The following is a 115,343-nucleotide window of genomic DNA, read 5'->3' as shown; positions in this document are numbered from 1 at the left end:
CGGCGAGATTGTTTTTGTTGGACATGGTTTCACCGGTGAACTGGCGCGCCGCATCGATTTCGGCAATGCGCTGATCTCCCCGGGCCTTATCGACCTTGATGCCTTGTCGGACCTCGACACCACCATTCTTGGCATAGATAACCATCCCGGTTGGGCCAAGGGCCGCGTCTGGCCACGGTCTTATGTTGAGGCTGGTCCTTATGAGATGTACGGTCAGGACGAACTGGCTTTTCAAAAGCGCTTTGCGTTCGGTCAGCTTCTGTTAAACGGGATCACCACAGCTGCACCCATCGCTTCCCTGTTCTATCGCGAATGGGGCGAAACAGTTGCCGAGTTCGATGCTGCTGCCGAGGCGGCTGGTGAATTGGGGCTGCGCGTTTACCTGAGCCCAGCCTACCGATCCGGCGGCATGGTTCTGGAAGAACCGGGAAAGATTGTTCCTGTGTTCGACGAAGAACGTGGCTTTCAGGGGCTGAAAGACGCCATTGCCTATATCGAGCGTCAGAACGGCCGTCACGGCGATCTGGTGCGTGGTATGCTGGCCCCGGATCGGGTCGAGACCTCGACGCTTGGATTGTTGCAACGCACTGATGCGGCTGCGCGCGATCTTGGTTGCAAGTTTCGTCTTCATATGGCTCAAGGCACGATGGAAGTTGATACTGTGCGGATGCTGCACGGCTCGACGGCTCCGGTTTGGCTTGCGAAACATGGTCTGCTCAGCGACCGGATGATTGCGCCTCATGCGACGAATGCCACGGATGAAGATCTGGGCCTCTATGCGGCCAATGGCGTTTCCATTGTGCATTGTCCGCTCGTATCGGCACGCAGCGGCTCGATCCTTAAATCCTTCTCTGCTTGCCGCAAGCGAGGCATCAATATTGCCATGGGCACCGATACCACGCCGCCCGACATGCTGATGAATTTGCTGACGGGCCTTATTGCCGGTCGTATCGCCGATGGGGCGCCGGACCGTTTGCGGTCGGCTGATCTTTTTGATGCCGCGACGATTGGTGGCGCAAAGGCGCTTGGGCGTGCTGATATCGGTCATCTGTCGCCAGGCGCAAGGGCAGATATCGCGGTCTTCGATCTTGACGACACAATCATGGCCGCGACGGTTGACCCGATCACGACGATAGTCATCGGCGGTTCGGGCAAGATCACGCGTGCGGTCTTTGTCGATGGCCGAGCTTCCATGATCAATCGAAAGCTTGCAGGGCTCGACATGGAACAAGCCCGTCGTCAGGCGCAGGCCCAGTTCGATGGACTTATAGCGAAATATCCCGAGCGCAGCTGGAACCATCCTCCTGTCGCGGAAATCTTCCCTTCCAGCTATCCGATAGAAGGTGATTTCAATGCATGACATGCAAGAACCAGTCATTGAAGTGCGCAATCTGCGCGTGGATTTTCCGGGGCGTCATGGCACGGTTACGGCTTTGTCGGATGTGAGCCTGTCGATCCGCCCCGGTGAAATCCTTGGCGTTGTGGGTGAATCCGGTGCTGGCAAGTCCATGACGGGCTTAGCCATTCAGGGCTTGCTGGAAGCGCCTGGGCATATCGCCGACGGTGAAGTATGGCTTGGCAAGCGCCGGATAGACACACTGGACGACCGCGCTATGGAGAAAATTCGCGGGCGTGAAATCGGAGCGATTTTCCAGGATCCTCTCACCTCGCTCAACCCGCTGTTCACGGTGGGAGCGCAGCTTGTTGAAACGATCCGGCGGCATCTTGGTCTTGGTAAAGCTCAGGCGCGTGAACGAGCTATCCAGTTGTTGCGCGATGTCGGCATTCCTTCGCCGGAGGATCGCGTCAACCAGTATCCGCATCAGTTTTCGGGTGGTATGCGACAGCGCGTGGTGATTGCACTTGCGCTTGCTGCATCGCCAAAACTGGTGATCGCGGACGAACCGACGACCGCCTTGGACGTATCGATCCAAGCCCAGATCATTTCGCTCCTGCGCAAACTGTGCAAGGAAAAGCAGACGGCCGTTATGCTCGTTACGCACGATATGGGCGTGATTGCTGAAGCCGCTGATCGCATCGCCGTGATGTATGCAGGGCGACTGATCGAGATCGGGCCTGTCGAGCAAGTGCTGCATCAGCCGCGTCACCCCTATACACAGGGCTTGATGGCGTCGATTCCATCGCTTGGTGCACGCGTGGAAAAGCTGAACCAGATTGATGGCTCAATGCCGCGTCTTGACGCTATTCCCAAGGGTTGTGCTTTTAATCCGCGTTGCAAGGTGGCGGTGCCCCGCTGTCTTGAAGAGCGCCCTGAACTCAACCTTGTCAGTCAAAATCCCAATCTTGGCGCAAGCGCTTGCTGGCTGAATGCAGGAGGCCCTGTATGACAACCCCATCGAAAGAAACTGTGGCTTTGACCGTTGAGCATCTGGTCAAGACATTTGACGTCTCCGCTCCATGGCTCAACAGAGTGATTGAGCGCAAACCTCGCCAGTTCCTCCAGGCCGTAAACGACATCAGCTTTACGGTGCCAGCAGGTGGTTGCTTGAGTATCGTTGGCGAAAGCGGCTGCGGAAAGTCCACCGTGGCGCGATTGGTCACTGGATTGCACGGTGCAACGAGCGGCCAAATGCGGTTTGCGCCCGGCAAAAGTGGCGCGCCTTTGTCGGCACAGATGATATTTCAGGACCCTTATGCGTCGCTCAATCCGCGTTGGCGCGTCAAGAACATCATCGCTGAACCATTGCGGGAATTGAAACTGCGCAAAGCAGCGGCGGAAGTTACCGAGCGCGTGGAGGAACTCCTGCGCACTGTTGGACTTTCACCCTCCGATGGCGAAAAGTTTCCGCACGAATTTTCCGGCGGGCAACGCCAGCGCATTTCAATTGCGCGTGCCTTGGCGAGCGAGCCTGAATTTCTCGTTTGCGACGAGCCGACTTCGGCGCTGGATGTTTCGGTGCAGGCGCAGGTGCTCAATCTTATGCGCCGGTTGCAGGATGAACTGGGTCTGACCTACCTCTTCATCAGCCATGATATGAGCGTCGTTCGCCACATGTCTGATCGTATCGCGGTCATGTATCTGGGACGGATTGTTGAGGAGGGCGACACCGAGGAACTCTTCGCGCAGCCCCGGCATCCCTATACGCAGCTCTTGTTGCAGACGATCCCCAACATTGCTGCACCCAACCGCAACCGCACACCGGCAAGTGGTGAAGTTCCAAGTCCGCTCAAGCCGCCATCAGGCTGTACGTTCCATCCGCGTTGTCCGTTTGCGGTGGCGCGCTGTGCGCAAGAAGCGCCGAAGATGCAGACTTTGTCGAATGGCACACGCGTGGCCTGTCATCTCGTGGAAGAGGCAGCAGCTGCTGCCTGATGCCCGATCCGCTATCGCCGCTTTGGTCATCGGTTTGACGTTTGAAAAAGGCGACGAGATCTGCGGAAAAGTGCTTCGGGTCGGGTTAAAGCGGGTTGTTAAATTGTCAACAATATGAAATATTATTGTAGATAATAAATCAGGTTTCGGGGACGTGATGGAATTCGATTTTGAAGCGCTGGACCCTCAAAGCCGTTACAGGCTTCTGACGAATTTCATCGGCCCGCGACCGATAGCTCTTGTGACAACTCGTTCACCGGCAGGCCACAGCAATGCCGCGCCGATGAGTTTCTTCAACGTGTTTTCGCACGACCCGGCCATAGTTGTTCTTGGCATTCAACCGCGTCTTTCGGGTGAGGAAAAGGACACGCTGGCGAATATCCGTCGCACCGGCGAGTTCGCAATCAGCATGGTCGACATGGCATTGTCGGAACAGATGCTGATTTGCGGATTGGGCTTTGACAGTGAGGTCGATGAGCTTGAAATGGCCGGGCTGGCAGCGACACCCTGCCAAAAAATCGATGTCTCTTTCGCTGAACAGGCACCTTGCACCTTCGAGTGTCGTGTCGAACGTGTGATCGATTATCCGCGTCGCGCGCTTATCCTAGGCGAGGTCGTGCATATGCATGTCCGTCGAAATTGCCTGGATGCCGACGGCCACTACGTCGATCCGGAATTCTATCAACCGATTGCCCGGCTTCATGCCGACAATTACATCACTTCAGATCGCCAGTTCGTTTTGAAGGCACCGCCCATCGCCGATTTCGTGAAGCCAGAAAACTAGGCCAGAACGACGGTTCTTCGAGAATTTTTATCATGCACATTCATCTGATCAATCCGAACTCAACAGCGTCTATGACAGCGCAAGCTCTTGATAGTGCTCTGCTCGTCAAACACAGCAGCACCAAGGTCTCTGCCTCAAATCCTGCCGACACGCCTGTCAGCATTGAAGGCGGAGCCGACGAAGCACTGGCGGTGCCGGGCATGCTTACGGAAATCCGAAAGGGTGAAGCGCAAGGCGTGGACGCCTATGTGATTGCCTGCTTTGACGATCCTGGCCTTCACGCAGCACGCGAGATCGCAAAGGGTCCGGTGCTGGGTATTTGTCAGGCCGCAGTACAGGTGGCCATGACGATCAGCCGTCGCTTTTCAATCATCACGACCTTGCCGCGGTCGGTTCCGATCATCGAAGATCTGGTCAGTGACTACGGCGCGGATCGTCATTGCAGAAAAGTGCGTGCGATCAATTTGCCGGTGCTGGGTCTGGAGGAAGATCCTGCGGAAGCAGAACGGCTTTTGATCAACGAGATCGAACTCGCCAAGCGCGAAGATCGGGCAGAGGCGATTATTCTTGGTTGCGCGGGCATGACGTCCTTATGCGACAGGCTGCGCGATGCAACCGGCGTTCCGGTGATCGATGGCGTCGCGGCGGCGGTGAAGCTTGCCGAAGCTCTGGTCGGAGCAGGCTACGTTACTTCGAAGGTGAACACCTATGACTATCCGCGCGTGAAGACGGGCAATACGGACGCCATCTGCGGAATATGTGCCTGAAATAGAAGCATCACGATGTATTGTTGACAATTTTGTAGGCGCTTTGCGGTTGCAATAGTTGACTTTTTCGGTCGCATCACGCTTCCTGAATCGGAACGGGAGCAAGACCATGACTGATCAGACAGGTGTCTCGACGCAGCAGATTGTTGAGAAAGTATGGCTATCCATTGCCGAGCGCCGTCTGCGTCCGGGAGTGCAACTTAAAGAAGAGCAGATGGCGGCGATTTTTCACGTCAGCCGTGCGCGTATCCGTCAGGCGCTTGCCGCGCTTGAACGGGAAGGGCTTGTCACTATCATTCCCAATCGCGGCGCTTTTGTTTGCAAACCGACCGTGGAAGAAGCGCGGGACGTTTTCTTTGTGCGCCGTACTGTTGAGCGATGCGTGGTCGAGCGCCTCGGACGCTCGGCGTCAAAGGACAAGATCAAGATCCTGCGCGAACATGTTGCGAAAGAACGTGTCGCCAACAAAAACAATGTCACGACCGATATCATCAAACTGTCGGGTGGTTTTCATCTGCTGCTGGCGGAACTGACAGAGTCAGATTTTCTGTTTACGACGATGCGCGATCTCATTTCGCGCACGTCTCTCATTACGGCTGTCTATCGCAATACCAACCGCTTCAACTGCGGGCCTGATGAACACGCGGAGATTGTGGAAGCGATTCTGCATGGCGACGTCACAAAGGCCGCCGATCTGATGGCACACCACCTTGAACATGTGGAATCCGAGCTGGACCTGCGGGAAATCAATGATCTCTCTCATGATTTGAGTGCGGCGCTCGCCTGAACGGGTATGACCGGAAAAGGGCGATGGTTCTTTTCCGCCGATAGCCCTTCTGGTCGATCTTAGATGCGGTTTTATTAAATTATTTCAATGCATTTTTATCAGATCAAGCCGGCCGGTCATTGCCCGACCGGTTCGTTTTGCGTCGTCTGCGTTTAGCGCGCACACGATAATCTTCGATCGAAAACCGGAATAATTTTTGGGTGAGTTGGACAGTTTCATCCTCATCGCAAAGAAATCCAGCTCCGATCTTGACATATGTCATAAGTTAGAATTAGCTTGATTGAAATTGAGCAGATGTCGCTTCGAGGAGACCCTTGCGAGGGTGGAGCGCATCGAGCTTGGGAGGAAATACTTGTGACTGGATTGTACGCTGCAATCTTCGATTGCGTGATTGCACACGGCTGTGTTCCAGCTGGAACATCCGCTTGCCAACGGCAGGGCTCGGATCAGAAACTGGCTTGTACTTTGCTGGGTTCTTCGCCTGAACTGGTGAAGTCTCTATGAGTTACGAATTCAGTTTCAGCTTCCTCAGCCAGTACTGGCCGCTACTGCTCAAGGGTACATTGGCGACGATCCAGATGTCCCTGATCGTCACGGTGCTTGGCTTCGTGCTGGGTACGATCTGTGCGGTTGCCAGCATCAGCAAATACAAGTTTCTGCGTATTCTCGTGGCGATCTATGTGGAGGCAATCCGTAATACACCTCTGCTCGTGCAGCTGTTTCTGGTCTATTTTGGACTGTCTTCCATGGGCGTCAAGTTTTCCGCCCAAACATCGGCGTTGATCGGCCTGACCATCAATGTCGGCGCTTATTCCAGCGAGATCATTCGTGCGGGCTTGCAGGCCATTCATCCCGGCCAGCTGGAAGCCGCGGACACGCTGGGTTTGTCCCGTTTGCAAATGCTTGCGGGGATTATGCTGCCGCCTGCGCTTGAAAAGGTCTATCCCGCTCTCGTCAGCCAGTATGTGCTGTTGATGCTGGCAACGAGCGTGGCGTCCCAGATATCGGCTGAAGAGTTGACCGGGGCTGCGTCCAGAATCCAGTCGATGACATTTCGTTCTTTCGAAGTCTATCTCGTCATTCTGGTCATCTATCTCGTCCTTTCCCTATTGATGCGGGGGCTGTTCAAGCTTCTGGGGTTGGCGTTGTTTCCACGCAAACGCCGTCTTGGCACCAATCTTTAGGAGGTCGGGATGTTTACGAATTTCTCCTGGATTCACATTGAAGTTCTGCTGCAGGGATTGGTCTGGACAGTTCTGCTCTCCATCATTGCCTTCATATTCGGTGGGCTGCTTGGCTTTGCCGTGGCGCTGGCTGGAATAGCGAAGAACAAGGCTCTTGTTGCTCTGGTCGATGGTTATATCGTTCTGGTGCAGGGCACGCCGGTTCTGATCCTGATGTTCATCGTTTACTTTGGTTTGCCGGTCTTTGGCATTGAAGTTTCTTCTCTTTTTGCGGCCAGCGTTGCGATGACAATTTTTGCCAGCGCCTTCCTCGGCGCCATCTGGCGGGGCAGTCTGCAATCCGTGCCGCGCACGCAGTGGGAAGCATCCGATTGCCTGGCACTGACTGGATTGCAGGGGCTGTTCCTCGTTATCATGCCTCAAGCTGTTCGCATCGCGACGCCGCCAACGGTCGGCTTCATGGTCCAGATCGTCAAGAACACGTCGCTCGCATCGATCATCGGCATGGCCGAAATGACCTATATCGGCAAGGAGATCAACGCTTCAACGTTCCAGCCTTTCACGACCTATCTCGTGATCGCATTCTTCTACTTTTGCATTTGCTTCCCGCTCTCAGCGGCCAGCCGGAAATTCGAGAGGATGTACAGTGTCAGCCGTCGTTAAGTTTGTTGACGTTCATAAAAGCTATGGCTCGCTGCCGGTGCTCAGAGGTATCAATCTCGAAATTGAGAAGGGGCAGGTTGTTGCTCTGATTGGACGAAGCGGTTCAGGCAAAAGCACCGCGCTTCGCTGTGTCGACCGGCTCGAAACAGTCAATAGCGGGGACATTTGGGTTTGCGATCATCGTGTCAGTGACCCCGATATCAATCTGCGCGCTCTCCGGCAGGATGTTGGCATCGTCTTCCAGAGCTACAACCTGTTTCCGCATCTGACGGTCGAGCAAAACATCACTCTGGCGCTGCGCTGGGTCAAGAAACTGACAAGACCAGCCGCGCGTGAATTAGCCGAGATGGTTCTGCGGCAGGTTGGTCTGGCGGAAAAAATTGATTCCTATCCAGAACAATTGTCCGGCGGACAACAGCAGCGCGTGGCCATTGCCCGATCACTTGCGATGAAGCCGAAGGTCATGCTGTTCGACGAGGTGACCTCGGCGCTTGACCCGGAACTGACCGGCGAAGTGCTGAAGGTCATCGAGGATCTTGCCAGAAATGGCATGACAATGCTGCTCGTCACCCACGAGATGGATTTTGCCAAGCGCGTGGCGGACAAGGTTGTCTTCATGCATCAGGGACTGATTTGCGAGCAAGGTGGACCAGCGATTTTGGCCAGCCCGCAAACGCCTGAATTGCGCAGCTTTGTTGGCGCGCATCACTGAACATCCAATCAAAGCATGTGGTGTTGATGAGGAGCGACACCATCAACAACAGGAGGAGGAAATATGACTATTCTGAACAAGAGAAAATTTCTCGCGATGATGGGCCTTGGCATCGGCATGGCGGCCATGATGGCGCAGCCGTCCTTTGCCGATCAGCTGGATACAATCCGCCAGCGTGGCAAGCTGCAAGTCGCTATTGATCTTGGCAACCCGCCTTATGCGATGCGTGATGCGAAGTTCCAGCCGACCGGCTCGGAAGTCGAAACGGCACAGCTGCTGGCCAAAGACATGGGCGTGGATATCGAGTTTCTGACGGTTCCGACCTCGGGCCGTATTCCGTTCCTTGTTTCGGGTAAGGCGGATTTGGCCGTGTCGACGCTGTCGATAACAAAGGAGCGACTTGAGGTGGTGGATTTCAGCATCCCTTATGCTGAAACCGCAATCGTTGTTGCTGCGCCTAAAGAAGCAAACGTCAAGTCCTATGCGGATCTGGCCAATGCATCGGTCGCGGTCACGCGTGGCACGGTCAACGACACCAATCTGACGGAAAAGACGGCGGATGTTTCCGGTGTCCAGATCGTGCGGTTTGAAGATGATCCGACGTCAAGTGCCGCAGTCACCAGTGGCCAGATTGCGATCTATGCAACATCCCGTCCACTTCTGACCGAATTGATCAAAGCCAATCCCAAGCTTGATCTCGAAGAGAAGTTTGTCGCCAAGGCTTATCCGCTTGGCATTGCGCTTCGCAAGAACGAGCCGAAGCTCAAGGAATGGATTGACGCCTGGATCAAGACAAATCTCGACAATGGCAAGCTGATCGACATTTACGAAAAATACCACGGCGCTCGTCTGGACCCGCAAAAGCTGCTGGCCAGTGATTTGCCTCGGTCGTGACGAAGCTGTCGTGGCGGGGCGGTGAGGGCCTCGACCCGCCACGGCGTTGGTCTGGATACTGATGGAACGGAACCTTGCTCTTGAGAACTTGGACGATCCCGAAACCAGTAGATGAGAGCGCGTCCCGAAAAGTCTGAAACGATTTTCGGAAAAGATGCGCGTTAAAACAAACATTTAGAGCGCTAATCGGATCCTACCATATCGAAACGCGCTCTAGCGTGCAGGAACGAAATGATGACAGACAAGTTCAGTGTAAGAGACAAGATCGCCATTGTGACCGGCGGGCTGGGGCAGCTTGGAACACAGTTCAGCAAGTCGCTTGCGGAATCTGGCGCCAAGGTGGCGATCTTCAGTCGCCGGGCAATCGATGCCGCCGATCTTGAGGCGAAGTTTCCGGGCCTGACGAAGAACATTCGCGTTTATGTGGCGAGCGTTACAGACAAGGCCAGCCTTGAGCAGGCAACCGAGCAGTTGATCGCCGATTGGGGCGTGCCGCATATTCTGGTCAACAATGCAGGCATCGATTCAAAGCCATCGGGGTCGGCGGACCAGAACAGCCCCTTTGAAATCTATCCGCAGAAATACTGGAACGAAATCATCGAGACCAATCTAACGGGTGTGATGCTATGTTGTCAGGTGATCGGCTCGAAGATGGCGGACGCCAGACGCGGGAGCATCATCAATGTTGGTTCGATCTACGGCATCGTGTCGCCAAATCAGGCGCTCTATGCCTATCGCGAAGCGCGAGACGGCGAGCCCTTCATCAAGGCTGTCTCGTATGCAGCTTCCAAATCCGGCCTTGTCAATCTGACCCGCTATCTCGGCACCTATTGGGGAACCAAGAATGTCCGGGTGAACCTGATTTCATTCGGTGGCGTGAAAACCGCAAACTTCGACAAGGAATTTGTGGATGCGTTTCTTGAACGCGTGCCGATGAACCGACAAGCTGAGATCGATGAATATAATGGCGTGATACAGTTTCTGGCATCTGATGCCTCGTCATACATGACAGGCTCGAATGTCGTCGTCGATGGAGGCTTTACGGCATGGTGACAGAACAGGCAGACAATCGATATCTGACGAGGCGCGCGTTACCTGATCGTGACAAGCTGCACGTCTCGGTCGTTGAGGCGCTGGAAGCGCAGATTCTTTCCGGCAAACTCAAGATTGGCGATCGTCTGCCTGCCGAAGCCGCAATGGCGCGTGAATTCAATGTAAGCACGCGATCTGTTCGTGAAGCGCTTCAAATTCTCGAAACAAAGGGTCTCGTTCGCCGCAAGCACGGTGAAAGAGCGCTTGTTGTGCGTGACGACGTCGGAGAATTTCTCGGTTCGCTTGCAACGACTGTCAAACAGCTCTTTGCCAATAATTCCGACTATCTCGTCCAGCTGATGGATGTGCGCCGGATCATCGAGACGGAAGTCGTAACGCGGCTGAGTTCGGAAGACTTGGTGATGACGCCGGAAGTTGATGAGGCACTTGCCAGCATGAGAGCTGCGGCTGACGCCAAAGACATGGCTCGATTTACCGACAGCGACGCCGCTTTCCATCTCGGACTCGTGCATTCCGTGGGCAACGAGATACTCAATGTCGTCTATGACAATCTTTTCTCGATCATCATTGATGTCATCCGGGTCACGAGCCGCGTGCCGAACAAGTCGCTGGAGGACGGGTTTGCCGAGCATGAGGAAATCTACAACCTCATCAAGGCCAGAGAACCCGAGACCGCCCGACAATCCATTCGCAGACAGATCGATGAAAGTTCGCGCTATCTCAAGGTCGCGCTGGACAATTCAAATCTTAAGAACAAGGTCAAAACCAAATGAGCAACTTCGATTATTCCGATACTGACTGGGCGTCGATCGAGCGTCTTTCGAAATGGTATTCCGGCGATGTCCATGACAGCCTGGAACAACTCGGTGGCTGGGGTTATCTGGACGGCATATCGTTACAGGGTGAATTGAAGCCGGGCGAAGTGGTCTGCGGCCCGGCAGTCACGGTGCAGTTTGCTCCAAGCGAACGTCGCAATCAGCCGCAGGATGTTTATCACAACGCCATCGACAACGCACCCAAGGGCGGCATTGTTGTCGTTGATGCATCTTGCGCGCAAGGCTCATGTTCGGGAGAGTTGATGAGCTCAGGCGCTAAAACGCGGGGCGCGGCTGCCACGATCGTCAACGGCACTGTCCGTGATATCGCGCAGGTTCGCCATCTCGGCTATCCGCTTTTCGGTCGTGCACGGTCTCCGGTGTCGGTGTCCGGCAAGATGGAACCGAAGCTCTCGCAAGTTCCAATCGAAATCGCCGGTGTGAAGATTATGCCGGGCGACGTTGTTTTCGCGGATATTGATGGCGTTGTCGTCATTCCCAAGGCCATGGTTGCAGCAGTCGCGGATCAGGCCGACAAGCTGGGCGCAAATGAAGCTTCGGCCCGTGACCGCATTCTGGGTGGCGAAAAGCTGCAGTCGGTCTGGCCGGTCGAGTCGAAATACGGCGCCTGATCAAGCGGCTTCTTGACATAAAAAAGGCCGCCCATGAGGCGGCCTTTTCATAATATTGCTGGCGAACCGATTACGGCGTCACGTCGAAACCGAACCACTTTTCGGAGAGGCGCTTGATGGTGCCATCAGCCTTGGCGGCTTCGATGGCTTCATTGAACATCTTCTGAAGTTCAGGCTCGTTCTTGCGAAGACCAACGGCAACGCCGCGACCCAGAATGCCGCCCTTAAAGAAAGGGCCAGTCATGACTATATCTTCGTTGCCTGGCTTCTTGGCGGCATCGCTGAGATAAGCCAGCGAAGCGACGACGAGATCGACGCGGCCCGACTTGAGGTCGAGGTCATGCTGATCGGTGGTCTTGTATTCGCGGATATCGGCAGAATCCTTGAAATACTTGTCGAGCAGCGACAGGCCGAGCGAGGCAGTCTGTACACCGATGGTGCGGCCCTTGATTTCAGCCTTGACGTCGTCGATTGCCTTCTGGGCGGCGGCTTCATCCTTGGCCAGATAGAGCGTTTCGCCCGTATGCGGCAGCTTGGCGAAAGGGCTGTCCTTCAGCGTGGCGAAGGTCTGGGGCGTCAAGCCGTAGGAAACGGAGAAATCGATAGTTTCTTCACGCTTCGGCGTGGCAGTCAGGCCAGCCATGATCGCATCGAACTTGCCTGCATTCAAGGCCGGGATGATGCCGTCGAAAGGCTGTGCAATCATGGTGCACTCAACCTTCATGCGGGCGCAGAGGTCTTTGCTCAGTTCGATTTCATAGCCGTCCAGCGTGCCGTCTGGCTTGGTGAAATTATACGGACGGAAAGCGCCTTCGGTTGCGATGGTGATCTTGGTCCACTTCTTCTCTTCGGCATGGGCCGAAACAGCGGTCACAACGAGGGCCGAAACGAGCAGGGCTTTGAACAATCCCTTGGTCTTCATCTTAATTACCTTACTGCAGTTAAGTGCTGAGCGGTCTTTTGGCATAAATCAGTGACGTTTGAAATAATCAGCCAGCGTTTTCGTGGCTGATAAACTTGCGAAAACGCTCTGATTTGGAGTTTGTGAACACATCTTCGGGTGCGCCGTCTTCTTCGACGAGCCCCTGATGAACGAAGATGACCCGGTTCGACACGTCGCGGGCAAAGCCCATTTCGTGCGTGACGACAAGCATGGTGCGGCCTTCCTCGGCCAATCCGCGCATGACGCGCAGCACTTCGCCGACGAGTTCGGGATCAAGCGCGGAGGTCGGTTCGTCGAACAGCATCACTTTTGGCTTCATCGCCAGCGCGCGCGCAATGGCGGCGCGCTGTTGCTGGCCGCCGGAGAGATGCGAGGGGTAGAAGTCGCGCTTGTCTGCAATGCCAACCTTGGCCAGCAGCGCTTCAGCTTCTGCGATACATTCCGCGCGCGGCCGACCCTGAACATAGATCGGCGCTTCGATGATGTTTTCTAGAATGGTCTTGTGTGACCACAGATTGAAGCTCTGGAAAACCATGCCGAGTTCAGAACGGATCCGCGAGACCTGCTTCTTGTCGGCGGGATAGGCTTCGCCCTTGGAATTCTTGGCCATGCGGATCGTCTCACCGGAAACGGTAACCGTGCCCGATGTTGGAATTTCCAGAAGGTTGATGCAGCGTAGCAAAGTGGACTTTCCCGACCCCGAAGAACCGAGGATAGAAATGACTTCGCCTTCGCGCGCTTCAAGCGAAATGCCTTTCAGCACTTCATTGGCGCCAAAGCTTTTACGCAGGTTTTCAACTTTTAGCGCCACCGGTGCGTTAGGAGAGATGGCTTTACTCACGATGTTTTTCCTTCGGTGGAGATGCTGACGGCTGGCTGGCGCAAATAGGGCGTGAGCCTGTATTCGGCAATCAGGAGCAAGCGTGTCAGAACGAAATTGATAGCCAGATAGATGGCGCCCGCGATCACGAACACCTCAATCACGCGGTAGCTTTCTGCAATGAGCTTGGCCGCAATGCCGGTGACTTCCATGAGCGTGATAATGGAGGCAAGCGAGGTCGCCTTGATCATCGATATCATCTCATTGCCGTAGCCGGGCAGTGCCTGACGGATGGCAAGCGGCATTACTACTCTGCGGAAGCAGGTGAAACGCGACATGCCACAGGCTTTTGCCGCCTCGATCTGGCCGTGCGGCACCGACAACAGGCCGCCGCGAATGATCTCGCTGGCATAGGCCGCGTTATTCAGCGTCAATGCGATGATCGCACACCAATATGGTTCACGAAGAACGGGCCACAGGAATGAATAGCGGATCGTCGAAAACTGGCTGAGGCCATAATAGATGATGAAGATCTGCACCAGAAGCGGTGTGCCGCGGAACACGAAGACATAGAGCCGGGCGATCCAGTCGAGGACACCTATTCCCGACAGACGCATCATCGCAAACAGCAGGGCAAGAATTGCGCCGCAAACGATGGATATAGCAGCAAGCTGCAGCGTCAGCGGCACGCCGCCCATCATTGCCAGAAAGGATTCTGTATAGAATTGAAGGTTCATTTTGCCCTCCTGACGCCGCGCGAGAAGTGACGTTCAGCGGCTTGCAGAATGCCGCCGGAAACGGAGGAAATCAGCAGATAGAGCGCGCCTGCGATCAGGAAAAAGTTGAACGGCAAACCCGTGGAGCCCGCACCAATCTGCGCCTGACGCAGAATATCAACCACGCCAACGACAGAAATCAGTGCAGATTCCTTCAAGGCAACCTGCCAGACATTGCCAAGACCCGGCAGTGCATGGCGCAAAGCCAGCGGTGCGATAATACGACGGAACTTGAGCGCCTGACCCATGCCGCAGGCTGATGCAGCTTCAAGTTCTCCCTTGGAGACGGCTCTGAAGGCACCGCGGAACACTTCCGTATGATGTGCGCCGCAGGAAATACCGATTGCCAGCACACCAGCCAGAAAGGCGGGAAAGCCGATGAAACCCTGAGCACCGAAGAACTTTCCAAGCGCTGTGATGGCGGCGCTGCCGCCAAAATAGAACAGATAGATCACCAGAAGATCGGGGATGCCGCGAATGACGGTGGTATAGCCGTCAGCGATGCCGCGCAGTGTGCGTCCGCCGGAAATCTTTGCCCATGCGGCAAAGACACCAATCGTTGCGCCCAGCAGAAAGCCGACCACGGCCAGCGAGACTGTTACCAGAGACGCCATCACGAGAACATAGCCCCAGCCATCGGGGCCGAAGCTTAAAATATCGAAAAAAGCCTTCATAGTGCTTCAGGCCAATTCTTGAAGGAGCGATTGAACTTCATTTCACTTTCCGGCGGCCATATTGGGCCGTCTTTCACTTCGCTGCGACGGGCAGGGCAGGTTGCACGCTGTCGGGAATTGGATTGACAAAAACGTCGCCATTCAGCTTTTTCACGTGGTCCTGTTTGGCTTCTGCAATCCGTTCGGGATTCAGAAACAGTTCCACTGCCGTGCTTCCCATAACCTTTGCTGCGTGAGCCATTCCTTTATGAGCAGCAGGCAATTTACCCTGCGCCACCATTTGCCACGAATGGAGCGGCGTGCCAATAGCGCAGGTCGCGCCACGCATCTGCACGGTGGGGACAACCCAGCTCACACTGCCGACGTCTGTTGAACCAACAAGGGAATTGTCTCCCTTATACGGCTCATAAACATCTTCACAAAGAGCAAGGCCGTCCTTGGGCTCGACGCCGAAACGGCGAAAGGCGTCAGAAATGTCTTCCTTGGATAGCGTTGCCTGAAAACGCTGTGCCATTTCCTGGTCTTTTGCGTCGAAAATGGGAGCCCCCAGACGTTCCAGCTCGCGCTGCATGAGCTGTTCCAGCGGCTTGTTGCCGATCAGATTGGCGTCGCCGCTGACGATTTCGCTGCGAACTGTTGTTTCCGTCATGAGTGCTGCGCCATCAGCAATTTTTTTGACCCGTTCAAGCAAGGTCTGCATGACGGGCAGGCTCAGAGCACGGATCAGATAGCGGACACTGGCCTTGGCCTGCACAACATTGGGCGCGAAGCCACCCGTATCTGTTACGGCGTAATGAATGCGGGCCGTTGATGGCATATGCTCGCGCATGTAATTAACGCCGACATTCATCAGCTCAACGGCGTCGAGCGCGCTGCGTCCCAAATGAGGAGCGGAGGCGGCGTGCGCCGCGCGACCCGAGAAATGAAAGCTTATTTCGTTACAAGCCAGCGACACAGGGTCGTTGACGCCTGCGAAAGGTGCCGGGTGCCAGCAAAAGGCAATGTCGACATCGTCAAAAAGGCCTTCACGCACCATGAAGCCCTTGGCCGATCCGCCTTCTTCTGCCGGGCAGCCGTAATAGCGCACGCGGCCTTTGATTCCATGCGTTTCCAGATATTGCTTCACTGCGGCGGCTGCCAGAAGGGAACCGGCGCCAAGCAGATTATGGCCGCAGCCATGACCGTGGCCGCCTGCCTCAACAGGCTGTTCTTCCGCAATGCCAGCGATCTGGCTCAAGCCGGGAAGGGCATCGAATTCGCCAAGAATGGCAATGATCGGACCTTCATCGCCGGCTTCCCCCATGACGGCGGTTGGCAGTCCTGCGATGCCGCGTGAGACGCGAAACCCCTCGGTTTCAAGCATCGCAGCATGAGCGGCGCTGGACTCATATTCTTCGTAATTGGTCTCGGGATTATCCCAAACCGTGTCGCTGAGTTCGAAGTAAGCGGCACTTTTGCCGTCTACGATATCCCAGATATCGTGATGGTTCTTTGCCATAGCTCGACCCTCCATCGTCTGGCTCCCTCTGTTTCGGGGTCCGTTATTGTCGGCCCTTATGTTCGGGATTGCGCTTTTCAGCGCAATCCCGTCGAAGGGGGTAATCTGAAGTGGTGCTGATTACCCCCTTCTGCGTTCATGTCAAACATTGAATTGAAAGCCATCAACCGTGAATGCCTGACCTGTGATGAAACACGGTTCGGATGTGGCAAGGAAAGTGACGAGGCGTGCGACATCGTCAGCGCAGCCAAGGCGACCGAGTGCGATGCCCTTGATGACTTCATCGGCGCGTTCGGTAACATTCGTGTCAATCTCCGTGCGGATGACGCCGGGGCAGATCGCATTGACGGCGATATTCGGGCCAAGTTCCTTGGCGAGCGAGCGCGTCATGCCGAGAATGCCAGCTTTTGCGGCGGCGTAGGCAAATCTGCTGACGGCTGCGGTCACGCCACCGGAAAGTGCATTGAGTGACGACATGGAAACAATGCGGCCGCCGCCCTGTTTCAGCATATGTGGCGCCGAATGCTGGATATAATTGAAGCAGCTTTTCAGGTTGATCGCGATCGCGCGGTCGAACTCATCTTCCGAAATGTCGAGAATCCCCACCGGCGCAGAACGGCCTGCATTGTTGAGCAGAAAATCAAGGCGGCCAAATGTTTCAATCGTTTGCGCAACGACTTCACCAGCACGCTTGTGGCTGGAAACATCTGCCACGCAGGAGATTGCCTTGACGCCGAGGCCTTCGATTTCGGCTGTGGTTGCCGCCAACTCCGCTTCCAGCAGATCAACCAGCGCAATGTCATAGCCCGCACGCGCCAGATCGAGAGCGCAGGCCTTTCCGATGCCCCTTGCTCCGCCGGTAACAATGGCAACCTTGTTTTGTGAGTTCATTTCCAGATGCGCTCCTTTTTGTATTGCCACTTGATCGTATGTCTGCCACATTATTCCACAATAGGAATTTGGTTCACATATATGAACATAGAAAACAGTGGTGAAGTTAAGTCGGCCGTTCGGGTTCTTGAGATCCTCGAGTTCCTCGGTCGTGCGCATAAGCCGGTGACGCTCAAAGCGATCGTCGCAGAGCTCGGTTATCCCAAAAGCAGCACGTTCAATCTGCTGGCCACATTGGTGGCGCGGGCCTATGTCGTTCGCGACGATACCGAGTCCTATCGCATCCATGAGGCATTTCGTGACGGGCCGGGCTGGTCGAGCGGAAGCGACGCCTATCTGATCGCAACGGCCCAGCCGATCATGGACGCCATGCGCGACAGCGAAGGCGAGACCGTCTTTCTCGGTACGCGCCGCAAGGATGGGCGGGTTAAGCTCCTCGCCAAGAGCGTCAGTCATCAGGCGGTTCGTTTCGATTCCGATCTGACAGGGTCTGATCCCGCTTATTGCACCGCGATGGGACGGGTTCTTCTGGCGCATTGGCAGCCGGAAAAGACATCTACCTATCTAGCCAAAGAACGGATCGTTCCGCTGACGGACAAGACCGTGATTGATCGGGTACAGATACGCCGCATCATTGAAGCGGCCCGCGAAGCTGGCTTTGCCATCTGCGACGAAGAGGCAGTGGTCGGTGGTTCGGGTGTTGCAGCCCCGGTTTTCGATGCCAGCGGCGATGTGATTGCGACGCTCAATATGGCCACGATCTCATCGCGCTTTACCGCATGTCGCCAGCGCATGATTGACGCTGTCGTCAAGCACGCGGCGGAGTTGAGCGCGCGTCTCGGATATAAACCAACAGCAGCAGACAAGCAGTAACATGGATATAGAATTCAAAGAAAAGCGGGTCCTGGTGACCGGGGCCGCAAGAGGAATTGGACGGGCTATCTGCGAGGCATTTGCTGCGGATGGCGCAATCGTCACTGCTACAGACGTTCTGGATGCCGAACTGGCAACATTGGCCAGTGAAGCGCGGCCCGCGCGTGGCGGCTCGATCAGAACGACGCATCTGGATGTGACTGATGAGGCTGCAATTGCAGCATTGGCGGCGGAAGAAGACGCCAATGGCGGGTTTGATATTTTTGTCCATGTTGCAGGCGGCGTGCTCGGGCAGCAGAAACGTCCTGTGGATGAAGTTCCGGCTGCGGATTGGGATCGTATCTACGACATCAATGTGCGCGGCGCATTTCTGGTTGCCCGGGCACTTGTCCCGGCCATGAAGCGGCGGGGCACGGGCAAAATGGTCTTCATTTCCAGTGGCGCCGGTCTTGGCGTCAGTCTGACGGGCATTCAGGCCTATGCGAGTGCAAAGGCAGCCCTGATCAGTCTTGCCCGCCAGTTGGGCCATGAACTTGGACCGTTCGGGATCAACGTCAATGCGGTTGCTCCCGGCTTTTTGCGCACCAGCCCTGATTATGAGCGCCAATGGGCTTCCTATGGTGACGAGGGACAGGCCGCGATGATCAATGAAATTCCGTTGCGCCGGATCGGACTGCCGGAAGATATCTCAAACGCCGTGCTCTTTCTCGCATCTCCCTTTGCGAGCTGGATCACGGGGCAGACATTATCGGTCAGTGGAGGGCCGACATCATGACAACCGACGCTCCCGTGCCAACCTGGACCTGGTCCGAAGAACGGCTTCAAACCATCATGAATCGCGCCCGCGCTGGCCGTAGTTTCAAGCCTGCATCCTGGCAGGGCGGCGCTCGATGCGCAGTCGCACTCTCTTTCGATTCAGACCATGACACGTTTGAACTGCGCGATGGCGGAAAGTCGATTTCGGCTTTGTCGCAGGGGCAGTTTGGGCCAAGGCAGGGTATTCCGCGCATTCGCGAAATTCTGCGCCAGGACAACATTCCAGCCACATTCTTCGTACCTGCCATTTCCGCCATGCATTATCCTGATGAGCAACGCGCATTGATCGGCGAGGGGCACGAAATTGCCCTTCATGGTTGGATACACGAGCGGAACACATTGCTTGACGATGAAACAGAGCGCGATCTTCAACACCGTGCCGCCGATGTGCTGGAAAAGATCACCGGTGTTCGCCCGGTCGGCATTCGTACGCCGTCCTGGGATTTCAGCGACAACACATTGCAGATCACTTCTGAAATGGGATTGATCTACGATTCATCGCTTATGGCTGATGTTGATTGCTACGAGCTTTTGCTCAATGGCGAGCCGTGTGGTGTCACCGAACTGCCAGTTGAGTGGATCCGCGATGATGCAGCCTATCTCGTCATGGACCGTTGGGGCGGGTTGCGCCCCCAGATCGCGCCGCACGATATTCTCCAGATATTCCTTCGGGAGTTTGATGCAGCCTATGAAGAGGGCGGTATTTTCCAGCTGACTATGCATCCGGATATCATCGGTCATCGTTCGAGAATCTGGATACTGAAAGAGCTGATTGCTCATATTCGTACCTATAAGGATATTTGGTTCGCGACCCATGCGGATGTTGCGCGTTATGCCAAGCTAAATGGCTGATAATTAACGCTTTGCGACACAGCTGAAACTAACCTTGGCCCGATTTTCGGGACGGACGCGGTTCGCGATCTGTGGTCACTGATGTCTTTTAAAAAGCGGAATTAAATTCATATATATGAACATAATTCTGCTTTTCATCGCTCGCTCGTGGGTTCAAACTCTTTGCAACCGGGTAGAGAAAAGCGCGTAACCGCCGCTCGCATTGCCGATAGAAAACACAAATAAGCATGAGGGAACTATGCTGAAGAAAATTGCGGCCATCGGCCTTTGCACTTTGTCGATGCTTTATAGCGGCAGTGTTATGGCGAAAGACTGGAAAGCTGTGACGGTTGGTGTCGAGGGCGCTTTTCCGCCTTTCAATTTGACAAGCCCGGGCGGTGAGCTTCAGGGCCTTGACCTTGATGTCATCAAGGAAGTCTGCAAGCGCGCCGAACTTGAATGCAACATTGTTGCGCAGGATTGGGATAGCCAGATCCCGTCGCTGCTGGCCGGAAAATTCGACGTTGTGCTGACGATGGGGCCGAACCCCGAGCGTCGCAAGGTTATCGATTTCTCCGATCCATATGTGATCACGCCGAACACGTTCCTGGTGCCAGCTGATGGTCCTTTGGCCAACCTGCCTCACACGGGTGAAAGCCTTTCCACGGATACCGAGGAAGGCAAAAAGGCGATTGCTGACCTCAAGGAAGCGTTGAAAGGCAAGACGATTGGCGCATCGCTTTCGACCAGCCAGTTGCAGTTTGTCGAACAGAATTTCGGTGATGCCGTTCAGGTCCGCACCTATAAGGGATCGGAACAGGTTAAGCTGGATCTCGAATCCGGCCGCGTTGACGGTCAGTACGACAATGTGGTTTTCGCACGTGACCGCGCTGAGAAGAGCAATGGAAGGCTGAAGATCACTGGGCCGCTTCTGGTTGGTGGCATCCAGGCAACCAATGTCTGCATTGGCCTGCGTAAGGAAGAGCCGGAACTGAAGGCCAAGCTCGACAAGGCACTGGCTGAAATGCGGGCAGATGGCACGCTCGCCAAGATGTCGGAAAAGTGGTTTTCCATGGATTTGAGCCCGAAGAGCTAAGCCCGTTCAGCCCCATTCTTTCAGAAAAGCCCCGTTTTGCGGGGCTTTTTCTGTCATGGGTGCCGTAAAAGGTCCGAGCCATATGGCGATGCGATCATCTTAATTGCAAAGCGTACGACCTCATTCATCCTCTATTCAAACATCTGGAATTAAAGCATAGTCCGGCACATATGGAGGGACCAAGAATGGTATCTGTAGTTAAGACGACGGTTGCATCGCTTTGTCTCGGCGGCGTGATGGCAATGCTTTCGCCCATGCTCGCAACGACCGCTTCCGCAGCAGAGTTGCAGCGTTGTGCAAGTGAGGGCGGCATATGCCGACTGCCTTATCCGGCTGAAGTTGTCTATGGAACAGGCGGGCGCAACACGTCCCGTTTCATCGATCGCCCGGAAGTGCCGTGCTCGAACCGTGTTTTTGACGATCCCGCACCGGGCAAGAAGAAAAGCTGCTCTTTCGTTGTCCGTGACCGTGACTACCGCGACGGTCGTCCCGACCGCCCCGATCGTCGGAGCCGACCAGATCGTTATGATGACCGGGACCGGGACTGGAGACCTTGCGCCAAGGAAGGCGGGTACTGTGACTTCTATGGTCGCAAACGGGTTCGCTATGGCGCAAACGGTCGCTTTATAGAGCGCACTTTCCGTGATGGGGTTGATTGCGGCAATTATTCATTCGGTGATCCGGCACCCGGAAAAGGAAAAGCCTGCTACGTGCTGGACTAAGTTCTTAAGCATTTTGCAAGCCCGAAGGCATCCCGTTTAGGGTGCCTTCGGGCTTATTTTATCTGATGAGGACTCAGTTGCTGCGTGCTCTCAATGCGCGTTTACAAGACTGTGTATAATCGAGAACATTGTGCGCGCACCGTCGGCTGCGGCAAGAATGGCCTGCTGCATCGGCCCTGCCGCGCAGTCACCTGCAGCGTAGATGCCCTTCATTGAAGTCTCGTTCATTTCGTTGCGCCACAAGCCGCTGTCATCGCGTATGTTGAGTGGCAATCCGGTGACGATGGGTGTCTGGCTTTGAAGTGGTCTGATCCATAGTGATTGGATGTCCTCCCGACGTCCATCCCTGAGCACTATTCCACCGATGGTGTGACCATCGCCACTGAGAACTTCTTTGACTGGTGTTGTTACCAGATTGACCTCTGCGCGCGATAGATCAGACAACTTCTCCGCTGGAAGGCCAGCGCCGTTGGTGAAAACGGTCAGGCGGCCCGCCCAATTCTTGAAGAATACGGCGTGATCCAGCATGGCTGTTGTTTCCACAAGCACACCCCAATGCTCGCCGCGATGCTCAAAGCCATCGCAGAAGGGGCAATGATGAACGCCGCGGCCCCAGTTTTCCACGAGGCCTTCAATTGCCGGTAGTTGATCAGTCACGCCAAGGGCCAGGAGAATTTTGGGCGCAAAAACAATGTCTCCATCGGCCAACTCCACTGAATAGCCGCCGTCCGCTGGCTGGATAGTTTGGACCAGACCTTCCCGATAGGTCACCGTGTCATAGCGCAATAACTCTGCGCGCGCCGCCTTCCGGAATTCCTGCGGCAGGATACCATCCCGCGACAGGTAGCTATGCATTGCAGGCGCCTTGCGGTTCCGAGGCTCCCCGCCATCTATGATAAGCACTTTGCGCAATGCGCGCCCAGCGATCAGGGCCGCAGAAAGTCCGGCGGGACCGCCGCCGATGATGATGGTCTCGTAGTTTTGCATGATTGTTGATCCGGTTATCTTGATAGCCGTTGATGGTGTCCATGCTGAAACAACTTTTTGAGCTGCCATTACGAGCCTCCATAACGGTGTTTATCGATTATGACACAACATAAGTTACGTGAGATGAGAGAGTCAACAGTCATGTAACTTCACTTGTATCAATTTGCTTTCCGGTCAGAAATATCCGATAATCCCGCCTGTCTTTTCAGGCCGATACAAAGAGTGAAAATATATGAGGCAGGATAGCCGGCTATCGCGCATGTTGCATGTTTTGATCCATATGGAGCATCACGACGGCGCCATGACGTCAGAGGAAATTGCATCGATGCTGGATGCCAATCCAGTGGTGATCCGACGCACGATGGCGGGACTTCGTAAGGAAGGCTATGTACGCTCGGAGAAGGGGCATGGCGGTGGCTGGACACTGGCGCGGCCGCTTGATCAGCTGACATTGTTTGACATTTATCGCGCTGTTGGCGAGCCGTCTATTTTTGCAGTCGGTCCGGCCTATGACATGCCAGGTTGCGTTATAGAACAAGCAGTTAACGAAAAACTCAAAAGCGTTTTCAATGAAGCAGAACAACTGCTTATGACGCGATTACAAGGCGTTACCCTTGCCGATATTGCGCAGAATTTTTCTACAAGCATGGCGAGGAATGGCCATTCGGGAAAAGCAGACTCAACTTCTGCCTAGAGTTTCCATCGGGGGTCGGCTGCTCGTCGGTGCTTGTTTCAATCGGGCGCTGTCTCCCACAGTTACGCGACCATGAATAAGCCACATTAAGCCATGGTTCCTTGTCTCGGGATTTAAAGTCAAGCTCGCGCTGTTTTGCTTTAAAACCGTGCAAAACCGCATTCAGCAACGGTTCATGATCATACCGGTAACGCTTCTGTGAAGTTGCCGCAATTTGCCTCTATTCGCATTCCAGCATGCGCGGAATCGGAAGCAGGCCCTTTGCTTATCAGTTCTGCCTTCCAGAAGGAGAAGGATCTATGTCTATTCGTTCCAAGCTTCGCGCCACTGTTGCGATACCGGTGATGTCGGTCTGCATTTTTGCGCAGCCATCTTTCGCGGATATGCTGTCGCAGCCCTATCAAGTGGCTCAGGAAAACAGCGAAGAGCGAGCACCTCAGGAGCAGCCCGTTGAACAGCCACAGGCAGAGGGCGAGCGTCCTTCTGAAGAGGGGCACGGGCGTCGCCAGGCTGAGCAAGAGGAAGCCCAGCGTCAGGCCGAAGAGCGCAAGCGTGCCGAGCAGGAAGAAGCTCATCGTCAGGAAGTAGAAAAGCAGCAGGCGGAAAAAGCAGAGGCAGCAAGGCAGGCTGAAGAACGCAAGGCGGCAGAGGCTGAAACGCAGCGTCAGGCTGCTGAACAGAAAAAGGCCGGAGAAGAAGCTGCCGCACAACAGAAGGCGGCAGAACAAGCGCAGCGCAAAGCCGAGGAACAGCAGAAGGCAGAACAGGAAGCTTCTGAGCGCAACGCCGAGAAGCAGAAGCAGGAGAAGGCTGCTGCTGAGGAAGCTGAAAAGCAGACCGCTGAGCAAAAGAAGGCGGCAGAGCAGGAAACACAGCGCGAAGCCACAGAGAAGAAGCCTGCGCCAGAAGAAAGCACGCCGAAAGGCGAGGCTGAACCGGAACAACAGGCTCCCGCCCACAAGAAGCCAGCGGCGAAGACGCCGGATGCAAACAGTGTACCGGAAGAGGCCGGCAAGGAAACCGTTGAGCGTCCCAAAAAGAAACCCGCTCCAGCAGACGATGCGCAGGCACAGAAGCCTGAACCGCAGCCGGAATCTGCTCCAGCTCCAGCCCAGTCGACAGAACCGCAGACTGGCGAAACCAGTCCCCTTCAGCCGTCGGAACAGCCAGCTGCTAAAGAACAGCATGGAAAGAAGAACCGCGAGCCGTCACCGGTAGAACAGCAACCAGTGGAGCAGCCGCAGGAAGCTGAAAAGAAGCCGGAGCCAGTGCCCGCAATCGTGGACAAGCGCTCGGCAGCCGAAAAGGAAGCCATCGCAAAAGATCCGTCGAAGACCGACGAAACGGTGGTTCTACCAGTCGAAAATGGCGCTGCCATTCTCGATAGCGACAAGGATGCCGATAATAGCGGTGGCAATCAGGCCCGCGAGGAACGTCGCAAGCAACGCGGTCAACAGCGTGAAGCCGAAGCTTCAGCACCACCCCCCGCAGACGACGCATCCGCTCAGGTTGCAATCCCCGAGCAGATCAAGGCTGATCTTCCCAAGAAGATTGAAGCCAATCTGAAGGAGAAGGGAAAGCGTGTCGATGAGGCACCCGCTTTCGTTGTCCCGGAAACCACAAATATCGTGAACAACACCGTAGTTAATAATACCGTCGTCAATAACACGACAGTCAACAACGTTACGAACAACGTCACCAATGTGAAAGTGCTCGAGCAGGTCGACAACCGCGTTGTTATGGATGTCGGTGATCGGATGTTCGTGCGCGGTGATGATCGTCCACGTCTGCGCCACAATGCCGAAGAAGCCTATTATGATGAGCTGCCACGCGGCCGCATGCGCGAAACGATTGTGCGTCCCGGTGGCTACCGTGTGGTCACTGTTTATGACCGTTATGGTGATGTTGTGCAGCGCTCCCGTATCGACCGCGACGGCAACGAATATCTGATGGTCTATGCCCCCGACTATGAAGATACGCCGCGTGCCGCTATCGCCGATGTTGGTTACGATCTGCCACCGATGCGCCTCACGATCCCTGTCAGCGATTATATCATCGACGTAACAGACGACCGTGATCGTGACTTCTATGACTTCCTGGCCATGCCTCCGGTCGAGCGTGTTGAACGCGTCTACACGATCGATGAAGTGCGCCATTCTGCACGTCTGCGCGATAAGGTGCGTCGTATCGATCTCGACACAATCCACTTCGCGACCGGCAGCGCGGAAGTCTCGCTTTCGCAGGCCAAGACACTGCGCAAAGTGGCCGACGCCATGCAAAAGGTCCTTGCCAAAGATCCCGGCGAAACCTTCTTCATCGAAGGCCACACAGATGCTGTCGGTTCTGATCGATCGAACCTTGTTCTCTCTGACAAGCGCGCAGAGTCGGTCGCGAGCCTGCTGACGGAAGTCTATGATATTCCGGCTGAAAATCTTGTCACACAAGGTTATGGTGAGCGGTTCCTGAAGATCAAGACCGATGGACCGGAACAGGAAAACCGTCGGGTTACCATTCGCCGCGTGACGCCGTTGGTTCGCCCGGTGGCGCAACGCTAACCACCGGTGGCGCATCTCAAGTAACTGCTCAGGCCGCATGATAAATGCGGCCTGAGCTATAAATATCAGTCCCCTAGTACCTGTTTGTCGTCGCCGTCGCGGGACCGGACAAGCTCCTCCTTGATCTGTCGGAGCACATGGGCGGAGCGACTGCGGTCGGCATAGGCTACCATGTTGGCCAGAATATCGATTGTCGCCAGATAGGCATATCGGGTGGATGTGGGGCGAAAGATATTCTTGCCCTCATCGAGATCGATAGCGATCACCAAATCAGAAGCCTGTGCTACGGCGGAATTGCTTTGGGTTATCGCAATGGTGGGAATAGCGCGGGCGCGCAGCAAATTCATGCAATGCACCAGATCACGGTCGCGACCTGTGATGGATGAACCAATCACAACCGTTCCCGGTTGGGCGGCGGCGGAGAGCATGTGGTTCATGCTGTGATCCGTTGATGCATTGATGCGGCATCCAAGACGAAACAGCCGGTTGTGGAGTTCATTGGCGATCATGGCCGAGTTGCCGGTTGCACCGAAGGCCTGAATGAAATCAGCCCCACGCAGCAAATGGGCGGCCTTTTCCATGGCAGCCAGATCGAGTTGGCGGTGAAGCTGGAAAAGCGCATTTTGCGCTTTGGTGATAATGTCTTCCGCTACTTCTTCTACCGTGCTGGTTTCTGTTTCCGGCATCAGGTAACGCAAGCCGACATAGGTGATTTTGGCCAGTTGCACCTTGAAGTCGGAGTAGCCCTGACAGCCTATCCGCCTGCAAAACCGCGTTACGGTCGGCGGAGATACGCCCGCTTTTTCTGCCAGCTCACCAATGGAAGAATTGACGACGAAATCGACATTTTCAAGCACAACAGCGGCGAGCTTTTTCTCGAGACCGGAAAGTTTGCCTTCCTTGTCTGACAATGCGTGAATGACGTCCATGGGATCTCCGGTCGGGGTGCAAACTGCGTTCGGCAGACGGTCTATCATGTTTGTATTATGAAAAATAATTACAGAACTATGGAAATTTTCCACGTTCTGATCAATGATTATCTCTTACAAGAGAGCTATCAAGAAAATAATATACACCGCTAGCAAGCATCGCATTCCGCACCCGAGAGAGGCACTCCATGACGTTCCCCTGGCCAGAAGCAGGCACGCCACTTGAAAACATCCCCACGCCAATGCCGGTCATCGATGAAGATCGTATGGCTTCGAACATTGCCCGCGCGCAGGCTTATTTCGATCAGCATGGGAAGGCTTTTCGCCCACACATCAAGACGCACAAAATCCCCTCTGTCGCGCGACAGCAGGTGGAAGCGGGCGCCAAAGGCATCAATTGCCAGAAGATCACAGAGGCGGAGGTTTTTGCCGATGCCGGTTTCGATGACATCCTGATTACCTATAACATTCTGGGTGCAGCGAAGCTTGCGCGGTTAAAAGCGCTCAATGAGAAAATTGGCGGCTTGAAGGTGACGGTCGACAGTGACGTCACGATTAAAGGGCTTGGTGAAACCTTCAACGCCGAGCGACCGCTCTCAGTGCTGGTGGAATGCGATACGGGCGGCAAGCGTTGTGGCGTTCAGACGCCCGATGCCGCTGTGGCGTTGGCTGAGCTGATCTTTGCGCAGCCGGGGCTGCGTTTTGCCGGTATTTTGACCTATCCAGCGGCGGGTGGGGCAGAGCGGGTCGAGAGTTTCATCGTCGAGACGATGGAAAAGCTTTCCGCGAAAGGAATAGATTGCCAGATCCGTTCCAATGGCGGCTCACCGGACCTTTACTCCGCACATCTGGTGCCATCTGCCACGGAGCACCGTGCCGGCACCTATGTCTATAATGACCGCAGCATGGTTCGGGCAGGGCATTGCACCAATGACGATCTTGCTATGCACATTCTGGCGACTGTGGTTTCCAGACCTGCGCCGGGCAGGGCGGTGCTTGATTGCGGTTCCAAAGCTCTGACATCCGACCTTCTGGGCTTTGTCGATCATGGTACCATCGAAGGCTTTGATGGCGCGCGGGTTGTTTCTCTTTCGGAGGAGCACGGTGTGGTGGACCTGACAGATTGCAAGCAGGAGTTTCCGCCGGTGGGTGCCGTTGTGCGCGTCATCCCGAACCACACATGTGTCGTTAGCAACCTTTTCGACCAAATGGTTTTTCATCGCGATGGTGTGGTGACTCGCGTTGAAGATGTTGCCGCGCGTGGCACTGTTTGGTGAGTTGTGTGGTGTCCGACGTGTGAATTGACGGTGTACCGCCAAAAAAATGGGTGGAATTTGTGAAAAAAGAGCCGGGTTTTCCGGCTCTTTTTTCATCTGATAAGTAAAATTACTCCCGTTGAAGCATGGCGTCAGCATCGAAAGGCCTTGATTGAACGAGCATTTTTAACTTGCCACCCCTCGAGTCATCCCCATTGGATCATGAAAATGAATTTCATATATTTTCACGGGTCGGCTAGGTTGGCGACGTCTGCCGCGATATCCTGTTGACACAGCCAATATTCAACGCATTATCAAGAAAATAAATTACAGAAAATAATCAAAGGGTGAACATAAGGCGGAGACTACCTTCATACTCCAAATTCAATTGTTGTATCGGCTTATTCGCCGGGCTGCGTGAACTGTTCCTTGCGTGCAGGACGTGGAGACAATCTTGAAGCCAGCGCACCTGATCGTCGGGTCTTGTGCATGACCATTTGCAAGCATGCCTTGCTTACCCCGTCCACTTGGAACCAATTCATGCGCATATTCACAGCCTCAATGGCTACGGAAACAAATACATTTTCTCCCGTTCCAACGGACATGGACGCATTCAAGGCTGCCTTTTATGCTGGGCCGGGTAAGCATCCGGAAACGCCGACCCTGTGTTCATCGGTTGTGCCTATCTTGCGTCGCCGCGGCAAAGCCGAAGGTTTCACGGTTATCGAAGGCACGTCGTGCTGGGCTGAACCTGCAGGTCTCATCCAACGCCAGACCTATGAGACGCTGCGCGATACAATTCTGGCCGAACTGAAAGCAGCGCTTCCTGTGGATGCTGTCGTTCTTGGACTGCATGGTGCAATGGTGGCGCAAGGCTATGATGATCCGGAAGGCGACTTTCTGGAAAAAGTGCGCGCGATTGTCGGTCCTGACATTCTGGTCGCTGCTGAGTTCGATCCGCACAGTCACCTGACGGCCAAGCGTGTGGCCAATCTCGACATTATGGCAACGTTCCTTGAGTTCCCACATACGGATTTTGAGGAGCGGGGAGAACATGTCGTCGATCTGGCTCTCAGGACGCTGCGCGGAGAAGTCAAGCCTGTCATTTCGACCTTCGATTGTCGCATGATCACCATCTACCCCACCAATCGCGAGCCAATGCGGTCCTATGTCGATCGCCTCGTGGCCATGCAGGGCAAGAATGGCGTCCTGTCGATTTCCGTGATCCATGGTTTCATGGCCGGTGACGCGCCCGATATGGGGACGCGGATTGTTGTCGTTACGGATAATGACAAGGCCAAAGGTGATCAGCTTGCGCGCGAGCTTGGGCAGGAACTTTACAGTATGCGCAAACTGACCGCCATGGAGATGTTCGATACCGAAGCCGGTCTGGACCGCGTACTGGAAGTGCGCGCCAGCGATCTCTCGCGTCCTGTTGTGATCTCTGACATATGGGATAATCCGGGCGGCGGCGTGGCGGGTGACGCGACCTATATTCTGCGTCGTATGTTTGAACGCAAGCTCGACAGTTTCGCCGTTGCCACCATCTGGGATCCGGTTGCCGTTGCCTTTTGCCATGCGGCAGGCGAGGGAGCCGAGCTTGAAATCCGCGTCGGCGGCAAATCTTCATGGCAGGGCGGTGAACCACTGGATTTGCGCGTGACCATAGAAAAGGTGGCGGATGCAGGCTGGCAGAGTTTCCGCAACAGTAGGGTTAATCTGGGACGCGTTGCGGTAATCCGTCCCGTTGGAACACAAATTGATATCATTCTGATCACCAGCCGGTCTCAGACCTATGAACCGGATATCTTCACTAACCTTGGGATCGATTTTGCCAACAAGGATTTCCTCGTCGTCAAGTCGACCAATCATTTCCAGGCCGGGTTTCAGCCTGTCGCGTCGGAGATTGTCTATATCGCAGCGCCAACTTCATATCCGACCAATCCAGCAGTTACACCATACAGGAAAGCAAGTCTGGAGCTCTGGCCACGGGTCGCCGATCCGCTAGGGCTGGATTAACAACAGCGAACTATCAGTCAGTTCAATTATAAAAGGGGAGTTACAATGAAGAAACGTTTTCTGCTGGCGGCCACCGCAGCACTGTTATGTTCAAGCGCAATGGCTTTCGCGCAATCGTCGGATGGCATTCTGACCATTGCAACCATTGGCGAGCCGCCAACACTGGACGCGATGCAGACCCCAACCGATATCGTCCTGACAATTGATCAGCATATCTTTGAGACGCTCTATACCTATGATGAACAGTGGAAGTCGGTTCCCTTGCTCGCTGCCGGTATGCCGGAAATCTCTGAAGATGGCTTGACTTACCGGATTGCGCTGAGGGAAGGGGTGAAGTTCCACGATGGCAGCGATTTTGACTCCAAGGACGTCGTCGCATCTTTGAAACGTTGGATGGAAATCAATTCCAAGGGCAAGCAGGTTGCTGGCATCGTGGAAAGCCTGACTGAAGACGGTGACCATGCCGTCATCATCAAGCTCAAGTCGCGTTATGCGCCGCTTCTCGCCACGCTCTCGCAGGCGTCGATCATCATTCCGTCCGAGACGATCGCCGATACGCTGACGAAGTTCGTCGGCACTGGTCCCTATGCGCTCAAGGAACGCAAGCCCGATCAGTACACACAGCTTGTCCGCTTCGACGACTATAAGTCCCCGGAAGGCGAACCGAGCAATTATGCGGGCAAGCGTGAGGCGATTGCAAAGGAACTGCGCTTTGTGCCCGTTCCTGATGCGAATACGCGCGTCGAGGGACTGATCTCCGGTCAGTTTGATTTCGCAGACTCACTTCCCGTCAGCGCCTATGAGCGCGTTGAGGCAAGCGGCAAGGCCAAGCCGGTCATTTTCAAAAACTCCGGCTGGGCCTCCATGAATATCAACATGAAGGAAGGCGCGCTCGTCAAAAAGGAACTGCGTCAGGCAGTGCAGGCCGCACTCAATGCGTCCGACATGATGCTCGCAGCCTTCTCCGATGACCGTTTCTACAGCGTCGACGGTTCCATCTTCCCCGAAGGTTCGTTCTGGCACACGGAAGCCGGTGTCGCCCGCTATGGCGAGGGTGATCCGGAAACCGCTGCCAAGCTCTTGAAAGATGCCGGATATGACGGCACGCCGATCCGGCTGCTGACCAGCCGTCAATATGAGTTTCATTACAAGATCGGTGAAGTGGCGAAAGCCTATCTTGAGGCAGCAGGTTTCAAGGTGGATATGCAGGTTGTCGATTGGGCCACATTGACGACACGCCGCGCCGATCCGAAAGAATGGGATATCTTCATTACCCATTCGAATTTCCCGGGTGATCCGACGACAATCAACACCATCACGGATACCTATCCGGGCTGGTATATATCGGACCAGAAAGCCAAGGCTGTCGCGACCTATATGGATGCGACGAGCGATGAAGCAAAGCAGAAGGCGTGGGAAGGCATCCAGACCGTCATCTATGATGACGCGCCGCTCTACAAGGTCGGCAATTTCAATGCGCTTGCCGGCGTTGCGGATGGAGTGTCCGGTTATACGCCAACTTACTGGCCGCATTTCTGGAATGTAGCCCCTAAGAAGTGAGGCAGACTATGTCGAGGATCGCTCGGGCGCTGTTACACCGTTTGATAGGCATGGCCATCGTGCTTGCCCTTGTTGTCACAGTTGTATTCGTCATTGTCCGGGTCACGCCCGGCGATCCTGCTGCCGTCATGCTGGGGTCTGACGCGACCCCGCAGGACATCGCAGATTTGAGAGTACGGATGGGGCTGGATGCGCCCCTTCTGGTTCAGTATGGCCAGTTCGTGCTGGGCATATTCCAGGGCGATCTTGGCCAGTCCATTTTTCTCAATCAGCCCGTGACGCAGGCCCTTGCTTCGCGTGCGGAGCCCACATTCTTCCTCACGCTGTTTTCGATACTGATTGCAGTGCTGATTGCCTTGCCCGTTGGGGTTTTCTCTGCAGTTAAACGAGGCACTTTCTTCGATCAGACCGTGGTCGTGCTAACCATGGTGGCAGCAAGCGTGCCGAGTTTCTGGTTGGGTCTCCTCCTTATTCAGATTTTTGCGGTGCAGTATGGCTGGTTCCCGGCATCTGGTTATGGTGGTCCCGACACGAGCTTTCTGGAACGACTGCATCACCTGATTTTGCCTGCCGTGGCGCTTGGTGTGGTCAATTCCGCTCTGATTACCCGATTTACACGGGCAGCCATGCTTGACGTGCTGGGAGATGACTATGTTCGCACAGCCCGTGCAAAAGGCGCCAGTGAACGGCGGGTGATCCTCAAGCACGCGCTCAAAAATGCGCTTGTTCCCATCATCACCGTCATTGGCCTTTCCATTGCAATGCTGGTCGCTGGCGCGGTCGTGACGGAAACCGTGTTCGGTCTGCCGGGCATTGGAAATCTGGTGGTTTCGGCGGTTTTGCGCCGCGACTATCCGGTTATCCAGGGCACCCTGCTTGTCGTGGCCGCCATTTATGTCTTGATCAATTTTGTGGTCGACATGCTTTATATTCTCGTAGACCCGAGGGTACGCCTGTGACGCTCGCTTCTCTTTCCATGCCCTTTGCATCAGGCTTGCGGCGTCTGTTTGGCAACCGTGCAATCCTGCTCGGGTCACTCATTTTGCTTGTCGTGGTGTTGGCAGCCATTCTCGCGCCGTGGATCGCGCCTTATGCGCCCAATAAACTGTCGATCGTCAACAAGTTGCACGGGCCGTCATGGTCGCATCTCTTCGGCACCGACGAATTCGGGCGCGATATCTTCTCGCGAGCCATTTATGCAGGGCGTATTTCGCTGCTCGTCAGCCTTGGCGTCGTTGTGATTTCCACCGTTCTGGGTGTCATTCTGGGTGTTACAGCCGGGTATTTTCGCAAGCTGGATACGCCTATCTCCAGACTGCTCGACGCGATGATGTCCTTCCCGGATATTCTGCTCGCCATTGCGCTCGTCGCGGCGCTCGGTCCGTCGCTGATGACCGTCATCATTGCGCTTGGGATTACCTATGCGCCACGTCTGGCGCGTATCGTGCGCGGCTCTACACTGGTGATCCGCGAGATGCCCTATATCGAGGCTGCAATTTCGCTGGGACTTCCCACCTGGCAGATATTGTTGCGCCACGTGCTGCTCAATCTGGCGTCACCCATTCTCGTTCAGGCGACATTCGTTTTCGCTTCAGCAATGCTGGCAGAGGCAAGCCTGTCGTTCCTGGGGGTTGGCGTTTCGGCCGACATGCCGACCTGGGGAACCATGTTGGCATCGGGACGCGAATATATGAACAACGCGCCCTGGCTTATGCTTTTTCCCGGCCTTGCCATCGTCTTTTCCGTCCTTTCGCTGCAACTTGTCGGCGACGGCCTGCGTGATCTGGTGGATCCGCGTCTCGCGAAGGAAAGCTGATCATGTTTGAAGAGCGTAGCAATGATACTCACCCCGTTCTGTCGCTTAAAAACCTGACCACTTCGTTCAAAACGGCAGAGGGTTGGCGGCCCGTTATCCGCAACATCAGTTTCCATGTGAACGCCGGCGAGACAGTTGCAATTGTTGGCGAGAGCGGCTCTGGCAAGAGCGTCACCGCGCTTTCCACCATGCGGTTGCTGCCGCCTGCAAAATCAAAGTCGGAAGGCCAGATTTTGCTCGATGGTCGCGATCTTCTGCAAGTGTCCGAAGCCGAAATGCGTTCGGTACGCGGTGGGTCCATCGGGATGATTTTTCAGGAGCCGATGACTTCGCTCAATCCGGTTTTCACGATCGGCAATCAATTGGCCGAAGCTTTGGTGCTTCATCAAAAATTGAGCTGGAAGCAGGCCGAAGATGAGGCTGTTCGTCTCATGGAGCGTGTCCGCATTCCAGCCGCCCGGTCCCGCCTGAAAGAATATCCGCATAAGTTCTCCGGCGGTATGCGTCAGCGCGTGATGATTGCGATGGCGCTCGCCTGTCGCCCCAGGCTTCTGATCGCCGACGAGCCAACGACTGCACTGGATGTGACAATTCAGGCGGAAATCCTTCATCTCATTCGCGAGTTACAGCAGGAAGAGAACATGGCTGTTCTTTTCATCACGCATGACATGGGTGTGGTTGCCGAGGTTGCGGACCGGACTGTGGTTATGTTCCGTGGCGATATGGTCGAGACCGGTCACACGGAAGACCTCTTCGCTGCACCGAAAGAAATCTATACCAAATCCCTTCTTGCTTCCATTCCGCGCCTGGGGACGATGGGGGATGCGACCGCGCCAAAGCGGTTCCCGTCGGTCGACCCAAAGACTGGAAACGCCACGGAGGGCGCGCAGACAAAACCCGTGTCTGAAGAGCGAAAGCCGCTTCTTCAGGCGTCCAATATTGTCGTGCGTTTTGATCTCCCGAACGGTCGCATTCATGCTGTTGAAGATGTTTCGTTCGATCTTCGTCCCGGCGAGACGCTAGCATTGGTTGGAGAATCCGGTTGCGGCAAATCGACTACGGGCCGAACGATCATGCGTCTGCTCCAGCCGACATCCGGCAATATCGTCATCGACGGTCAGGATGTGACCAAACTGGGTGCTTCGCAGTTGCGCGAAATGCGGCGCAGCGCGCAGATGATTTTTCAGGATCCATTTGCTTCGCTTAATCCCCGTATTCGCATTGGTGCAGCGATTGCAGAGCCAATTCTGGCCCACAAGATGATGGGAACGCGCGAGGCGAAACAGCGCGTTGCGGAACTGCTGGAGCAGGTCGGGCTATCGGCTTCAGTTGCAGAGCGCTTTCCGCATGAGTTCTCAGGTGGCCAAAGGCAGAGAATTTCCATCGCACGCGCCCTGGCGCTGAAGCCAAAGCTGATTGTTGCGGATGAGGCTGTTTCGGCGCTCGACGTTTCAGTCAAGGCGCAGGTGGCCAATCTTCTGCTCGATTTGCAAGAGGAAAACGATCTTGCCTACCTGTTCATCAGCCACGACATGGCCGTGGTGGAGCGGATCAGTCATCGCGTTGCTGTCATGTATCTCGGTGAGATCGTTGAAATCGGGCCTCGCGAGGCGATTTTTGGAAATCCTCAGCACCCATATACGCGCCGCCTCATAGCCGCCGTGCCGGTTCCTGATCCATCATCGCGTGGACTGGTGCGCCCAGAGCTTGGCGAGGAAATAAAGAGCCCGTTGCGACCGCTCGACTACGTACCCCCCAAACGCAGCTATATCGAAGTCTCACCCGGTCATCTGGTGCAGGATTTTGCTGAATGGGGCGAGCGCCTAACCGCCGCGTGAGTGATACGACCATGACTGTCATCAGGCGAAAACACGAATTGAATAAGGAGCTTAGACATGAGTAATGAAAAGCTGATCCGTTACGAAACCGCTGATAATCAGGCTGGTGGCCAACGCCGACCCTTTGCTAAAGCGGTTCGTGCGGGCGATTTTGTCTATGTCTCCGGACAGGTTCCCACAGTCAATGGGGAAGTGGTAACGGGCAATATCGTTGCACAGACCGAACAGGTCATTACCAACATCAAGGATGTGCTGGCCCTTGCTGATTGCACATTGGCTGATGTGGTCAAAGTGAATGTCTGGCTGGATGACGCGCGCGATTTCTCCAGCTTCAACGCAGTGTTTCAAAAACATTTTATCGACTATCCGCCAGCGCGTTCCACAGTGCAGTCACCGTTGATGATTGACGCCAAGGTAGAAATGGATGTGATCGCCTATAAGCCGCTGGCGTAAGGCACGCACGACACCCGGCAAGCCGAGACGGCTTGGCTTGCCGATAAATATTTGCTCAGTTGTGATCGAGCACGCGCGACAGGCTCAACGCGGCTAGTGTGCAGATTGCGCCGGATATCAGATATCCGCCGATGAAGATAATGCCGAGGCTGGTCGCAAGACCAAGGGCGACGAGCGGGGCAAAAGCCGCGCCAACGAGCCAGGCAAGATCCGATGTCAAAGCCGCGCCGGTATAGCGATAATACTGCGTGAAACGGGAAGAGACAGCGCCCGAAGATTGGCCGAATGTCAGTCCCAGCACACCAAAGCCGATCAGAATATAAGCATCTTGTCCGGCGCTGCCTGCATCAAGCAGGAAGGGGGCGGAGAAACTGAATATGGCGATGATGATGGCGCCAACCATCAATTCACTGCGCCGTCCGATGCGATCTGCGACAAACCCCGACAGGATGATACCGACAACTCCAATCGCAGCACCTGCTACCTGCACCCAGAGGAAGCGTTCGGCAGGCTGCGTGCCGGAAAGGACAACCCAGCTGAGTGGAAAGATTGTCACAAGATGGAACATGGCGAAACTTGCCAGCGGAACAAATGCGCCGAGCAAGACGTCAGTGCTGTGCTTGCTCAACATCTCAAATACCGGCCGTGGCTGCAATTCCTGTGCTTCCATCGCGGCGCCGAACTCACTGCTTGCGACGATGCGAAGACGGGCAAATAGCGCAACAACATTGATCGCGAATGCCACAAAGAAAGGATAGCGCCAGCCCCAGGCAAGGAAGTCTGCTTCGCTGAGATTATGCACGAAGTAGGCGAAAAGAACGCTGGCAAGTGCAAAGCCAATGGGTGCCCCCAACTGCGGGATCATTGCATACCAGCCCCTTTTGTTCTGGGGCGCACTCAAACTGAGCAGTGAAGCCAGGCCATCCCATGCGCCACCGAGCGCGAAGCCCTGTCCAAGTCTGAACAGAGCGAGCAGGAATACGCCCCAATATCCGATCGTCTCAAAGCCGGGCAGGAATGCGATGGATGCGGTTGAGCCGCCGAGGATGACGAGGGCAAGCGTAAGTTTCGTTCCTCGCCCGTACTGCCGGTCGATCCACATGAAGATGAAAGAACCCACGGGGCGCGCAATGAATGCGAGCGAGAAAACCGCAAACGACATTAATGTCGCCGTCACCGGATCGGGTGCAAAGGGGAATATGAGCTTCGGGAAAACGAGAATGGACCCGAGTCCGTAGACGAAAAAATCAAAGAATTCCGACGTACGGCCAATCACAACACCGATGGCGACGTTGCCCGGAGACAGGGGCTTTCCGTCACTGTGGATGCGTCGTGCGTCTTGTTCAAGACCTGATGATGTCGGCGTGGCGGACGAACTCATGAAACTCTCCGAGGGAAACGTATCATGTGCTTTATGATGTCGCACCAGCGCACGATATCAAGGAACAGGGCAAAAAAAAAGCATATATAGTTGCCTAAAAGCTGCTTTGCCGCGAAATTTTCACAAACTGAAAAATGGGTCTTCCCGAAACGCGATTGTGCCTTATCATGATTAAAGGAACAGAATGTAGGTCGGGTTTAACATGGACGCATTCTTTAGTTTCATACGAAATACGATCCTAGCTTCACTTCTAGTGGGGCTGGCCGGGTGCAATATGGTCGTCATGTCGCCATCAGGTGACATTGCCGCACAGCAGAGGGACCTCATCGTCATATCGACGATCCTTATGCTGATTATCATTGTGCCGGTTATTTTCCTCACGCTCTTCTTTGCCTGGCGATACAGGCAGTCCAATAGCGCGGCCAAATATGATCCCGAATGGCATCATTCGACTGCGCTGGAGGTGGTTATCTGGACAGCGCCGCTGCTCATCATCATCGCATTGGGCGCGATTACATGGGTCAATACGCACAAGCTCGATCCATACCGCCCCCTAGATAGAATTGATGGCGCGCGACCGGTTGAGGCTGGTATCAAGCCGCTGACGGTTGAGGTCGTAGCTCTTGATTGGAAATGGCTGTTCTTCTATCCGGACTATGGAATAGCCACCGTCAACGAGATGGCGGCTCCAGTTGACAGGCCAATTAACTTCAAGATCACGGCCTCATCTGTCATGAATTCCTTTTATATCCCGGCACTTGCAGGCATGATTTACGCGATGCCCGGAATGCAGACCCGGCTGCATGCTGTCATCAACAAGGCCGGCGAATATGAAGGCTTCTCATCGAATTACAGCGGTGAAGGCTTTTCACATATGCGCTTTCAGTTTCACGGTCTTGATGATTCAGGTTTTAACAACTGGATAAATCAGGTGAAGCAGAACGGCACGGCTCTGAACCGGGACACATATCTGAAGCTCGAAAAGCCGAGTATCAAGGACCCCGTTCGGTATTTCGGCGCAGTTGATGACGGGCTCTTCGAAGCCATACTCAATATGTGCGTTCGACCGGGCCAGATGTGCATGAGCGATATGATGCATATTGACCGGATGGGCGGTGCAGGTGTCGATAGCCGGGAGAATAAGGCCAAGCTCCAACACGACAATCGTTATAGCAATGAGGAAGCTCAACCCGCGGCGACGGATGTTCAAACCACTCCTAATACCAATCAGGAGCAGGGTCATGACATGCACAATATGCACAACATGCCCTGAAGTCGGTTCACGTCGATTGCGTGATACAGGTTAGTGCGACTTCAACGTAGAGTTCAGGTGAATACACAGGTCCAACAATGAAAACGCGATGATCGCGTGAATATAACTTCGGGAATGTTCTATCATGATTGGCGGTAACAGTCCTACGAGTATGATTTTCGGGCGTCTCACTCTTGAGGCGATACCATATCATGAACCGATCCTCCTGCTGACCTTCATAGTGGTCGCAATAGGAGGTATCGCCGTCGTGGGGTTGATCACCTATTTCAAGTTATGGGGCTATCTCTGGAATGAATGGTTCACCAGTGTAGACCACAAGAAGATCGGCATCATGTATGTCGTTCTCGCGCTGATCATGCTTTTGCGTGGTTTTGCGGATGCTATCATGATGCGTATCCAGCAAGCGCTCGCCTTCAACGGATATGAAGGCTATCTGCCTCCTCATCACTATGATCAGATATTTACAGCTCATGGCGTGATCATGATTTTCTTCATGGCCATGCCGTTCGTAACTGGTCTGATGAACTATGTGGTGCCGCTTCAGATCGGCGCGCGCGACGTGTCATTTCCGTTTCTCAACAATTTTTCGTTCTGGATGACAACCGGCGGTGCGATCATAATCATGATGTCACTGTTTGTGGGGGAATTCGCTCGCACAGGCTGGCTGGCTTATCCACCCTTGTCTGGCATTGACTACAGTCCTGACGTCGGGGTTGATTATTACATATGGGGCTTGCAGGTGGCAGGCGTCGGCACGACACTATCCGGCATCAATCTGATCGCTACGATCGTCAAGATGCGTGCGCCGGGCATGTCGTTCATGAAGATGCCTGTGTTTACCTGGACGTCTTTGTGCACCAACGTACTCATTGTCGCGACATTCCCGATTCTGACCGCAACGCTCGCGCTGCTATCGCTGGATCGTTATGTGGGGACGAATTTCTTCACCAATGATCTTGGTGGCAATCCGATGATGTATATCAACCTCATTTGGATTTGGGGGCATCCAGAAGTTTACATTCTTGTTCTGCCAGCCTTTGGTATTTTCTCGGAAGTGGTGGCAACATTTTGCGGTAAGCGCCTGTTCGGATACGCGTCGATGGTCTATGCGACCTGCGTCATCATGATCCTGTCCTATATCGTCTGGCTCCATCACTTCTTCACCATGGGGTCCGGCGCGTCGGTCAATGCGTTCTTCGGCATCACCACAATGATCATCTCCATCCCCACGGGCGCGAAGATGTTCAACTGGCTCTTCACGATGTATCGCGGGAGAATCCGCTATGAAGTGCCGATGCTGTGGACCATTGGCTTCATGGTGACATTTGTGATCGGCGGCATGACTGGTGTTATGCTTGCCATTCCGCCTGCTGATTTTGTGCTGCATAACTCGCTCTTTCTCATCGCGCATTTCCATAATGTGATCATTGGCGGCGTTGTCTTTGGCCTGATGGCGGGGCTGGTCTACTGGTGGCCGAAAGCTTTCGGCTACAAGCTCGATCCGTTCTGGGGCAAGATGAGCTTCTGGTTCTGGCAGATCGGCTTCTTCTTTGCCTTCATGCCGCTTTATGTGCTTGGTCTCAAAGGCGTCACGCGCCGCCTCAGTCAGTTTGAAGATCCTTCGCTGCAAATATGGTTTGTCATTGCCGCTTTTGGCGCGGTTCTTATCGCGCTCGGTATCGCATCCTTCGTTATTCAGCTCGTGGTCAGCTTTCTGAGACGGGAACAGTTGCGTGACCTGACAGGCGATCCATGGGGTGGGCGAACGCTTGAATGGTCAACCTCTTCCCCACCGCCGGAATATAACTTCGCTTTCACGCCAGTCGTGCACGATCACGACAGTTGGTATGACATGAAAAACCGTGGTTATGAACGCCCGCTCACCGGCTATCGACCCATCCATATGCCGCGTAATACGGGTGCGGGCGTCATACTTGCAGGGTTCAGCGTCGTTCTTGCTTTCGCTCTCATCTGGCATATCTGGTGGCTCGCAATCGTATCTTTCGTCGCTTTGCTGATCACCGCCATCGGCCATACGTTCAACTATAAACGTGATTTCTACATTCCCGCTGAAACCGTGGCGGCGACTGAAGATGCGCGTTCGAAACTTCTCGCTGGATAGGCTGAATTATGACAGAGACACATCTGGACCAAGCCGAGAAGCCGCAGTTTTATCTGACGGAAGACCATCATCCGGAAAACAGCACCATGCTGGGCTTCTGGCTCTATCTCATGAGCGATTGCCTGATTTTTGCTGTTCTCTTTGCCACCTATGGTGTGCTCGGTCGCAATTATGCAGCTGGACCGTCACCAGCCGACCTGTTTGATCTCAGCCTTGTTGCGATTAATACGGCGATGCTGCTGCTGTCGTCGATCACATATGGTTTTGCCATGCTGCAGATGCAGCGCAATGACAAGACGGCTACGCTGTTCTGGTTGGGCATCACCGGGGTTTTCGGCGCACTGTTCCTTGCAATCGAAATCTACGAGTTCAGCCATCTTATCCGTGAAGGCGCAGGGCCGGGTCGTTCGGCATTCCTATCGTCGTTCTTCACGCTTGTCGGCACCCATGGGCTGCACGTTACATTCGGCATTATTTGGCTGATCACGCTGATGTCGCAGGTCATGCGTCATGGACTGATCGTCGAAAATCGCAGGCGTCTGATGTGCCTCTCAATGTTCTGGCATTTCCTCGACGTGATATGGATCGGCGTGTTCTCCTTCGTATATTTGTTGGGAGTTCTGGGATGAGCGTACAAGGCGAGCACCACGGAGCCCAATCGGGGCATCATGACCACCATGGGTCGGGCGCGGATGAAGTCCACGCAACCTTTGGCGGATATATGACAGGCTTTGTCCTGTCGGTTATTCTGACGGCCATTCCATTTTGGCTGGTAATGGGCGACGTCTTTGCCAGCAAACAGTTGACAGCGATGCTTGTTATGGGGATCGGGGCTGTCCAGATCGTGGTTCACATGATCTATTTCTTGCATATGAGTCCACGGTCGGAGGGTGGCTGGACGCTGATGGCGCTGATCTTTACGCTCATCATCGTTGGTATCGCCTTGGCTGGCTCGCTTTGGGTTATGCATCATCTCAACGAGAACATGATGCCGATGAGCCCGGAAATGATGAAGAACATGCCTTAATCGCGCGGTTCTGCATGTCATGGGTCAGCTTGTAGGCTCGGATTCCAACATCATCTTGCGACCTTTTTCGGAAGTTGTGGCAATTTAATCAGCATTTGTTGAATATGCCTTTTGCAGACGTGCATTCAGGCGGGAAACAAATGCTGACATTGCGACAAATCGAAGTGATCCGGGCAATCATGGTGACCGGGACGATTGCCGGTGCGGCCAAGCTACTGAATGTCTCTGCGCCGGGCATCAGCAGGCTCATGAAATATTCGGAAGATTCCCTCGGTATCCGGCTCTTCGACCGTCGTGGCGGGCGTTATGTTCCAACATCACAAGCGCGCAACATCTTCGATCTTCTGGATACGGTGCATCGGAAAATCGATGATCTGCAATCAGCCGTCGCGGATCTGAGCAGGGGCAAAGCGCAGGAACTTTGCGTTGCATCCGTGCCAAGCATCGCGAATGTGATGGTGCCGCGTGCGGTCGCAAAACTGCGCGAGCGTTACAGCGATGTTCATCTCGACCTCAATATTCTCAAGATTGAAGAAGCGGTTGACTATCTTCTTCTTGGCCGCGGTGAAATTGTCGCGATCTCATCGCGTTTCGATCATCCGCTGATCGAATTTGAACCGCTGGCGAAAGGCCGATTGCTTTGCATCGTACCGGAAACAAGCCCGCTGGCGTCGCGTGACAAAATAACACCGCAGGAAATGTCGGAACATCCGCTGATCGGCATCAATCCGAAAGACCCTTACGGCGCGATTATGGCGGCGATGTTTACGAATGCGGGTCTCGACTATCGCATGAATATCAAAGCCCGTTTCGGAACGACCGTTTGCAGTCTGGTCGCCGCCGGATTGGGTATAGCGATAATCGATGAGTTTACGGTCGCACATGGCGTGGTGCGAGGTCTCAAGAGCATTCCAATCGACGCCGAGAGCGCCTTTCATACCTATATTGCGTACCGTAACGACCTACCGCTTTCCGTCTATGCAGAACACTTCATCGATGTCTTGCGCAAGGAAATGAACGCGGTCAGCTCATTCAGCCAAAAAGGCTGACTTGTCGCCAGTTAACATGATGTTATGGAATCCTATTCATTTGGTAGGCGATATTATCTCTTCCATTCGCTAATCTGATCCCGGGAGCGCTCGAATGCGAGCAGGCAGGCTAGGATCAGTGAATTAATGGCGTATGGCTATAATGCTCAATCTTTGCAGGACAAGAGGCCGTCTCCAAATGGGGCAACGCGTCTGTTTCCTGTGGTTGGAGATCCGATTGAGCAGGTGCGTTCGCCCGAAGTCATGACGGAATTGTTCCGCGAGCGCAGTGAGAATGCAATTGTCGTTCCGCTTCATGTTGCGCCATCCAATCTGCCAGTTGTTTTCGCCACATTGAGCGTGGTGGACAATATCGGCGGTTTGCTGGTGACGATACCGCACAAACAGCAGGCCTATGAGCTATGTGCCGGACTGACGGACAATGCCACCTTCATTCAGGCGGTCAATGTTGTTCGGCGCACTGGAAATGGGTGGTACGGCGATAATACTGACGGCATCGGTTTTCTCGATGGCATCGAACGGGAAGGGTACGATGTGCAAGGGAAAAGCGTCCTTCTCGTCGGATGCGGCGGTGCCGGAACAGCCATTGCGCTGGAAATGCTGAAGCGAGGAGCAGCGCGCCTTGCCATTCACGATGTCGATGGTGACAAGCGTGATTCTGTAATCGGCAAACTCAGTGCACGTTATCCGGGTAAGGTTGCCGCTGGGAGCGACGACCCTTTCGGGTTCGATCTGATTGCAAATGCTACGCCGATGGGTATGAAATTGAATGATCCATATCCCGTAAACGTAACAAAGTTGCGGTCAGAGCAGTTTGCTGCTTGCGTGATCACTAAACCGCACGTATCGCCATTTATCGAGGAAGCTAGAAAACGGGGCTGTCAGACGATGATTGGTGCTGGAATGTTCGATGCGCAGGCGGAGGTCCTGGCGGATTTTCTGACCGGTCTCGACGGGCACCATGCAAGTTGCGCGCCGTTGCCGACACCCGAAAAAGGGTAGGCTTATCTCTATATCTCGATCTCTATGACTTTAAGGGGAGGAACTAAAATGCATTATCGTAAGAAACTTCTGGCGCTTTCGGCGGCGGCTTTCGCGACTTTCGGCGCAGCGCACGCAGAAGACGTGGTCAAACTCGGCATGGTTGTCGAGCTTTCCGGCCCGGGCGCACCGTCTGGTACGAACTGGCGTGACGGTATCAAGATCGCCATCGATGAAGTGAATGCCGGAGGCGGCATTCTGGGCAAGAAGGTCGAACTGGGTGAATATGACACCCAGACCGACCCGCAAGTTTCGCGCGCGCTTGTGCAGAAGGCTATCGACGACGGCGCATACGCCATTCTCGGCACGATCTATTCCGGCTCGACGATGGTCAACATGCTGGTTGCACAGCAGAACAGCATTCCACAGTTCGTCGGTTCGGAATCGCCGAGCATTGTCGAAAAAGGCAATCCGTTCGTGTTCCGCACCTCGACCGGTGCTCAAAAGGGCGTTCCGGCGCTGACGTCTTACTTCACCGATACGCTGAAGGCGAAAAAGGTTGGCGTGGCCTGGCTGAACAACGAGTTCGGCAAGGGCGGTCATGACGTGTTCGTTGAGGAAATGAAGAAGGCCGGGATCGAAATTATCGCCGATGTCGCCTCTGAGCAGGCGCAAACCGACTATGCAGCCGACGTTGCCAAGCTCAAGCAAGCTAATCCTGAAGCGATTTTCGTCTATATGAACCAGGAAGAATCTGCACGTTTCCTGATCGAAGCCAAGAAGCAGGGGCTGAAGATGCCCCTCGTTGGCGAAGTAACGCTGACGGAAGCCAAGGTGGTTGAACTTGCAGGCGGTGCAGCCGATGGCGCTATTGCCCATGTTGGCATTACGGCTGCTGCAACCGACGTGCCTGGTATTGGCGAATTCGCGAAGAAGTTCGAGGAAGCCTACAAGCGCAAGCCGACGCATGATGCGTTGAAGGGTTATGTCGGTGTCTGGACCACCAAATATGTCACCGACATGGTGGGCAAGCTCGATGGTGAAGCATTTGCTGAAAAGATGCATGGTCTTTGCCTGAAGGCGGCTGACTATCCGAAAGTGCTTCTCGACACCTGCTGGGATGACCGCGGAGAAATGTCTCGCCCAAGCTTCATGGTTCAGGTGAAGGACGGTGTGCCGACGGTTATTGGTACTGTTCCGGCAAACTGATCAATCCTTTCAGCAGAGGCGGCGGTCTGGCTGCCGCCTCAGACGGGTAAAGTCATGTCCCAGTTTCTACAGGTTTTATTATCCGGTCTTGCGACCGGCTCCATTTACGCACTTGTTGCGATCGGTTTCACGCTGGTTTGGCAAGCAGCCCAGACCGTGAACTTCGCGCAAGGTGAATTCGTGATGCTGCCGGCCTTCTTCGTTCTGGCGGCAATGACCATCTTCGGCATTTCGTTCTGGCCCGCTCTGCTTATCGGGCTTGTGGTTTCGTTGATCGTGCTTGGGCTATTGTTCAAGAAGCTGATCGTTGAACCAATCCTGCCTCATGGAGGCATCACACTGATCATCGCGACGATGGTCTTGGGCATCTTGCTCAAAGAAAGCGTGAAAGAGTTCTATTCCGCTGAAGCACAGCCGTTCCCATCGATGTTCCCGAACGATCCAATCGAGTTTTTCGGCGCGGTTCTCTCATTGCGTGACATTCTCAATCTGGCGCTGTCGCTCGGTATCGTCGTTCTGCTAACGCTGTTCCTCAATCGCACCCGCACGGGTCGCTGCATGCAGGCAACAGCGCAAAATCCTGCTGTTGCGGAAATTCTTGGCGTCAATGTCAAGCGCATGATCCTCTATACATTTCTGATCAATGCTGCTCTGGCCGCTTTGGCGTCCTATCTGATCAGCCCTGTCTATCTCGCAAAGTTCTCCAACGGTGAAACGCTTGGTCTGATTGCTTTCATTGCGGCGATTGTCGGCGGGTTCAACCAGATCCGTGGTGCGCTTGTCGGCGGATTGCTGATCGGCGTTCTTGATAATCTGACGGCGGCTTATGTAACCGCGCAATATCGCGCCGCCTTGCCACTGGTCCTGCTGATTGTGATCATCCTTGTCCGCCCGCAGGGCATCATGGGCACTTCCGAAGGGAGGGCTGTGTGATGACTGCAAGCAAACGCTATATTTCAATAGCTGTCCTGTTGCTATTGTCGGTGCTCGCACCGATTGGGCAGGGCAACTACATCACCTACGTGCTGACATCCTGGTTGATCTTCTCGATTGCAGCGATGGGCCTCAACCTGACGCTTGGTTACGCCGGCCAGATCTCGCTGGCGCAGGCGTCTTTCATGGCGATTGGCGCCTATACCACAGCGCTGCTGACACTGGCCGGATGGCATTGGTTTCTGGCAATGCCGGTCGGCCTCGTGCTCTGCTTCTTTGTGGGCCTCGTGCTTGGATATCCGGCTTTGCGCGTCAAAGGGCATTTCCTTGCCTTTGTGACGCTTGCCTTCAATACTCTGGTCTTTCTGGTGTTGCGCAACGAAGAGTGGCTGACTGGCGGCAATTACGGTCTCGTCGGCATGCCGCGTCCTCATCTCGGACTGTTCGCCACCACCAAGCAGTTGCCATTCTATTACTTTACGCTTGGCATCACTGTTGTCGCCGCGCTGATCATGTGGGGCATCGTGCGTTCCCCATGGGGCCGCGCCTTCAAGGCTCTGCGGGAAAACCCAATCCGCGCCGAAAGCCTTGGCGTTGATACACGTCGCATCACGCTTCTGGCGTTCGCCATCGGCTCCGTTTATGGCGGGCTTGCCGGATCGCTGATCACGCCGCTGGTTCAGTTTATCGAGCCGGGTTCATTCGGTCTCGTCCATTCGCTCCGCATCCTGCTCATGGTTGTTGTGGGTGGCGCAGGCTTCTTCTTTGGCCCTTTCATTGGTGCTGCGGTTGTCATCCTGCTGCCGGAAGTGCTCCGCTTCACCGAAGGCTACTATCTGATCATCTACTCGGTACTCGTGATCGTCATGCTGATCTTCGTGCCATCGGGTCTGATTGGAGTGTGGGGCAAGTTCCGCGAAAAGTTCTGGCCCAAGCGTCAGGTTCGCGGTGACATGAGCGAAGGAGCGCGGCTGAAATGAGCAGTCCTGTACTTTCTGTACGCAATATCGAGAAGCGTTTCGGCGGCATCCACGCCGTCCGCGATGTGTCCTTCGACGTCAATCAGGGTGAGATACTCGGACTGATTGGGCCGAACGGCTCGGGCAAGTCGACGCTGTTCAACTGCATTCTTGGCCAGCTTCAGCCCAATGGTGGTGAAGTGCAGGTGAACGGCAAGAATGTCTCCGGCATGCGGTCATCCGACCTCAACAAGCTTGGCGTCGGACGAACTTTCCAGCAGCTTTCAGTCTTTCCGAAGATGTCTGTCCTCGAAAACATCATCCTCGCCGGGCAGGAACACAAGGGAACCATGGCCTCGCGGCTTTTCGGTCCCGGCGATGCCGGATTGACCGCAGAAGCGGAACAGATGATTTCGTTCTTCCGCCTCAATCATCTTCGCGACGAACTGGCGGGGTCGCTCTCCTACGGACAGCAAAAGCTGGTCGATGCTGCCATGGCGTTCATGGCAGGCCCCAGTCTTGTTCTGCTCGATGAACCGGCCGGTGGCGTCAATCTGACAATGCTTGCCAATCTCAAGGATCGTCTGATCGCCTATAATGCGGAACATGGAACGACTTTTGTGGTCATCGAGCACAATATGGAGTTCGTCATGAGCCTTTGCACGCGCATTATCGTGCTGGCGGAAGGCCGCATCATTGCTGAAGGCAAGCCCGAAGAAATCCGGGCAAACCAGATGGTTATCGACGCTTATCTGGGAGGATGACATATGCTTGAACTCAAAGACCTTCACGGTGGCTATGGAAAGATCACCATTTTGAACGGTGTGTCTTTCTCCATTCCGAAGGGCTCGATTACGACTGTGATCGGCCCGAATGGAGCGGGCAAGTCAACCGTATTCAAGGCGATCTTCGGTCTCTTGAACATCCACTCGGGACAAATCCTGCTGGATGGAAAAGACGTCACCCGCAATACGCCGCGTCAGATGATCGCCAACGGCGCGACCTATGTGCCGCAAGGGCGCAATGTGGTGCCGCAACTTTCCGTCTACCATAACCTTGAGCTTGGGGGCATCACCTCACCTGATCCGGCCAAGGTGCGCGCCCGCATCGAGCAGGTCATGGATCAGTTTCCAATGCTGCGGCAGTTCCGGGACCGTAAAGCGATTGAACTGTCAGGCGGCCAGCAGAAGCAATTGGAGGTCGCCCGTGCTCTTCTGCTTGATCCGAAGCTCATTTTGATCGACGAACCGTCCATCGGTCTGTCGCCCAATCTCGTTCAGGAGGTGTTTCAGACGCTCATTCGCTTGCGTGATCAGGGTGTAACCATTCTCATGGTCGAGCAGAACGCGAAAGCCGCTCTCGCCATGTCGGATTACGGCCTGGTTCTTGAGCTTGGCCAGACGCGCATGCATGATGAAGCCGCAAAGCTTCTTGCTGATCCGCGCGTGGGGCAACTGTTCCTTGGCGGACATGTCGAGCATGACGACGCAAAAGTTTGACGTCATCGACGCTCCCGCTAATCGTCTGGGGGAGTGTCCAATCTGGTGTGAGCAGACTGGCACCCTCTGGTGGGTCGATGTGCTCACACCAGCGCTCATGAGCTATGTCCCGAAAACGGGGCGTGTTCAACAGCACCAGGTTGAGGCGCGCCGCATTGGGTCTCTTGCCTTGCGGGAAAAAGGTGGTCTCGTCCTGGCGTGTGACAATGGGCTGTTCGCCTTTGATCCCCAGAGCGGAACGCAAACATTTCTTGTCGACCCTGAACCCGGTGTCACAGGGCATCGCAAGAACGATGGGCGTGCGGATTGGGCAGGCAATTTCTGGATAGGCACCTTGCGCGAAGCGGATTACGTGCCTGTGGGCGCGCTTTATCGGGTACAGCCGGATCATTGCATATTACGAGAAGTCGCCGATCTCGCCATCCCCAACGGTCTTGCATTCGACGAAGATCGAAAGCGTATGTATTTTGCAGATACCCGCGCCTATACGATCTGGGTACGCGATTACGATCCGGAGAAAAACCGGCTTGGGGAACCACAGATTTTCGCAACGACGACTGCGCCCGAACGACCGGATGGCAGTTGCGTTGACGAAGAAGGCTTTATGTGGAGCGTGATCTATGCCGGAGGCAAACTCATCCGTTTTGACCCGGACGGCGCGATAGACCGCGTGATCGAACTGCCAGTCAGCCATCCGACCTGTTGCTGCTTTGGTGGCGAAGCCCTCGATACACTGTTTGTCACCTCGGCGATTGAGCCCCTTGGCCCTCAAGAGCGAACGACAGAACCACTTGCTGGCAAGGTGCAGGCGTTCAAACCGGGCGTTCGGGGACGAGCCGAATTTAAAACCCGACTTTGAAACAACACGCTTTCAACCCACGATGCTGGCCCCAACGCGTTGAATGTGGGCGTACCAATACCCGGAAGTAGGAGAAAACGTCATGAAAACTTCGATAGCAACGGTTTCGATCAGTGGTGATCTGCCGCAAAAACTCGAAGCTATCGCCAAAGCTGGCTTTGACGGTGTCGAGATTTTCGAGAACGACTTTCTCACCTTCGATGAAAGCCCGCGTCTGGTTGGCCGCATGGCCCGTGACCTAGGGCTGGAGATCACGCTGTTTCAGCCTTTCCGCGATTTTGAAGGCATGCCGGAGCCATTGCGCAGTCGGACCTTCGACCGAGCTGAGCGGAAGTTCGATCTGATGCAGGAGCTTGGCACGGATCTCGTTCTTGTGTGCTCGAATATATCGCCGGTTGCTATGGGCGGCCTTGATCGGGCAGCCGATGACTTCCGCGAGCTTGGCGAGCGGGCAGCGCGCCGCAATTTGCGCGTGGGTTACGAAGCGCTCGCCTGGGGTCGCCACATTAACGATCATCGCGATGCCTGGGAGATCGTACGCCGCGCTGATCATCCCAATGTTGGTCTTATTCTCGACAGTTTTCATACGCTGGCGCGCAAGATCGACGTGAATTCGATCCGCTCCATTCCCAAGGAAAAACTCTTCATCGTTCAGATGGCCGACGCGCCACTGATCGATATGGATCTCCTTTATTGGAGCCGTCACTATCGCAATATGCCGGGTGAGGGTGACCTGCCGGTTCTGGATTTCATGCGCGCCGTGGCCGCGACCGGCTATGACGGCTATTTCTCGCTGGAGATTTTCAACGATCAGTTCCGCGGTGGGTTGCCCGCGTCCATCGCGGCTGATGGCCGTCGCTCGTTGATTTATCTTGGCGATCAGGTGCGTCGTGTGGAACCAGAAAACCGGCTGACTGTGACCGATATGCCTGCAAGAGCCAAAGTGGAGCGCGTCAGCTTCATCGAGTTTACGGCCCATGCCGATAGCGCCGATAGGCTTGCATCGGTGCTGGGCGCCTTGGGCTTTCAGCTCGCGGGCGAGCACAAAACCAAGGATGTGGCGCTCTATCGCCAAGGTGAGATCAATCTGGTCGTCAACACCGATATACGCGGCTTTGCAAGCTCGGCCTATGCAGTTCACGGCACAACGGCCTATGCCATGGGCCTTGTCGTCGATGATGCTGCAGCCGCGCAAGCAAGAGCAGTTGCATTGGGAGCGGAGCCATTCGAACAGCCGCTCGACCCCGGCGAGATCGGCATGCCAGCGATACGCGGTGTTGGCGGCGGCCTGATCTATTTCCTTGATGAAAAGACCGATCTTGGCCGCATCTTCGATATAGAATTCGAACCTGTCGCAGAGGCTGGCGGCTTCCATGGGGTGGGGTTGACCCATATCGACCATGTCGCCCAAACGATGAAGTTCGATGAGCTTTTGACCTGGCTTCTGTTCTACACGTCGCTTACGGAATCCCGGAAATCGCCTATGGTTGATATTGTCGATCCGGGCGGCGTCGTGCGCAGTCAGGTCGTGGAGAATGACAGTGGATCGCTGCGGATTACGCTTAATGGTGCTGAGAACCGCCGCACATTGGCTGGCCGTTTCATTGCAGAAACCTTCGGTTCCGGTATTCAGCATCTGGCATTTGCCACCGACGATATATTTGAGACGGCAGCAGCACTGAAAGCCAACGGCTTTCATACGCTGGAGATTTCGCCCAACTACTATGATGATCTCGAAGCGAGGCTCGGCCTCGATCCGGATTTCACGGATAAGCTCAAAGCCGCCAATGTGCTCTATGATCGCGATGAAACCGGCGAGTATTTCCAGCTCTATAGTCCAACCGACGATCAGGGTTTCTTCTTCGAAGTTGTGCAGAGGCGCAGCTATAAGGGCTATGGCGCTGTGAATGCCATCTTCCGCATTGCAGCGCTTCGGCGCTATCTGAGACCCGATGGCATGCCCAGGATGATGCTCTGAGGCAGTATCGCGATACGACCACGAGCTACTGCCTGAATATTTCAGTTGCGCGCCGCAAACATTTAAGTGTTTGCGGCGCGTTTCGTTATTATGGAAAACTATTTTAAGTCGGCTCGATCGGCTAATAGAAGCTTCCTTGATAAATTCTATATAAATTATAGGTTTTTCGCGAATGCGAGAGACCATGACCAAAAATACGATAGAAATATCAACGGATGTGCTTGTTGTCGGGGGAGGGCCAGCGGGTTGCTGGGCTGCCTGGAATGCGGCTGCCAAGGGGGCAAGCGTCGTTCTTGTCGAGAAGGGTTACGTCGGTACAAGTGGGGCTACCGCAGCCGGGAACACCACAACGATTTACACGCGCCGCGGCACTGCCGAACGGAGTGCGACGGTCTCACAGAGGGTGCGGCTGGGACTAGGTTTTGCCGAGCAGGAGCGCATCGAGCGCGTGCTTGATCGGACCTACGAAAACCTCGATTTGCTCGCCCAGTGGGGCTACGACTTCCCAACTTATGAAGATGGAACACCCTATCGCGGCATGCTGCGGGGGCCCGACTATCTGCGGTTTATGCGGCAGAAACTCATCAAGGCGCGTGTTCAGATAATCGACCATTGCCCGATAGAAGAACTGCTCGTGTCCGATGGGGTGATTGCGGGTGCCATTGCGCGATATCGGCGATCTGGTGAAACGCTGCATATCCGTTCCGGAGCCGTTGTAATTGCCACGGGTGGTTGTGCTTTTCGAAGCGGTGCGCTCGGTACCAACAACCTCACCGGCGACGGCTATCTTATGGCTGCAGAAGCAGGTGCAGTTCTTTCGGGCATGGAATTTTCTGCTCAGTTCGGCATTTCACCTGCCTATTCAAGCGTCACGAAAGGCGTGGTGTATTTCTGGGGTACGTTCAGTGACGAGCAGGGCAACGAGCTTTCCTCGACTGGAGATCGCCAAAGCGTCGTCGCGCGGGAACTCATCAAGGGCCCGGTCTATGCGGTGCTGGATAAAGCGCCGCCGCGTCTGCAAGAGGGCTTTCGCCGGGGACAGCCGAACATTTTCGTTCCCTTCGATCGTATGGGCATTGACCCATTCACGCAACGTTTTCCCATCACTCTTCGCCATGAAGGCACGGTTCGCGGCACAGGTGGCCTGAAGATAGACGGACGTACAACGACGACGATCCCCGGTCTGTTTGCCGCCGGTGATGCCGCCTCCCGTCAAGGCATGTCGGGAGCCTCAAGCGGCGGTGGCGGACCGAACTCCAGCTGGGCGATGGCGACAGGTTCCTGGGCTGGCGAGGATGCGGCGAAGTTTGTGCAATCGCTCGGTGCAAACTGGCGCGACCGGGCTGTGCGTTCCGCCAATGCGCAATTGAGCGACCGGGCCGATCAGGCAACTGGCGATGTCGATGCGGTTTTGGATGATGTAAAACAGCAGGTTCTTCCGCTGGATGGCGGGTTCTTCAGGAACCATGATCGACTAGTCGAGACGTCTGCCAGACTAGCCGCGCTTTGGCAGGACGAGGCGTGGCGATTGCAACGCTCAACCAAGGTGCGTGAAGTCGAAGCGCTTATCGCAACAGCCCGCTGGGCAACCCAGAGCGCGCTGTTGCGCAAGGAAAGCCGTGGCTTGCAGCGGCGCACAGATTTCCCCGAAACAAACCCCGCCATGGCGCAGCCAATCGACTCCGGTGGTGTCGAAAACATCTGGGCTTCGTTTCAAACCGAAAATCGAGTGAGTGCAGCATCATGATTGAGATCGTCAGTGAAGACCGCTGCATCAAATGCGATCTTTGTGTCGAGGCCTGCCCGGACAATGTGTTCGATGCCGTTCCCGATAGTGCGCCCATCATTGTCCGGCAGTCCGACTGCCAGACCTGCTTCTTGTGCGAGCTTTTTTGCCCGACAGACGCGCTCTACGTGTCGCCTCTTTCGGAAACGATTGAAGGCGCGTCAGAGAGCGAACTCATTGTACGAGGCGTGATGGGTAGTTTCCGTCGTGAAATGGGATGGAAAAACGCCAAGCCGCGCGGAACGGCTGGCGACTGGAGTTACCGGATCTTCGAGACTGGCAAAATCATACCCTGACTGGAGAAATGAATGAGACGTTTTCTATCAACCTTTCTGCTGGCTGTAGGCGTTTTGACCGCCCCGGCAACTCAATCGTTTGCGGAGGATGCGCCGGCGACTATTCGCTTCGGTGATGTGGGCTTCGGGTTCGGGACGCCGTTTGGCGTTGGCCTTCAGGCCATCGCGGATGCGAAGGGCTTTATCGCTGACGAGTTCAAGGGGACACCAACCAAGATCGAGTTCACCTACTTCACCGGAACAGGCCCAGCAATCAACGAAGCGCTGTCCAATGGTCAGCTTGACTTCGCATCCTATGGCGCGGTTCCAAATATCATCGGTAAGGCCAATGGTCTCGATACGGTCATTCTGGCTTCCTATGGTGGTACTACGATCTTTGGCGCGTCCCGTCCGGACCTCGACATCAAGTCCATCGCCGACCTGAAGGGCAAAAAAGTCGCCATCCAGAAGGCAACCATCATTCACTGGGCGCTGATTACGGCTTTGAAGAATGCTGGCCTCTCCGAAAAAGATATCACCATCGTCGATCTGAAAAATGCAGACCAGCTTGCAGCTATCGCTGCGAAAAGCGTCGATGCGGTATTCGGGGCCGATTTCCTGCTTCCGCTTGAGGATAAAGGTCTGGCCAAGATCTTTTACAAATCGTCCGCTGTGGGAGCGACCGGCGACGGCTTCGGTGCATTCCTCGTCACGGACAAGTTCCGTAAAGCCTACCCGGAAGCAACGCAGAAAGTCGTGACGGGTTTTGTCAAAGCGGCGCAATGGCTGTCGGATGATAAAAACCGCGAAGAAGCATTCAGTATCTGGTCGCGGGCGGGATCGCCAATCGAGGTTATCCGCAAATCCAATGAAGGCGGGGAACTGGGCAAGAAATACAATCCGCGTCTCGATGGGTTCTTTGCTGCCCGTTATCGCAGCGGTATCGACTTCGACAAGGAGCAGAAGCTCATCAGGCATGATATCGATCTCGATACCTGGGTCGATAGGAGCTACGTGGACAATGCCGTGAAAGCACTGAACTTGCAGTCGTTGTGGCCTGACCGCTCTGCGACGGGCGAACTCCTGAACTGATCGGAGAAGCCGATGGCGACGTTCGAAGCTGGAGCCTACTTTAGCGTCTCCCAAAGACTTAAAGGCGAGCGGCTGGCGAAGTTGCAGTCTCGCATCGCAAGCTCTGTTCTGGCCTTGACCGGCCCAGTCTGCTTGCTGGTTCTCTGGTGGATTGCGTCAGCCAACGGCTGGATCTCGCCGCAGGTACTTCCACGACCGGATTGGGTCTTCAGCACATTTGTGGATCTTCTGGCAGACGGCGACATATTCTCTGCCGCCGTCGTCAGTTTCCAACCCATTGCCGAGGGCTTTCTGATCGGAGCATCTCTCGGCTTCGCTTTCGGTCTCCTGATCGGGAAATCTAAGACTGCAGAAGCCTATCTTGGGCCAAGCTTCAGAGCGCTAGCCGCTGTACCCTCGCTGGGGTGGCTACCGATACTGATCCTGCTATTTGGCATCGAAGAAAGCGTGAAGATCATCATTCTTTCAAAAGCCTGTTTTGTGCCAATGGCGATCAGCACGGCTGAAGGAGCGAGGAACGTTCCCAAAGGGTTCAACGAGGTTGCAGACATTCTTGGCCTTCGCGCGCGGACCCGATTTTTCAAGCTGACAATCCCGGCTATGGCTCCTTATATCGCCAGTGGCGTGCGGCTTTCGCTCAGTCAGGCATTTGTTTCCTTGATCGTTGTCGAAATGCTCGCCGGTACTGATGGCCTTGGTTATATGATGGTATGGGGTCGCACGCTCTTCCAGCTTGATATCGTTATCGTCGGCATGATCGTTGTGGGAGCCGTCGGCTTCGTACTCGACCTACTCCTCAAGCGTGCAGAGGCGCTGATGCGGAAGGGTAGTCATGTCTAAGGCTGAACGGTTCTCTTTGCGGGTTCCTCGTGGCGCAATGGTGCCACTATCGGCGGTTGTCGTTTGGTGGGGTGGTGTATCAGCGGGTCTGATCACTGGCCCTATGGCGGTTCATCCCTTGCAGGTGTTGGAAGCGCCTTTCCTTGACCCTTCAGGGCGCGAGCTGTGGGCGGCGCTTTTGGCGAGTATCGGTCGCGTCATTATCGGTGGTAGCATCGGCGGCATTGCCGGGCTCGTACTTGGTTATGTGGTTGGAAGTTACCGCTGGGCCGGTTTGGCATTTGCACCGTCCATTCATGCCGTGCGTCAGGTTGCGCTCTTTGCCTGGATACCACTGCTGACGGCATGGTTTGGAAACGGTGAGGGCACCAAACTTGTGTTTACCGCTCTCTCGACATTTTTCCCGCTCTTTCTTGCAACAGAGCAGGGTGTGCGGCAGGTGCCGTCCTCGTTGATCGAAGTCGCTGACACATTGAATTTGCGACGCTGGACCCGCATTCGTCGCCTTTGCCTGCCGTCGGCGCTTCCGAACATCTATGTTGGTTTGCAGATTGCCGCGCTATCGGCCTGGATTGGAACTGTCGGTGCGGAATACGCCATTGGAAATGGTCGTGGATTGGGCAGCTACATTGCCAGCGCACGCGATCAATTCCGCATGGATATCGTGATCGTGGGCGTCTTCACCCTGGCAGCGGGCGGCGTCTTGCTTGCATCCATCATCCGCCGTGTCACATCGATTGTATCGCCCTGGAGCTCAGAGAATTGATGAACGCCCTTTCAATCGAACATGTCAGCAAGTCCTTTATTCTCGATGGCGCACCTCGACCCGTATTGAAGGATATCAATTTTCAGGTCGGGCACAACGAGATCATATCCATTGTCGGTGCGTCGGGCTGCGGAAAATCCACTTTGCTGCGGCTGATTATCGGACTGGATGGTGACTATCGCGGGTCGATTACGCGTGGCGACACTGACAAAACATCACCGACAAAGATCGGTATGGTCTTTCAGGATCATCGTTTGTATCCATGGCTGACTGTCGAGGGCAATGTCGAGTTGGCTTTCGACAAGTCTGATCTTTCGCCCGCATCCAAGCGCGAAAGAGTACAGCACTACCTCGTACTCGTTGGTCTCAGCGACTATGCGAAGGCCTATCCGAAGCAGCTTTCAGGCGGGATGGCGCAGCGCGCGGCGATAGCCAGAGCGCTGGCGCAGGAACCCGATATTCTGCTTATGGATGAACCTTTCGGTGCCTTGGATTCCATCCTGCGGATGCGTCTTCAAGATGAACTTTTGTCTATCTGGGAGAAGAACAAGGTCTCCATCATTATCGTCACGCATGATGTGGAAGAAGCGCTTTATCTCGCTGACCGGGTTTTGATCATGGAGCCTAATCCCGGTCGGGTGCGTGATGTGTTCGATGTCGGACTACCGCGTCCGCGCGACCGCAGCGCGTCCATATTGGCTGATCTGAAAAAGCGCTGCCTTGCCATGCTGGTTTGAGCTGATACGCATCCATAAGTCTTGATCTCTCAATCCGTTTGAATGCCGTTCGTCCTGTTTCGAATCTGAACAGAATCGCTTGACTCGCTCAAAACGATCATTAATGTTCACGATGGGAGCAGGACATGAGCGAAGCTAGAACACGTTTTCCGCAGGAACGTCACCGGCAGATGATGGACGTCATCGCCGACGCGAAGCGTATTGGCACGTCGGATCTGGCTGGCATTATGGGTGTTTCGCTCCCGACATTGCGTCGCGATCTCATCACGCTGGAACAGGCCGGGTTGATCCTGAGAATTCACGGCGGGGTCGTTGCCCGCGGTGCGGGTGAGGGGGTCGCCGAACCTATGTTTTTGGAAAAGCTGCGTATTAGCCAAAGCGCCAAGGCGCGGATTGGTGAGGCAGCGGCAGCACATGTTGCCAATAATTCCACCGTTATTCTCGATTCCGGCACCACCGCGTTGTCTGTCGCACGCGCCCTTGCGGGCAGGGCGATCACGCTTGTGACAATGGACTTGAAGATTGCTGAAGCCGCGGCGGTTGGCGCAACGGAAGTGCATATCATCGGCGGTCGCGTCAGAAATGACTATTATTCGCTGATCGGCGCCTGGGCTACCGAAACGCTGCGCCATATCCGCGCCGATTGTTTCTTTCTATCCGCTGACTGCGTCGATCTTGAAGGCGTCTCTACCTCTACCGTCGAAGAAGCGGAAGTAAAGCGCGCCGCAATCGCCATTGCGCAAAAGACGATACTTGTTGCCGATCAGCGTAAACTTGGATGCCGCAGCTTTGCGCCAGTTTGCGGGCTGCAGGATTTGAGCGGCTTTATAACTGATACCGGTTTCGAAGGCTCATTGCAGCCTTATCGCGACCAACTGCCTTTTCTGGAAACCGTTTAACGGGCACATCGGGGGAGGAACTGAAATGCTAATCGCCAAACACGTTTTCGCCCGCTAGGCGGGCCAAGGCAACCAGCGCAGGGGAGAGCGCCAATGGATGCAAGACAGGACACGACGGGCAATTATCTGAAGGGGCTGGCCGTTCTGGCTATTGCCATCTTTGGATTGTTGAGCCTGCTCGCGCCAGGCTTTTTCACTGCTGCAAATCTCAATTCCATGGGGTTTCAGTTTCCTGAGTTCGGGCTGCTTTCGTTGGCCGTTCTGCCGACGATGGTGTCAGGTGGCATAGACCTTTCCGTCGTGGCCACAGCTAATCTCGCCGCTATCGTCGCAGCGGTAATGATGAGGGCAGGGCCCGAACTCGCCATCCTTGCCATTCCGGTTGCGCTGCTGATCGGTGTTGCCTGCGGGTTACTCAACGGCTTTCTGATTGCCTATCTGCGCCTGCCGCCAATTCTGGCCACGCTTGGCACGATGCAGTTGTTCTCCGGAATTGGTATCGTGATAACCGGAGGTCCGGCAATTACCGGTCTTCCGCAGTGGTACACAGCCTTTGGCAATTGGTCGCTCGGCGGCGTGGTGCCGCTACCACTCGTCCTGTTCGTGGCCACAGCGCTTCTGTTGGGTTTTCTGCTCAAGCGAACACCGGTCGGCATTCACCTGCGGCTGTTTGGAGCCAATCCTGTCGCGTCCCATTTTGCAGGCACACGCGAAAAAGGTCTGTTGCTTCGCATCTACGCTATTGCTGGTCTCATAGCATCGATTGCCGGGCTTGTGGTTCTGGCGCGGGTGAATTCCGCCAATGCCGACTATGGTAGCTCCTATCTGCTTCTCGTCATTCTGATCAATATTCTGGCAGGCGTTTCGCCAGCAGGCGGCTTTGGCACCGTGACCGGTGTGACGCTAGCCGTCATCTGTCTCCAGCTCATATCAAGCGGACTGAACTTTTTGTCTTTCAGTGCGTTCTCACGCGATCTGTTCTTTGGTGGCCTGCTTGTGGTCGTCATGTCGGCGCGCGTTCTGGCAGGCCGACTTGGCCTTGCGCCCATTTTCCAAAGGAAGGCCCGAACGGCATGAAAAATCGACTACGTTCTACGCTCGAAGCATTGATGATAACGCCTGGTCTGTCGGGTCATGAGGATCGTGTGCGACGCCTCATCGCTCGCGATCTGGCTGATCTTCCGCTCGAATTTGTCACCGATCGTCTGGGCAATCTGATTGCAACAATGAAGGGGGATGAAAACGCGCCCTCCGTCATGCTGTTTGCGCATACGGATCAGCTGGGCTTTATCGCGCGCAAGATCGAGGATAATGGCCTGATCCGTATCGAGCGGTTGGGCGGTATTCCGGAAAAGGCGTTGCCTGCACAGGCGGTGCTATTTTGTGTCGGCGAAGGGCGCGACGTTCACGGCGTTATCGCCAATAAAAGCCATCATGCCACGCCTGCCGAAGAAAAATACAAGGTCACGCCCTATGCCGAACTTTTCATTGATGTCGGTGCGGAAAGCGCTGCGGATGTAAAGGCGCTCGGCATCGAGATCGGTACACCGGTTGTCTATGCACCGCGCGTCATCCATCTCAACGAAAATCGCGTTATCGGAACGTCGGTTGATGACCGGGCTGGTTGCGCCGTCGTTATGGAAGTTGCCCGTCAGCTCGCGAAAGGTGGTCCACGACCAACCGTTCATTTTGTTTTCGCGGTTCTGGAGGAGTTCAATCTGCGTGGCGCCATGGTCGCAGCGCAGGCGATCAAACCGGATATCGCCATCCAGCTCGATATCGGGCTCAATGCCGATACGCCAGATATGGCCCATCGCGGTGAAATTCAGTTGGGCGGCGGCCCGGCCATCAGCCTCTACTCCTTTCACGGGCGCGGCACGCTCAATGGTACTATCCCCCATCCGGCTCTGCCGAAACTCTTCACCGATGCAGCGGCCAGCGAAGCCATTCCGCTGCAACGCACGGCCCATACAGGCGCCTTGACGGATTCGTCTTACGTACAGCTCGTCAATGAGGGCGTTGCCTGTATCGATGTGTGTTTCCCGTGCCGCTATACCCATACGGCGCTTGAAATGTGCGATCTGCGCGATCTTGAAAGCCTGACCGCGCTTCTAGTCGCGGCCATTGGCAGGATCAACAAGGACTTCAGCCTCGACAGGGATCTTTACACCTGATGCGCTATTATCTGGGCATCGACATTGGCACATTTGAATCGAAGGGTGTTCTTTCCGATGAGGAAGGAAGGATCGTCGCTTCTGCCGCGCGTCCGCATCGCATGCTGGTTCCACAACCGGGTTGGGCGGAGCATGATGCCGAACAAAACTGGTGGGGTGAATTCTGTTCGATCAGTCGTGAGTTGATCGAACAAAGCTCTGTAGCGGCAAGCGATATTCGCGCAGTCGCGGCCAGCGGCATCGGCCCATGTATGCTGCCGGTTGATGAAAACGGCGCTCCGCTCATGAATGCCGTTCTTTATGGTGTCGACACGCGCGCAGCGGTGGAAATAGAGGAACTGACGGCTGAAATCGGGCTCGATCGTCTGATGCGGGAAGGCGGCAATGCGTTGACCTCGCAATCGGTCGGCCCGAAGATTCTTTGGCTGAAAAAGAACCACCCGGATATTTTCAACCGCACGCACAAGTTCCTCAACTCCTCCTCCTTCCTTGTTCACAGGCTGACGGGAAACTACACGATCGATCACTATTCGGCGGCTGGGTTCTCGCCGCTTTATGACGTTGCGCGGCAGGACTGGACTGACGATTTTGCCGAACGCATCGTTTCGCGTGAGCGACTGCCTGATCTCCTCTGGACGACCGACATCGCGGGAACGGTGACACCGCAAGCCGCAGCCGCGACTGGTCTCGCTGTTGGAACGCCTGTGATCGCTGGCACCATTGATGCCGCCGCTGAGGCTGTCAGTGTTGGCGTGCAGAAGTCCGGCGAGATGATGGTCATGTATGGCTCGACCATGTTCATCATTCTAGTCACGGATCAACGCATCGCCGACACGCGGCTGTGGTATGCACCTTGGCTTTTCCGTGGAGAACACGCTTGCATGTCCGGCACGTCGACCAGCGGAACGCTGACGCGGTGGTTTCAGGAGCAGTTCGCTCGAGAGTTGCCCGCCGCCAGCGCCTTGCAAGCACTGGCGGAAGAAGCCGCATCGTCACCGCCCGGCGCAAAAGGGCTCTTTGTACTCCCCTATTTTTCCGGAGAGAGAACACCGGTTCATGATCCGTCAGCACGAGGCATGATTTTTGGCCTTGATCTGACCCATAAGCGCGCTGACATTTATCGCGCGCTTCTTGAAGGCGTCGCTTATGGCGTCAACGACATTTTCAATACCTATCACGAAGCAAATGCGCCGCTTGACCGAATTGCCGCGGTGGGCGGCGGCACCAGAAATGCAGTCTGGTCACAGGCTATTTCTGATGTCAGCGAAAAGCTTCAGCTCGTGAGAAGCAAGACCATCGGCGCTGCCTACGGAAATTGTTTTCTGGGCGCGCTTGCGGTTGGCGATGTCGCAAAGGCCGATATTGAGCAATGGAACCCGGTTGAAAGGCGCATTGAACCTGATGCGGGAACAAAGCACGTCTACCAGCAGGGTTTCGATACATTCAAGAAGCTCTACGAGCGGACTGCCGATCTGATGCGGATCGCGTCGGTTTGAAGAGAGGCCGGACGCTGTCATGCGCCCGGACAGGAATTGGTGAAAGCCGCAGAAGCTTCGCCAGACTATAGCCTGACTGATTGCCGGGGAGGCAAGCAGGGGTGAACCAACGGAGGGAATAACAATGAATATCAGCTTGAGGAAAATGGCAGCCGGACTTGCCGTCAGTGCAGCTATTATTGCTGGTGGTGCCTTCTATGCCAACGCGCAGGATGCAAAACACACCATCGTCACTGTCGTCAAACTTTCCGGCATCGCCTGGTTCAATCGCATGGAAACCGGCGTGAAGGAGTATGCGAAGGAAAGCGGAAACAACGCGACGCAGATCGGACCTGCTTCGGCTGACGCTGCCCTGCAGGTTCAGCTGATCGAAGACCTGATTGCCAAAAAGGTGGAGGCGATAACCGTGGTGCCGAATTCCCCGGAAGCCCTGGAACCCGTGTTGGGCAAGGCGTTGCAGGCCGGGATCAAGGTAATCGGCCACGAAGCATCCAGCATGAAGAACGTAACCTATGACGTCGAAGCCTTCGACAATGGCGCCTATGGCGAACATCTGATGAAGGCACTGGCCGAGGCCATGGGCGAAGAGGGTGAATATGCGGTGTTCGTTGGCCATCTGACGGCAAAGACCCACAATGAATGGGTTGATGCAGCCATTGCCTATCAGAAAGAACATTATCCGAAGATGAAGCTCGCGACCGACAAGATCGAGAGCAACGAGCAGCAGCAGACCGCCTATGCCAAGACCAAGGAACTGCTGAGAACCTATCCAAACCTCAAGGGCATTCAGGGCTCGGCAGGTGAAGATGTTGCGGGTGCAGCGCTTGCTGTCGAGGAAGCTGGGCTTGAAGGCAAGGTCAAGATTGTTGGCACCAGCCTTGTGTCGGTTGCAGGTCCTTATCTCGAAAGTGGTACGATCAACATGATCTCGTTCTGGGATCCGGCCAAGGCTGGTATCGCCATGAACAAGCTCGCAGCGATGGCTATTGACGGCAAGGCCGTGACCGATGGCATGGACCTTGGTGTCGAGGGCTACAACAAGGTTCAGCTCAAGGACAAGGTCGTTTACGGCCAGGCTTGGGTCGATGTGACCAAAGACAATATGGGCAATTACGACTTCTGATCCATGGATGATGGGCCGCCGGGCAATCGGCGGCCTCTATGGGAGAACTGCATGAGTGATAAGCAGAATTCCGGCGCTTTCGTTCTGGAAATGCAGGCTGTCGCCAAGTCTTATGGTCCCGTCCGGGTACTGGAAGATGTCGGCTTAAGCCTGCGACCGGGCGAGGTGCGCTGTCTGGCCGGTGAAAACGGATCCGGCAAATCGACGTTGATCAAGATATTGTCCGGTGTCGTTCGTGCCGACGCCGGTACGGTCACGATTGACGGCAAGCTCATCGACAATGACGCAAAAGACGCGATAGCGGCGGGGCTTTCGGTCATCTATCAGGACTTCGCGCTTTTCCCCAATCTGACAGTCTGGGAGAATGTAAGCTTTCTGGCAGCCGTTACCGAGAACAAGAGCTTCTTCAACCGCATGTCTGGACGCAAGCGGGCGATTGAAACGCTTGCAAGGATGAAGGTCGACATCGACCCCGATATTCTTGTCGAAAGACTGCCTGTTGCTTCAAAGCAGCTGGTTGCTATTGCGCGTGCGCTTGCCAATGATGCGCGCATCATCGTTATGGATGAGCCCACCACAGCCCTGACCCGCAGTGAGGTCGCAAAGCTTCTTGATATCGTCTTTGCATTGAAGGCGGAGGGGGTAGCCTTTCTGTTTGTCAGCCATAAGATCGAAGAAGTGTTTGCGGTTTGCGACAGTGTCACGGTTCTGCGTGATGGTCTTGTTGTGGTTGCAGGACCGATTGGTGAATTCGATCCAGCGCGTCTCGTAGAGGCAATGTCGGGTCGACCAATTGACAGCCAGCGTCTGGCGCGTGAGGCGGTCACGCCTTCGGATGCGATATTCAAAGTGCGCAATCTTGGACGACGCGGCCAGTTCGCCGCGATCAATCTCGATCTACGCGCGGGCGAAATCATATCTGTCGTGGGCCTTCTGGGGTCAGGGCGAACGGAACTTGCATTGGCTTTGTTTGGATGCCTTACACCGGACGAAGGTCGCATTGAAGATGCGAGCGGACAACTGCATCTCAAGGCTCCCGCCGACGCGATGGAGCACGGCGTTGCCTATGTGCCGGAAGATCGTCTGACCGAAGGGCTTTTTCTCAATCAGCCGATCCGTGAAAACATCATCGTCTCAAGCCTTGATGCGGATACCAGGGGCGGCATCGTCAGTGCGTCAAGCCTGACGGAGCGCGCGCGTGAAGCCGTTAAGCGGTTGCGTATCAAAACCCCCAGTGTCTTTCCACCAGTGGTGACACTTTCTGGCGGCAATCAACAGCGTGTCGTTCTGGCGCGTTGGATGGAGCGAAAGCCGAAGCTGCTTATTCTCAATGGCCCGACGGTCGGCGTCGATGTCGGCTCCAAGCGGGAAATTCATGAATTACTGCTTGCACTGAGCCGTTCGGGAACAGCGGTTCTGGTGGTGACTGACGACATCGGCGAAGCCATAGCGCTTTCCGATACAATCAAGGTGATGGTGAAGGGACGAATTGTGGCCAGTTTCGATGCCGGTGATATCGACGAGGAAACGCTCTATCAGGAAGTCATTCGCGAGGACCGGCCATGAACAATTCCTTGATCCGGATACTCTCCACTCCGCAGGGCGTCGTCTTTCTGACGGCTGTCGCTTTTGCGATTGTGCTGAGCATTCTCAATCCGGCGTTCTTCTCGCCCGCAACGCTGATAGACCTGGCACGAAACTCACTGGTGACCGGAATATTTGCGCTGGGTGTCATGATGGTACTGGCATCCGGCGGCATTGACGTGTCCTGCACGGCAATCGGCGCGTTTGCGATGTATGCGACGGTGAAAATCGTCATGGGTATCGACATCCATGTTCCGATTATCGCCTATTTCGGGCTGGCAGCTCTCATCGGTGCCGGTCTTGGCCTCATCAATGGGATACTGGTCGGCGGGTTAGGTCTGCCGACGCTCATCGTTACGCTTGGTACAATGAGCCTGTTCAGGGGCGCATTGCTGACCTTCGTCGGGACGGTGTACATCACGTCGGTGCCGCGTGAGGTTATCAATTTCGCTCGCAGCATTCTGGTGCGGATGGAAAACACACTGGGCCAGATGGTGTCGCTTCCCATGTCATTCTTTGTGCTGGTGGGGGTCGCTGTATTCGTGGCCTTCATCATGAATTTCACGCTGTTTGGGCGTAAAATCTACGCCATTGGCGGCTCGGAAGAGGCGGCTACGCGTATCGGCATCCGTGTGGGACGCGTCAAGCTATTGATCTATGTTCTGGCGGGCGCGATTGCCGGTCTCGCTGGCATGACCCATATGACCCTGTCGCGCATGGCAAATCCGTTCGATCTGGTCGGCATGGAACTGAATGTCATCGCTGCCGTTGTTCTCGGCGGAGCCCGGATAACGGGCGGTCATGGAACAGTGCTTGGAACGCTACTCGGCGTATTTGTCATCACAATGATCAATACGACACTATTGATGGCGGGTGTGCCATCCTATTGGCAGAAGGTCGTTATTGGCTGTCTGATTGTGGTGGGTACGGGCTTGCCGATATTGATCGAGCGATTGAGCCTGCACCGGGCTCGTCTGGCGCAGCCTCTGGGAGCGTGATCGGCGTTTATCGCGCGCGGTGAACAGTCACCGCGCGCGATTGTCTTTTCATTAGTCCTTGCGGGCTTTCTTCACGATGTTCATGAATTCCTTGGCGCGTTCCGGATCGACCGCATTCCAGGTGTTGCCATCGACCTTCAGCGACGAGCCGACAATGCAGCCATCGGCAATCTTGAGGATATCGGCGACGGTTGCATGACGCACGCCCGTATTGGCCAGAACCGCCGTGTTCGGCAGGACCCGCTTGACGGCTTCGAGGTCCGAAACATTGGCGGCTTCACCGGTGATCGTGCCCGACACCAGAACGGCATCCGGAATGGACGAGAAGACTGCTGAACGTGCCCGGTCGGGGAGGGGGCGGCGATCCATTGAATCCGCGAATTCAGCAGATACGTTGTCCAGCATGACAAGATCCGAACGGCCAAGACGATTGCGATAGCGCATCGTTTCACCCGCATTTGGCGTCCACGGCCCCATGTCGGAGGCGTAGGTACCGGTCAGGATTTCGCGCATGAATGATGCGCCGGTTGCTGTGGCCAAAGCGACCGAGCTTTTGGGGTCCCAGAGAACGTTGACGCCGAAAGGCTTTGCGATTTCACCACGCAGACGGCCGATGACATAGGCCATGGTTGCCGTGGAAGCGACATCGACAGCAAGTTCGTATGGACGGTCGTTTTCGTTACCGAACATGACAGCATCGACATCGGCATCCTGCAAGGCCGTGAGATCGCGACGCGCCGCCTCGACGATACCTTCAATACCTGCTTCCGCGTCGTAAAGCGGAGTGCCAGGCATCGGGTTAAGATGCACCATCGCAATGATGGGCTTCTTCGTCGGGAAAAGATCAAAAAACTTGCTCATAGTGAACCCCTTTGTTGTGACCGTCTTCGGGTCTATCCGGAGACGGCGTTAGCTTCGTATTCTTCTTCCGACCTCTGGTCGGTTGATCTTCATGTGGTCTGCACGCTCACATGTGAGCGCGCAGGATTGCCGGTAACTCTGCATAGTGATGCAGATAGTGATCGATTGGATTTCCAGCCTGTTCGGCCAAACCGTAGCCGACGACCTTCATGCCTGCGGCACGGGCCGAGATTGCTCCCGTCAAACTGTCTTCGATTGCAATCATCTCTGTTGGGTCTAGGCGCAGCCGCTCAGCTGCAGCCAGATAAGGTTCTGGATCCGGCTTGCCATGCAGCACATCGTTAATGCTGATGGAAAAGCGAAGTTTGTCTGCAATTCCAAGCGCGGCGATGTTGGTGTCAACAATGTTGCGGCCCGAATTCGAGACGCATACCTGCAAAAGACCGTAGTCCATGGCAGCGTCCATCGCTTCAAGCACGCCAACTATGGGTCGCAGTTCACCTGCATGGGCGATGTAGTGATCGCGAATGCGTTCGATCCACGGTGTAAAGCTCAAATCGGCTGGCAGGCGCGGTTTGACCGCTTCAAAGACGGCATCCATATGGACTCCGCGAAAGCGTTCTTCTGGAATATCGCTGAGATCGGTGCCGAAATGCGCCGTACCGGCCAGAAGTGCCTTATGGTGAAGCGGCTCGCTATCGACCAGCGTACCGTCAATATCCCATGCGATGGCTTTGATCGTCATCGTCGTGATTACTCTCTGTAAAGCGGCTTGAGGTTGGTGTAGATCTCGCGGAAACGTTGGTAACCGCTATTGTAAGTCGCCGCATTTTTGGGTCTTGGCAGAATGAGGTCGCCGTTTTCAACGAAAGCGGCAATTCCTGACCAGCCGTTGACTGCCTCGGCACCTACAGCCGCTGCCCAGGCTGCGCCCAGCGACGAGCCGGGATGGCCCTTGAGTTGCCGGATTGGAGCCTGCAAAACATCTGCCACGATCTGCATCCATACGCGGCTGTTCGCGCCGCCGTCGGAAGCGAGATATTGGTTGGGGCGGTGTCCCATATCCTGAAGCACTTCGATATGATGACGTGCAGCATAGGCATAGGATTCAAGCAAAGCCCGCCAGACATGGCTGACCTTGTGATTGAGGCTGAGGCCGGTAATGGTGCCCCGGGCGAAAGGATCGTGGATTGGGGTCTTTTCACCAAGAAAATACGGTACAATCGCCACGCCGTCAGCGCCCGCATCGATTTTCGCGGCAAGCGTATCGAGATGCTGGTGCAAGCTTAAACCCGCATCAACTGCAGCTTGCTTTTCGCCGCCTGCAAAGTTCTCGGCAAACCAGTTGAGCCCGGAACCGCCGGTCGACATGCAACCATTCGGCATATAAAGCCCCGGTACCAGATGATAGTCGAGGAACATGCGCGGATCGGGCGCGGCCTTTGCAGTCGCAACCAGAATGTCGAGGGCACCACCAAATTTGAGCAGTACCTGACCTTCTTGCGAAACGCCTGCCGCAAGTGCGGAAGCGATCATATCGGCAGCGCCGCCGACGACCGGCGTTCCCTCGGCAAGGCCCGTGGAAAGGGCCGCAGATTTCGTTATTGTCCCCATGACCGCGTGGGATGAAACCTTCGCGGGAACGGCCGACAAAGGCAGATGGGTGAGACCGATCAGTTCGGGTGATAACTCATTGGTTGCGATATCGACAAAACCAGCTTCAAGAGCCCAATTCTGTTCGATGCGCCGTTCGCCCGTTAGCTTCCAGTTAATGTAATCATAGGAGCCGAACACGGTTGCAATTCTGGCAAAGACCTCCGGTTCATGCCGTTCGATCCAGCGTAGCTTGGTGGCGACAAGCTGCTGGTTTATGCCATTGCCTGCTTTGGCAATGAATTCGGCTTCATCAATTTCATCGCGTAGTTCCGCGACCTCGGCGGCAACGCGTCCATCGCTTTGCTGGATGCTGGGGCGGAGGACCGCGCCATTCTCATCCAGAAGAACAACGGCGGGCAACATGCCAGTGACGCCGACACTGACAATATCTGACGCCGAAGCACCAGCAATCTCAATCAGCTCCTCGATAATGGCGCAGCAATTGCTCCACCATTGTTCCGGGTCCTCTTCAGCCCAGCCGGGCTGGCGAGACGTCAGGGTAACGGGCCTGGATACAACGCCAAGCACTTCGTCCGGAAGTCGCACGAGAATGCCGATCGTGGAGGTGGTGCCGATATCAAGACCTAGAACGCAGCTCATGGAAATTTCCGGTCAAATGCCTGTAACGGGGGGAGCAATAATGATCTCGACATTCGCTCTGGAAAGCGCGCTGGCGATATTGGGAGGCGGGGCCGCGTCACTGATCAGGGTGTCGATCTCGTTGAGGTCGGCGATCCTGATGAGCGACATGTGGTTGAATTTGGCGCTATGGCAGAGAAGCACCTTACGATTGGCGCGGCGCAGATAAACCCGCTTCAGGTCGCTGTCTTCCGGCGAATAATCGAAGAGGCCGTCTGCGGTAATGCCCGAAACGCCAATAAAGGCGATATCAAACCATAGGCGTTCAAACTCATCGCAGGCTGACTTGCCACAGATAGAAAGCTCTTCGCCGCGGATTTGGCCCGCAGGGACATAGACTTCGCGTTGTGCGCCGCCGAGAAGCTGCGCGGTCCGGAGGCTGGAAGTAAAAAACTTGACGCCCACGGTGCCGCACAGGGCTTCCGCCAGCAGATAGGTGGTGGAACCGACATCAAGCGCGACACTCATACGGCGTTCAACAAGCTCCAGCGCCTTGGCAACGATGCTCATCTTTTCGGGATTGTGTTCACGGAGGCGAGCCGAAAAAGCAGGCTCCTCGCGGTCGAGGAACGGCTCGGGCGCGTCATCATCGATGACGGCTCCACCATGGGTCCGAACCAGCAGGCCATCGCGTTCCAGTTCAACGAGATCGCGGCGAATGGTCATTTCTGAAACGCCAAGTTCGGCAGCGATATCAACAACCTGGAGAAATCCGCGCTTGCGGGCTGCGTCGACGAGATGAGCATGGCGAACGCGGGCAGGCAGCCGTTTTGCTTCCGCTGGCTGGATGTCCTTCTGCTTGTCCGTCATGCTTTCCTCCGGCGGTTCGACCAGGCATTCAATTTATTCATTAGGAGAAGGATCGAACAAAAGCAATCTTAAAAAAACATAAACGAACATAATTTTATGTATTGCCAACATAATCAAACAGTGAATATGCTTTTTCGCGATCGATAACATTCGTTCCGAGGGTGAACAAAATGACAAACGCTGCAATGCCGGGCAAACTGGCCAGCGAACTGAACGGCAAGCGCGCCATAGTGACGGGTGCAGCTTCCGGCATAGGCAATGCGATTGCGCGTGCATTGGCGCGCCATGGCGTTCGCATTGCAATTGCCGATATCAACGGTGATGCTGCAAAGCGCGCTGCAAGTGAACTTGGCGGTGATGCAGTCGGTCTGGCGATGGATGTCAGCCAGCGAGCATCCGTCGAGGCAGGCTTCGATGCTCTGATCGCCGAATGGGGTGGTCTTGATATTGTCGCGGCAAATGCCGGTGTTTCAACGATGAACCGTGCCGTCGACCTCACTGACAAAGAGTGGGACTTCAATTTCGACGTCAATACACGTGGCGTCTTCCTCACCAACCAGATTGCCGCCCGCTATTTTCTCGTCAGCGACACCAAGGGCGTGATCGTCAACACGGCGTCGCTCGCCGCCAAGATTGGCGCGCCGCTTCTGGCACATTACTCGGCAAGTAAATTTGCGGTTCTTGGTTGGACGCAGGCCTTAGCGCGGGAACTCGCGCCGAATGGAATTCGCGTGAATGCGGTTTGTCCCGGTTTCGTGAAAACCTCTATGCAATCGCGCGAAGTGGAATGGGAAGCCGAACTGCGCGGCATTACACCCGAGCAGGTCATTGCCGATTACGTATCGCAGACACCGCTTGGTCGTCTCGAAGAACCGGAAGATGTCGCCGAAGTGGTTGTCTTCCTCTGCTCGGATGGCGCGCGCTTTATGACCGGACAAGGCATCAATGTGACCGGAGGCGTCTATACGACCTAGTGCAGACAAGGCGCCTCACGCTTGGCGCGAGGCGTCCATGAACAAGAATGGCTGACAACGTGCAGTCACCTCCAGGGGAATAACGGCGGTCGGCTAAAAATGGCCCGTGTCGCTGATCGTGCAGAAGGGTAGACCTGAATGGCGTCGATCGAACTAGAACACGTCTCCAAACTATACGCCAATGGCGCCTATGGGGTGCGTGATGTCGATCTTAAGATCGAAGACGGCGAGTTTGTGATTTTTCTCGGCCCGTCTGGTTGTGGGAAATCGACGACATTGCGCATGATTGCAGGGCTTGAGGGTATCACCTCCGGCGACCTGCGTATTGGTGGTAAATCCGTGACACGGCTACCGCCAAAAGATCGCAATGTTGCGGTCGTGTTTCAATCTTATGCACTCTATCCCCATATGAGCGTGCGGCAGAATATGGGCTTCGGTCTCAAGATGCGTGGCGTGCCCGCTGCCGAGATTGCCGCCAAAGTTTCCGATGCTGCCAATATGCTGGGGCTGAACAAGTACATTGATCGTAAACCCGCCGCACTGTCCGGCGGGCAGCGTCAGCGCGTTGCGCTCGGCCGTGCGATTGTCCGCGAGCCCAATGCATTTCTGCTCGACGAACCGCTTTCAAACCTTGATGCACAATTGCGCGCAGAAATGCGGCTGGAACTGGTCAAGCTGCATCGCAGGCTTGGCAAGACTATCATCCATGTGACGCATGATCAGGTTGAAGCCATGACCATGGGAGATCGCATCTGCATCATGCGCGACGGCGTGATGGTTCAGGTGGGAGCTCCTCTGGAGGTCTATGCCAATCCTGCGGACACTTTCGTTGCAAAGTTTCTGGCAACACCGCCGATGAATCTCATCCCCGTGCAACTCACGTCATCTGCCGATGGCGAGTTGCAGGCAAAGGGCGAGGGTGTGGATATTCGCATTCCGGCGATGCATAAACCACATTATGCGGCGAGCAGCGGCAAACCGCTTCTGCTGGGCATCAGACCCGAAGACATTTACGAAGCCCAGAACAATCCCGATTGGCAGCCGCTTGATCTGACTGTAGTTGCCGTCGAAAAACTGGGCGTCGAAACTGTTGTCATCGGGCAGATCGGAAATGACAGGCCGATGGAACTCAATGCCCGCGTGAGCCGCCACTTTACCGCTGAAGTCGGGCAACAGGTACGGTTGTTTATCGATACAAGACCGATGCATCTCTTTGATGCCGAGACCGAAAAGGTGATCAAACGACCGCCGTTAGAACCCGGCCTTGTGACGGTCTAGGAGATGGCGATGCGCAAGATAGTCATCCATACGGGCCTTTTCGTCGTATCGCTTGCGATCCTGTTACCATTGCTGTGGACATTGCGAACGAGTTTTGTGCCAGAGCAGATGGCCTATTCCACAGAACTGATGCCGCAGTTCACCTTCCAGAACTATGTGGATCTGTTCACGCAAAAGCGCTTTGGCGTCTATTACCTCAACAGTCTGATCGTGGCGACGGGCTCTGTGCTGCTCGCGCTGCCCTTTGCGGCCATGACGGGCTATGCCTTTGCCCGCTTCAAGACCGGCGGTCCGCTGGCCCGCTTTACGGTGCTTGCCACACAGATGCTTCCGCCCGTAGCGATTGTCTTGCCGGCCTTCATGCTGTTTCGCTCCGTGGGTATGACCAATTCTGTGCTCGGCCTCACGATTGCATATGCTGCTATCAATCTGCCATTCCTGATCTGGATTCTCATGGGTTTCTTTGAGGGTATTCCTGTCGATCTGGAATGGGCCGCGCAGACAGATGGCGCCAGTGCCTGGGGTGCGTTCTGGCGCATCGTTGTGCCGGTTTCACTGCCGGGTATCGCGGCAGCGGGTGTGCTGGGTTTCATCCTTGCCTGGAACGAATTTCTGTTCGCACTTGTGCTAAGCGGCCCGGCGACAGCGACCGTGCCTGTTGGCCTAGCCTCTCTGCAGACCTCCAACGGAGTTCAGATAGCGAAAGTGGCAGCTGGCGTCATTCTGGCCATTTTGCCTCTCGTGATCGCATCGCGTTTCATCCAGCGCTTCATCGTGCAGGGGCTCACATTCGGCAGCGTCAAATGACGCCGAGATAAATTGCATGCGGGTAAACAACATAACAAAGGGAACCACGAAAATGCTTAGATATGGGAACAAACTGATGGCGGGCGTCAGCCTGCTTCTTCTGGCGGGTGTGGGATACGCACAAGCGGAAACCGTCACGCTGCGCGCACTGATGGAAGATGTGCCGGAAACGCACATCATTGAAAAACTGCTGCCGGATTTCGAGAAGGAGACCGGCATCAAGGTGGAATTTGAAAAGGTGGGCTATGGCGACATGCATGACAAGCTTGCCACGCAGCTTGTCTCGCCGGAAAGCTATTACAATCTCCTTGAGGTAGACTTCCTGTGGGCGGGTGAATTTCCGGCTGCCGGGTGGCTGACCGATCTGAAGCCTCTCGCCGAACGCGACAAGCTTGATCTGTCCGAATTTATCCCGTCAACACTCGATCTGCTTGGCCGGACCGACCAGACCATGCCGATCCTGCCGATGTACAACTACTCGATGGGTATGCTTTATCGAAAAGACTTGCTGGAAGATCCAAAGCTCAAGGAAGCCTATAAAGGCGAGTTCAGTGCCGAGCTGAAGAAGCCAGAAACGCTTGAAGACTATGTGCAGGTCGCCAAATTCATGAAGGCGAAGGCAAATGTTGCGGGCGCGGCCATGCAGGGCCAGCGTGGCGATCCGAACAGCATGGAGTTCTCCAACTACCTGTTCTCGGCAGGTGGCGGCTATCTCGACAAGGACCGCAAGGTTACGCTCGACAGCCCGGAAGCTGTCAAGGCGCTGACACTTTATGTCGATGCGATCAAGAATGCGGCGCAACAAGGCGCACTGTCAGCCACGCTGGATGATACGATGCGCCTCATGTGCAGCGGTGAAGCTTTCAGCATGGTCACCTATTGGTGGATGCTGCCTCAGATGGACAATGCCGAAAAGTGCCCGAATGTTGCTGGCAAGGTCGGTCTTTCCGTGATGCCGGGTGGCCATGGCGAAAGCGGTGGCTGGGGATGGGGCATTCCGAAGAACACATCACCAGAAACACAGGAAGCAGCCTGGACTTTCATCAAGTGGGTGCAGAGCAAAAAGATCGGCGTCGCACGCGCGCTTGAGGGCCATGCGCCTGTCAGCGAAGCTGTCTACAAGGACGCCGACGTCTTGAAGAAGTACCCGTTCTATGAACAGGCTCTGGATGTCGTCGCTTCTGGAAAGTCGTTCCCGATATTCGCCTATTCGGCGCAGTATGAAGATGTTCTCGGCACGCAAGTATCGCAGGCGGCAGGCGGCGAGATTACGCCGGACGCAGCCATAAAGGCAGCCGCTTCCGGTCTGGAAGACCTTCTCAAGAAATAATGCTTTTGCCGCCCTTTCTGTTGAAAGGGAGGGCGGCAGAAAATCTTCAGTTTCATCCCGGCGGTATTCTAGGAAACGTTCGTATGTCCACGTCCACCACTGCAATCGACCGAACCTGGAAAACCGGCTGGGCATTTTCCCTACCTGGCCTACTGACTCTTGCAGTCGTCATGGGACTGCCGCTTCTTTATGCCGTCCTGATGTCGATTTCCTCGATGACACTGATGCGGCCATCGCTGTTACCGTTCACGGGCTTTGAAAACTACGCGCGGATCATGAGCAATGCTCAGTTCTGGAGTTCACTATGGCTGACGGTCAAATATTCGATCGTCACCGTGGTTGCCGAGTTTATACTCGGGCTGGGGATTGCGCTCATGCTGAACGCGGTCGTGAAAACCAAACCCATCTACTTCGCAATCCTGACCATACCGATGGCCATGTCTCCGGTAAGTGTCGCCCTTATCTGGCGTATGCTGCTGCAGCCCAATCTGGGTATCGTAAACCACATGATGGAGACCATAGGTCTGCCAAGGCTTGACTGGCTTGGCTCGTCGGACCTCGCGATCTGGTCTATGGCCGCCATCGATATCTGGCAGCAAACATCCTTTGTCGTGCTTATCCTTGCGGCTGGACTGGCTTCGTTGCCGCGTGACCCTTACGAGGCAGCGGAAGTAGACGGCGCTGGTAAGATCGAACAGTTCTGGTACTTAACGCTGCCGATGTTGCGTCCCGTTGCGGCTATCGCCATCATCATCCAGCTGATCAATGAGTTCCGCACGTATGATCTGACCTATGTTCTCACAAAGGGCGGCCCCGGCACGTCGACGGAAGTCTTGAGCTTCTTCGCCTATAGACAGGCGTTTCTCGGGCTCTCCCTCAACGAGGGTTCGGCAGCAGCATTCATCCTGCTTCTGATCGTGCTCGTCATAACAATTGTCTTCTTCTGGGTTCTAGAAAACAGACGGTTTCGGGACGTCGGCTAACCTTTAGCAAGACTATGCAGTTTCGGCCTTACTTCATTTCGGGCAGAAGCAACCGTTCAGAACACCAGTTCCAAACGGCATCGACGGCCTTTCTCGGTGAGGTCGAGCGTTTGCGGATAAGGTAATAATCTGGTTCTATCATGATTGTAGGCTCGGCCACTTGCACCAGTCGTCCGGCCGCCAGGTCGGACGCAACGAAGGCTCTACATGCGAGAGCGACGCCTTGACCGGCAAGAGCAGCATCCAGTGCAAGTGCTGTCTGATTGAACATCGCACCTGGCAGTTTTCCTTTCGAGCCGAGAAGTTCGGGCCAGTGATTATGTGCATCGTGTAGGAGTGGCATTTCCCGAAGCTGTTCGCTTGTCAGCGGTAACGGACGTCCGTCGATAAGATATGGACTGGCGACAGCCACCAGTTCCTGGCGAAACAGTAGTTTTGCATCAAGTGTAGACGGAAAAGGCGGACGGGTGAGGCGCACCGCAATGTCCACATTGTCTCGATCAAAATCGGAAATGGTCTCCGTTGCAACGGTGCGTAGCTCCACGCCTGTAAGATCGGCATGAAGTCTTGCCAGCCTTGGAATGAGTAGTTTTGCCGCGACAGTTGGCGTAACGCTAATCGTAACAGTCTCTGGTCGGTCGAGAAGCCGCCCAGTCGCTTCTCCTAGCGTGTCGAAAGCACGGGTCACATCCGCCAGATAGTTCGCACCTTGCGTGGTCAGGGCGAGTCCACGTGGTAGGCGATGGAACAGCGTAAGACCGAGATGATCCTCCAATGCCCGGACCTGTTGCGCGACCGCGCCTTGCGTGACGCGCAATTCGTCCGCCGCGGCGCGGAAATTGAGCCTGCGGCCCGAAGCTTCAAAGGCGCGCAGGGCATTCAATGGAGGCAGTTTACGGCGTGACGGGTTCATGGAATAGCCTGTAGATTTTCTACAGTATAGTGCGTTTCTTTCTGGCGCGAAAGTCTGATTGAAATTTGGCATAGTATGCTCAATATCGAAACAAAGGAGCCTTTGATGTCTGGAGACAAAGTAGCAATCATCACCGCTGGCGGTTCCGGCATGGGCGCTGCGGCTGCACGCAAGCTGGCGCAGGACGGATATCGCGTGGCGATCTTGTCTTCGTCCGGCAAGGGCGAAGCGCTGGCGCAGGAACTGGGCGGCGTGGGCGTCACCGGCTCAAATCTGGTCAATGACGATGTGAAGCGACTTGTCGATCTTGCGATGGACAAGTGGGGCAGGGTGGATGCTCTGGTCAATTCTGCCGGTCACGGTCCGCGTGCGCCGATCCTCGAGCTGACCGACGAAGACTGGCACAAGGGTATGGAAGTTTATTTCCTGAGTGCCGTGCGCCCGATCCGTCTGGTAACGCCGATCATGGAAGCGCAGGGCGGCGGGGCTATCGTCAATATTTCGACGGCATGGGCCTCCGAGCCTTCGGCAATGTTCCCGACTTCGGCAACATTCCGGGCGGGTTTGGCGAGCTTCACCAAGATCTTCGCAGATGACTATGCCGCCAAGAACATCCGTATGAACAATGTGCTGCCCGGTTGGATCGACAGCCTTCCGTCTACCGATGAGCGGCGCGATAGCGTGCCGATGAACCGCTATGGCACGGCAGAAGAAATCGCCGCGACCATCGCATTCCTGGTGTCCGACGGAGCTGGCTACATTACAGGGCAGAACCTGCGCGTTGACGGTGGCGTGACCCGGTCTGTTTAATCGAGCCTTAGCTTGACCAATCAAGAAGTGGTGCCGGCAGTCAGGCCAGCGCCGCTTCTTATCGTATGGAGAGACGCAGAATGGATAATGCCGACGAGGTAGAGCTTGCTGCCTGGGCCCAGCTTGAAGCAGCGGCCGCTTCTCCAGAATCCGGGTTCCGCTATGTGAACCTCTGTTCGGTCGATGCCGACAACATCCCGCAGGCGCGAATGGTTGTGCTGCGGCGAACTGATGCGGTCGGACGCGTTCTTGAGTTCCATACGGATACGCGCAGTGCCAAATGGCGTGAGCTTGACGCGCATCCTCATGCGACAGTGCTCGGTTATTGTTCGCAGACGCGCTTGCAGCTTCGTCTGCAGGGAATGGTCGTGCTTCACGCGCAGGGTAGCGCGGTGGCCGAAACGGCTTGGGAGCTACTACCTTCATGGACACGTGCGACCTATACAGGAGGGCCACCCGGAGACGAGCTTGCCTTTGCGGTAGACGAAAAGTCATTCGTAACGAAACCTGCAAACGATGCAGACGGTAAACTCCACTTCGGGGTGTTGGCTTTCCGCGTCGATACGCTGGACTGGTTTCAGCTTCGTCGAGAAGGTAATAGCAGGGCGAGATTTAGCTATGACCTCTCTGGTGCTATTATAGTGTCACAATGGATCAATCCGTGATGCAATATCAAAGGCACGGTGATGTTCAGGCCAATATCCGAATGAACAAGCCATCTATTTTGTTTTCAATCAATACAGTATAAGAATTAGCTATGCTTAAATAGTATACTTTTCCAAAGAGTAACGCGGCACGGAGATGTCGATGAGCGAACAGCTGATCAGAAAAACTGTCCTGGCATTCGTGTTATCTGGTTTCGTTGTTGGAATAATCGCGTACTTCATGGACGTCAGGATCGTTGAACCCAGTCAGGTTTGGACGATCAGCACGCTTCCCGTTATTGCAACCCTCGGCTTTTCCATAATCAGGGATTTGCGCGCCGGGCGTATGGGCGTTGACCTCATCGCACTCATATCCATGATAGCGGCGCTTTTCCTTGGCGAAACGCTGGCCGCCATTGTTGTGGCGATCATGTATGCGGGGGGCACCGCGCTGGAAGATTTTGCGCGTGGCCGGGCCGAACGCAGCCTGACCGCTTTGGTCGACCGATCTCCACGCGTGGCGCATCGCAAGGGTGGTGAAGAGTTTGAAACGATCCACGTCGATCAGGTGGCAGTCGGAGATGAGCTTCTTGTGCAAAGTGGCGAACTGTTGCCGGTCGACGGCATTCTACGCGACGACAGCGCCCTTATTGATGAGGCAGCGGTAACCGGCGAACCGCTTCCTAGACGATTTTCTTCCGGCGACCAGCTGCATAGCGGCACCATCAATGCTGGTGAAGCATTTTTGATGCAAGCGACGGCTTCCGCGGAAGCAAGCACTTATGCCGGGATCGTGCATATGGTGACGGCTGCTCAAACGGCGAAGGCGCCATTTATCCGTCTCGCAGATCGCTTTGCCATCTGGATGCTGCCTTTCACATTAATTCTGTCTGGACTGGCTTGGTATTTTTCGGGCGATCCGGTGAGGGCGCTGGCAGTTCTCGTTATTGCAACGCCTTGCCCTCTTATCCTTGCCGCTCCTGTCGCGTTTATCGGTGGCCTCGCGCGCGCGGCGCGGGCTGGCATCATGATCAAGGGCAGCCCGACACTCGAAGCGCTGGACAGCATCAAGGTCGCATTTTTTGACAAGACTGGCACCTTGACGGAAGGCGGGGCGCATCTGGTTGACACTGCCACAGCGCCCGATCGGAATCCGGATGATATTCTCCGGCTGCTTGCTTCTCTGGAACAGGCATCACAGCACGTTCTGGCTGATCATATTACTGCAATCGCCCGTGCAAAGGGCTCAGTGCTATCGACACCTGAAAATGTCATTGAGCACAGAGGCTCGGGCATGGAGGGAATAGTAGAGCGACAACGACTATGCGCCGGAACGAGAGAGCTTGTTTCGCCTGATGCATTGCCTCTGTGGGCAGAGGCGGCTGTGGGTCGATTTGAAAAGCAACCGGTCTTGCGCGTCTATGTTTCACTCAATGGTGAACTTGTAGCGGTCTTTACCTTCGGCGACGCCATCCGGCCAGATGCCAATGCAACACTCGTTAAACTCAGATCGCTCGGTCTGTCCCGCCTTATCATGATCACGGGTGACGATTATAGTTCCGCCAGCCCGATAGCAAAGGCATTGGGCATTGATACGGTTATTGCAAAGGCAAGTCCTGCAGAAAAACTTGATGCAATCAACGCCGAAAAGAACACCCTTCCGGTTATGATGATCGGGGATGGCCTGAACGATGCACCCGCGCTCGCAGCTGCAACGGTGGGTGTGGCCATGGGTGTTCGCGGAGCAACCGCATCAAGCCAAGCCGCAGATATTGTGATCCTGGGGGAAAAATTACATCCTGTCGCCGAGGCAGTGACAATCGCCCGCAGGACGCGCAGCATAGCATTGCAGAGCATCCTGTTCGGCCTTGGCCTTTCTTGTGTCGGAATGATAGCCGCTGCCTTTGGGTTAATTCCTCCACTCGCAGGCGCGCTGTTCCAGGAAGCAATCGATATTGCAGTTATTCTGAACGCTTTGCGTACGCTTCGCGCACCATCCTAGATTTTGAAAGCGGCCGACTAAGAACCGGCCGCTTCCGTTGACGTCCACTATGATCGCGCCTTACAAACCGATGCTCGACCGCATTGTTTCCAGTCGTTCCATGGCAATAACACCGTCTGCAATATTCGGTGCGGCGGTATCTTTACCTTGAAGTGCTGGGACCACATCTGCGAGCAGGGAATGATAACCCTTCGGGTCCTCATTGGCGGCTGCTGTGAAGTTCGGTTTCCATGTGAGCGTATCGCAATCGCCTGAAAGGGTGGCTTTTGGATCGTCAATCTTGAAGACCGGGTTGCGACTCCAGCGCACGTCGATGACGTTATCCACTTCGATACGCTGATGATCGCCCATCAGCTCGATACGCTCGACTGGTGTACCGCGTGACTGAATGGTTCCCATCGCGATCGTACCAATGGCTCCACATTCGAAATCAAACGACGCGTGAATGAGAAGCTTTCCCGGTTCCTTCTCAACTTTCTTGGCTGTGAGTTTGCGGACCGGAGAAACAAGATGGGAAACGAGATCCATATAGTGGACGCAGTGATGCAGAAAGAAGCCGGTATAGTCGACATTTCCCGCAAAGTAGCCGGGGGCCGTCATGTAATAACCAGTCATTCCCAGAACGTCACCGAATTGGCCAGATCGAATGATGTTTGCGGCAATCTTGTTGCCGATCGAATAGCGCTTCATGAAGCCAAGCAAGAGCGGCTTCTTGGCTTTTTCGGATGCCTTGAGAAGTTCGCGCGCGCCTGCTGCAGAACCAGATGGGGGCTTTTCCATGAAGACGGGCAGCCCACGTTCCAGCGCCGCCTTTCCAAACGCCAGATGCTGATCGGGACCAACGGCCATGCCGATGGCATCCAGACCTGGCGTATTCAGCAAAGTCTCTACGTCACTGGTAAGCGTGCGGACGCCAAACTGTCGTCCTGCACTGGCGAGGCGCGCCGTGTCTATATCGCAAAGGGCAGCGATCTCGACATCATAGCGTACAAGCTGTGGCAGCAGCATCTGAGTTGCGTGCACACCGCAACCAATCCAACCAATTTTAATGGTCATCGACGATATTCCGTAAGAAGAAGATGGCTTTTCATGAATGCGGTACTGGCCGCAAGACGGTCGCTTTCGTCCTCATGCGGAGCACGCCATTGTGCGAACGGAACGCCGAAGCGGTCGTCCTGCCGGCGGAAAGGTTCCAATGAAATTGGGCCAGTATAGCCGATATCGTGAAGCGCACGACAAACGGCAACCCAGTCTGTGGCGCCCGTGCCAGGGAAGCCACGGTGATTTTCATTGGCCTGAAAGTGAACAACCAATTCGCCAGCCAACCGGATAGCTTCGGGGATTGAGCTTTCCTCCATATGCATATGGAAAGTATCGAGCATGAGTTTCACCGCGGGCTGATCGACAGCATCCAGCAGCTCGATGGCTTGTTGGGTGGTGCACAGAACGTCGCTTTCGAACCGGTTGAGCGGCTCAACCGCCAGCAGGACATTGCTACCTTGAGCATGTTGACCTGCATTCTTCAGAGCCTCGACACAGCTGTCCTTGCGCCGCAGACGTTCGTCTTCCGAGACAGGCTGTGGCGGTCGTCCAGCAAAGACAAGCGGATTGCCGGTCAGAGGTCCTCCCACAACCTGTGCACCGAGCGCGTGCGCACAATCGACGGTGTATTTAAGGTAGTCGATACCTCCCTGATAGGCTTTGGCATCGGAGGACGAAATATTGCGCTCAAGATTCACACGAGCTGCAAGAACGACACCAAGCCCTGCATCATCCAGAGCCTTGCGCGTTTCTTTCAGATCAAGCTCGCCAGGCTCTGGGACCAGTAATTCGACGAAATCGAAACCATGCTCTCGCATCTTATGGAACAGGGGGAAGTGCTCGGCCGTGAAGGGGCGTGCATATTGCATTGAAATCAACCCGATGGGGTTCATGGTCTTTCCTCGATTGGATGAAGAACGGGTAACGATTGAAAGCATCAGCCTTTGACTGCCCCTTGCGTGAGGCCGCCGATAAGCCGCTTTTGAACGAGTAGAAAAAGCACTGTCGCAGGCATTGCGCCGACAACCGCGCCTGCGGCCAGCAAACCCCATTCAATCTGGTATTCGCCGATCAGTGTCTGAATGGCGACGGTAACGGGACGCACATTGCGACCTCCAAGCGTCAACGCATAGAGGTACTCATTCCAGGCCGTGATGAAGATGTATATGCCGGTGGAAATGATGCCTGGCATCATGAGAGGTAGGACAACGCGCCGAAGAGCCACCAGTCTTGAACAGCCGTCAATCATGGCTGCTTCATCGAGGCTTTTCGGAATGGCAGCAACATAGCTTGTCAGCATCCAGACCGAAAAGGGGATGGCGACGGTCGCGTTTGCCAGAATGAGTCCGAAATAAGTGTCCAGAATGCCATACTTTCGCATCAAAACGAACAGAGGAAGGATCAACAACACAATTGGAAACATATTGATCAGCAGAAACTGCATCATGAACAGCTTGCGTCCGATAAAGCGGAAGCGGGAAAGCGCATAGGCTGCGGTTACGGAAACAGCGAGACCTAGGATCACCGTGCCAACAGCGATAACAAGACTGTCGAACATATTCTTGTAGAATTGTGCCTTGTTGAACAGGCGTTCGTAATTATCAAGGCTCCAACCTGATGGAGACAAGGATACGCCACCAGACGATAGCTGTTCAGTCGGGGTCAGAGACGTCAGTACCATCCAGGCAAATGGTGCGAGAGCGAAGAGCACGATACACGCGACGGGCAAGTCGGTCGTCAGAATACGCCTGAGGGTGCTTTGACGTCTCATTTTTCCACCTCGCGCATTGTACGTCCAAGGTAAAGCACCACGATTACGCCGAGCAACAGTGTGAAAGTGACCGCGATAGATGTGCCATAGCCAAAATCGAGATTTTGTCGAGCTTTTACAAATGCATAGAGAGGCAGTGTATAGGTTGAATAACCAGGACCGCCGCCTGTCATGACGAAGATAACGTCCATCGAATTGGCGACCCATATGACGCGTAGCAAACCTGCCGTTGCGAGAACAGGAGCGATGCCCGGGAGCGTTACGTTCACAAACCGACGCCACGGCGACGCGCCGTCGATAGACGCCGCCTCGTACTGGCTTTTGGGAATTCCCTGTAAGCCAGCAAGGATCATGATTGCGAAGAACGGAAAGCCTTGCCATGTTAATGTTGCGATGATGGCATAAAGCGCGATGTTTGGATCGGCGAGCCAGGGTACAGCATGGCTCACGACCGCAAAATTGAGCAATATCTCATTGAGAATGCCGGTATTGGGGTCGTATATCCAGCGCCACATCAACGCGATAACCACACTGGGTAGAGCCCATGGAATGATGACCAAGGCTCGCGCCAGACCACGCCAGGGAAATTCCCTATTGAGTAGCAGAGCGGTCATCAAACCTAGTCCCATCTGAAGTGGAACCGTCAAGCCGATCCAGATGCAGGTGTTCCAGAATGCTGCCCAGAACACTGGATCTTGAAGCAGCTTGACGTAATTGCCGATCCCTACAAAGGCCGTTGCTTTCGGCTTGAACAGCACGAGATCGTAGAAACTCGTCCAGACCGCCTGAAGCATCGGCAGGAAAACAATCACCAAAGTGACAATCACGGCAGGGCTCAAGAGCCAGTAGGGCAACAGCGTTTTCCGCCTTCGACGAAGGACTTGCGGCGCGCTGACAGAGGAGGGAACGACTGACATAGGCTATCTATCCATGCTCACGATCATGAGTGACTTGCGAAAAGACTTTTGATGAGATGGTGTGGCAACGCTCCCCAACGAGCATTGCCACCAGTCGGAGTCTCGTTCTAGAAAAGCTTGTCTAGTTCCTGCATCATTTGCTCGGAAGTGATTTGGCCAGTTAGTGCCCGCTGCATTGCGGTCTGCCACGCCGTATTAACGAATTCCGATGTGCCTTCATTCTGCGGCAAAACATGAGCGAAGGGCAGCGAAGTAACAGTGGCATCGACGAACCGACGCTCATGAAGCTTCCAGTCTTTGGAACCGCTTTTTGTTACAGTCATCTGGCCGGTCGCACTGTTGAAAGAGACGTTGTTCTCACCTTCTGCAAGAAAGGAAATCCATTTCCATGCGGCGTCCTTCACCGTCGAGGATGAGAAGATGGCGAGAGATTCATCGCCATAGGAAGTCCAGCGATTATTTGCGCATTCAGGCACCGGTACAGCGGACACCTTGTCTCCAAGGGCGGCGACGAGATCCTTTGAAGAGCCTATGTGATGAATGGTCATCGCAGTTTTACCGCTCTTGAAAGCAGCAATGATTTCCTGGAAACCATCGTTCGGCGCGGACGGAGGAATGACCTTATCCTTCTGGAATAGATCAATCATCCACTGATTGGCGGATATTGCGGAAGGCGTGGTCAGCCCTCCAGACTTCAGTTCAGCGCCTTGTGAAAACACGAAGGCACCCCATTGGTCCCAACCACCCTTGCCGCCACGCAGACCAAACCCATAACGGTTGGGAGCGTCGGTTAGTTTGATTGCTGCATTGCGGAAATCGTCACAGGTTTTGGGCGGTTCCAGCCCCGCTTCCTTGAAGAGGTCGGCGCGATAGTAGAGATAGAGGACAACATACTGAATAGGCAGGTAATACTGAGTGCCATCCGCGGCTTTGTTCAGCTCAAGAAGGTTGTCGAGCAGATCGCTCTTTCCCACCCAGCCATCGATGTGCTCCCCCAGTGGTTCGAGCGCGCCCATCTCGGTTAGCCGAGGCTGTGCGAACAGCTTGACCATAGCAGCGTCCGGTGCACTTCCGCCGACAATCGAAGTATAGAGATTGTCGTAATAGCTATTCCAGGGAATGTTCTCAGCTTCGATTTTGATGTCGGGATTGGCTTTTTCGAACTTGGCGATCAGTTGCGACATCGGATTTTCTGGATTGTCGAAATGATACCAAAAACGAACGGTTTCAGCGGCTTGCGCCGATACAGTCAATGCAGCGGTTAATGCCGCACTGAGCATTAGAGATTTCATCATGTTATTCCTCCCATTTAATGTTGTGGCCTCTCCCGATCAGGCCATGCGGCTCAATGCCTGAGCCGCGTCCTCCAACGCTTCTTCGGCTGCCGCGAGTTCATTTGTGTATTGCAAGAAGCCGTGCACGACCCCTTGGGTAACTGTGAATTCGTCTTTACGACCGATCTTGTGAAGCCGCTCGTGCAACAAGATTGTATCGGAATAGAGGGGATCTATACCGGCGGCTGTAAGATATAGCGGCGGAAGACGTTCAAGCGCTGCGTCATCGGCCTGCAAGGGACAGGCAAGTGGATGAGATGCGATGTCATTTGAAGCCGCGTACCAACCCCAGTAACGCTTCATTTTATCTGTTGTCAGGCCGGGACCGTTCGTGAAAACCTGATAGGACGGTGTTTCGAAATCCATGGCATAATTGCCGTAGAAAAGCAGAGCACCTTGAGGAAGCGACCTGTTGTTTTCCGCCTCGCTTAGCATCGCCGCAAGTGAAAGGTTCGCCCCCGCTGAATCCCCTGCGATGTAAATAGGCCCACTTAATCCGTAGATCTGGCCGTCGAGCAATGCACGCAATGTACCGATGACATCGTGAAGACCGGCAGGGAAAGGGTTCTCAGGAGCCAGCCTGTAATCGGGCAAAGCCACAGTCATTCGCGTCTTCACTGCAAGAACCCGCGCAAAGCGTTCGTGGGTGCTCGGACTGCAAAAAGCAAAGCCACCGCCATGAATAAATAGAATGGTCCCGGGCTGCTTGGTCTCCGGTTCGAAGACCAGAAGCGGCGTCTCCTTCGAGCCAACAGACGGGTCGGCAGCGACACTGATCGACCTCACATCTTGCATTCTGGGAAGATTGACGTTCCAGCGCTTATTGTTCTTTTCTGTTTGCGCACGGCCTTCAGCAGGAGGCAGCGTCATTGGATCTGGAGTCGCAGACAATTCAACCGCCAGCTTTACGAGCAGTTCCTGCATTTCCGGTTGGAGTTCACGATTGAGAGTAGGGGCTGTCATGGGCACGCCTCATCTGGGAAAACTGCCGGGCCAAATTCGACAATCGTTGCAATGTGGTGCCCCATGGCCGATTGAGCTGCGGCAGCGTCGCCCGCTTCGATGGCATCTATGATGGAACAATGACGCAATGCCGTTCCACGCAGGTCGCGCTCACTTCGGCTCTGGGAAATCTTGAAACGGTGATTGTGCACCAGGCAGCGGTGGAGAATGGGATTGAGAGCCGGAAGGTCCGCCTCCTCGAATATGCGTCGATGGAAGTCACGGTCAATTGCCGCAAGGCGGTATTCGTCACCCTCATCGGCAGCTTTCAACATCGCGTCCAGCATGATCCGAAGATCGCTGGCCAGTTGCTTTGACTGTCGTGCCAAGACGCGCAAAATGCCGTTGCATTCTATAGAATTTCGCAGCCGGAACATTTCTACGGCTTCGTCGGGTGTACAAAGGGAAACCTGCGTGCCGCGATGCCCTTGCCGCAGAACGAGACCTTCTTCCTGCAACTGGAGGAGGGCTTCTCGAACAGGACCTTGGCTGCACTGAAAATGTGCCGCGATTTCCAATTCGGTAAGATTGGCTCCGGCCGGCAAAGTCCCAAGCATGATATCTTGCTTGAGAGCTTCAAACACTACGGCGGCTTTCGGTGGCCGGCTCTGAACGAGTTTCGCTGAAAAATAAGCCACGCTGTTACTCGGCCTTCTTGCGTTTTTTCCAATTATCATTATTGATAATAATATTAATAAATGACGTCAAGCGGAAACTCTGGGAGGAGAGAGCATGATTGCCATCGCATTGAAGCGCATTCAGAAATCCTACGGAACTCATAAGGTGATTCAGGATCTGGATGTTCAGATCGAAAGCGGTGAGTTTGTTGTTTTGGTCGGCCCCTCCGGATGCGGTAAATCAACTTTGCTCAGAATGATCGCCGGTCTCGAAGAAATATCGGGTGGTGAGCTGAAATTCGGCGATGACGTGGTTAATGAGCTTTCGCCAGCGGAACGCAACATTGCGATGGTTTTCCAGGATTATGCGCTCTATCCCCATATGAGCGTCGAAGAGAACATGGCATTTGGACTCAAGATGCGCGGCGCTAACGACAATGAATTGTCATCTCGTATTAATGCTGTGGCGGAAACCCTGAAAATTGGGGAGTTCCTTACGCGACGTCCAGCACAACTGTCTGGTGGTCAGCGCCAGCGTGTCGCCATGGGACGTGCTATTGTCAGGCAACCAAATGCTTTTCTGTTCGATGAACCCCTATCGAATCTTGATGCGGCTTTGCGTGTGGAAATGCGGTTGGAAATTGCAAAGCTACACAGAAGGATCAAGGCAACGACAGTTTATGTGACGCATGATCAAGTCGAGGCGATGACGTTGGCCGACCGGATTGTGGTTATGAACCGCGGAAATGTCGAGCAGATCGGAAAGCCGCTTGATATTTATCGTAACCCCGCCAGTCTCTTTGTTGCGCAATTTATCGGCAGCCCAACGATGAACGCTATTCATGGTGTGTTGAGAGAGCAGAGTGATGAAGGCTTTGTATTCAAATATGATACAAAAACCATCATGCTTGGTGCAGGTGGAACAACGTTTTCGTATCCTGACCGTGTCACCCTGGGGCTTCGTCCGGAAGATTTAAAGCTGTGCCTTCCAGATGAAGCTTGGTTTACGGGTGAATTGGCGGTCGTGGAGCGACTAGGTAGTCAAATGTTTGGCTATTTAGAAATAGGTCAGCCGAAGATGTTAACGGTCGAGTTTCCACGGGACAGTGAACTGGAAGTGGGAGCGATTGTGCACGTTGCCGGTGATCAGAGTCGGATGCATTTGTTCGACGGCAACTCCGGAAAACGGATTTAGCTAAAAACTCTGACCGCCGTCGATGGCGTTGGCGGCCCGCATCGAGATAAATGTTGGGACTGCGACGCTCTTGCCATTTTGACGTGGCAGGAGCTCCCCCTCACAAGGAACGCTGCTTATTAATTTGTGGTGCGGATTGACCCACTGTTTCATTTGTGCCTGCCCGGCCAGACTATCCAATACCGAAATCCTGACTGCGACCATGCCCGATTGAAATGGCTCGACTATGGAACGTTGCTTTCTGATCCACCGCCTTAATCGTCTCTATGTCACGCTTCAGCTCGCTTAACTGCGAGGGCTCTATCACCTGTTCGAGACGCTGAATGCGGTCATTATCCTGTGTGCCCTTTTCAACGGAACCGAACCGGGCCTGAAGCTCATTTGCAAGTTCACGGATTTCACGCTTCGCCTGTGGCAATGCAGGATTGCTTTCCCATTGCTCCGGTATCAGCTCGCGCGACAGAACCCCTGGAAGGGCTCTATCCCACCGCTTGCAGCGGCAAGTAGATACGGTCACCCTTGAAGATTAAGCTTGGATCGTTGATGTGGCCGAGATTGAGCGCTACCGTTTCCGCAACATCTCGATTGTTGGTTTTGGCAATCAGCACAATATTGTCGTTGGCATCCACGACGACCACGGCATAGCCCTGGCTGTCGAGTTCGGGATTAAAACGACCCTGGCTGTCTTGATCGCCAGCCGGATGGGCGTCGATATACTCGGCGCTTACCCAACCGGTTTTCTGCTGGCCATCGGTCCCGAAGCCATTTATCTCCACCCATTCGTGGCCTGCGTCGTCGCTCTTGCGCTCGCCAGTCTCGTCGATGAGCGAGCCGGGCCGCAGCGTACCGAGTTGCTCTCCGTCCATGCCTGGCGTTTCCCTGACATTCAGCCCGTCTGGCGCGATGACCACCAGTTGCGGTGGCTGCTCCGGTTTCGGTTCAGGTTTCTCGGGCTTTTGCTCCGGCGTTGCCGGTTCGTCGGGACCGTGAATAGGTGGGTCCTGCTCCTGGGAGCCGTTGCTCAATGCCTTTGCTATGGCTTTGCCACTCAATGCGGCCAGGCCGCCGCCGAATGTGATGGCATATATCCAGCGATCGGTAGTTGTCATGTCCGCTCCCCACCCATTTTTCAGGCTCGGGTCGGTATGCGTTCCCCATTTTATCTTTGGATTCTGCTTCATCCATAACCAGCTTGAACCGAAAGCAAAACCACTGTTGATACCAATATCGAGGAGCCTGTAGGGGGAAGAGTTCCCCATCATGACTTCGCCTATACCTATGGGGCTGCCGACACCGTAAGCGGCGAGAGCATACTTATCCGCCCATGGGAAAGCGGACGTTCCGGTGCGCGCTTCGCGAAAGTTCTTGGCCTGGTAGAGACCATTACCGAACAGGAATGGACCAGAGCTGACAGGCGCACCGCCAATCCCCCAGAAACCGTATGCCTGGCTTGGCGCGTAGCTAAGAGCGGTAACCGCCCGCATCGTGCGGCCGATCGGATGGCTGGCTTCCATCCACGGACGCCACGACTTTGGCGCTATCACCGCCAACTGCGTTATACTGCGCGCGCCATAGCTTCCGATGACTATTCCGGCTTGAACTGTCGGCGGCAAAACCGGCCAGACCGCCGTCATCGCTCCGCTGGCAGCTGCCGTTACGGTGTAATCGCCGAGGCCCTCTATGCCGCGCATATTCGCCACCGCCCGAGTGAGCATGGAAGCCGGCTTGAAACCGTCGAACGAGGTCTGTCGGTCAGGAGTGATAAGCGCCGTCTGCACTGGTCTGAAGGCGGCATTTTGTGACGAGGTGAAGGCCGCCAGCTGCTCCTTGTTCAGACTTCTCATTTGCGATGGGGTGAACTTGCTCGCCTGCGCAGGTGTAAACTCGGCCAGCTGTTCCGACCTGAGCGCATTGAGGTCGATAAGCTTGATTCGCTTGTCCGGGATGGCCCGTAACTGATCGCCGGTCAGCTCGCGCCACTGTGGCTTGGTGAAGTTGCGCCAACTTGGCGCCGACATGCTGGCGATATCGTCGCCGGTCAATTTGCGCGCTGTGATGAGATCGTCAAGCAGCGAGCTCTTGTATTCGCCCATGTTGGTCTTCTGGACGCTGGTGACGCCCTCCATCTGGGCAAGTGTCAACTCGTGGAATTGCTCGTTCTTGAAGTTCGGCGTGATTTCTCCGACTAAATCTTCCGGGATGGCTCGAATTTGCTCGCCCGACAGCGTCTGCACATGGCGCTTGCCCAGAGCGCCCAACTGATCGCCGCTCAGCCATCCCATATGCTTTGCCTCGAGCCCGGAGACGTTCAGCGAACTCATACGGTTGACCGGGATAGCGCCTGTCTGGGCCTCATTGAGGTTCTTCTGCAAACCGGCCCGGTTGAAGGCCTCCCATTGCTTTTGGGTGAACCAAGGGATTTGGCTCGGTTTCAGGGCTGAAACGTTCAGACCCCCGATCCGGTTTTCGGGAACCGCCCGGAATTGGGTTTCGGTCAAATGTTCCGGCAAACCGGCCCGGTTGAAGGCTTTCCACTGGGTGTTGGTCATGTTCGGCAGTTGGGTTTTTGCCGACAACCAGGGGACTTGCCTGTCAGTGAGCCCCCCAACGTCGAGCAGGCCAAACCGATTGCCCGGAATTGATCCCAACTGCGCCTTGTTCAAATGCGCCTGCGATCCCGCCTGGTTGAACGCCTGCCACTGCTTGATGGTAAACACCGCCGTCTGGTTCGCCTTGAGGCCTTCTACTTGCCCTTGGGTCAATATTCCGGCATCGATGTGCCTGACACTGGTTTCGGGCACCGCTCGCAACTGGCCACGCGTCAGATAAGGTTGCAGGCCGGCCTGTTGGAGTTCTGTCCATTGTTTGGATGTTAACCCGGCCACCTGATCGCGCTTCAACCACGGCACATGCCGGGGTTCCAGCTGCTGGATATTGATCTCGCCGGGCTCGGTGGCTCGCAATTGCGCGCGGCTTGGTCCGCTGTTTGGGAGTGATTGGTGATTTGGCGCGGCACCTCGCACCCATGGCAAAACGAAGGCCTCATTGCCATCCCAAACTACGATATGGCTAGTGTTCGCGAACTGTGGTTCATCACCTCGTAACTGCCTGCCACCTTTGGGTGGCACATAGATATTACCGATGTCGTCATTCGTGAGAGGACGCCCAGTGTTCCCAAGAACTGTCGCTTCAACCGGGTGTCCGGTTTCATCGATCAACTGGATTGTCTGCCGCGTCCTGAATGGCGTTGTTCCGGCGGACTGTGGCAGTAGCGCGGCGTTGGTCACGGTAGCGGCCGTCTCGGGCGCGTTTTTGTCGCCGCGACCGGGTACAACAGCAGTTTCCGGCTTGACCGGTGTATTGTTTGCGGAGCCCGCATCTGACGTGCCGTCGTTGCTGTGATTGAAGCTGCCAGGCCGGTAGTTCCTGATGGCCTGAACACCAAACCCGGTACCAATGACGCCACTTCCCAGCCCGGCGATGGCATTGGCGAGTTCGAACCCGGACATCTGGTCACCGTATCGCATAATATCGTGCGTTGTGACCGCGATCATCGGAACGCCAAGAGCCATCGCACTTCCATCAAGAGCATATGCAACCCGATTCAAGCCAGCGGCGCCACCCATATAGGACTGGGCGGTGGTGGCATAAGGGGAGGCGTTGATGGTCCAGGTCTTGCCCCGGAACGATAACGTGGCGTTACGCATGTTCATCATGCCGAAGTTGGCTTGCGCCGAACGTCCAAGTGACATGTCCGTGCGTAGGGTCATGCCTAACGTGCGCATGCTACTGCCAGCAACGGGCAGGACGGCGGTGCCGATGCTGGCGAGATTCATCAGCGACTGCTTGTCGCCCCACTCGCCACCATGGTTGATATAATCGGCTTGATCGAAGCCCGCACGCGTCCCCAGATACGCGCCACTCGCCAACATCACCGGCGCTGCGACTACATTCACTCCGGGAATGAAGGAACCTACGGTCGCAATGGCGCCGAGAATGCCGACACCAATATCGACGCCCTGTAAGATCTTGTCTCCAGTCGACATGATATTCGCATCGACGACATCAAGGGCGATCTTGCCGTCCTGACCTTTTTGCATATCCAGATTTTCCGGAATAATTAGCTTGCCGCTGTCGGCGAACATCCGGTTGTTGTCCTGAAAATCCTTCAGGCTGTCGAAGCTTTGGCCGTTGGCATCGACATATTTCGTGTTGCTGCCGTTTTGAACGGCGAACAAGGTTGTTTGGCTGGTTTCGCCGTTTTCCGGTACGTAGAAGACCGGCACTGCTTTGACTTTTGGATTGTCGCCACCGACATTGCGTATCTCTTCGGCAATCGTTGCGCGCGTCCCGGCCGCATCCGACCGATCGCCAACGTAATTCCCGACATATTCGTCGAGATCGGAGCCGGAAAACTCTTCACCAAAACCGTTATTCAACAGGTCCTGGAACTTGTTTTGATAAACACCGTCGAGCGTTTCCTGCTCATGGCGATCCAGATATTCACGATCGGAACCCCTTGTTCCCAGAAGCTCCGGTTCCTTCATATTGCGTTCGGCAAGGGCTATATTGCCATCGATTAGCCGTTCGACGGTTTGCAACTGGCTACGCTGGTCATTCAGTGTGTCCAGCCGAATTTGCAAATCGGCGATGTGCGGCGCGACCCAGCGTCCCTGCTTGGGTTCGCCTTCGTTCAGACTGATCTCGATCCACACTGGTTTGCTGCTATTGGTGAGCGCCGCAAGCTGCTCGGCACCGGACAGGCCTTCAAGTTGCTGGGCGAGTTCCGGGGCCACCTTGACCTGCTGGCCAGAGTCGAGTTCGACTGTTACCGGCTGCTGACCGTCTGGAATGGTTCCGGGCGGCGGCTCGGTTGTTACCGCACCATTTTCCCCGGCTGCCTCCTGAAGCTCGGTCTCTATTCCCTGAATGTGTTTGTCGAGGTCGGTGATACTGGTTTCGATATTGCCTTTTTGCAGAAGGCCGATCTCGTGCTTGGCCTGTTCATATCCGACGAGCGGGTTAGGATTGGCGAAGCATTGCGTGTCGTTCGAGCCCGTATTACCCGCAAGCTCCCGCCATTGCTGGGCGAGGGGGCCATTGCGGGCGGCGTCACTGGCGCTCGTATCGTCGGGATCGGCAGTGACGTCGATCTCCAGCGTTTTATTTTCGTAGGTGATTTTCAGGACGAACTGTCCGTCCTGTTTCTGAATCACCTCGGCGCTTTCGAACTCGCCGCTGAATTTTCCACCGGCATCGGTGAACCCATCCGGGTTGAATTGATGCGGAGCCAGTTCCCTTTGCTGCGCGATCGTCTGGTTTTCGAGAAGCTGATAGTCGGCTGCGGCACTCTTCTGCGTATAATAATTGGAATATGCCTCGCTAAACTGAAGCGCACCGTCGGTCTGGGTCTTGAACAGTGCAATCTGCGGATCAACCCAGCGCCACTCGGTCTTGACGGTGCCATCGGCCTGCTTGATCTCGACGGGTACCGCCATGGGGATATCGCTTGCGGTAAGCGCTTCGATGCCCACCTTGTCGTGGTTGCCGCCCTCGTTGTTGAAGGCCGCCGCTACCTCCGGCGTGACCTTGATGGTCTGATCGCCGATCTTGATCTCGACGGGTTGCTGGTTTTCGCCCAGCGTGCCCGGTGGTGGGGTGTCGGAGCCTGCGGTAAGAGCAATCATGTCGGCGAGAGCCTGATCACCGGTCTTGTTCTGGACGTCTACCTGCGCCATCAGGTCGTTGATCTCGCCCCAGGCGGCCTCGCCCTTGGCGACTTCCTCCTGGAAATTGTAGCCGCTGTCGGCAGCGGTGACCACCGTGTCGTTGCGACCGGGATAATAGGGCATGTTGACCCGCTTCTCGAGCGCCTCGTCGAAAAGCGCCTTGCCCTCCTCATAAGCTGCCCGTGCTTCGCCAGCCTTGATGTAGGCATTATTGGCATCGGTTTGCAGTTGCTTGGCATCCTCCAGCGTGCCATCCGGCTTGTTAGGGTTCCACTGCAAGCCGAGAGGCTCAAGCTTCTCATTGATGCCGTTTTTTGCCGCCTCGACGGCTTGCTGGTAATCTGGATCTAGCAGATAGCGATTGAGATCGGCATAGTCGCTACCGATCATCGCGTTGGTCTCTGTCACTTGGGAAAGGGCGATATTTTCGTTCTGGATAGCGGCGTAGACATCGGGATGAACCCATGTCCATTGACCGTTAATATTGGCCGGCACCCATTGTTCGCCGGGTGGTATACCGTATCTAGGCGGATCGCCGATGGGATCTTGCGCGCCGTCCCGCTCGGTTGGTATCGCCGCGATGCCAGGCAGTTTCGGGCCGTTCGGGTCGCTTGGATTGACGATGCCGTGCTCATCGATGGCGTCGTTCTTCGCTTCAGTAGCGTCAGTTGCGTCCTGTTCCTGGATTTCCAGAAACTTCGGCGCCAACTGGCTTTCAGCAAACGCGGTGGTGACCTCGCCCTCCTTGCTGTTGGGATTGGCGTCTACCAGAGATTGCGCTAGCGCGGCCTCCTGGCTGTTCTTTTCCACCTCGATTGTGTCGCCGGTTTCATTGTTCTTGAGTGTGATTTTACCATCCGGGGCCGTGGTCATGGTGTAGCCATTGGCCGTCACCTTCGTTGTGGTGCTTTCCGTACCATCGGAGCTGGTCTGGGTGGTTGTCTCAGTTACCCGTCCGTTCGCATCCGTCTCGGTCCGGGTAGTAGTGTTGGTCTGGGAATTGGTTACGGTTTTGGTTGTCGCGTCAGTCTCACCGTCCCTGGTTTCAACCGTCATCACCGTATAGGAGGGAGCAACTGGTCCCTGCACACCTTCGGGGAGGCTATTGTCGTGAACCTCCTCGGTGTAGATTGTTTCATCGCCGGTTTTGCTGTCGGTCAGAGTTACCGTGGTGGTAGTCCCGTTGGTCGTCTCCTCGATATCGATACCAGCGGCTTGCAGTTCAGCACGCACCTGGTCCGCGGACAAGCCACGTTCCTGCGCGATCTCCTCGATAGTCTTGCCGTTCTCGAAAGCAGATTTTGTATCAGTGACGTTTTGATTGCCTGTCTCTGCCGTGCCGTTGTCGCCGGGGAGGCCAGGAGCTGACTGCGTTGGGTCCAATTCAACCCTTTCGCCGTCCGGGCCCGTGACGAAGGTTTGTGTTGTTCCGTCCGGGTTGACAGTCGTTTCAACCCTCGTCCCGTTCTCATAACTGGTTTCAGTTCGTGTTTCCCCATCGCCGAGATCGTCTGTTTCCGTCGTGGTTGTCACTCCGGTCTCGGAATCGTAATGGATTTCCTGCTTCTTTTCGCTTTCCGTTCGGATCGGAGACGTCTCTGTTTCACCATCAGCCGTGGTGGTCACAGTATAATGGGTGCCATGCTGATAATCGATATTCTCGGTAACGCTGCGACCCTGATCGTCGGTAATGGTGGTGACACGTGTATCGCCATTCTCGCTTTCCGTGACCACGATTTCAGGAGCAGTTTCTCCGCCGAGCGCGCTCATTACCGCTTCACGTGTCATTCCCCGTTCTTCGGCAATTGTGTCGATGCTTTTTCCCTGACCGAGATCAGCGTGAATCTCATCGGCAATCTCGGTAGGTGTCTCAGTAGTGTGCGTGGTGGAGACCGGTGTTACGTACGGTTGTCGTTGTACCGGGGGAGAAGGCGGTGCGGGAGGCGGTGGTGGCGGTGGTGGAAATTTCCGAATAATATCAAATATTCGCATCCAACGTCTCCCAGATTGTAGTTTTCAGGCCGTTTGCTTCCTGCTCTGCAAGGGGCAGGGCGCCGACAGCTGCTTCTCCATGCTTCAAGAGGGGGATGGTAATCTGGTAGAGCCAGTCAGCAAAATCCACTTGGATTGTCGCGGTAACTGTTCGGCTTTCCCAAAATACTGTTTACGACAGCGACGAACGGGAAGGGACGACTAAATGTGATTGAGCGCTACAAGATGAGGCACAACCAGCGCAAAGAAATCACTATGCACATACTGGCCGAGTGTGGAACGATCAAACATGACATCAACCAGATTGATATCCTTGATCACGGGTATCTGCATCTGGCGAGCAGCTGTCTCCAGCTGAAATGCGGCTTCGTTTGTTGCCTTCCCTGCGATCAGGGGCATGGGGGTTTCATCTTTGACGAAACGGATGGCCAGTGCCTGCGGTCACCCGAAAAGATGATTGTCGGACCGGCTCTTGCGCTTTTAAACGGAGTGGAAACCGCTTCCTGTCGTAAACGGTTGAACTCGCGACGAATATACGGATCGCCCTCGATATCGCGGTGCTCGCGCTTGTATTCGCTGCGCGTCATTTTCATGTCGCGGCCAAATAGCCAGCGCTGGACAGGAATATCAGCCAGCCCAAGAAGGACGAAGCTCAAAGCGCCAGTGAATGCAAGTGCAACCAGTGCGCTGAATGCAACGGGGGCAATGCAGCCGGGCGCACATGCGGGGGCCTGAAAGAGTGGTGACAGCCAACTTGCGCCAATGGCAAGAAAAATCGAGGAAAGGAGTATAACCTTGGCTATTCCTTTGATGAACTCCATGAGGTTGCGCAATGATGCCAGACGCTTGAAACCCGCTACCGGGCTTAACTGACTGATCTGGGGCTTCACCGGTTCGAAGGAGAACGCCAATCCCTTCATCATTATGATAGCCGTCGATATGAGAGACAGCAGCATAACTGCCAGCGCTAATCCCATCATGATCAGGAACAGCCAGAAAACTGCCAAGATCGCCTGGGGGGCCAGTATTTCGAACGGTTGACTGCCGGCCCTGGTAACAATCTCGATCAGTTCCATGAAGCGCGCATAGAACCAGCCTCGAAAGAAATAAAATAACCCCAATACGGAAATAAAGGACACCGCACTCAACAGATCGCGGCTGTTGGCCACCTGACCCCGTTTCCGTGCATCCCGCAGTTTTTTGGCGGATGCGGGAAAGCGTTTCTCTTCGGTATCTTGGTCAGTCATGGATCAATCACTTCTGTCCAGACCTTCTATCAAAGACGGAGAGACCCTGGAGCAACTCCTGTTTTGCGTGAATCATTGGGTTCTCAGTTTCAGGAGGGATGATCTAGAACGATTGTGGTTCCTTATCCTGAGGCTGTTCGGGAGCTTCCTTCGTACCGTAAATATAACGCCGCGCCGCTCGAACCGATGGTGCGGCAGGCGGCGGTCCCATTGGACGCCCTTCGATCAGGTCTCTTTCGTTTTCCACCATGCGCTGAAGATTAAAGGCATTCGCACAGCCCGGCGGCAAGTGGGGCCCGACCTGTGGTACTTTCATAAACCGGGTTCCCGCTGCCGTTGGTTCCTGATCGGCTGGCGCTTTTAGACAGTCATTGGGGACCAGAACGGAACCTTGAACGCCTTTGGCACCGTCGTTCTGGCCGGTGGGAACGTAGCTGTAGTCAGTCGAATGGTCTGGCTCTGGCGGCGGCGTGGCACATGCAGAAAGAAGAATGGTCGAGAGAAACATGCCCAGACCGGTTTTGTGAAAGGTCATCCGCGCGTTCCTCATTTGATTATCAGCCCCATCGACGGTGCATTTTTGGTGCGCTGTTGTTTCTTTCGCGCTGGTCGATCGATGGGGGTGGTCAGCTCACGGCTGTTTACGGGATTGACGATGTAAGGCGTGATTAACACCACCAGCTCAGTCTCTCGCTTCTGATACCGTTCCGAGCGGAACAGACTGCCGAGGATCGGGGTGTCGCCGAGAACCGGCACTTTCTCCAGATTGCGGGTCATGTTCTGTTGAAATAGTCCCGCCAGCGCGAAAGTCTGTCCGCTGCCCACTTCAACGGTCGTATCCACTCTGCGAACGACGAAGCTTGGATAGCTGAAGCCGTCAGAGCCAGCAGCTGCATTGATGCCCGAAATTTCGCTGACTTCCGGTTTGACATGCATGGCAATGCGGTTCTTGCCGATGATGGTGGGAGTGAAGTTCAAAGAAACCCCGAACGGCTTGTACTCAACGGTATAGACCCCCTGACCCTGTGGCACCTGAATAGGAATTTCACCACCTGCCAGGAAGTTGGCCGGCTGACCGCTGACCGCGGTCAGATTTGGCTCGGCGAGTATTTTAACAAGGCCATTGCGTTTGAGTGCTTCGATCACGACATCGAACTTGAACCCGCCTGACGTTGAACCGCCAGCTCCCAGATTGCCGCCGCCGTCGGGGATTGCGTTGTTACCGAATATCCCGAGCTTGAGGCCGTTCGATTCATATCCGAATTCCCAGTCGATGCCGTAAGACTGCAGTTCGCTGCGTGCTACTTCTGCAAATCGGACGCGAATATTGACCTGTTGCGACCCGCCGCCCAAGGTGGAATTATTGATCGGTGGCTGGTCGGGGAGGGAAAAACTGCGGGCAACGTTCTCAGTCGCCAGCGCGTCATCGATGTTACCGGCCTGACCATCGACGATCAGCTGATTGCCGCTAAAAGTCAGATTGGTGGTTGAAGTTGGAGCTGCAGCCTGATTGGCCTTGTTGGCCGCTCTAGGATTGTTGGCGACAACGATCTGGGTTGCAGCCTGAATCTTTCTGGCTCTGGTCATGGCGATAAGATTAGTCGCGCCGGGCTTCACGCCATAGACATACACAACGTCACCAGCAACTACCTGCAACTCGGCAATGGTTGAATCGGCCATGAAAACCGATTCGACAGGTTCGCTGAAACGTATGATACGACCCTGTCCGACAGGCAGATCGATAGCTGTCTGTCCGGTAAGACGCAAGGCGTCCTGCGCATTTGCTGCTCCGCATGGCAGCAAGGTCAGGGCGCAAATGAAAGCCAGAATACGGCAACATGCCCGTAGAAAAACATATCCAAGGCACGGCTGTCGTAATGCGATTTCATTCATGTTCCACCGTTCCCACTCTTATTTTGTCATGCGTGTTTTCATTGACCGGCATCCTGAAGACGCTCGGTCAGCCTCCCTTGAACCGCATCTTTCGATCTCGCTCCGGTGACAGTTCCCAGCGGCTGCACGTTGAATTCAAAGGCCAGCTCTTGATAAGAGAGCACCGACATATCGATGCCGTAATGAATGAGCAGGGCGCGCAGATGCGGACGAATATCTGCGGCCGTGATAACCACAGGTGCGGTGTCGGCCGTCGAACGCACGTGCAATTGTTTGATCTGCTGGGCGACCCCGCGAAGCGCATCGTCGGACAGATCCAGCACAGCGCCGGTTTTGGTATGACGCAGAGCACTTCTTACGTCCTGTTCGGCGGAACGTTCGAGAATTACGGCAGCTATAACATGGTCCTCATTTGCCGCTCGGTAGCTGATCTGTCTTTTCAGAGCCAGGCGGACTTTTTCGTTGAGCGCATGTGCTTCCCCATTTCCCGCTTCGACAAGTGCTTCGAGGATGACGCGAAGATTACGTATCGTCACACCTTCGGCTACAAGCATCCGCAAAACTTCCAGCATTTTTGCCGTCGGCACGATTTCCTGCGCCTGTGCAACAAGGTCTGATGACGTTTTGCCGAGATTGAGGAGGAGATGATTGGTTTCCTGGAGGCCGATAAAATGCTGGGAATACATCCGGAAAACATAGTTGAGCAACGGAACCGGAATGTTTCCCAAAGGTCGAAACGGAATATCGGCTCTGGTCAAGGCGGCCTGATGGTCGCCAGTGAGTAGATACATCCGCTTTTGACCCTGTATCGGCATCAGGTCGTCGCCGGAAATACCAGCGAGTTCGAGATGCGTGGCGTCCTCGTTGACGAGAACACAATCAGGCGGGATATCCATGTCGAGAACCGGTACATCGTCCAGATCGACGCGCAACTGACGAGGTTTGAGTTTCATATCGACCAGTCGGGGAACCGGAGGGGCGTTGATGCCAAGTTCGCTGTTGAACTGGCTGCGCGCTTCTTCTTGCGACAATTGGAACAAATCGGCAGGTATATCTGCCGCCAATGCTACCCCAAGGCGAATGGCGAGCGGGGAATCGTAAGCATCCTGTTGCTGCATATTTTCGTCATTCACCACCTGTTGCAGATGCACGGTTTCGCCCGCATCGTTGTTCTCGCTCACCTTATTGCCGCGCATGGCATAACCGGCCACACCGAGAATAAGACCGAGCATGATAAACACCGGCATTGGAAAACCGGGCACAATCGCCAGCACGAACATGATTGCACTGGCCATGATCAGGCTTCGCGAATTGCGCAGTAGCTGTGAGGTAATCTGACTCCCAAGATCGCTACCGTTTTCCGCGCTGGCAACGCGGGTGACCATTGTGCCAGCAGCAACAGCTACCAGAAGCGCCGGGATCTGAGAAACCAGACCATCACCGACTGAAAGCAACGAATAGGTAACACCTGCTTCTGCGAACCCCAAATCGTGTTGCAGCATCCCAACGGCGAGACCACCGATCAGGTTGACAAAAATGAAAACCATTCCGGCAAGCACATCGCCTTTGACAAACTTCATGGCACCATCCATGGCGCCGAAAAACTGACTCTCTTGTTCCAGTGTCTGGCGCATCGCACGTGCCTGAGCCTGATTGATGTCGCCGTTGCGCAATTCCGCGTCGATGCTCATCTGCTTGCCCGGCAAAGCATCCAGTGTAAAACGTGCCGCGACCTCGGCCACCCGCTCGGCACCTTTGGCGATTACTACAAATTGCGCAATTGTGATGATGAAGAATATGATCAGACCGACAGCAATACTTCCGCCTACTACGAAGTTTCCGAACGCCGTAACGATTTCGCCAGCATCTGCCTGTAGAAGAATAAGGCGGGTCGTCGTGATGGTGATCGCCAGTCGAAAGAGGGTCGCGATCAGGATTGCGGAGGGCAGGGCAGAAAACTGGAGGGGCGTGGTTGCATAAAGTGAACTGAGCAGAATGAGTACGCTGAATGCGATGTTAAGCGTGATGAGTCCGTCTACTGCCCAGGTCGGTAGTGGAATGACCATCATGCTGACGGCAACCAGAACAAGCACCGCGATAACGATATCGCTGGTGTTGCGCGCCCTGGCGAGAAAACGAGATATCGTGTCGATCATTCGTCAGGCCCCGCCCGCAATTTCAAAAAACGGTCGAAGGCCTGCCGCGCTTCTTCTTGACGGCCTGCCGCAAGAAGAGCACGACTTTTCAGCAGGTAAAGTGCGGGATTGCGCGTGTCGTCCAATGTTTCCAGTCGCGAAATCGTATCGAGCGCCTTGTCGGCTTCACCGTCAAGCGTGAGAAGATGACTGAGGGTCCGAAGAACTCCTATGTCGTTTGGGGACGACTGAGCGGCAATCAGAAGATAGGCCGCGCCCCGTTTTGCCTGACCGTGACATCCATAGACATAGCCAAGCAAGTGTAGCAGCTGAACGGTGTCATGAGGATTTGTCAGTACGAATCTCCTCGCGCAGCCGATCGGAAAATCTGTTGTGGCGGTCGATTTCATCACCGATCAATGCGACCGTGAGCGAGCGTAGATTTGCATTCCCCTCCAATGGAGCCAGATCGCCATCAATATATTCGCTGAGCAGTTGCGCTGCATGCCGGATGACCGTTACGTCCGCGATGCGCGGGCGTATGAATTCGGTCAGCAGTTCATTCAGCGTATCGCTATTGTGAAGCGAGGCGAATGTCAGTTCGGACTGCGCGGCATCGGTCGCGTCGGCCTGTGCTGTACCTTGAGCGCCGTTGCGTTTGCGAAGCGCATCGATGGTCCGCAGATCCTGACGCTCAATGGCTTTACCCTGCACCGCATGGGAACGTCCAATATCCCGAATATCCCCCGGCGGCACTGGATCGAGTCGGACTGCCTCCGTGCGCCGCGTCATCGATAGTTCAGAGCAATTGTCGCTCCCTCCTTGCTCAGATGAAGCGCTTTCTCGCCAATTTTGCTGATCATCCAGCCATCATCGATATAAGCACCTTCGTGATAGCGAGTGCCGTCTCCCGCCAGCACATAGGAGTGTGGACCGAACCAAATGGCCTGTAGTGCCAGACGGGGAGGGACACCCATACCGCTGACAGCAACTCTGGAAGTGAGTACAATCCTGTCGCCATAGGTCTGGTCGAACCACGATTGCATATCGACCCAGGCCTCGCTTTTCTCTCTGGGCAACGCACCTGAAGCAACCAGCCGGTTCTTTTCGACCGCCAAAGTAACTTCGCTGACGCCTGCCTCATCCAGTCGCGCGGCCAACAAATCCCGGGCGATAGCTGGGGTTTCTGCCTTGTCCGGTACCTCGGCATGCAAGGTTTCGCCAGCTCCGCTTCCGGACGTAATGTCCGATGTGGGGCTCATCAGTGCATGTGCCGCAATAGACCCAAAAACACCTATAAAGCAGATGACGGCTGCAACAGCAGTCGCTGGGCGTTTGAAGAAGCTCTTTGAATCCGATGCTGGAGGAGGGCTGATCGCAATCTGCGCTCCACCGATGACGAGGTTAACAGGAAGTCGGCTTCGGTAGCCACGTCCCTCGGCGACATGACGAGAACCAACCTCGACATCACCGCCAACAGCCTCGATCTCAATGCGTCCACCGGCGGGCCGCACCAGAACATGGCGGGCGGCGATACCTGCGTCCTTCAAGACAATATCGGCTTCGGCGTCGGAACCGATGACGTAAGCTGAACCATCAAGCGTGATGGCTGCGCCCTGGTGTAATCCTGCGGCGACGCTCAGTCGAACATTCCCGACCGCAAAGCCATTACGCCATTTTTCCAGCAAAACGGGCAAGGCGTTCATGGCTTGTCATCCTCCCAGAAAATTTGCCCGGCCAGACCGAGCGGCCGGGCAAAATCGTGTCAGGACACGCGTGAGTTAGCGACCGGACTGGCCGACCGCATCTGCTACACGGTTGCGCGACTGAGCTTGGGCCTTGTCGGTTTCTACCTGAAGATTGAACTTGGTCATTGCCAGCTGAAATGCTTTCTGTTCCTGCCAGAAAGACTTCAATTCGCTTACATTCCCGCCGGTTGGATCATCTACTTGTGCCACTGGGGTCTCCTTTGGTTCGAACGTAATGCCCGACAATAGCGGCCGGACAGGTTCTCAAGTACATCGCGATACTAGCTTGCGGTTCTGCGTTCGGAAAATCCATTTGGTTCAACGATCGCAATGTTTGTTCTCAGGTTCGACAACTGCTTTTATTTCGGAGTTGCAGCGATTTTGGACCAATTGCTTGGATGGAAAATGAAATCGTCAGTCGCTCGCAAGAGTGGCAGCTAAAGCTCGCTTGCCACGCGTCGAACGATGCTCGCACCCAGTTCATGGTGCTCGATAGTGATATCGTCTTCACCGGGGATATCGTCTGCAAACTTCAGTTTCAGCCGGGCGACGACAACATCCGGGGCACGCGAGAACCATCCGTGGAGACAGCACCATCCGTCTTTGACGATATCATCCAGTGCCATCTCACCGTCGCCAAGTGAACTTTTCGCCGATGCCAGTTGGCGGTTCCTGAGTGCGGATGTGATGGCATCTTTACCAAGCAGCGATTGCAGCCGTATTGTCTCACTTCCGTCAATGATCCCGGCAATGGCCGATGCCCGGAATACGGCACCGCTTCGCAGTATGAGTTCACCAAACCTTGCTATGGGCAGCAGTGCGATTAGCCGGTCCTCTTCCGAAACCTGATCTCTGTCCGTGAGAGGCAGCTCATAATGTTCGACCAAGCGTTGTGACAAACGCGATCGCAGACGGTTACTGTCCAGCAGTAAATTGCAACCGGTGAGCGAAATCTTGCCCTGGAAGCACGGCATCAGCTTTTCAGGCACGACGTAATCGGCGGGTCGATCCACAAAGCTGTGCCATGCCGCGTTATAATCATCCATGGGGCGCAGCCGTTCGTTTGGACGGAGGCAGCACTTCACCAATCCTGTATTCGCCGTTTTTGCGCCGGCTTGTGAGCATGAATATCCAGATTCCCAAACCTGACATCGCTGCGACAAGCAGGCCGAACAGCCAGATTGCCGGTGCCAGACTGTCTGGATGTAACCACAATCCCAGGAAGGAGGTATAGCCCTGAACGTCGCTATCTACTTCCACTGGTGCTGTGACAGGGATGAGAACGACCGAAACCTTGTCATATGAAAGTCCCGCGACGCCGTTGGCGACAAGCATCTTTACCTGTGGGATCAAGCTGTTCATTGGCACGGAGGTTTTGTGGCGGATAAACACCGATGCCGAAGAGGGCACCAGATTTTGCCGGAGCGGATCATTTTCCGGTAACACCAGATGCACGCGTGCGGAAAGCACCCCATCAATATCCAGTATCGTTTTGGACAGCTCCTGGCTCAAGCCGTAAATCATGCGAGCCTTTTCCTGCACAGGCGAGGAGATGAGGCCGTCGTTCTTGAATACGTCGCCAAGGCTTTCAAAATGTTGTTTTGGGAGACCGTTCTCATTGAGGATAGTCATGGCATCCGCGAAACGGTCCTTTGGAACGGAAACAGTTATCTTGCCGCCTTTAGTGGTTTCTCGCTGTGCAGGGATGCCCTTACGCGCAAGCGCAGCCACGACTTCGTTCGCCTGACGCTGGTCGAGATCGGTATAGAGCTCAACAGTACAGGCCTGCAATACCAGAAGGGACATGACGATGAAGAGGGCGCGGACCCTCGAATAACCCGCACGCGCGCTCAAGCTGCTCGCCTCAACATGGAAGAATATTGCATGCTGTTTGCCTATTGTTGCTTTACCAAGGTGTTAACCGATGTAGAGGCCGCCGCAACGCTGCTCGTCGCCAGAGACGCGCTGAAACTGGCCCAGGAAATCGAAACATAACGATCCAGAATATGATCCATGCTTGCCGGGTCTGTTGTCTCGGCCGGCTTGCCGTCGATCTGTGCGGGTGCTGCCGTATCACCGGAGACATCCCGCGCGCGATCAGCCTGTGTGCCGCTCTTTCCACCCAGCATTTTCTGGGCGTTTTCAACGATACCAACGAAAGATTTGACGCCCGAACTCATAAGCGAAGTGGGGGACAGGGAACGCCCGTCTGAGCCTGATTTGTCAAGATAATCCTGTAATCTGTCCGCTTTCAGGGTATCCGCGCCGTTCAGTTCATGGGATGACCCGTCGGTCCCATGGTGTTGCAGCGTCTGTGTGCTGCCTGAAGCGGAATCGGCCTGCGTGATCTGCGTGCCTTGTGTTTCAGCAATTTTCTGGGCAGTCATGCTGGCCTGCTGTTCTTTTACGCGTAAGGCCGCTTCTGTGTCTGTCAATCCGGCAGGTGAGGCGGCGGCCACGTTTGAGACCGGATTAGTGATCGTTAACAGCTGTGCTGAAACCAATCCGGATGCGATGGGTGCAATTTGCATGGCATGCTCCTGTCAATTGATTTTTTCCACCGTCGGCGATCCCACGTCCACCGATTGTGCCTGTGTCTGTCGGCCGCGAAATACGCGAACGCTCGCGGGGCCGTCAGAAGCGATTGGTGCTGGCCTGAACGTGTCAATGGTCTTCTTGACTAGGTCGACGTAAGCAGGTGGTCCTGAAATCGACGCGACTTTTTGCTCCCGGTCGACCCGGACAGGGAACCGGGGATCAACAAGTCCCAGATTATCAAGCCGTTGGCCAAGGCCATCAAGCGTCGTGTCGTCCAGGGTCAAGACTTCGGTACGGTTTTCTGTCTCGTTGCTGATGTGTAGCGTTGAGCCGTCGAAATACCAGACCAGACCGTAGCGGTTACTGACCCATTCAAGGAATTCCCTGGCGTTGCCCTGTGGCACGTTCGAAGTGATACGCCCCTTGATATCGGGACCCATCTGGACAGATATTCCTATATTGCGACCAAATTCGGTTAGCGTGTCACGTACCGATTGATCGATGACCATGTATCTGTAAGGACCGTCCGGCCAGCGAGGTTCGGCTGCCCAGCCATGACCGGTGGACGCGAGTAGAAATGCGACAGCAATCCCGAAGCGGCACCGGTTTTCCGATAGGCGCTGCTGAAGACGATAAGGGTCAGTTTTTCGCATCGAGCCACACTGGCTGTATTGGCCATGTTGGTTTGAACTTGGACGAGCCATAAGCGAAGGATACCGGTTCGATCACACAACGGAAAATCCAAATGGATCGGGGGATAAACGAAAACTGGATTATTGATCGCAGGGTCGTTTTGCAGACGACTGCGGGAGAGTGGTGTGGTGATAAGAGACTTGAGGGCTTTGCGGCTTTATGCATGGAAGAATGGCGCAGGAACCGTATCTGCAGGCATCTGTTTTCTGCTCGCAGTTGTCGCAGCACCTTCTGCTCATGCACAAAGTGGCGGTTATGATCCCAGAAGCTGGGTTTACGACGAAGAAGCCAACGTCATGCTGGCTCCCGGAGATGCGCTTCCGCCCGATGATCAGTCTTTAGATCGCAAAAGGGAGCCGACGCCCAAGCGCATTGTAAGTTATTCAGGATCAGAGCCAGCCGGTACCATTATTGTCACTACTTCCACCAAGAAGCTTGACCTCATTTTGGAAGGCGGCAAGGCAATGCGTTATGAGGTGGGGGTGGGGCGTGAAGGGCTCAGTTGGTCGGGCCGCGATAGAGTGTCTGATAAAAAAAAGTGGCCGGACTGGCGTCCGCCATCCGAAATGCGGGCCCGTGAGAATCTGAAGGGCCACGCACTGCCTGCATTCGTACCTGGTGGACATAATAATCCGCTTGGTGCCCGTGCACTTTACATCGGTTCGACGCTCTATCGTATACATGGGACAAATCAACCGTGGACTGTGGGCACGGCGACATCGTCAGGATGCATTCGTTTGACGAATGAAGATGTCATCGACCTTTTTGAACGGACGCCGGTCGGCGCCAGCGTCATCGTACAGAACTGAGTCTGTCGGAGCCGAACAAATGGACGCTGCCGGAGGCGGCGAGAAAAAGAGAGGGAAGATGCGGTTTGGCATATCAGTTGCCGTTGGCGCTTTTTTGCTGCTGACAGGCTGTCAGACGACGAGTGACAGCCCAAAAAAAACGCCCGAACCGACATCACAGGCGGATCGGCTGGCAAAACTGGCCAAAGACATCGAAGGGCGCGGAGAAGCTGACACAGCCTTGCCGCTTTACGCGCGCGCTGCGGCAATGCCCGAGGCAAACGCGGCAATCATGGTGCAGTCGGGCGACGCTTATTCGCGTGCGGGGCAACCTGATGAGGCAATCAGTGCCTATAAGGCTGCTCTGGCCAAATCACCCAACAACGGTCCGGCACTGTTGGGAATGGGGACCGCACTGGTTCAGGTCGGCGATCTGCCCGCCGGTGTCAGTGCCCTGACGTCCGCTGCTCCGGTCGTTGGTACGAGCAGTGCATACAATCGTCTCGGCGTTGCTCTTACCATGACAGGACAAACGCAAAGCGCCATTGCCGCATATCAAAAGGCGCTGACTATGGCGCCTGGGGATGTTGACATACAGTCGAACCTGGCATTGGCAGCTGCCCTGCAAGGCGACGCCACTGTCGTCGAAGAAGCTGCGCAGAAGGTTGATTCCGCCGCTGGTGCGGAGCTTCATCACAAGCGCAACATAGTGCTGGCCTACGGTCTGATTGGTCACGATCAACAGGCTCGCTCCTCCACTCCGGCTGGGCTGACCAGTGGTGAAGTCGACAAAATCCTGAAACTGGCGAAAAAGGCGCGTGCGAAAGCATCGATGACTGACAGGGTGGCAGCACTCCAGAATGTCATGGGCGGGTGAAGTTTTTTGTCTGGTCCGACATCTGCATTTTGTCAGGATCAGATAAGATTCTGATCGGACGTCAGACCCAATTTGAAACCGGCTTTATATCGGCTCTTATCGCAAACTGAACGCTCCGCGTGACAAGCTACTCGCGGATGGTTTGTTTTTTCGTTTGTCAGCATCAAACAATGTAATGAGACAATCCATTGAATCTGCACCGCAAATTCGTTGTTTGACTGGTTCGCCCGACTGATGTTACCAACATATTTCTCAATTCTATTTGGGAGCGAGAAAGCGGCGTGGGGGGTGAGGGATTCCATAGCGAAGGAGAGTCGCGTGGATATTGACGCTGTATGTAGAGTGCTTGAAGGGCGATCGTATCAATCTGGAAAACCTTTGGCATTGTTCACCTGTCTGCGGGCTGTGTGGAGAACGTCATCTTTGTGCTTCGCGCATACGTTGAGATCGTGCGCGAGGTGTCCGTGAACCCTTCCAGACGTCACTCGATTGAAATGCGCGATACGGCGGGCGAGATGCTCACACTGTTGCGCACTCAGCTTAGTGATATGACCCCGCAAATCCAGATGGCTGCGAGATTTATTCTCGACCGGCCTCAGGATGTAATGCTCATGTCCATGCGCGAGTTGGCAAACGAGGCGGGGGTGTCGCATTCGACTATAATGCGGCTGTCGGATTGGTTGGGGCTTGATGGATATACAGCATTGCGTCAGGTCTTCATCAGTTCTTTTCGTGAAGGTTCGGTCGTCGTGACGACCGAAGCAGGCTTGCCGGCAAGCCCAGGTGAAGAAGGTCGGGCGGCTGCGCTGATCGCGTCCTCCATCAAGGACCTTGCCGCTGATAAAGCTCAGGCGCAGCTTGCGGAAGCTGCCGGTCTGCTCATGAATGCGCGATCCATTATCCTTGTTGGCTCAGCTCAGGAAATTCCGGTGATCGGCCACGCATCGCATCTGTTTCAAGCCCTGGGTGGCCGGGTTCAGACGCCTGAACGGTTTCAGGCCGATGAAGCTGAAGAAGAAGGTGCGTGCCTGCTTGCGATCTCGTTGCGCCCCTATGGAGACGCGCCCAGACGCGCCATGCGTGTTGCGCGACAACGTGGCATCCCGTCGCTCGCCATAACCGACAGTGCAAAAGCATCGGTCGCCAGGATGGCCGATGTGCCGGTGGTTTTCCGACCGGCCGCCGTGGCGCATAACATTCCCAGCCTCACGCCCGCGATCGCCGCCATTGAAGCGATTGCCTCAATCTGGCGGCGAAGTGCCGGATAGCCTCACGCGGTTTGCAATGCGATGTCGGTATCGGCCATCAGTGACGTGATGATTTCCACAGACGCAATGGTCGCTGCGAGCATTGGCGTGTTTTGCGATAGCTGGGATGGCACTATGATTGCATGGGAAAACCGCGCAATCGATGATGCCGGGCAGTTGGTCAGCGCAACAATCCGCGCACCTCTACGGTCCGCATATCGTGCCGTGTTTGTGACCTGAGGAATAGCTGGTCCCATACACACAGCAAGCATCGCATCACGAGGCCCAAGCGATCTGAGATCGGCCGGCGCGCCTGTCGCAGAGTCGACCGAAACCGAGTTACGGCCAATGGCCTGCATAAGGTCTCCAAAACGGTGGGCAACGACAAGCTCGGCCTGGCTGGTTACGCAGATCACCCGGTCAGCCCCGGCCAGTATCGTGGCCGCTTCTCCATAGTGCTGCATCCTGTCCTGTAACCCACAACGTTCCACCTCCGTTGCCAGCCATTCCAGACTGTCACTCGGTGTTTGCTGGACATAGTCGTCGTTGTTCACCGATGCCTCGGTTCTCGTCCAGATGCCTGCTTTTATTCCGTCTCTGAAGATAGCACGCAGTGCATCATATCCATCCAGTCCCATCCATTCTGCCAGACGGACCATTGTTGAGTGAGATACTCCCACCTGTCTGGCCTGACTGCGCATTGAATTGAGAGCGACGTCAACTGGATGCGACAGGACGAAACGCGCCGCGGCGTGCAGACCTCTTGGCATCGTGTCCAGTTGTTCGGTCAGCCGCTCGTTGAAAAGTTGAAAGCTGTCACTGACGGGGTCAGCGATTGCATCTTCAATATCCCTCTGGTGTTCGGGCATAGAAAATCGAGCTCCTCCAATTTATGCCCCCTGCCACTTTTAGACACCTTCACTCCTCCTTTCGGTTGCGGGTTTTCAGGCGATCCATGTCACTGCCCGGAACACCCGAATTTAAGGTTCATCGTACATCGACGAGGCCCTCCAGAAGCTGGTTGATCTCCCCAAAGAAAGACAGTTCGCCCTTCAGATAGGTGAGCAGAAAAGCTGCATAGAGTAGAAGTAATACCGTGAAAGAAAATGACTTCACGGCAAGCGACATGGCGAAAATATTAAGGTGTGGTGCCGCGCGGGACACCAATGCAAGTAGGGTATCCGAAAGTAAAAGACCAACAATAAGCGGGAATGCGAGAGCCAGAGCCATGGTCACGATCCGTGTGCAAAGATTGAGAAAGAGCGTAATACTCTGCGCGCGAAAAACGGGAATGAACTGATCAACTGGCCATAGGCGATAGCTGGTATAAACAATGTCGAGCATCAGCAACAGCCCACCAAGCGACAGGAAAATCACGATCATGATGATGCTGAAAAGCGTGCCCGTAATACTGGTTTCATGGGTCATCATTGGATCGATAAGCGATCCCATCGTTACACCTCGCTGAAGATCAACTATGTCGCCTGCCGCTTCGGCTGCCCAGAAGGGGAGGCTCATAATGAAGCCAAGCGTCGCACCGAGAAACATCTCTTTCATACCCAGCGCCACCATCATTATCGGCCCCATTTCTGTGTCGATAACCGTCTTGTAGAGAAGCGGCATGAGTGGAATTGACAAGGCAATAGCTACCCCGTTGCGCAGGAGACCGGCAATGCGCGCCCGCGTGAAAAGTGCCATCAAGATCATCAGGCCAACCATGCGTGCCATGGACAGCGCGGCGACAAAAACCAGGACATGGACCTGCTCGAGTCCCGAAAAGATCCCGCTGACTGGCATCATCGCGTTACCCCCGGAAACTCTTCAAATGCTACTGTTGCCTGGCGCGCTATATCTTGACCCACAATGGGGCCGAAGATCAGGATTACGAGCAGAATGACGACGATTTTGATAGCTTGAGGCAATGACTGGTCCTGAATCTGAGTCAATGCCTGTAGGAGGCCGACGATCAGTCCAACGATCAAGGCAGCTATGATCACCGGTGCGGACGCATAAAGCACCGACAATAGCGCGCCTTGAAATCTCGTCAGAATGAAATCATCTGTCATGAGACCTCAACTCAGGAATAGCTCAGGATGAGGCCGTGCATCAGGCGCGACCATCCGTCGATTGCAACAAAAAGGAACAATTTCAATGGTATGGATATGAGAACGGGGGAGACCATAATCATACCCAGCGTCATGAGAATATTGGCGACGATCAGATCGATCACGAGAAACGGTAGATAAAGAATAAGCCCGATCTCGAAAGCACGCGTCAGTTCACTGGCGACGAATGCAGGTATAAGAATGGATAGATCGTCGCCACGAACGTTGTCCTGCTTGGCATCCGGCCACAATCGCTGTGTCGCACTTTGAAAAAAACTCCGCTCTTCCGGTTTTGTAAAACGTATGAGCTGACGCTTGACCGGTTCGCGGACAAGATCGGCGCTACGCATGATATCTTCAGCTGTTTCGAACTTGGCCTGTCCTTCCACGAGCGTACGCTGAATTTCTGTCAGCATCGGTGTGGTAACAAAAACGGTTAGGACTAGTGCGATCCCGTAGAGCACGAGGTTCGGCGGCATTTGCTGAATGCCCAGCGCATTGCGCACCAGAAACAGCACAACAGATATTTTGAGAAAGCCGGTCATCGTGACCACCGCCAAAGGCAGGAGGCCAACGATTCCGATAACCGCGATGAGCGGAACAAGGTTCTGTTGCGCTTCAATCATTGTCGAAGATGTTCAAAACACGAATACCAAGTTTTTCACCAAGCTTTACGAGTTCGCCGCGACCAACGCGCTTTCCACTGGCAAAGATGGCCACCCCATTGTCAGACGGAACGCCGAGCGGGATCAGAGCTCCCGTACCCAGACGCTGCACATCTGCAAGCGGAAGTGCAACGCGACCGGCCTCGAACACCAGAGTTACCGGTATGTCAGCCAGGTCAACAACGTTTTCGTCGTCTCCAGTGTCCATCCTGCGCTCCGTCGCCATGTCGAAATCCCATTCAGATTCAGTTAAAGGAAGGAAACGGTCACTCATCTTCCAGCCACCATCGACAGCGGAGACAGGAGCAACCAATCTGTCGCCGATAAGGCAACAGCATCGGGTTGAATGATAATCATTGTCTGCCAGTAGAATGACATCATCACGCTCCAGGCCCTTCAGTTCGCCGAGGGTAATCGTCACTGAACCAAAAAAAATGCGGATCGAAACAGGAACCGAAGTCGCAAGAAGGGAAGCCGGATCTGCCGCCTGATCGAAAAGAACCGCCAGCTTTTGGGCAATTTGATCGCTTCCAAAGGCAAGTATAACGACCGAGCCACAATCGGATGTGGCCGATACGACGTGGACAAATGGGGCATCTTGGTGATCTGTCGCGTGCCGGACTTCGGTGAATTCGATAGCGCTGTCCAGTTGCTGCTCGAGCCAGCTCAATTCCTGATCCAGAATTGCTTCCAGTAACAGGGCCTGATGTGCCGATGGCAGGTTTTCGGGGGTAGCCGCGAGTTCGCGCCGCTCTAGCCAAACATCAAGCAACGCACCGGGGATGTGGAGCTGTGCGGGACCAAACCGGGTTTTCAGAACGAAGGTCACGTCGCAGGCTGCATCCTTCAGGCTGGTCGATCCCAGCGTAAATTTTAGATCCACCACTGAAAAAGAAATCAAACCCCTGCGACGACTGAGCAGGTTAACTGCATCCATGTGCTGATCGGAAACGACGGGCAAGGGTAAGTGTTGGACTGCCGGATGGACCGCGTTGTCCTCGGTCATAGTGTTGGTCCGGTTTCCACGCTTACGCGCCGTTTGTCTTGCGAGCGCCATGATCATTCAGACCGGCCATTCGTCGATGTCGACACCGGACTGGTTTAATTTATTGATCATTTCCTCAAGCTTCGTTGTTGAAATGTGCACAATCTTGTATTCGTCCTGCTCGAGATTCAGTTTTTCCATAGACTGATCAAGCAACGATTTCGCCGCTGTTTCTTCTTCCTGGTGTTGTTCCGCAACTTCTGCGGTGCGTTGCTGAAAGGCTTCCAGATATTGGAGCGAAGCAAGGTCGATCGCCTTTCCAGTCATTCTTGCCAGTATTTGCTGTTCTGTTGTCGCGGCCTCTACGACATGTGTTAGGCGGAGCGCTGACTTTTCACGTGCCTTGATCTCCGCTTGCCGGGTCAGGCTCCGCGCGCGGCCAAGGCTCGCTTCGGCTTTCGTTTCGCGAAGCTGACGGATCTTGTACAAGCGCGTGAGGATATCTTTCTGTTTTCCCCGGTTCACGCCGTTATCTCCTGCATCAGGAGTAAGGTTTCTTCTATTGATGCGCGCATGGGCTGTTTTTGCTGAAGGAACCCGTTGATCGCGTCGATCTTTGCGATCGCCTCATCGGTCAGCGCGTCAGAACCCTTTTCGTACTCTCCTATGCGGATCAACAGCTCCACCTCCTGATATCTTGCGAGGAGTCTACGTATGTGTGCGGCCGTAGCCCGATGCTGATTGTCAATCACTTTCGACATCAAACGGCTGTTGGACCGCACCACGTCGATGGCGGGGAAATGATTGCGCTGCGCAAGATCGGACGAGAGAAAAATATGGCCATCGAGGAGGGCCTGTACTTCTTCGACCACGGGATCCTGAGTGCCGTCTCCTTCCATGAGCACATTGTAAAATCCGGTAATCGATCCGGTGGAGCTCGGTCCAGCCCGCTCAAGGAGACGGGGCAGGGCAGCAAAGAAGGATGGTGGAAAGCCGCGTCGTGTCGGAGGCTCTCCGGCTGCAAGCCCGATTTCGCGCTGGGCCCTGGCAAAACGCGTGATGTTGTCAACTGCCAGCAGGACATGCTTGCCCTGATCGCGAAAGTATTCGGCGATGGTGGTGGCAACATGGGCCGCCTTCACGCGTTCGATACTGGACCGGTCTGATGTGGCCGCTACCACAACACAGCGTTGTCGCGATTCTGTGCCAAGATGGTGCTCCATGAACTCGCGTACTTCGCGGCCACGTTCACCGATCAGGGCTACAACGGTAATATCGGCGTTGCTGCCCGCGACGATATCAGCCAGAAGCAATGACTTTCCCACACCTGGTGCGCCGAACAGGCCGACACGTTGTCCTTGTGCGCATGTGAGCATTCCATCGATCGCGCGTACTCCGACATGGATTGGCTCTGATATCAGCATTCTTTCCAGGGGAGGCGGCGCGTGAGCCATGACCGGATAGAAGTTCCAGTTATAGTCAGTATCGAGCGACGCACCGTCGATGGGATTACCGAGCGAATCGATGACCCGTCCGAGCAGGCCGGGTCCGACACGGATCTGCTGCACGTTTCGTGTGGGGATGACTTCTGTCAGGCTGGATAAATTCTGTATGTCACCTAAAGGGAGCAAAATCGCAGTATCGTCTCTGAAACCGACGACCTCCGCTTTTCCTCGTTGACAAGATTTGGGATCAACGAGATCGCAAATTTCACCTATGCGCACTTCGTCAAGGGAGGCACTGATCATCAGGCCCGTGACATCGCGCACACGGCCACGGCTGGGGCGGGAGATTCTGTTCTCTGTCAGTCCTCCGCGAAGACGAGGGATGATAGAGGTGAGTTTCGCATCGGTTTCGTTCATTCCTGCCCCGTTCTGATGGACGTTGCATCAGGAGTTTGAAGACCCGCGCGGATTGCTTCCAGCTGCATCTTGAGTGATGCGTTGATCACGGCCAAATCGGACGATAGAACACATGCATCCAGCGGCAATTCGGGGTCGCCATTGACTTCGAGAGGTATCTCCTCGTTCACGATCAGATCGGCCAGCGCATCGCGCACTGTCTGTTCCATCGCCGGGTTAACGGTAATTTTTGCGTATTTTGAGCGGCGCAGATCCGCCAGCGCCTGACGGGCAGACCGGGCCAGAATAGTGCCTGTATCGAACGAGCCCAGCACGCGCGTGACAATGTCGAGTGCAAGACTGGTGATTTCACCTTCGAGGGACCCGAGATATCTATCGATCCTGCCGGATGTGGCATGAACCAGTCGCGCTGCCTCGGCCATTCCTTCGTTGCGACCGTCTTCATAACCCTGTGCGTAACTGTCACCATAAGCCTTGCGTGACGCAGTCTGCTGGGTCCTTGCCGCCACTTTGACGCTTTCAAGCAATGTGTGGCTATCCAACCAAGCTCGCGCTGAAGATGCCTTTATGATGCGTCCCGTTGGAACTATTGAATAATTGATCGAATCTGGGCCTGAAGTCATCGATCGCCACCGGTTAACCGCGTGGAGGTCAATGCCGGACATTCGTCGCAGCAGCATACTCGGCTATGTCTCTGATCAGATTTCCACATATGACCGCGCCAGTTTGGTTATCGGGACACGATAGCCTCACAACAGAGTGACGAAAAATCCAAATGGAACGTCTGGTCGGATTAGATTAAAAGATAGTCGAGTACGTGAAGGGAGATGTAGTATGATCCTCTCTCCAGTAGACATATTATGTCGGAGGACCATTGCGTTCAGAAATCTATAGATTGCCGCACTTTGCGTCCTGATGCTTGCAGCTATCGGCTATTTCGCATCGGGAGCGTCGATTGGCGCGGGTAACCCTTATTCCGTCGCAGTTATACTTTAGGGCGGCACTCGTCTGGCCGTACGACTCTTCGGTGATCGCGCTTGCGTGTCTGTCAATGGTGAGACAACGATTGATCTGCCCGCCATAGGCAACGAAGGGACGATCTATTCGAACGGCTAGCGGACGCTAAGCATTGTACAGGGACGTTTATCTTGGAGTGTTGGTTGGGCCGCATCCTCAGCACGCACTGGTGGTTGAATGCCAAGTCTCGTTGCTGGGAAGTTTGCATACTGATGACTTTAGCGCGTGTGCCGGGGAAACGGTTCCTTCGCGAGTGGTAATTGGTAAGTTCCACAATGTTGATTACGCCTATCTCCAATAAGTTCAATTATTTAATGGATGTCTCGACGTGCTCTTGCGCGAGGCAACGCCTCTCCGGGCTAACTAGATTCTGACTGGCAATTAGTCACCCACCCTTCATTATTTCGATGGATTATCCTAGGTGACCGTCTCATAAGATCGAAGCCAGATACGAATTGAAGCAAGCTGGATAGATGCGAGGAAATTATCGTCGCGTTATCGTATCGGGTTGCGATGGCCCGTAAGTGTTCGAGTTTGTTGAAGAACCTTTCGACGGCGTTGCGTTGTGTATAGAGCCATGGGCTGAAGGCGGGGATATTCACCCGGTTTGGCATGGGGCGGATACAGCCCCATGCTCCTCGTTCTTTGAGGCTTTGGCGCAAGCTGTCGCTGTCGTAAGCGCGATCTGCCAATAGTATTTGCCCAGACCCGAGCGTCTCAAACATATCGGCTGCCGAACGTCCGTCATGTGCTTGTCCGGCAGTCAGTTTCAGGTGAATTGGGCGGCCATCAGCATCGACAAGCGCATGAATTTTTGTGGTCATCCCGCCGCGCGAACGACCCATGCAACCGGATCGCTCGTCTTTTTTGGCCGTTGGCCGCATGTTGATGCACGCGGATTGACGAGGAGTCGATCATCTGGATATCGCCGTCGTAAGCTTCTGATATCGCGTTGAGAATGCGCGACCAGTGCTCGGCATGACGCCATCTGTTGAAGCGATTTACACAGGTCGTATAAGGACCGTATCGGGCTGGAATGTCTGCCCAGGGTGCACCTGTTCTCAGCCGCCAGAATATACCGTTCAAAACACGCCGATCGTCAACGCGGGCCTTACCGCGCACTTTGGTCGGAAGAAGCGGTTCAATCACCGACCATTCAAAATCCGTTAAATCAAAACGCGCCATCGCTGCCTCCAAATCGATGGAGACAGTGTATCACATACCATTCAAACCGAAAACTTTTTAAGGGTATGTGACCTAGCTTAGAATGAGAAATCGTCGACCGGACAGTAATCAACCTATGACGCATGGGACGCAATATTTAGTTGTCAGTTCTGGCGTCTCTGGAAACAAAATCCAGATTGTGATTGATCTGGCGGACGACCATGCTACAGGCGACGACTTTTGCATCTTCGACGTCTGCCTTGAAGTTGACGTGCCCCCGTTAAATTAAGCCATTCAGAACTGGAATTTTCCACTTATGATCCCTTATCCGGGAGAAGGAGAGTTCCATGAAGGCATCGAAG

Annotated in this window: 109 protein-coding genes and 1 pseudogene (1 of these 110 running past the window's edge); 65 read left to right on the top strand and 45 right to left on the bottom strand. The window is 55.0% G+C overall.

Annotated features, from left to right (window positions below):
* The 13 genes from FHW03_RS15820 to FHW03_RS15760 form a co-directional block, all read left to right on the top strand.
* A protein-coding gene (locus tag FHW03_RS15820) for an amidohydrolase family protein (RefSeq protein ID WP_182521502.1) crosses the window boundary here: on the top strand, positions 1-1,360 show its 3' portion. The gene continues 134 nt to the left of window position 1, outside the view; only the last 1,360 of its 1,494 coding nucleotides appear in the window; its start codon lies beyond the left edge, outside the window; its stop codon occupies positions 1,358-1,360.
* Positions 1,353-2,348 (top strand): ABC transporter ATP-binding protein, encoded by a 996-nt coding sequence (locus tag FHW03_RS15815; RefSeq protein ID WP_182521501.1) that lies wholly within the window; start codon positions 1,353-1,355, stop codon positions 2,346-2,348. Before FHW03_RS15820 ends, FHW03_RS15815 begins: the two co-directional genes overlap by 8 nt.
* Entirely contained in the window at positions 2,345-3,334 is a 990-nt protein-coding gene (locus FHW03_RS15810) for an oligopeptide/dipeptide ABC transporter ATP-binding protein (RefSeq protein ID WP_182521500.1), read from the top strand. The genes FHW03_RS15815 and FHW03_RS15810 overlap by 4 nt, the downstream gene beginning before the upstream one ends.
* A gap of 157 nt (positions 3,335-3,491) precedes the next feature.
* Positions 3,492-4,118: a flavin reductase family protein gene (locus FHW03_RS15805; RefSeq protein ID WP_182521499.1), complete on the top strand. Its 627-nt coding sequence runs from the start codon at positions 3,492-3,494 to the stop codon at positions 4,116-4,118.
* Between the two features lie 32 nt (positions 4,119-4,150).
* A complete protein-coding gene (locus tag FHW03_RS15800) occupies positions 4,151-4,885 on the top strand; it encodes an aspartate/glutamate racemase family protein (protein WP_182521498.1) in 735 nt (244 codons plus the stop codon).
* A 109-nt stretch (positions 4,886-4,994) separates the two neighbouring features.
* Positions 4,995-5,672: a GntR family transcriptional regulator gene (locus FHW03_RS15795; protein WP_182521497.1), complete on the top strand. Its 678-nt coding sequence runs from the start codon at positions 4,995-4,997 to the stop codon at positions 5,670-5,672.
* 500 nt (positions 5,673-6,172) lie between these two features.
* Entirely contained in the window at positions 6,173-6,856 is a 684-nt protein-coding gene (locus FHW03_RS15790) for an amino acid ABC transporter permease (RefSeq protein WP_182521496.1), read from the top strand.
* A gap of 9 nt (positions 6,857-6,865) precedes the next feature.
* The gene (locus FHW03_RS15785; RefSeq protein ID WP_138785652.1) at positions 6,866-7,519 is read left to right on the top strand and encodes an amino acid ABC transporter permease; all 654 of its coding nucleotides are present in this window, start codon (positions 6,866-6,868) and stop codon (positions 7,517-7,519) included.
* On the top strand, positions 7,503-8,231 hold the full coding sequence (locus FHW03_RS15780; protein WP_182521495.1) for an amino acid ABC transporter ATP-binding protein: 729 nt from the start codon (positions 7,503-7,505) through the stop codon (positions 8,229-8,231). Before FHW03_RS15785 ends, FHW03_RS15780 begins: the two co-directional genes overlap by 17 nt.
* Before the next feature lie 63 nt (positions 8,232-8,294).
* Positions 8,295-9,125 carry a transporter substrate-binding domain-containing protein gene (locus FHW03_RS15775; protein WP_182521494.1) on the top strand — a complete coding sequence of 277 codons (831 nt, stop codon included), beginning with the start codon at positions 8,295-8,297 and terminating at the stop codon, positions 9,123-9,125.
* 231 nt (positions 9,126-9,356) lie between these two features.
* On the top strand, positions 9,357-10,178 hold the full coding sequence (locus tag FHW03_RS15770; RefSeq protein ID WP_113534230.1) for an SDR family oxidoreductase: 822 nt from the start codon (positions 9,357-9,359) through the stop codon (positions 10,176-10,178).
* Complete coding sequence (locus FHW03_RS15765; protein ID WP_182521493.1) at positions 10,172-10,951, top strand: FadR/GntR family transcriptional regulator; 780 nt, start codon at positions 10,172-10,174, stop codon at positions 10,949-10,951. Before FHW03_RS15770 ends, FHW03_RS15765 begins: the two co-directional genes overlap by 7 nt.
* The gene (locus tag FHW03_RS15760; protein WP_138785650.1) at positions 10,948-11,625 is read left to right on the top strand and encodes an RraA family protein; all 678 of its coding nucleotides are present in this window, start codon (positions 10,948-10,950) and stop codon (positions 11,623-11,625) included. Before FHW03_RS15765 ends, FHW03_RS15760 begins: the two co-directional genes overlap by 4 nt.
* Positions 11,626-11,695: 70 nt before the next feature.
* Here FHW03_RS15760 and FHW03_RS15755 read toward each other — a convergent pair whose 3' ends face one another.
* The 6 genes from FHW03_RS15755 to FHW03_RS15730 all read right to left on the bottom strand — a co-directional run bounded on the left by FHW03_RS15755 (position 11,696) and on the right by FHW03_RS15730 (position 17,227).
* Positions 11,696-12,547, bottom strand: coding sequence for a transporter substrate-binding domain-containing protein (locus FHW03_RS15755; protein WP_182521492.1), 852 nt, complete (start codon positions 12,545-12,547; stop codon positions 11,696-11,698).
* Positions 12,548-12,614: 67 nt separating this feature from the next.
* Positions 12,615-13,409 (bottom strand): ATP-binding cassette domain-containing protein, encoded by a 795-nt coding sequence (locus FHW03_RS15750; RefSeq protein WP_182521491.1) that lies wholly within the window; start codon positions 13,407-13,409, stop codon positions 12,615-12,617.
* Entirely contained in the window at positions 13,406-14,125 is a 720-nt protein-coding gene (locus tag FHW03_RS15745; RefSeq protein ID WP_182521490.1) for an ABC transporter permease, read from the bottom strand. Before FHW03_RS15745 ends, FHW03_RS15750 begins: the two co-directional genes overlap by 4 nt.
* Positions 14,122-14,838 carry an ABC transporter permease subunit gene (locus FHW03_RS15740; protein WP_182521489.1) on the bottom strand — a complete coding sequence of 239 codons (717 nt, stop codon included), beginning with the start codon at positions 14,836-14,838 and terminating at the stop codon, positions 14,122-14,124. The genes FHW03_RS15745 and FHW03_RS15740 overlap by 4 nt, the downstream gene beginning before the upstream one ends.
* 73 nt (positions 14,839-14,911) lie before the next feature.
* Positions 14,912-16,336: a M20 family metallopeptidase gene (locus FHW03_RS15735; protein WP_377514978.1), complete on the bottom strand. Its 1,425-nt coding sequence runs from the start codon at positions 16,334-16,336 to the stop codon at positions 14,912-14,914.
* A 141-nt stretch (positions 16,337-16,477) separates the two neighbouring features.
* Positions 16,478-17,227, bottom strand: coding sequence for an SDR family NAD(P)-dependent oxidoreductase (locus tag FHW03_RS15730; RefSeq protein WP_182521487.1), 750 nt, complete (start codon positions 17,225-17,227; stop codon positions 16,478-16,480).
* 81 nt (positions 17,228-17,308) lie between these two features.
* On the opposite strand from FHW03_RS15730, the gene FHW03_RS15725 reads away from it, so the two are divergent.
* The 5 genes from FHW03_RS15725 (at position 17,309) to FHW03_RS15705 (ending at position 21,565) form a co-directional block, all read left to right on the top strand.
* On the top strand, positions 17,309-18,100 hold the full coding sequence (locus FHW03_RS15725; protein ID WP_182521486.1) for an IclR family transcriptional regulator: 792 nt from the start codon (positions 17,309-17,311) through the stop codon (positions 18,098-18,100).
* A 1-nt stretch (position 18,101) separates the two neighbouring features.
* On the top strand, positions 18,102-18,875 hold the full coding sequence (locus FHW03_RS15720; RefSeq protein ID WP_182521485.1) for an SDR family NAD(P)-dependent oxidoreductase: 774 nt from the start codon (positions 18,102-18,104) through the stop codon (positions 18,873-18,875).
* Positions 18,872-19,768 carry a polysaccharide deacetylase gene (locus tag FHW03_RS15715; RefSeq protein WP_182521484.1) on the top strand — a complete coding sequence of 299 codons (897 nt, stop codon included), beginning with the start codon at positions 18,872-18,874 and terminating at the stop codon, positions 19,766-19,768. The genes FHW03_RS15720 and FHW03_RS15715 overlap by 4 nt, the downstream gene beginning before the upstream one ends.
* Before the next feature lie 238 nt (positions 19,769-20,006).
* Positions 20,007-20,843, top strand: coding sequence for a transporter substrate-binding domain-containing protein (locus tag FHW03_RS15710; RefSeq protein ID WP_182521483.1), 837 nt, complete (start codon positions 20,007-20,009; stop codon positions 20,841-20,843).
* 185 nt (positions 20,844-21,028) lie between these two features.
* Entirely contained in the window at positions 21,029-21,565 is a 537-nt protein-coding gene (locus FHW03_RS15705; RefSeq protein WP_182521482.1) for a hypothetical protein, read from the top strand.
* A gap of 90 nt (positions 21,566-21,655) precedes the next feature.
* Here the strand turns inward: FHW03_RS15705 and FHW03_RS15700 are convergent, their stop codons facing one another.
* Positions 21,656-22,621, bottom strand: a complete 966-nt coding sequence (locus FHW03_RS15700; RefSeq protein WP_182521481.1) for an NAD(P)/FAD-dependent oxidoreductase — start codon at positions 22,619-22,621, stop codon at positions 21,656-21,658.
* 163 nt (positions 22,622-22,784) lie between these two features.
* Between FHW03_RS15700 and FHW03_RS15695 the strand changes: the two genes are divergently transcribed.
* Both FHW03_RS15695 and FHW03_RS15690 read left to right on the top strand, forming a co-directional pair.
* The gene (locus tag FHW03_RS15695; RefSeq protein WP_182521480.1) at positions 22,785-23,246 is read left to right on the top strand and encodes an Rrf2 family transcriptional regulator; all 462 of its coding nucleotides are present in this window, start codon (positions 22,785-22,787) and stop codon (positions 23,244-23,246) included.
* A 299-nt stretch (positions 23,247-23,545) separates the two neighbouring features.
* The gene (locus tag FHW03_RS15690; RefSeq protein WP_182521479.1) at positions 23,546-25,801 is read left to right on the top strand and encodes an OmpA family protein; all 2,256 of its coding nucleotides are present in this window, start codon (positions 23,546-23,548) and stop codon (positions 25,799-25,801) included.
* A 65-nt stretch (positions 25,802-25,866) separates the two neighbouring features.
* Here the strand turns inward: FHW03_RS15690 and FHW03_RS15685 are convergent, their stop codons facing one another.
* The gene (locus FHW03_RS15685) at positions 25,867-26,730 is read right to left on the bottom strand and encodes a MurR/RpiR family transcriptional regulator (protein WP_182521478.1); all 864 of its coding nucleotides are present in this window, start codon (positions 26,728-26,730) and stop codon (positions 25,867-25,869) included.
* Positions 26,731-26,918: 188 nt separating this feature from the next.
* On the opposite strand from FHW03_RS15685, the gene FHW03_RS15680 reads away from it, so the two are divergent.
* From FHW03_RS15680 to FHW03_RS15650, 7 genes are all read left to right on the top strand, one after another.
* Positions 26,919-28,007, top strand: a complete 1,089-nt coding sequence (locus FHW03_RS15680) for a D-TA family PLP-dependent enzyme (RefSeq protein ID WP_182521477.1) — start codon at positions 26,919-26,921, stop codon at positions 28,005-28,007.
* Positions 28,008-28,526: 519 nt separating this feature from the next.
* The gene (locus FHW03_RS15675) at positions 28,527-30,005 is read left to right on the top strand and encodes a M81 family metallopeptidase (protein WP_182521476.1); all 1,479 of its coding nucleotides are present in this window, start codon (positions 28,527-28,529) and stop codon (positions 30,003-30,005) included.
* Positions 30,006-30,050: 45 nt separating this feature from the next.
* The gene (locus FHW03_RS15670) at positions 30,051-31,565 is read left to right on the top strand and encodes an ABC transporter substrate-binding protein (RefSeq protein ID WP_182521475.1); all 1,515 of its coding nucleotides are present in this window, start codon (positions 30,051-30,053) and stop codon (positions 31,563-31,565) included.
* A 17-nt stretch (positions 31,566-31,582) separates the two neighbouring features.
* Positions 31,583-32,524: an ABC transporter permease gene (locus FHW03_RS15665; protein ID WP_182521609.1), complete on the top strand. Its 942-nt coding sequence runs from the start codon at positions 31,583-31,585 to the stop codon at positions 32,522-32,524.
* A 17-nt stretch (positions 32,525-32,541) separates the two neighbouring features.
* Positions 32,542-33,381, top strand: coding sequence for an ABC transporter permease (locus FHW03_RS15660; RefSeq protein WP_182521608.1), 840 nt, complete (start codon positions 32,542-32,544; stop codon positions 33,379-33,381).
* A 2-nt stretch (positions 33,382-33,383) separates the two neighbouring features.
* Positions 33,384-35,219 (top strand): ABC transporter ATP-binding protein, encoded by a 1,836-nt coding sequence (locus tag FHW03_RS15655; RefSeq protein WP_182521474.1) that lies wholly within the window; start codon positions 33,384-33,386, stop codon positions 35,217-35,219.
* Between the two features lie 57 nt (positions 35,220-35,276).
* Positions 35,277-35,672, top strand: coding sequence for a RidA family protein (locus FHW03_RS15650; RefSeq protein WP_182521473.1), 396 nt, complete (start codon positions 35,277-35,279; stop codon positions 35,670-35,672).
* 55 nt (positions 35,673-35,727) lie between these two features.
* On the opposite strand, the gene FHW03_RS15645 is transcribed toward FHW03_RS15650, so the two are convergent.
* Entirely contained in the window at positions 35,728-37,053 is a 1,326-nt protein-coding gene (locus FHW03_RS15645; RefSeq protein ID WP_182521472.1) for an MFS transporter, read from the bottom strand.
* Positions 37,054-37,255: 202 nt separating this feature from the next.
* Between FHW03_RS15645 and cyoA the strand changes: the two genes are divergently transcribed.
* From cyoA to FHW03_RS15515, 26 genes are all read left to right on the top strand, one after another.
* Positions 37,256-38,326 carry a ubiquinol oxidase subunit II gene (cyoA, locus tag FHW03_RS15640; RefSeq protein WP_182521471.1) on the top strand — a complete coding sequence of 357 codons (1,071 nt, stop codon included), beginning with the start codon at positions 37,256-37,258 and terminating at the stop codon, positions 38,324-38,326.
* A gap of 124 nt (positions 38,327-38,450) precedes the next feature.
* On the top strand, positions 38,451-40,448 hold the full coding sequence (cyoB, locus tag FHW03_RS15635; protein WP_182521470.1) for a cytochrome o ubiquinol oxidase subunit I: 1,998 nt from the start codon (positions 38,451-38,453) through the stop codon (positions 40,446-40,448).
* An 8-nt stretch (positions 40,449-40,456) separates the two neighbouring features.
* Positions 40,457-41,077 (top strand): cytochrome o ubiquinol oxidase subunit III, encoded by a 621-nt coding sequence (gene cyoC / locus FHW03_RS15630; RefSeq protein ID WP_182521469.1) that lies wholly within the window; start codon positions 40,457-40,459, stop codon positions 41,075-41,077.
* A complete protein-coding gene (cyoD, locus tag FHW03_RS15625; protein ID WP_182521468.1) occupies positions 41,074-41,475 on the top strand; it encodes a cytochrome o ubiquinol oxidase subunit IV in 402 nt (133 codons plus the stop codon). Before cyoC ends, cyoD begins: the two co-directional genes overlap by 4 nt.
* 140 nt (positions 41,476-41,615) lie before the next feature.
* On the top strand, positions 41,616-42,524 hold the full coding sequence (locus FHW03_RS15620) for a LysR family transcriptional regulator (protein WP_182521467.1): 909 nt from the start codon (positions 41,616-41,618) through the stop codon (positions 42,522-42,524).
* A gap of 126 nt (positions 42,525-42,650) precedes the next feature.
* Positions 42,651-43,526: a shikimate dehydrogenase gene (locus FHW03_RS15615; protein ID WP_182521466.1), complete on the top strand. Its 876-nt coding sequence runs from the start codon at positions 42,651-42,653 to the stop codon at positions 43,524-43,526.
* A gap of 48 nt (positions 43,527-43,574) precedes the next feature.
* Positions 43,575-44,714, top strand: a complete 1,140-nt coding sequence (locus FHW03_RS15610; protein WP_182521465.1) for an ABC transporter substrate-binding protein — start codon at positions 43,575-43,577, stop codon at positions 44,712-44,714.
* 54 nt (positions 44,715-44,768) lie between these two features.
* Complete coding sequence (locus FHW03_RS15605) at positions 44,769-45,647, top strand: branched-chain amino acid ABC transporter permease (RefSeq protein ID WP_182521464.1); 879 nt, start codon at positions 44,769-44,771, stop codon at positions 45,645-45,647.
* A complete protein-coding gene (locus FHW03_RS15600) occupies positions 45,647-46,627 on the top strand; it encodes a branched-chain amino acid ABC transporter permease (protein ID WP_182521463.1) in 981 nt (326 codons plus the stop codon). The genes FHW03_RS15605 and FHW03_RS15600 overlap by 1 nt, the downstream gene beginning before the upstream one ends.
* On the top strand, positions 46,624-47,370 hold the full coding sequence (locus tag FHW03_RS15595) for an ABC transporter ATP-binding protein (protein WP_182521462.1): 747 nt from the start codon (positions 46,624-46,626) through the stop codon (positions 47,368-47,370). The genes FHW03_RS15600 and FHW03_RS15595 overlap by 4 nt, the downstream gene beginning before the upstream one ends.
* A gap of 3 nt (positions 47,371-47,373) precedes the next feature.
* Entirely contained in the window at positions 47,374-48,105 is a 732-nt protein-coding gene (locus FHW03_RS15590; protein ID WP_182521461.1) for an ABC transporter ATP-binding protein, read from the top strand.
* Positions 48,086-48,964: an SMP-30/gluconolactonase/LRE family protein gene (locus FHW03_RS15585; RefSeq protein ID WP_182521460.1), complete on the top strand. Its 879-nt coding sequence runs from the start codon at positions 48,086-48,088 to the stop codon at positions 48,962-48,964. Before FHW03_RS15590 ends, FHW03_RS15585 begins: the two co-directional genes overlap by 20 nt.
* A gap of 82 nt (positions 48,965-49,046) precedes the next feature.
* Positions 49,047-50,942 (top strand): sugar phosphate isomerase/epimerase and 4-hydroxyphenylpyruvate domain-containing protein, encoded by a 1,896-nt coding sequence (locus tag FHW03_RS15580; protein ID WP_182521459.1) that lies wholly within the window; start codon positions 49,047-49,049, stop codon positions 50,940-50,942.
* 184 nt (positions 50,943-51,126) lie between these two features.
* Positions 51,127-52,689 carry an FAD-dependent oxidoreductase gene (locus FHW03_RS15575; RefSeq protein WP_182521458.1) on the top strand — a complete coding sequence of 521 codons (1,563 nt, stop codon included), beginning with the start codon at positions 51,127-51,129 and terminating at the stop codon, positions 52,687-52,689.
* Positions 52,686-53,024, top strand: a complete 339-nt coding sequence (locus FHW03_RS15570; RefSeq protein WP_182521457.1) for a ferredoxin family protein — start codon at positions 52,686-52,688, stop codon at positions 53,022-53,024. Before FHW03_RS15575 ends, FHW03_RS15570 begins: the two co-directional genes overlap by 4 nt.
* 12 nt (positions 53,025-53,036) lie before the next feature.
* A complete protein-coding gene (locus tag FHW03_RS15565) occupies positions 53,037-54,095 on the top strand; it encodes an ABC transporter substrate-binding protein (protein WP_182521456.1) in 1,059 nt (352 codons plus the stop codon).
* 12 nt (positions 54,096-54,107) lie between these two features.
* A complete protein-coding gene (locus FHW03_RS15560; RefSeq protein WP_182521455.1) occupies positions 54,108-54,935 on the top strand; it encodes an ABC transporter permease in 828 nt (275 codons plus the stop codon).
* The gene (locus FHW03_RS15555; RefSeq protein ID WP_377514967.1) at positions 54,928-55,701 is read left to right on the top strand and encodes an ABC transporter permease; all 774 of its coding nucleotides are present in this window, start codon (positions 54,928-54,930) and stop codon (positions 55,699-55,701) included. The genes FHW03_RS15560 and FHW03_RS15555 overlap by 8 nt, the downstream gene beginning before the upstream one ends.
* Positions 55,701-56,438: an ABC transporter ATP-binding protein gene (locus tag FHW03_RS15550; RefSeq protein ID WP_182521454.1), complete on the top strand. Its 738-nt coding sequence runs from the start codon at positions 55,701-55,703 to the stop codon at positions 56,436-56,438. The genes FHW03_RS15555 and FHW03_RS15550 overlap by 1 nt, the downstream gene beginning before the upstream one ends.
* 125 nt (positions 56,439-56,563) lie before the next feature.
* On the top strand, positions 56,564-57,337 hold the full coding sequence (locus FHW03_RS15545) for a DeoR/GlpR family DNA-binding transcription regulator (protein WP_182521453.1): 774 nt from the start codon (positions 56,564-56,566) through the stop codon (positions 57,335-57,337).
* A gap of 93 nt (positions 57,338-57,430) precedes the next feature.
* Positions 57,431-58,414, top strand: coding sequence for an ABC transporter permease (locus FHW03_RS15540; RefSeq protein WP_182521452.1), 984 nt, complete (start codon positions 57,431-57,433; stop codon positions 58,412-58,414).
* Positions 58,411-59,511, top strand: coding sequence for a M42 family metallopeptidase (locus FHW03_RS15535; RefSeq protein ID WP_182521451.1), 1,101 nt, complete (start codon positions 58,411-58,413; stop codon positions 59,509-59,511). Before FHW03_RS15540 ends, FHW03_RS15535 begins: the two co-directional genes overlap by 4 nt.
* A complete protein-coding gene (locus tag FHW03_RS15530; protein ID WP_182521450.1) occupies positions 59,511-61,007 on the top strand; it encodes an FGGY-family carbohydrate kinase in 1,497 nt (498 codons plus the stop codon). The genes FHW03_RS15535 and FHW03_RS15530 overlap by 1 nt, the downstream gene beginning before the upstream one ends.
* A 124-nt stretch (positions 61,008-61,131) precedes the next feature.
* Positions 61,132-62,130, top strand: a complete 999-nt coding sequence (locus FHW03_RS15525; RefSeq protein ID WP_210277293.1) for an autoinducer 2 ABC transporter substrate-binding protein — start codon at positions 61,132-61,134, stop codon at positions 62,128-62,130.
* A 51-nt stretch (positions 62,131-62,181) separates the two neighbouring features.
* Positions 62,182-63,696 (top strand): sugar ABC transporter ATP-binding protein, encoded by a 1,515-nt coding sequence (locus FHW03_RS15520; protein WP_182521449.1) that lies wholly within the window; start codon positions 62,182-62,184, stop codon positions 63,694-63,696.
* Entirely contained in the window at positions 63,693-64,712 is a 1,020-nt protein-coding gene (locus tag FHW03_RS15515; protein ID WP_182521448.1) for an ABC transporter permease, read from the top strand. The genes FHW03_RS15520 and FHW03_RS15515 overlap by 4 nt, the downstream gene beginning before the upstream one ends.
* Positions 64,713-64,763: 51 nt before the next feature.
* Here the strand turns inward: FHW03_RS15515 and FHW03_RS15510 are convergent, their stop codons facing one another.
* From FHW03_RS15510 to FHW03_RS15495, 4 genes are all read right to left on the bottom strand, one after another.
* Positions 64,764-65,573 (bottom strand): BtpA/SgcQ family protein, encoded by an 810-nt coding sequence (locus FHW03_RS15510; protein WP_182521447.1) that lies wholly within the window; start codon positions 65,571-65,573, stop codon positions 64,764-64,766.
* Between the two features lie 106 nt (positions 65,574-65,679).
* Positions 65,680-66,318: an HAD family phosphatase gene (locus FHW03_RS15505; RefSeq protein WP_182521446.1), complete on the bottom strand. Its 639-nt coding sequence runs from the start codon at positions 66,316-66,318 to the stop codon at positions 65,680-65,682.
* Between the two features lie 8 nt (positions 66,319-66,326).
* On the bottom strand, positions 66,327-67,829 hold the full coding sequence (locus tag FHW03_RS15500) for an FGGY-family carbohydrate kinase (protein ID WP_182521445.1): 1,503 nt from the start codon (positions 67,827-67,829) through the stop codon (positions 66,327-66,329).
* Between the two features lie 12 nt (positions 67,830-67,841).
* Positions 67,842-68,678: a DeoR/GlpR family DNA-binding transcription regulator gene (locus tag FHW03_RS15495; protein WP_182521444.1), complete on the bottom strand. Its 837-nt coding sequence runs from the start codon at positions 68,676-68,678 to the stop codon at positions 67,842-67,844.
* 170 nt (positions 68,679-68,848) lie between these two features.
* On the opposite strand from FHW03_RS15495, the gene FHW03_RS15490 reads away from it, so the two are divergent.
* The 5 genes from FHW03_RS15490 to FHW03_RS15470 all read left to right on the top strand — a co-directional run bounded on the left by FHW03_RS15490 (position 68,849) and on the right by FHW03_RS15470 (position 74,050).
* On the top strand, positions 68,849-69,652 hold the full coding sequence (locus FHW03_RS15490; protein WP_377514962.1) for an SDR family NAD(P)-dependent oxidoreductase: 804 nt from the start codon (positions 68,849-68,851) through the stop codon (positions 69,650-69,652).
* A gap of 138 nt (positions 69,653-69,790) precedes the next feature.
* A complete protein-coding gene (locus FHW03_RS15485; protein ID WP_182521443.1) occupies positions 69,791-70,930 on the top strand; it encodes an ABC transporter ATP-binding protein in 1,140 nt (379 codons plus the stop codon).
* Between the two features lie 9 nt (positions 70,931-70,939).
* Positions 70,940-71,737, top strand: a complete 798-nt coding sequence (locus FHW03_RS15480) for a carbohydrate ABC transporter permease (protein ID WP_182521442.1) — start codon at positions 70,940-70,942, stop codon at positions 71,735-71,737.
* 52 nt (positions 71,738-71,789) lie between these two features.
* Positions 71,790-73,067, top strand: coding sequence for an extracellular solute-binding protein (locus FHW03_RS15475; protein ID WP_182521441.1), 1,278 nt, complete (start codon positions 71,790-71,792; stop codon positions 73,065-73,067).
* A gap of 83 nt (positions 73,068-73,150) precedes the next feature.
* Positions 73,151-74,050: a carbohydrate ABC transporter permease gene (locus FHW03_RS15470; protein WP_138785591.1), complete on the top strand. Its 900-nt coding sequence runs from the start codon at positions 73,151-73,153 to the stop codon at positions 74,048-74,050.
* A gap of 28 nt (positions 74,051-74,078) precedes the next feature.
* Here FHW03_RS15470 and FHW03_RS15465 read toward each other — a convergent pair whose 3' ends face one another.
* Positions 74,079-74,963 (bottom strand): LysR substrate-binding domain-containing protein, encoded by an 885-nt coding sequence (locus tag FHW03_RS15465; protein WP_182521440.1) that lies wholly within the window; start codon positions 74,961-74,963, stop codon positions 74,079-74,081.
* A 105-nt stretch (positions 74,964-75,068) separates the two neighbouring features.
* Between FHW03_RS15465 and FHW03_RS15460 the strand changes: the two genes are divergently transcribed.
* The 3 genes from FHW03_RS15460 (at position 75,069) to FHW03_RS15450 (ending at position 78,419) form a co-directional block, all read left to right on the top strand.
* Positions 75,069-75,773 (top strand): SDR family oxidoreductase, encoded by a 705-nt coding sequence (locus tag FHW03_RS15460; protein ID WP_182521439.1) that lies wholly within the window; start codon positions 75,069-75,071, stop codon positions 75,771-75,773.
* Positions 75,774-75,853: 80 nt separating this feature from the next.
* Positions 75,854-76,438 (top strand): pyridoxamine 5'-phosphate oxidase family protein, encoded by a 585-nt coding sequence (locus tag FHW03_RS15455; RefSeq protein WP_182521438.1) that lies wholly within the window; start codon positions 75,854-75,856, stop codon positions 76,436-76,438.
* A 142-nt stretch (positions 76,439-76,580) separates the two neighbouring features.
* Positions 76,581-78,419 (top strand): heavy metal translocating P-type ATPase, encoded by a 1,839-nt coding sequence (locus tag FHW03_RS15450; RefSeq protein ID WP_182521437.1) that lies wholly within the window; start codon positions 76,581-76,583, stop codon positions 78,417-78,419.
* 60 nt (positions 78,420-78,479) lie between these two features.
* On the opposite strand, the gene FHW03_RS15445 is transcribed toward FHW03_RS15450, so the two are convergent.
* The 7 genes from FHW03_RS15445 to FHW03_RS15415 all read right to left on the bottom strand — a co-directional run bounded on the left by FHW03_RS15445 (position 78,480) and on the right by FHW03_RS15415 (position 85,122).
* Positions 78,480-79,475, bottom strand: coding sequence for a Gfo/Idh/MocA family protein (locus FHW03_RS15445; protein WP_182521436.1), 996 nt, complete (start codon positions 79,473-79,475; stop codon positions 78,480-78,482).
* Complete coding sequence (locus FHW03_RS15440; protein ID WP_182521435.1) at positions 79,472-80,353, bottom strand: sugar phosphate isomerase/epimerase family protein; 882 nt, start codon at positions 80,351-80,353, stop codon at positions 79,472-79,474. The genes FHW03_RS15445 and FHW03_RS15440 overlap by 4 nt, the downstream gene beginning before the upstream one ends.
* 44 nt (positions 80,354-80,397) lie before the next feature.
* Positions 80,398-81,231, bottom strand: coding sequence for a carbohydrate ABC transporter permease (locus FHW03_RS15435; protein WP_182521434.1), 834 nt, complete (start codon positions 81,229-81,231; stop codon positions 80,398-80,400).
* Positions 81,228-82,148: a carbohydrate ABC transporter permease gene (locus FHW03_RS15430; RefSeq protein WP_182521433.1), complete on the bottom strand. Its 921-nt coding sequence runs from the start codon at positions 82,146-82,148 to the stop codon at positions 81,228-81,230. Before FHW03_RS15430 ends, FHW03_RS15435 begins: the two co-directional genes overlap by 4 nt.
* A 107-nt stretch (positions 82,149-82,255) precedes the next feature.
* On the bottom strand, positions 82,256-83,443 hold the full coding sequence (locus FHW03_RS15425) for a sugar ABC transporter substrate-binding protein (RefSeq protein ID WP_210277292.1): 1,188 nt from the start codon (positions 83,441-83,443) through the stop codon (positions 82,256-82,258).
* A 36-nt stretch (positions 83,444-83,479) separates the two neighbouring features.
* A complete protein-coding gene (locus FHW03_RS15420; protein WP_182521432.1) occupies positions 83,480-84,445 on the bottom strand; it encodes an alpha/beta hydrolase in 966 nt (321 codons plus the stop codon).
* Complete coding sequence (locus FHW03_RS15415; RefSeq protein WP_377514956.1) at positions 84,442-85,122, bottom strand: GntR family transcriptional regulator; 681 nt, start codon at positions 85,120-85,122, stop codon at positions 84,442-84,444. The genes FHW03_RS15420 and FHW03_RS15415 overlap by 4 nt, the downstream gene beginning before the upstream one ends.
* Before the next feature lie 94 nt (positions 85,123-85,216).
* Here FHW03_RS15415 and FHW03_RS15410 point away from each other — a divergent pair, with 94 nt between their 5' ends.
* On the top strand, positions 85,217-86,296 hold the full coding sequence (locus FHW03_RS15410; protein WP_182521430.1) for a sn-glycerol-3-phosphate ABC transporter ATP-binding protein UgpC: 1,080 nt from the start codon (positions 85,217-85,219) through the stop codon (positions 86,294-86,296).
* Positions 86,297-86,468: 172 nt separating this feature from the next.
* Here FHW03_RS15410 and FHW03_RS15405 read toward each other — a convergent pair whose 3' ends face one another.
* The 15 genes from FHW03_RS15405 to FHW03_RS15335 all read right to left on the bottom strand — a co-directional run bounded on the left by FHW03_RS15405 (position 86,469) and on the right by FHW03_RS15335 (position 104,018).
* Positions 86,469-86,714, bottom strand: a complete 246-nt coding sequence (locus tag FHW03_RS15405; protein ID WP_182521429.1) for a hypothetical protein — start codon at positions 86,712-86,714, stop codon at positions 86,469-86,471.
* A 61-nt stretch (positions 86,715-86,775) separates the two neighbouring features.
* Positions 86,776-93,813: a DUF4781 domain-containing protein gene (locus FHW03_RS15400; protein ID WP_182521428.1), complete on the bottom strand. Its 7,038-nt coding sequence runs from the start codon at positions 93,811-93,813 to the stop codon at positions 86,776-86,778.
* Between the two features lie 405 nt (positions 93,814-94,218).
* The gene (locus tag FHW03_RS15395; RefSeq protein ID WP_182521427.1) at positions 94,219-94,416 is read right to left on the bottom strand and encodes an EscU/YscU/HrcU family type III secretion system export apparatus switch protein; all 198 of its coding nucleotides are present in this window, start codon (positions 94,414-94,416) and stop codon (positions 94,219-94,221) included.
* The gene (locus FHW03_RS15390; protein ID WP_182521426.1) at positions 94,407-95,264 is read right to left on the bottom strand and encodes an EscU/YscU/HrcU family type III secretion system export apparatus switch protein; all 858 of its coding nucleotides are present in this window, start codon (positions 95,262-95,264) and stop codon (positions 94,407-94,409) included. Before FHW03_RS15390 ends, FHW03_RS15395 begins: the two co-directional genes overlap by 10 nt.
* Positions 95,265-95,367: 103 nt before the next feature.
* Entirely contained in the window at positions 95,368-95,799 is a 432-nt protein-coding gene (locus FHW03_RS15385) for a hypothetical protein (RefSeq protein ID WP_151607270.1), read from the bottom strand.
* Positions 95,800-95,810: 11 nt separating this feature from the next.
* On the bottom strand, positions 95,811-97,157 hold the full coding sequence (locus FHW03_RS15380; protein WP_182521425.1) for a type II and III secretion system protein family protein: 1,347 nt from the start codon (positions 97,155-97,157) through the stop codon (positions 95,811-95,813).
* A gap of 38 nt (positions 97,158-97,195) precedes the next feature.
* The gene (gene sctV, locus FHW03_RS15375; RefSeq protein ID WP_182521424.1) at positions 97,196-99,313 is read right to left on the bottom strand and encodes a type III secretion system export apparatus subunit SctV; all 2,118 of its coding nucleotides are present in this window, start codon (positions 99,311-99,313) and stop codon (positions 97,196-97,198) included.
* Positions 99,310-99,612 carry a tetratricopeptide repeat protein gene (locus tag FHW03_RS15370; RefSeq protein ID WP_377514952.1) on the bottom strand — a complete coding sequence of 101 codons (303 nt, stop codon included), beginning with the start codon at positions 99,610-99,612 and terminating at the stop codon, positions 99,310-99,312. Before FHW03_RS15370 ends, sctV begins: the two co-directional genes overlap by 4 nt.
* A 19-nt stretch (positions 99,613-99,631) precedes the next feature.
* Positions 99,632-100,084: a hypothetical protein gene (locus tag FHW03_RS15365; protein WP_182521423.1), complete on the bottom strand. Its 453-nt coding sequence runs from the start codon at positions 100,082-100,084 to the stop codon at positions 99,632-99,634.
* Positions 100,081-100,998, bottom strand: coding sequence for an FHA domain-containing protein (locus FHW03_RS15360; protein ID WP_182521422.1), 918 nt, complete (start codon positions 100,996-100,998; stop codon positions 100,081-100,083). Before FHW03_RS15360 ends, FHW03_RS15365 begins: the two co-directional genes overlap by 4 nt.
* Before the next feature lie 75 nt (positions 100,999-101,073).
* Positions 101,074-101,250, bottom strand: coding sequence for a hypothetical protein (locus tag FHW03_RS15355; protein WP_182521421.1), 177 nt, complete (start codon positions 101,248-101,250; stop codon positions 101,074-101,076).
* 227 nt (positions 101,251-101,477) lie between these two features.
* Positions 101,478-102,086, bottom strand: a complete 609-nt coding sequence (locus FHW03_RS15350) for a SctK family type III secretion system sorting platform protein (protein WP_182521420.1) — start codon at positions 102,084-102,086, stop codon at positions 101,478-101,480.
* Positions 102,079-102,894 (bottom strand): type III secretion system inner membrane ring lipoprotein SctJ, encoded by an 816-nt coding sequence (gene sctJ / locus FHW03_RS15345; RefSeq protein WP_377514949.1) that lies wholly within the window; start codon positions 102,892-102,894, stop codon positions 102,079-102,081. The genes FHW03_RS15350 and sctJ overlap by 8 nt, the downstream gene beginning before the upstream one ends.
* Before the next feature lie 41 nt (positions 102,895-102,935).
* Positions 102,936-103,571: a hypothetical protein gene (locus tag FHW03_RS15340; protein ID WP_182521419.1), complete on the bottom strand. Its 636-nt coding sequence runs from the start codon at positions 103,569-103,571 to the stop codon at positions 102,936-102,938.
* Between the two features lie 12 nt (positions 103,572-103,583).
* Positions 103,584-104,018, bottom strand: coding sequence for a hypothetical protein (locus tag FHW03_RS15335; protein WP_182521418.1), 435 nt, complete (start codon positions 104,016-104,018; stop codon positions 103,584-103,586).
* 384 nt (positions 104,019-104,402) lie between these two features.
* Here FHW03_RS15335 and FHW03_RS15330 point away from each other — a divergent pair, with 384 nt between their 5' ends.
* The 3 genes from FHW03_RS15330 to FHW03_RS15320 all read left to right on the top strand — a co-directional run bounded on the left by FHW03_RS15330 (position 104,403) and on the right by FHW03_RS15320 (position 107,204).
* The gene (locus FHW03_RS15330) at positions 104,403-105,080 is read left to right on the top strand and encodes a L,D-transpeptidase (protein ID WP_377515018.1); all 678 of its coding nucleotides are present in this window, start codon (positions 104,403-104,405) and stop codon (positions 105,078-105,080) included.
* Between the two features lie 19 nt (positions 105,081-105,099).
* Positions 105,100-105,936, top strand: coding sequence for a tetratricopeptide repeat protein (locus tag FHW03_RS15325; protein WP_377514946.1), 837 nt, complete (start codon positions 105,100-105,102; stop codon positions 105,934-105,936).
* Positions 105,937-106,400: 464 nt separating this feature from the next.
* Entirely contained in the window at positions 106,401-107,204 is an 804-nt protein-coding gene (locus tag FHW03_RS15320; protein ID WP_182521417.1) for a MurR/RpiR family transcriptional regulator, read from the top strand.
* 2 nt (positions 107,205-107,206) lie between these two features.
* Here FHW03_RS15320 and FHW03_RS15315 read toward each other — a convergent pair whose 3' ends face one another.
* The 9 genes and pseudogenes from FHW03_RS15315 to FHW03_RS15275 all read right to left on the bottom strand — a co-directional run bounded on the left by FHW03_RS15315 (position 107,207) and on the right by FHW03_RS15275 (position 115,002).
* Positions 107,207-108,052: a MurR/RpiR family transcriptional regulator gene (locus FHW03_RS15315; protein ID WP_182521416.1), complete on the bottom strand. Its 846-nt coding sequence runs from the start codon at positions 108,050-108,052 to the stop codon at positions 107,207-107,209.
* A 118-nt stretch (positions 108,053-108,170) separates the two neighbouring features.
* Positions 108,171-108,983 (bottom strand): type III secretion system export apparatus subunit SctT, encoded by an 813-nt coding sequence (gene sctT / locus FHW03_RS15310; protein WP_377514944.1) that lies wholly within the window; start codon positions 108,981-108,983, stop codon positions 108,171-108,173.
* Positions 108,980-109,249 (bottom strand): flagellar biosynthetic protein FliQ, encoded by a 270-nt coding sequence (locus FHW03_RS15305; RefSeq protein WP_182521415.1) that lies wholly within the window; start codon positions 109,247-109,249, stop codon positions 108,980-108,982. Before FHW03_RS15305 ends, sctT begins: the two co-directional genes overlap by 4 nt.
* Before the next feature lie 11 nt (positions 109,250-109,260).
* Positions 109,261-109,914, bottom strand: coding sequence for a type III secretion system export apparatus subunit SctR (sctR, locus tag FHW03_RS15300; RefSeq protein ID WP_182521414.1), 654 nt, complete (start codon positions 109,912-109,914; stop codon positions 109,261-109,263).
* The gene (gene sctQ, locus FHW03_RS15295; RefSeq protein WP_182521413.1) at positions 109,907-110,959 is read right to left on the bottom strand and encodes a type III secretion system cytoplasmic ring protein SctQ; all 1,053 of its coding nucleotides are present in this window, start codon (positions 110,957-110,959) and stop codon (positions 109,907-109,909) included. Before sctQ ends, sctR begins: the two co-directional genes overlap by 8 nt.
* A gap of 57 nt (positions 110,960-111,016) precedes the next feature.
* Positions 111,017-111,463 carry a hypothetical protein gene (locus tag FHW03_RS15290; protein WP_182521412.1) on the bottom strand — a complete coding sequence of 149 codons (447 nt, stop codon included), beginning with the start codon at positions 111,461-111,463 and terminating at the stop codon, positions 111,017-111,019.
* Positions 111,460-112,800, bottom strand: coding sequence for a FliI/YscN family ATPase (locus FHW03_RS15285; protein ID WP_182521411.1), 1,341 nt, complete (start codon positions 112,798-112,800; stop codon positions 111,460-111,462). The genes FHW03_RS15290 and FHW03_RS15285 overlap by 4 nt, the downstream gene beginning before the upstream one ends.
* Positions 112,797-113,423, bottom strand: a complete 627-nt coding sequence (locus tag FHW03_RS15280; protein WP_182521410.1) for a FliH/SctL family protein — start codon at positions 113,421-113,423, stop codon at positions 112,797-112,799. Before FHW03_RS15280 ends, FHW03_RS15285 begins: the two co-directional genes overlap by 4 nt.
* Before the next feature lie 811 nt (positions 113,424-114,234).
* A pseudogene (locus FHW03_RS15275) lies at positions 114,235-115,002 on the bottom strand (IS5 family transposase).
* Positions 115,003-115,343: the final 341 nt, after the last annotated feature.

The organism is Ochrobactrum sp. RH2CCR150 (assembly GCA_014138095.1).
GTDB lineage: Bacteria > Pseudomonadota > Alphaproteobacteria > Rhizobiales > Rhizobiaceae > Brucella > Brucella gambitense.
Note: the sequence above shows the minus strand (reverse complement) of the source record. Positions and strands in the feature narration are given on the sequence as shown.

Excerpts from the sequence above, each read along its gene's own strand:
- FHW03_RS15815 (WP_182521501.1), top strand. The coding sequence starts at position 1,353 with ATGCATGACATGCAAGAACCAGTCATTGAAGTGCGCAATCTGCGCGTG.
- FHW03_RS15810 (WP_182521500.1), top strand. The coding sequence starts at position 2,345 with ATGACAACCCCATCGAAAGAAACTGTGGCTTTGACCGTTGAGCATCTG.
- FHW03_RS15805 (WP_182521499.1), top strand. The coding sequence starts at position 3,492 with ATGGAATTCGATTTTGAAGCGCTGGACCCTCAAAGCCGTTACAGGCTT.
- FHW03_RS15800 (WP_182521498.1), top strand. The coding sequence starts at position 4,151 with ATGCACATTCATCTGATCAATCCGAACTCAACAGCGTCTATGACAGCG.
- FHW03_RS15795 (WP_182521497.1), top strand. The coding sequence starts at position 4,995 with ATGACTGATCAGACAGGTGTCTCGACGCAGCAGATTGTTGAGAAAGTA.
- FHW03_RS15790 (WP_182521496.1), top strand. The coding sequence starts at position 6,173 with ATGAGTTACGAATTCAGTTTCAGCTTCCTCAGCCAGTACTGGCCGCTA.
- FHW03_RS15785 (WP_138785652.1), top strand. The coding sequence starts at position 6,866 with ATGTTTACGAATTTCTCCTGGATTCACATTGAAGTTCTGCTGCAGGGA.
- FHW03_RS15775 (WP_182521494.1), top strand. The coding sequence starts at position 8,295 with ATGACTATTCTGAACAAGAGAAAATTTCTCGCGATGATGGGCCTTGGC.
- FHW03_RS15770 (WP_113534230.1), top strand. The coding sequence starts at position 9,357 with ATGATGACAGACAAGTTCAGTGTAAGAGACAAGATCGCCATTGTGACC.
- FHW03_RS15765 (WP_182521493.1), top strand. The coding sequence starts at position 10,172 with ATGGTGACAGAACAGGCAGACAATCGATATCTGACGAGGCGCGCGTTA.
- FHW03_RS15760 (WP_138785650.1), top strand. The coding sequence starts at position 10,948 with ATGAGCAACTTCGATTATTCCGATACTGACTGGGCGTCGATCGAGCGT.
- FHW03_RS15755 (WP_182521492.1), bottom strand. The coding sequence starts at position 12,547 with ATGAAGACCAAGGGATTGTTCAAAGCCCTGCTCGTTTCGGCCCTCGTT.
- FHW03_RS15745 (WP_182521490.1), bottom strand. The coding sequence starts at position 14,125 with ATGAACCTTCAATTCTATACAGAATCCTTTCTGGCAATGATGGGCGGC.
- FHW03_RS15740 (WP_182521489.1), bottom strand. The coding sequence starts at position 14,838 with ATGAAGGCTTTTTTCGATATTTTAAGCTTCGGCCCCGATGGCTGGGGC.
- FHW03_RS15735 (WP_377514978.1), bottom strand. The coding sequence starts at position 16,336 with ATGGCAAAGAACCATCACGATATCTGGGATATCGTAGACGGCAAAAGT.
- FHW03_RS15730 (WP_182521487.1), bottom strand. The coding sequence starts at position 17,227 with ATGAACTCACAAAACAAGGTTGCCATTGTTACCGGCGGAGCAAGGGGC.
- FHW03_RS15725 (WP_182521486.1), top strand. The coding sequence starts at position 17,309 with ATGAACATAGAAAACAGTGGTGAAGTTAAGTCGGCCGTTCGGGTTCTT.
- FHW03_RS15720 (WP_182521485.1), top strand. The coding sequence starts at position 18,102 with ATGGATATAGAATTCAAAGAAAAGCGGGTCCTGGTGACCGGGGCCGCA.
- FHW03_RS15715 (WP_182521484.1), top strand. The coding sequence starts at position 18,872 with ATGACAACCGACGCTCCCGTGCCAACCTGGACCTGGTCCGAAGAACGG.
- FHW03_RS15710 (WP_182521483.1), top strand. The coding sequence starts at position 20,007 with ATGCTGAAGAAAATTGCGGCCATCGGCCTTTGCACTTTGTCGATGCTT.
- FHW03_RS15705 (WP_182521482.1), top strand. The coding sequence starts at position 21,029 with ATGGTATCTGTAGTTAAGACGACGGTTGCATCGCTTTGTCTCGGCGGC.
- FHW03_RS15700 (WP_182521481.1), bottom strand. The coding sequence starts at position 22,621 with ATGGCAGCTCAAAAAGTTGTTTCAGCATGGACACCATCAACGGCTATC.
- FHW03_RS15695 (WP_182521480.1), top strand. The coding sequence starts at position 22,785 with ATGAGGCAGGATAGCCGGCTATCGCGCATGTTGCATGTTTTGATCCAT.
- FHW03_RS15690 (WP_182521479.1), top strand. The coding sequence starts at position 23,546 with ATGTCTATTCGTTCCAAGCTTCGCGCCACTGTTGCGATACCGGTGATG.
- FHW03_RS15685 (WP_182521478.1), bottom strand. The coding sequence starts at position 26,730 with ATGGACGTCATTCACGCATTGTCAGACAAGGAAGGCAAACTTTCCGGT.
- FHW03_RS15680 (WP_182521477.1), top strand. The coding sequence starts at position 26,919 with ATGACGTTCCCCTGGCCAGAAGCAGGCACGCCACTTGAAAACATCCCC.
- FHW03_RS15675 (WP_182521476.1), top strand. The coding sequence starts at position 28,527 with ATGCGCATATTCACAGCCTCAATGGCTACGGAAACAAATACATTTTCT.
- FHW03_RS15670 (WP_182521475.1), top strand. The coding sequence starts at position 30,051 with ATGAAGAAACGTTTTCTGCTGGCGGCCACCGCAGCACTGTTATGTTCA.
- FHW03_RS15660 (WP_182521608.1), top strand. The coding sequence starts at position 32,542 with ATGCCCTTTGCATCAGGCTTGCGGCGTCTGTTTGGCAACCGTGCAATC.
- FHW03_RS15655 (WP_182521474.1), top strand. The coding sequence starts at position 33,384 with ATGTTTGAAGAGCGTAGCAATGATACTCACCCCGTTCTGTCGCTTAAA.
- FHW03_RS15650 (WP_182521473.1), top strand. The coding sequence starts at position 35,277 with ATGAGTAATGAAAAGCTGATCCGTTACGAAACCGCTGATAATCAGGCT.
- FHW03_RS15645 (WP_182521472.1), bottom strand. The coding sequence starts at position 37,053 with ATGAGTTCGTCCGCCACGCCGACATCATCAGGTCTTGAACAAGACGCA.
- cyoA (WP_182521471.1), top strand. The coding sequence starts at position 37,256 with ATGGACGCATTCTTTAGTTTCATACGAAATACGATCCTAGCTTCACTT.
- cyoB (WP_182521470.1), top strand. The coding sequence starts at position 38,451 with ATGATTGGCGGTAACAGTCCTACGAGTATGATTTTCGGGCGTCTCACT.
- cyoC (WP_182521469.1), top strand. The coding sequence starts at position 40,457 with ATGACAGAGACACATCTGGACCAAGCCGAGAAGCCGCAGTTTTATCTG.
- cyoD (WP_182521468.1), top strand. The coding sequence starts at position 41,074 with ATGAGCGTACAAGGCGAGCACCACGGAGCCCAATCGGGGCATCATGAC.
- FHW03_RS15620 (WP_182521467.1), top strand. The coding sequence starts at position 41,616 with ATGCTGACATTGCGACAAATCGAAGTGATCCGGGCAATCATGGTGACC.
- FHW03_RS15615 (WP_182521466.1), top strand. The coding sequence starts at position 42,651 with ATGGCGTATGGCTATAATGCTCAATCTTTGCAGGACAAGAGGCCGTCT.
- FHW03_RS15610 (WP_182521465.1), top strand. The coding sequence starts at position 43,575 with ATGCATTATCGTAAGAAACTTCTGGCGCTTTCGGCGGCGGCTTTCGCG.
- FHW03_RS15605 (WP_182521464.1), top strand. The coding sequence starts at position 44,769 with ATGTCCCAGTTTCTACAGGTTTTATTATCCGGTCTTGCGACCGGCTCC.
- FHW03_RS15600 (WP_182521463.1), top strand. The coding sequence starts at position 45,647 with ATGACTGCAAGCAAACGCTATATTTCAATAGCTGTCCTGTTGCTATTG.
- FHW03_RS15595 (WP_182521462.1), top strand. The coding sequence starts at position 46,624 with ATGAGCAGTCCTGTACTTTCTGTACGCAATATCGAGAAGCGTTTCGGC.
- FHW03_RS15590 (WP_182521461.1), top strand. The coding sequence starts at position 47,374 with ATGCTTGAACTCAAAGACCTTCACGGTGGCTATGGAAAGATCACCATT.
- FHW03_RS15585 (WP_182521460.1), top strand. The coding sequence starts at position 48,086 with ATGACGACGCAAAAGTTTGACGTCATCGACGCTCCCGCTAATCGTCTG.
- FHW03_RS15580 (WP_182521459.1), top strand. The coding sequence starts at position 49,047 with ATGAAAACTTCGATAGCAACGGTTTCGATCAGTGGTGATCTGCCGCAA.
- FHW03_RS15575 (WP_182521458.1), top strand. The coding sequence starts at position 51,127 with ATGACCAAAAATACGATAGAAATATCAACGGATGTGCTTGTTGTCGGG.
- FHW03_RS15570 (WP_182521457.1), top strand. The coding sequence starts at position 52,686 with ATGATTGAGATCGTCAGTGAAGACCGCTGCATCAAATGCGATCTTTGT.
- FHW03_RS15565 (WP_182521456.1), top strand. The coding sequence starts at position 53,037 with ATGAGACGTTTTCTATCAACCTTTCTGCTGGCTGTAGGCGTTTTGACC.
- FHW03_RS15560 (WP_182521455.1), top strand. The coding sequence starts at position 54,108 with ATGGCGACGTTCGAAGCTGGAGCCTACTTTAGCGTCTCCCAAAGACTT.
- FHW03_RS15555 (WP_377514967.1), top strand. The coding sequence starts at position 54,928 with ATGTCTAAGGCTGAACGGTTCTCTTTGCGGGTTCCTCGTGGCGCAATG.
- FHW03_RS15550 (WP_182521454.1), top strand. The coding sequence starts at position 55,701 with ATGAACGCCCTTTCAATCGAACATGTCAGCAAGTCCTTTATTCTCGAT.
- FHW03_RS15545 (WP_182521453.1), top strand. The coding sequence starts at position 56,564 with ATGAGCGAAGCTAGAACACGTTTTCCGCAGGAACGTCACCGGCAGATG.
- FHW03_RS15540 (WP_182521452.1), top strand. The coding sequence starts at position 57,431 with ATGGATGCAAGACAGGACACGACGGGCAATTATCTGAAGGGGCTGGCC.
- FHW03_RS15535 (WP_182521451.1), top strand. The coding sequence starts at position 58,411 with ATGAAAAATCGACTACGTTCTACGCTCGAAGCATTGATGATAACGCCT.
- FHW03_RS15530 (WP_182521450.1), top strand. The coding sequence starts at position 59,511 with ATGCGCTATTATCTGGGCATCGACATTGGCACATTTGAATCGAAGGGT.
- FHW03_RS15525 (WP_210277293.1), top strand. The coding sequence starts at position 61,132 with ATGAATATCAGCTTGAGGAAAATGGCAGCCGGACTTGCCGTCAGTGCA.
- FHW03_RS15520 (WP_182521449.1), top strand. The coding sequence starts at position 62,182 with ATGAGTGATAAGCAGAATTCCGGCGCTTTCGTTCTGGAAATGCAGGCT.
- FHW03_RS15515 (WP_182521448.1), top strand. The coding sequence starts at position 63,693 with ATGAACAATTCCTTGATCCGGATACTCTCCACTCCGCAGGGCGTCGTC.
- FHW03_RS15510 (WP_182521447.1), bottom strand. The coding sequence starts at position 65,573 with ATGAGCAAGTTTTTTGATCTTTTCCCGACGAAGAAGCCCATCATTGCG.
- FHW03_RS15505 (WP_182521446.1), bottom strand. The coding sequence starts at position 66,318 with ATGACGATCAAAGCCATCGCATGGGATATTGACGGTACGCTGGTCGAT.
- FHW03_RS15500 (WP_182521445.1), bottom strand. The coding sequence starts at position 67,829 with ATGAGCTGCGTTCTAGGTCTTGATATCGGCACCACCTCCACGATCGGC.
- FHW03_RS15495 (WP_182521444.1), bottom strand. The coding sequence starts at position 68,678 with ATGACGGACAAGCAGAAGGACATCCAGCCAGCGGAAGCAAAACGGCTG.
- FHW03_RS15490 (WP_377514962.1), top strand. The coding sequence starts at position 68,849 with ATGACAAACGCTGCAATGCCGGGCAAACTGGCCAGCGAACTGAACGGC.
- FHW03_RS15485 (WP_182521443.1), top strand. The coding sequence starts at position 69,791 with ATGGCGTCGATCGAACTAGAACACGTCTCCAAACTATACGCCAATGGC.
- FHW03_RS15480 (WP_182521442.1), top strand. The coding sequence starts at position 70,940 with ATGCGCAAGATAGTCATCCATACGGGCCTTTTCGTCGTATCGCTTGCG.
- FHW03_RS15475 (WP_182521441.1), top strand. The coding sequence starts at position 71,790 with ATGCTTAGATATGGGAACAAACTGATGGCGGGCGTCAGCCTGCTTCTT.
- FHW03_RS15470 (WP_138785591.1), top strand. The coding sequence starts at position 73,151 with ATGTCCACGTCCACCACTGCAATCGACCGAACCTGGAAAACCGGCTGG.
- FHW03_RS15465 (WP_182521440.1), bottom strand. The coding sequence starts at position 74,963 with ATGAACCCGTCACGCCGTAAACTGCCTCCATTGAATGCCCTGCGCGCC.
- FHW03_RS15460 (WP_182521439.1), top strand. The coding sequence starts at position 75,069 with ATGTCTGGAGACAAAGTAGCAATCATCACCGCTGGCGGTTCCGGCATG.
- FHW03_RS15455 (WP_182521438.1), top strand. The coding sequence starts at position 75,854 with ATGGATAATGCCGACGAGGTAGAGCTTGCTGCCTGGGCCCAGCTTGAA.
- FHW03_RS15450 (WP_182521437.1), top strand. The coding sequence starts at position 76,581 with ATGAGCGAACAGCTGATCAGAAAAACTGTCCTGGCATTCGTGTTATCT.
- FHW03_RS15445 (WP_182521436.1), bottom strand. The coding sequence starts at position 79,475 with ATGACCATTAAAATTGGTTGGATTGGTTGCGGTGTGCACGCAACTCAG.
- FHW03_RS15440 (WP_182521435.1), bottom strand. The coding sequence starts at position 80,353 with ATGAACCCCATCGGGTTGATTTCAATGCAATATGCACGCCCCTTCACG.
- FHW03_RS15435 (WP_182521434.1), bottom strand. The coding sequence starts at position 81,231 with ATGAGACGTCAAAGCACCCTCAGGCGTATTCTGACGACCGACTTGCCC.
- FHW03_RS15430 (WP_182521433.1), bottom strand. The coding sequence starts at position 82,148 with ATGTCAGTCGTTCCCTCCTCTGTCAGCGCGCCGCAAGTCCTTCGTCGA.
- FHW03_RS15425 (WP_210277292.1), bottom strand. The coding sequence starts at position 83,443 with ATGATGAAATCTCTAATGCTCAGTGCGGCATTAACCGCTGCATTGACT.
- FHW03_RS15420 (WP_182521432.1), bottom strand. The coding sequence starts at position 84,445 with ATGACAGCCCCTACTCTCAATCGTGAACTCCAACCGGAAATGCAGGAA.
- FHW03_RS15410 (WP_182521430.1), top strand. The coding sequence starts at position 85,217 with ATGATTGCCATCGCATTGAAGCGCATTCAGAAATCCTACGGAACTCAT.
- FHW03_RS15400 (WP_182521428.1), bottom strand. The coding sequence starts at position 93,813 with ATGACACGTGAAGCGGTAATGAGCGCGCTCGGCGGAGAAACTGCTCCT.
- FHW03_RS15395 (WP_182521427.1), bottom strand. The coding sequence starts at position 94,416 with ATGCCCCTGATCGCAGGGAAGGCAACAAACGAAGCCGCATTTCAGCTG.
- FHW03_RS15390 (WP_182521426.1), bottom strand. The coding sequence starts at position 95,264 with ATGACTGACCAAGATACCGAAGAGAAACGCTTTCCCGCATCCGCCAAA.
- FHW03_RS15385 (WP_151607270.1), bottom strand. The coding sequence starts at position 95,799 with ATGACCTTTCACAAAACCGGTCTGGGCATGTTTCTCTCGACCATTCTT.
- FHW03_RS15380 (WP_182521425.1), bottom strand. The coding sequence starts at position 97,157 with ATGAATGAAATCGCATTACGACAGCCGTGCCTTGGATATGTTTTTCTA.
- sctV (WP_182521424.1), bottom strand. The coding sequence starts at position 99,313 with ATGATCGACACGATATCTCGTTTTCTCGCCAGGGCGCGCAACACCAGC.
- FHW03_RS15365 (WP_182521423.1), bottom strand. The coding sequence starts at position 100,084 with ATGACGCGGCGCACGGAGGCAGTCCGACTCGATCCAGTGCCGCCGGGG.
- FHW03_RS15360 (WP_182521422.1), bottom strand. The coding sequence starts at position 100,998 with ATGAACGCCTTGCCCGTTTTGCTGGAAAAATGGCGTAATGGCTTTGCG.
- FHW03_RS15350 (WP_182521420.1), bottom strand. The coding sequence starts at position 102,086 with ATGGATGATTATAACGCGGCATGGCACAGCTTTGTGGATCGACCCGCC.
- FHW03_RS15340 (WP_182521419.1), bottom strand. The coding sequence starts at position 103,571 with ATGCAAATTGCACCCATCGCATCCGGATTGGTTTCAGCACAGCTGTTA.
- FHW03_RS15335 (WP_182521418.1), bottom strand. The coding sequence starts at position 104,018 with ATGGGTCCCGATATCAAGGGGCGTATCACTTCGAACGTGCCACAGGGC.
- FHW03_RS15325 (WP_377514946.1), top strand. The coding sequence starts at position 105,100 with ATGGACGCTGCCGGAGGCGGCGAGAAAAAGAGAGGGAAGATGCGGTTT.
- FHW03_RS15315 (WP_182521416.1), bottom strand. The coding sequence starts at position 108,052 with ATGCCCGAACACCAGAGGGATATTGAAGATGCAATCGCTGACCCCGTC.
- sctT (WP_377514944.1), bottom strand. The coding sequence starts at position 108,983 with ATGATGCCAGTCAGCGGGATCTTTTCGGGACTCGAGCAGGTCCATGTC.
- FHW03_RS15305 (WP_182521415.1), bottom strand. The coding sequence starts at position 109,249 with ATGACAGATGATTTCATTCTGACGAGATTTCAAGGCGCGCTATTGTCG.
- sctR (WP_182521414.1), bottom strand. The coding sequence starts at position 109,914 with ATGATTGAAGCGCAACAGAACCTTGTTCCGCTCATCGCGGTTATCGGA.
- sctQ (WP_182521413.1), bottom strand. The coding sequence starts at position 110,959 with ATGACCGAGGACAACGCGGTCCATCCGGCAGTCCAACACTTACCCTTG.
- FHW03_RS15285 (WP_182521411.1), bottom strand. The coding sequence starts at position 112,800 with ATGAACGAAACCGATGCGAAACTCACCTCTATCATCCCTCGTCTTCGC.
- FHW03_RS15280 (WP_182521410.1), bottom strand. The coding sequence starts at position 113,423 with ATGACTTCAGGCCCAGATTCGATCAATTATTCAATAGTTCCAACGGGA.